116 protein-coding genes, 1 pseudogene and 1 riboswitch (2 of these 118 cut by a window edge) are annotated in these 115343 nt (G+C 49.4%); of the genes and pseudogenes, 54 read left to right on the forward strand and 63 right to left on the reverse strand.

Going from position 1 to position 115343, the window contains the following annotated elements; all coding sequences use genetic code 11:
- Nucleotides 1–532, forward strand: the 3' portion of a protein-coding gene (locus FIU95_RS13310; RefSeq protein WP_152454226.1) for a hypothetical protein. Its footprint begins 155 nt before the window's first position; 532 of the gene's 687 nt are visible here — the last part of the coding sequence; its start codon lies beyond the left edge, outside the window; the stop codon is at nt 530–532.
- A gap of 91 nt (nt 533–623) precedes the next feature.
- Here FIU95_RS13310 and tusA read toward each other — a convergent pair whose 3' ends face one another.
- A complete protein-coding gene (gene tusA, locus FIU95_RS13315; protein ID WP_152456365.1) occupies nt 624–854 on the reverse strand; it encodes a sulfurtransferase TusA in 231 nt (76 codons plus the stop codon).
- Nucleotides 855–967: 113 nt separating this feature from the next.
- Between tusA and FIU95_RS13320 the strand changes: the two genes are divergently transcribed.
- Nucleotides 968–1255 (forward strand): antibiotic biosynthesis monooxygenase, encoded by a 288-nt coding sequence (locus FIU95_RS13320; protein ID WP_152456367.1) that lies wholly within the window; start codon nt 968–970, stop codon nt 1253–1255.
- On the opposite strand, the gene FIU95_RS13325 is transcribed toward FIU95_RS13320, so the two are convergent.
- The 4 genes from FIU95_RS13325 to FIU95_RS13340 all read right to left on the reverse strand — a co-directional run bounded on the left by FIU95_RS13325 (nt 1230) and on the right by FIU95_RS13340 (nt 3321).
- Nucleotides 1230–1886, reverse strand: a complete 657-nt coding sequence (locus FIU95_RS13325; RefSeq protein WP_152454227.1) for an alpha/beta fold hydrolase — start codon at nt 1884–1886, stop codon at nt 1230–1232. The genes FIU95_RS13320 and FIU95_RS13325 overlap by 26 nt on opposite strands.
- Nucleotides 1879–2103, reverse strand: coding sequence for a YheU family protein (locus FIU95_RS13330; protein WP_152454228.1), 225 nt, complete (start codon nt 2101–2103; stop codon nt 1879–1881). The genes FIU95_RS13325 and FIU95_RS13330 overlap by 8 nt, the downstream gene beginning before the upstream one ends.
- Nucleotides 2104–2186: 83 nt before the next feature.
- A complete protein-coding gene (locus FIU95_RS13335) occupies nt 2187–2999 on the reverse strand; it encodes a class I SAM-dependent methyltransferase (protein ID WP_152454229.1) in 813 nt (270 codons plus the stop codon).
- A gap of 22 nt (nt 3000–3021) precedes the next feature.
- Complete coding sequence (locus FIU95_RS13340; RefSeq protein WP_152454230.1) at nt 3022–3321, reverse strand: MTH1187 family thiamine-binding protein; 300 nt, start codon at nt 3319–3321, stop codon at nt 3022–3024.
- Nucleotides 3322–3463: 142 nt separating this feature from the next.
- On the opposite strand from FIU95_RS13340, the gene FIU95_RS13345 reads away from it, so the two are divergent.
- The 4 genes from FIU95_RS13345 to mnmC all read left to right on the forward strand — a co-directional run bounded on the left by FIU95_RS13345 (nt 3464) and on the right by mnmC (nt 7106).
- Entirely contained in the window at nt 3464–3994 is a 531-nt protein-coding gene (locus FIU95_RS13345) for a glycine cleavage system protein R (protein ID WP_152454231.1), read from the forward strand.
- 93 nt (nt 3995–4087) lie between these two features.
- Nucleotides 4088–4561 carry a tRNA (uridine(34)/cytosine(34)/5-carboxymethylaminomethyluridine(34)-2'-O)-methyltransferase TrmL gene (gene trmL, locus FIU95_RS13350; protein ID WP_152454232.1) on the forward strand — a complete coding sequence of 158 codons (474 nt, stop codon included), beginning with the start codon at nt 4088–4090 and terminating at the stop codon, nt 4559–4561.
- A gap of 12 nt (nt 4562–4573) precedes the next feature.
- Entirely contained in the window at nt 4574–5113 is a 540-nt protein-coding gene (fldB, locus tag FIU95_RS13355) for a flavodoxin FldB (RefSeq protein WP_152454233.1), read from the forward strand.
- A gap of 13 nt (nt 5114–5126) precedes the next feature.
- Nucleotides 5127–7106 (forward strand): bifunctional tRNA (5-methylaminomethyl-2-thiouridine)(34)-methyltransferase MnmD/FAD-dependent 5-carboxymethylaminomethyl-2-thiouridine(34) oxidoreductase MnmC, encoded by a 1980-nt coding sequence (mnmC, locus tag FIU95_RS13360; protein ID WP_253868629.1) that lies wholly within the window; start codon nt 5127–5129, stop codon nt 7104–7106.
- A gap of 54 nt (nt 7107–7160) precedes the next feature.
- Here the strand turns inward: mnmC and FIU95_RS13365 are convergent, their stop codons facing one another.
- Nucleotides 7161–7793, reverse strand: a complete 633-nt coding sequence (locus tag FIU95_RS13365) for a DUF502 domain-containing protein (RefSeq protein WP_152454235.1) — start codon at nt 7791–7793, stop codon at nt 7161–7163.
- A gap of 9 nt (nt 7794–7802) precedes the next feature.
- Between FIU95_RS13365 and FIU95_RS13370 the strand changes: the two genes are divergently transcribed.
- Nucleotides 7803–8594 (forward strand): glutaminyl-peptide cyclotransferase, encoded by a 792-nt coding sequence (locus FIU95_RS13370; protein ID WP_152454236.1) that lies wholly within the window; start codon nt 7803–7805, stop codon nt 8592–8594.
- A 2-nt stretch (nt 8595–8596) separates the two neighbouring features.
- On the opposite strand, the gene FIU95_RS13375 is transcribed toward FIU95_RS13370, so the two are convergent.
- The gene (locus FIU95_RS13375; protein WP_152454237.1) at nt 8597–9034 is read right to left on the reverse strand and encodes a hypothetical protein; all 438 of its coding nucleotides are present in this window, start codon (nt 9032–9034) and stop codon (nt 8597–8599) included.
- A gap of 163 nt (nt 9035–9197) precedes the next feature.
- Between FIU95_RS13375 and recQ the strand changes: the two genes are divergently transcribed.
- The 3 genes from recQ (at nt 9198) to FIU95_RS13390 (ending at nt 13083) form a co-directional block, all read left to right on the forward strand.
- A complete protein-coding gene (gene recQ, locus FIU95_RS13380) occupies nt 9198–11003 on the forward strand; it encodes a DNA helicase RecQ (protein WP_152454238.1) in 1806 nt (601 codons plus the stop codon).
- Nucleotides 11004–11165: 162 nt separating this feature from the next.
- On the forward strand, nt 11166–12677 hold the full coding sequence (locus FIU95_RS13385) for a CoA-acylating methylmalonate-semialdehyde dehydrogenase (protein ID WP_152454239.1): 1512 nt from the start codon (nt 11166–11168) through the stop codon (nt 12675–12677).
- Between the two features lie 133 nt (nt 12678–12810).
- Nucleotides 12811–13083: a hypothetical protein gene (locus tag FIU95_RS13390; RefSeq protein ID WP_152454240.1), complete on the forward strand. Its 273-nt coding sequence runs from the start codon at nt 12811–12813 to the stop codon at nt 13081–13083.
- Nucleotides 13084–13179: 96 nt separating this feature from the next.
- Here the strand turns inward: FIU95_RS13390 and FIU95_RS13395 are convergent, their stop codons facing one another.
- The 3 genes from FIU95_RS13395 to djlA all read right to left on the reverse strand — a co-directional run bounded on the left by FIU95_RS13395 (nt 13180) and on the right by djlA (nt 15998).
- Entirely contained in the window at nt 13180–14070 is an 891-nt protein-coding gene (locus FIU95_RS13395; RefSeq protein ID WP_172975400.1) for an OmpW family protein, read from the reverse strand.
- A gap of 664 nt (nt 14071–14734) precedes the next feature.
- The gene (locus tag FIU95_RS13400) at nt 14735–15043 is read right to left on the reverse strand and encodes a BolA family transcriptional regulator (RefSeq protein ID WP_152454242.1); all 309 of its coding nucleotides are present in this window, start codon (nt 15041–15043) and stop codon (nt 14735–14737) included.
- Nucleotides 15044–15215: 172 nt separating this feature from the next.
- Nucleotides 15216–15998 (reverse strand): co-chaperone DjlA, encoded by a 783-nt coding sequence (djlA, locus tag FIU95_RS13405; protein WP_152454243.1) that lies wholly within the window; start codon nt 15996–15998, stop codon nt 15216–15218.
- A 238-nt stretch (nt 15999–16236) separates the two neighbouring features.
- Between djlA and FIU95_RS13410 the strand changes: the two genes are divergently transcribed.
- Nucleotides 16237–16854 (forward strand): hypothetical protein, encoded by a 618-nt coding sequence (locus FIU95_RS13410; RefSeq protein ID WP_152454244.1) that lies wholly within the window; start codon nt 16237–16239, stop codon nt 16852–16854.
- Between the two features lie 44 nt (nt 16855–16898).
- On the opposite strand, the gene FIU95_RS13415 is transcribed toward FIU95_RS13410, so the two are convergent.
- Nucleotides 16899–17801 (reverse strand): LysR family transcriptional regulator, encoded by a 903-nt coding sequence (locus tag FIU95_RS13415; RefSeq protein WP_152454245.1) that lies wholly within the window; start codon nt 17799–17801, stop codon nt 16899–16901.
- Nucleotides 17802–17940: 139 nt separating this feature from the next.
- Here FIU95_RS13415 and FIU95_RS13420 point away from each other — a divergent pair, with 139 nt between their 5' ends.
- The 5 genes from FIU95_RS13420 (at nt 17941) to FIU95_RS13440 (ending at nt 22143) form a co-directional block, all read left to right on the forward strand.
- The gene (locus FIU95_RS13420) at nt 17941–18588 is read left to right on the forward strand and encodes a hypothetical protein (protein ID WP_152454246.1); all 648 of its coding nucleotides are present in this window, start codon (nt 17941–17943) and stop codon (nt 18586–18588) included.
- Between the two features lies 1 nt (nt 18589).
- A complete protein-coding gene (locus FIU95_RS13425; protein WP_152454247.1) occupies nt 18590–19222 on the forward strand; it encodes a type 1 glutamine amidotransferase in 633 nt (210 codons plus the stop codon).
- Between the two features lie 325 nt (nt 19223–19547).
- Entirely contained in the window at nt 19548–20099 is a 552-nt protein-coding gene (locus FIU95_RS13430; protein ID WP_152454248.1) for a hypothetical protein, read from the forward strand.
- Between the two features lie 482 nt (nt 20100–20581).
- On the forward strand, nt 20582–21133 hold the full coding sequence (locus tag FIU95_RS13435; RefSeq protein ID WP_152454249.1) for a hypothetical protein: 552 nt from the start codon (nt 20582–20584) through the stop codon (nt 21131–21133).
- A gap of 485 nt (nt 21134–21618) precedes the next feature.
- A complete protein-coding gene (locus FIU95_RS13440; protein ID WP_152454250.1) occupies nt 21619–22143 on the forward strand; it encodes a hypothetical protein in 525 nt (174 codons plus the stop codon).
- Nucleotides 22144–22361: 218 nt separating this feature from the next.
- Here FIU95_RS13440 and FIU95_RS13445 read toward each other — a convergent pair whose 3' ends face one another.
- The gene (locus FIU95_RS13445; protein WP_152454251.1) at nt 22362–22565 is read right to left on the reverse strand and encodes a hypothetical protein; all 204 of its coding nucleotides are present in this window, start codon (nt 22563–22565) and stop codon (nt 22362–22364) included.
- Here FIU95_RS13445 and FIU95_RS13450 point away from each other — a divergent pair.
- The 4 genes from FIU95_RS13450 (at nt 22552) to FIU95_RS13465 (ending at nt 26475) form a co-directional block, all read left to right on the forward strand.
- Nucleotides 22552–22974: a hypothetical protein gene (locus FIU95_RS13450; RefSeq protein WP_152454252.1), complete on the forward strand. Its 423-nt coding sequence runs from the start codon at nt 22552–22554 to the stop codon at nt 22972–22974. The two genes, FIU95_RS13445 and FIU95_RS13450, sit on opposite strands and share 14 nt — an antisense overlap.
- Nucleotides 22975–23596: 622 nt before the next feature.
- Nucleotides 23597–24121, forward strand: a complete 525-nt coding sequence (locus FIU95_RS13455) for a hypothetical protein (RefSeq protein ID WP_152454253.1) — start codon at nt 23597–23599, stop codon at nt 24119–24121.
- A 425-nt stretch (nt 24122–24546) separates the two neighbouring features.
- A complete protein-coding gene (locus FIU95_RS13460; RefSeq protein WP_152454254.1) occupies nt 24547–25674 on the forward strand; it encodes an NAD(P)-dependent alcohol dehydrogenase in 1128 nt (375 codons plus the stop codon).
- A gap of 75 nt (nt 25675–25749) precedes the next feature.
- The gene (locus tag FIU95_RS13465; RefSeq protein ID WP_152454255.1) at nt 25750–26475 is read left to right on the forward strand and encodes a YoaK family protein; all 726 of its coding nucleotides are present in this window, start codon (nt 25750–25752) and stop codon (nt 26473–26475) included.
- Between the two features lie 109 nt (nt 26476–26584).
- Here the strand turns inward: FIU95_RS13465 and FIU95_RS13470 are convergent, their stop codons facing one another.
- From FIU95_RS13470 to FIU95_RS13485, 4 genes are all read right to left on the reverse strand, one after another.
- Nucleotides 26585–27046 (reverse strand): hypothetical protein, encoded by a 462-nt coding sequence (locus FIU95_RS13470; protein WP_152454256.1) that lies wholly within the window; start codon nt 27044–27046, stop codon nt 26585–26587.
- Nucleotides 27047–27231: 185 nt separating this feature from the next.
- Nucleotides 27232–28548: a sodium ion-translocating decarboxylase subunit beta gene (locus FIU95_RS13475; RefSeq protein ID WP_152454257.1), complete on the reverse strand. Its 1317-nt coding sequence runs from the start codon at nt 28546–28548 to the stop codon at nt 27232–27234.
- A gap of 19 nt (nt 28549–28567) precedes the next feature.
- Complete coding sequence (gene oadA, locus FIU95_RS13480) at nt 28568–30355, reverse strand: sodium-extruding oxaloacetate decarboxylase subunit alpha (protein ID WP_152454258.1); 1788 nt, start codon at nt 30353–30355, stop codon at nt 28568–28570.
- A gap of 56 nt (nt 30356–30411) precedes the next feature.
- Nucleotides 30412–30645 (reverse strand): OadG family protein, encoded by a 234-nt coding sequence (locus FIU95_RS13485; protein ID WP_152454259.1) that lies wholly within the window; start codon nt 30643–30645, stop codon nt 30412–30414.
- A gap of 604 nt (nt 30646–31249) precedes the next feature.
- Here FIU95_RS13485 and FIU95_RS13490 point away from each other — a divergent pair.
- Entirely contained in the window at nt 31250–32269 is a 1020-nt protein-coding gene (locus FIU95_RS13490; RefSeq protein WP_152454260.1) for a tRNA-dihydrouridine synthase, read from the forward strand.
- Between the two features lie 18 nt (nt 32270–32287).
- Here FIU95_RS13490 and FIU95_RS13495 read toward each other — a convergent pair whose 3' ends face one another.
- From FIU95_RS13495 to FIU95_RS13515, 5 genes are all read right to left on the reverse strand, one after another.
- On the reverse strand, nt 32288–33100 hold the full coding sequence (locus FIU95_RS13495; RefSeq protein ID WP_152454261.1) for an outer membrane lipoprotein-sorting protein: 813 nt from the start codon (nt 33098–33100) through the stop codon (nt 32288–32290).
- Nucleotides 33093–34307 carry an FtsX-like permease family protein gene (locus FIU95_RS13500; protein WP_152454262.1) on the reverse strand — a complete coding sequence of 405 codons (1215 nt, stop codon included), beginning with the start codon at nt 34305–34307 and terminating at the stop codon, nt 33093–33095. Before FIU95_RS13500 ends, FIU95_RS13495 begins: the two co-directional genes overlap by 8 nt.
- Complete coding sequence (locus tag FIU95_RS13505; protein ID WP_152454263.1) at nt 34295–34978, reverse strand: ABC transporter ATP-binding protein; 684 nt, start codon at nt 34976–34978, stop codon at nt 34295–34297. The genes FIU95_RS13500 and FIU95_RS13505 overlap by 13 nt, the downstream gene beginning before the upstream one ends.
- A gap of 20 nt (nt 34979–34998) precedes the next feature.
- Nucleotides 34999–35610: a hypothetical protein gene (locus FIU95_RS13510; protein WP_152454264.1), complete on the reverse strand. Its 612-nt coding sequence runs from the start codon at nt 35608–35610 to the stop codon at nt 34999–35001.
- Between the two features lie 473 nt (nt 35611–36083).
- Nucleotides 36084–37424, reverse strand: a complete 1341-nt coding sequence (locus tag FIU95_RS13515) for a hypothetical protein (RefSeq protein ID WP_152454265.1) — start codon at nt 37422–37424, stop codon at nt 36084–36086.
- A gap of 918 nt (nt 37425–38342) precedes the next feature.
- Between FIU95_RS13515 and FIU95_RS13520 the strand changes: the two genes are divergently transcribed.
- The gene (locus FIU95_RS13520; protein ID WP_172975401.1) at nt 38343–39068 is read left to right on the forward strand and encodes a cysteine hydrolase family protein; all 726 of its coding nucleotides are present in this window, start codon (nt 38343–38345) and stop codon (nt 39066–39068) included.
- A 257-nt stretch (nt 39069–39325) separates the two neighbouring features.
- Here FIU95_RS13520 and FIU95_RS13525 read toward each other — a convergent pair whose 3' ends face one another.
- The 11 genes and pseudogenes from FIU95_RS13525 to FIU95_RS13570 all read right to left on the reverse strand — a co-directional run bounded on the left by FIU95_RS13525 (nt 39326) and on the right by FIU95_RS13570 (nt 53001).
- On the reverse strand, nt 39326–40633 hold the full coding sequence (locus tag FIU95_RS13525) for an NAD(P)/FAD-dependent oxidoreductase (protein WP_152454267.1): 1308 nt from the start codon (nt 40631–40633) through the stop codon (nt 39326–39328).
- A gap of 392 nt (nt 40634–41025) precedes the next feature.
- A complete protein-coding gene (locus tag FIU95_RS21500) occupies nt 41026–41178 on the reverse strand; it encodes a hypothetical protein (protein ID WP_253868631.1) in 153 nt (50 codons plus the stop codon).
- Between the two features lie 12 nt (nt 41179–41190).
- Nucleotides 41191–41262: pseudogene (locus tag FIU95_RS21770) on the reverse strand (hypothetical protein); the annotation flags it as partial.
- Nucleotides 41259–43136, reverse strand: coding sequence for an MFS transporter (locus FIU95_RS13535; protein ID WP_152454269.1), 1878 nt, complete (start codon nt 43134–43136; stop codon nt 41259–41261). The gene FIU95_RS13535 and the pseudogene FIU95_RS21770, both read right to left, overlap by 4 nt.
- 703 nt (nt 43137–43839) lie before the next feature.
- Complete coding sequence (locus FIU95_RS13540) at nt 43840–45393, reverse strand: alkaline phosphatase (protein ID WP_152454270.1); 1554 nt, start codon at nt 45391–45393, stop codon at nt 43840–43842.
- Nucleotides 45394–45810: 417 nt separating this feature from the next.
- Entirely contained in the window at nt 45811–47010 is a 1200-nt protein-coding gene (locus FIU95_RS13545) for a pyridoxal phosphate-dependent aminotransferase (RefSeq protein WP_152454271.1), read from the reverse strand.
- The gene (locus FIU95_RS13550; protein ID WP_152454272.1) at nt 47007–48449 is read right to left on the reverse strand and encodes an amidase; all 1443 of its coding nucleotides are present in this window, start codon (nt 48447–48449) and stop codon (nt 47007–47009) included. Before FIU95_RS13550 ends, FIU95_RS13545 begins: the two co-directional genes overlap by 4 nt.
- Before the next feature lie 407 nt (nt 48450–48856).
- Complete coding sequence (locus tag FIU95_RS13555; RefSeq protein ID WP_152454273.1) at nt 48857–49918, reverse strand: Ldh family oxidoreductase; 1062 nt, start codon at nt 49916–49918, stop codon at nt 48857–48859.
- A gap of 124 nt (nt 49919–50042) precedes the next feature.
- Nucleotides 50043–50804 (reverse strand): LytTR family DNA-binding domain-containing protein, encoded by a 762-nt coding sequence (locus FIU95_RS13560; RefSeq protein ID WP_152454274.1) that lies wholly within the window; start codon nt 50802–50804, stop codon nt 50043–50045.
- The gene (locus FIU95_RS13565) at nt 50792–51598 is read right to left on the reverse strand and encodes a sensor histidine kinase (protein WP_172975402.1); all 807 of its coding nucleotides are present in this window, start codon (nt 51596–51598) and stop codon (nt 50792–50794) included. Before FIU95_RS13565 ends, FIU95_RS13560 begins: the two co-directional genes overlap by 13 nt.
- 224 nt (nt 51599–51822) lie before the next feature.
- Nucleotides 51823–53001: a hypothetical protein gene (locus FIU95_RS13570; protein ID WP_172975403.1), complete on the reverse strand. Its 1179-nt coding sequence runs from the start codon at nt 52999–53001 to the stop codon at nt 51823–51825.
- A gap of 509 nt (nt 53002–53510) precedes the next feature.
- Between FIU95_RS13570 and FIU95_RS13575 the strand changes: the two genes are divergently transcribed.
- The 3 genes from FIU95_RS13575 (at nt 53511) to FIU95_RS13585 (ending at nt 55970) form a co-directional block, all read left to right on the forward strand.
- The gene (locus tag FIU95_RS13575) at nt 53511–55139 is read left to right on the forward strand and encodes a VCBS domain-containing protein (protein ID WP_152454277.1); all 1629 of its coding nucleotides are present in this window, start codon (nt 53511–53513) and stop codon (nt 55137–55139) included.
- Between the two features lie 17 nt (nt 55140–55156).
- Nucleotides 55157–55450, forward strand: coding sequence for a hypothetical protein (locus FIU95_RS13580; RefSeq protein ID WP_152454278.1), 294 nt, complete (start codon nt 55157–55159; stop codon nt 55448–55450).
- Between the two features lie 190 nt (nt 55451–55640).
- Nucleotides 55641–55970 carry a hypothetical protein gene (locus tag FIU95_RS13585; protein ID WP_152454279.1) on the forward strand — a complete coding sequence of 110 codons (330 nt, stop codon included), beginning with the start codon at nt 55641–55643 and terminating at the stop codon, nt 55968–55970.
- Between the two features lie 164 nt (nt 55971–56134).
- Here FIU95_RS13585 and FIU95_RS13590 read toward each other — a convergent pair whose 3' ends face one another.
- Both FIU95_RS13590 and FIU95_RS13595 read right to left on the reverse strand, forming a co-directional pair.
- On the reverse strand, nt 56135–57379 hold the full coding sequence (locus FIU95_RS13590) for a hypothetical protein (protein WP_152454280.1): 1245 nt from the start codon (nt 57377–57379) through the stop codon (nt 56135–56137).
- 188 nt (nt 57380–57567) lie between these two features.
- On the reverse strand, nt 57568–59154 hold the full coding sequence (locus tag FIU95_RS13595; protein WP_152454281.1) for a sodium:solute symporter: 1587 nt from the start codon (nt 59152–59154) through the stop codon (nt 57568–57570).
- A 265-nt stretch (nt 59155–59419) separates the two neighbouring features.
- Between FIU95_RS13595 and FIU95_RS13600 the strand changes: the two genes are divergently transcribed.
- From FIU95_RS13600 to FIU95_RS13620, 5 genes are all read left to right on the forward strand, one after another.
- Nucleotides 59420–60640, forward strand: coding sequence for an ROK family transcriptional regulator (locus FIU95_RS13600; protein ID WP_152454282.1), 1221 nt, complete (start codon nt 59420–59422; stop codon nt 60638–60640).
- Nucleotides 60641–60736: 96 nt separating this feature from the next.
- A complete protein-coding gene (locus FIU95_RS13605) occupies nt 60737–61717 on the forward strand; it encodes a glycosyl hydrolase family 32 (protein WP_152454283.1) in 981 nt (326 codons plus the stop codon).
- Nucleotides 61718–62175: 458 nt separating this feature from the next.
- Nucleotides 62176–64680, forward strand: a complete 2505-nt coding sequence (locus FIU95_RS13610) for a TonB-dependent receptor (RefSeq protein ID WP_253868633.1) — start codon at nt 62176–62178, stop codon at nt 64678–64680.
- Nucleotides 64681–64884: 204 nt separating this feature from the next.
- Nucleotides 64885–65805 carry an ROK family protein gene (locus FIU95_RS13615; RefSeq protein WP_152454285.1) on the forward strand — a complete coding sequence of 307 codons (921 nt, stop codon included), beginning with the start codon at nt 64885–64887 and terminating at the stop codon, nt 65803–65805.
- Nucleotides 65806–66036: 231 nt separating this feature from the next.
- Entirely contained in the window at nt 66037–66936 is a 900-nt protein-coding gene (locus FIU95_RS13620) for an alpha/beta hydrolase (protein ID WP_152454286.1), read from the forward strand.
- Nucleotides 66937–67006: 70 nt separating this feature from the next.
- Here FIU95_RS13620 and FIU95_RS13625 read toward each other — a convergent pair whose 3' ends face one another.
- From FIU95_RS13625 to FIU95_RS21180, 9 genes are all read right to left on the reverse strand, one after another.
- Complete coding sequence (locus tag FIU95_RS13625; protein ID WP_152454287.1) at nt 67007–68017, reverse strand: alpha/beta fold hydrolase; 1011 nt, start codon at nt 68015–68017, stop codon at nt 67007–67009.
- A gap of 403 nt (nt 68018–68420) precedes the next feature.
- Complete coding sequence (locus FIU95_RS13630; RefSeq protein WP_152454288.1) at nt 68421–69407, reverse strand: hypothetical protein; 987 nt, start codon at nt 69405–69407, stop codon at nt 68421–68423.
- A 189-nt stretch (nt 69408–69596) separates the two neighbouring features.
- On the reverse strand, nt 69597–69968 hold the full coding sequence (locus tag FIU95_RS13635; RefSeq protein WP_152454289.1) for a hypothetical protein: 372 nt from the start codon (nt 69966–69968) through the stop codon (nt 69597–69599).
- 382 nt (nt 69969–70350) lie between these two features.
- A complete protein-coding gene (locus FIU95_RS13640; protein ID WP_152454290.1) occupies nt 70351–70779 on the reverse strand; it encodes a hypothetical protein in 429 nt (142 codons plus the stop codon).
- 129 nt (nt 70780–70908) lie between these two features.
- Nucleotides 70909–71508, reverse strand: coding sequence for a hypothetical protein (locus tag FIU95_RS13645; protein ID WP_152454291.1), 600 nt, complete (start codon nt 71506–71508; stop codon nt 70909–70911).
- Between the two features lie 113 nt (nt 71509–71621).
- The gene (locus FIU95_RS13650) at nt 71622–71927 is read right to left on the reverse strand and encodes a cupin domain-containing protein (RefSeq protein ID WP_152454292.1); all 306 of its coding nucleotides are present in this window, start codon (nt 71925–71927) and stop codon (nt 71622–71624) included.
- Complete coding sequence (locus FIU95_RS13655; protein WP_152454293.1) at nt 71927–73354, reverse strand: RDD family protein; 1428 nt, start codon at nt 73352–73354, stop codon at nt 71927–71929. Before FIU95_RS13655 ends, FIU95_RS13650 begins: the two co-directional genes overlap by 1 nt.
- Nucleotides 73354–75045, reverse strand: a complete 1692-nt coding sequence (locus FIU95_RS13660; RefSeq protein WP_152454294.1) for a molecular chaperone HscC — start codon at nt 75043–75045, stop codon at nt 73354–73356. The genes FIU95_RS13655 and FIU95_RS13660 overlap by 1 nt, the downstream gene beginning before the upstream one ends.
- A gap of 58 nt (nt 75046–75103) precedes the next feature.
- Nucleotides 75104–75253: a hypothetical protein gene (locus FIU95_RS21180; RefSeq protein ID WP_172975404.1), complete on the reverse strand. Its 150-nt coding sequence runs from the start codon at nt 75251–75253 to the stop codon at nt 75104–75106.
- Nucleotides 75254–75306: 53 nt separating this feature from the next.
- Between FIU95_RS21180 and FIU95_RS13665 the strand changes: the two genes are divergently transcribed.
- Complete coding sequence (locus FIU95_RS13665) at nt 75307–76971, forward strand: SulP family inorganic anion transporter (protein WP_216646246.1); 1665 nt, start codon at nt 75307–75309, stop codon at nt 76969–76971.
- Between the two features lie 244 nt (nt 76972–77215).
- Here the strand turns inward: FIU95_RS13665 and pdxH are convergent, their stop codons facing one another.
- A complete protein-coding gene (gene pdxH, locus FIU95_RS13670; protein ID WP_152456369.1) occupies nt 77216–77854 on the reverse strand; it encodes a pyridoxamine 5'-phosphate oxidase in 639 nt (212 codons plus the stop codon).
- A 253-nt stretch (nt 77855–78107) separates the two neighbouring features.
- Here pdxH and FIU95_RS13675 point away from each other — a divergent pair, with 253 nt between their 5' ends.
- From FIU95_RS13675 to FIU95_RS13700, 6 genes are all read left to right on the forward strand, one after another.
- Nucleotides 78108–79724, forward strand: coding sequence for a 5-guanidino-2-oxopentanoate decarboxylase (locus tag FIU95_RS13675; protein WP_152454296.1), 1617 nt, complete (start codon nt 78108–78110; stop codon nt 79722–79724).
- A gap of 13 nt (nt 79725–79737) precedes the next feature.
- Nucleotides 79738–81171, forward strand: coding sequence for an aldehyde dehydrogenase family protein (locus tag FIU95_RS13680; protein ID WP_152454297.1), 1434 nt, complete (start codon nt 79738–79740; stop codon nt 81169–81171).
- Nucleotides 81172–81236: 65 nt separating this feature from the next.
- Nucleotides 81237–81365: riboswitch (SAM-I-IV-variant riboswitch) on the forward strand.
- 58 nt (nt 81366–81423) lie between these two features.
- The gene (locus FIU95_RS13685; RefSeq protein ID WP_152454298.1) at nt 81424–81639 is read left to right on the forward strand and encodes a hypothetical protein; all 216 of its coding nucleotides are present in this window, start codon (nt 81424–81426) and stop codon (nt 81637–81639) included.
- An 80-nt stretch (nt 81640–81719) separates the two neighbouring features.
- Nucleotides 81720–82919, forward strand: coding sequence for a glycine C-acetyltransferase (locus FIU95_RS13690; protein WP_152454299.1), 1200 nt, complete (start codon nt 81720–81722; stop codon nt 82917–82919).
- Nucleotides 82920–83006: 87 nt separating this feature from the next.
- Nucleotides 83007–84032 (forward strand): L-threonine 3-dehydrogenase, encoded by a 1026-nt coding sequence (tdh, locus tag FIU95_RS13695; protein ID WP_152454300.1) that lies wholly within the window; start codon nt 83007–83009, stop codon nt 84030–84032.
- 159 nt (nt 84033–84191) lie between these two features.
- A complete protein-coding gene (locus FIU95_RS13700) occupies nt 84192–85010 on the forward strand; it encodes an AraC family transcriptional regulator (protein ID WP_152454301.1) in 819 nt (272 codons plus the stop codon).
- 116 nt (nt 85011–85126) lie between these two features.
- On the opposite strand, the gene FIU95_RS13705 is transcribed toward FIU95_RS13700, so the two are convergent.
- Entirely contained in the window at nt 85127–85684 is a 558-nt protein-coding gene (locus FIU95_RS13705; protein ID WP_152454302.1) for a putative adhesin, read from the reverse strand.
- A 1192-nt stretch (nt 85685–86876) separates the two neighbouring features.
- Here FIU95_RS13705 and FIU95_RS13710 point away from each other — a divergent pair.
- Nucleotides 86877–87497 carry a LysE family translocator gene (locus FIU95_RS13710; RefSeq protein WP_152454303.1) on the forward strand — a complete coding sequence of 207 codons (621 nt, stop codon included), beginning with the start codon at nt 86877–86879 and terminating at the stop codon, nt 87495–87497.
- Nucleotides 87498–87848: 351 nt separating this feature from the next.
- Nucleotides 87849–88760, forward strand: a complete 912-nt coding sequence (locus FIU95_RS13715) for an alpha/beta fold hydrolase (RefSeq protein ID WP_152454304.1) — start codon at nt 87849–87851, stop codon at nt 88758–88760.
- 165 nt (nt 88761–88925) lie between these two features.
- On the opposite strand, the gene FIU95_RS13720 is transcribed toward FIU95_RS13715, so the two are convergent.
- Nucleotides 88926–90116 carry a cation:proton antiporter gene (locus FIU95_RS13720; RefSeq protein ID WP_253868636.1) on the reverse strand — a complete coding sequence of 397 codons (1191 nt, stop codon included), beginning with the start codon at nt 90114–90116 and terminating at the stop codon, nt 88926–88928.
- An 809-nt stretch (nt 90117–90925) separates the two neighbouring features.
- Complete coding sequence (locus FIU95_RS13725) at nt 90926–91540, reverse strand: LysE family translocator (RefSeq protein WP_152454306.1); 615 nt, start codon at nt 91538–91540, stop codon at nt 90926–90928.
- Nucleotides 91541–91682: 142 nt separating this feature from the next.
- Here FIU95_RS13725 and FIU95_RS13730 point away from each other — a divergent pair, with 142 nt between their 5' ends.
- From FIU95_RS13730 to FIU95_RS13740, 3 genes are all read left to right on the forward strand, one after another.
- Nucleotides 91683–92153: a hypothetical protein gene (locus FIU95_RS13730; protein WP_152454307.1), complete on the forward strand. Its 471-nt coding sequence runs from the start codon at nt 91683–91685 to the stop codon at nt 92151–92153.
- A 58-nt stretch (nt 92154–92211) separates the two neighbouring features.
- Complete coding sequence (locus tag FIU95_RS13735) at nt 92212–92694, forward strand: hypothetical protein (RefSeq protein ID WP_152454308.1); 483 nt, start codon at nt 92212–92214, stop codon at nt 92692–92694.
- A 79-nt stretch (nt 92695–92773) separates the two neighbouring features.
- Nucleotides 92774–92974: a DUF1737 domain-containing protein gene (locus FIU95_RS13740; protein ID WP_152454309.1), complete on the forward strand. Its 201-nt coding sequence runs from the start codon at nt 92774–92776 to the stop codon at nt 92972–92974.
- A gap of 34 nt (nt 92975–93008) precedes the next feature.
- Here the strand turns inward: FIU95_RS13740 and FIU95_RS13745 are convergent, their stop codons facing one another.
- A complete protein-coding gene (locus FIU95_RS13745) occupies nt 93009–94157 on the reverse strand; it encodes an epoxide hydrolase family protein (RefSeq protein WP_152454310.1) in 1149 nt (382 codons plus the stop codon).
- 127 nt (nt 94158–94284) lie between these two features.
- On the opposite strand from FIU95_RS13745, the gene FIU95_RS13750 reads away from it, so the two are divergent.
- Entirely contained in the window at nt 94285–95373 is a 1089-nt protein-coding gene (locus FIU95_RS13750) for a PA0069 family radical SAM protein (RefSeq protein WP_152454311.1), read from the forward strand.
- A 79-nt stretch (nt 95374–95452) separates the two neighbouring features.
- Nucleotides 95453–95731: a GIY-YIG nuclease family protein gene (locus FIU95_RS13755; RefSeq protein ID WP_152454312.1), complete on the forward strand. Its 279-nt coding sequence runs from the start codon at nt 95453–95455 to the stop codon at nt 95729–95731.
- 33 nt (nt 95732–95764) lie between these two features.
- Here FIU95_RS13755 and tmpT read toward each other — a convergent pair whose 3' ends face one another.
- The 3 genes from tmpT to FIU95_RS13770 all read right to left on the reverse strand — a co-directional run bounded on the left by tmpT (nt 95765) and on the right by FIU95_RS13770 (nt 98182).
- The gene (gene tmpT, locus FIU95_RS13760) at nt 95765–96403 is read right to left on the reverse strand and encodes a thiopurine S-methyltransferase (protein WP_152454313.1); all 639 of its coding nucleotides are present in this window, start codon (nt 96401–96403) and stop codon (nt 95765–95767) included.
- 268 nt (nt 96404–96671) lie between these two features.
- Nucleotides 96672–97199, reverse strand: coding sequence for a DUF1097 family protein (locus FIU95_RS13765; RefSeq protein WP_172975405.1), 528 nt, complete (start codon nt 97197–97199; stop codon nt 96672–96674).
- A gap of 287 nt (nt 97200–97486) precedes the next feature.
- Nucleotides 97487–98182: an SDR family oxidoreductase gene (locus FIU95_RS13770; protein ID WP_172975406.1), complete on the reverse strand. Its 696-nt coding sequence runs from the start codon at nt 98180–98182 to the stop codon at nt 97487–97489.
- 54 nt (nt 98183–98236) lie between these two features.
- On the opposite strand from FIU95_RS13770, the gene FIU95_RS13775 reads away from it, so the two are divergent.
- From FIU95_RS13775 to FIU95_RS13800, 6 genes are all read left to right on the forward strand, one after another.
- Entirely contained in the window at nt 98237–98557 is a 321-nt protein-coding gene (locus FIU95_RS13775; RefSeq protein ID WP_152454316.1) for a DUF3301 domain-containing protein, read from the forward strand.
- 14 nt (nt 98558–98571) lie between these two features.
- Nucleotides 98572–98817, forward strand: a complete 246-nt coding sequence (locus tag FIU95_RS13780) for a DUF1653 domain-containing protein (RefSeq protein WP_152454317.1) — start codon at nt 98572–98574, stop codon at nt 98815–98817.
- A gap of 211 nt (nt 98818–99028) precedes the next feature.
- A complete protein-coding gene (locus FIU95_RS13785; RefSeq protein ID WP_216646247.1) occupies nt 99029–100096 on the forward strand; it encodes a trans-acting enoyl reductase family protein in 1068 nt (355 codons plus the stop codon).
- 331 nt (nt 100097–100427) lie between these two features.
- Complete coding sequence (locus tag FIU95_RS13790; RefSeq protein WP_152454318.1) at nt 100428–100934, forward strand: phosphatase PAP2 family protein; 507 nt, start codon at nt 100428–100430, stop codon at nt 100932–100934.
- Complete coding sequence (locus FIU95_RS13795; protein ID WP_152454319.1) at nt 100931–102004, forward strand: MJ1255/VC2487 family glycosyltransferase; 1074 nt, start codon at nt 100931–100933, stop codon at nt 102002–102004. The genes FIU95_RS13790 and FIU95_RS13795 overlap by 4 nt, the downstream gene beginning before the upstream one ends.
- Before the next feature lie 287 nt (nt 102005–102291).
- Complete coding sequence (locus tag FIU95_RS13800; RefSeq protein WP_152454320.1) at nt 102292–104094, forward strand: acyl-CoA dehydrogenase; 1803 nt, start codon at nt 102292–102294, stop codon at nt 104092–104094.
- 29 nt (nt 104095–104123) lie between these two features.
- Here FIU95_RS13800 and FIU95_RS13805 read toward each other — a convergent pair whose 3' ends face one another.
- The 12 genes from FIU95_RS13805 to FIU95_RS13860 all read right to left on the reverse strand — a co-directional run bounded on the left by FIU95_RS13805 (nt 104124) and on the right by FIU95_RS13860 (nt 112951).
- Nucleotides 104124–105476: an ATP-binding protein gene (locus FIU95_RS13805; protein WP_152454321.1), complete on the reverse strand. Its 1353-nt coding sequence runs from the start codon at nt 105474–105476 to the stop codon at nt 104124–104126.
- Nucleotides 105477–105487: 11 nt separating this feature from the next.
- Complete coding sequence (locus FIU95_RS13810; RefSeq protein WP_152454322.1) at nt 105488–106162, reverse strand: response regulator transcription factor; 675 nt, start codon at nt 106160–106162, stop codon at nt 105488–105490.
- A 39-nt stretch (nt 106163–106201) separates the two neighbouring features.
- Entirely contained in the window at nt 106202–106519 is a 318-nt protein-coding gene (locus FIU95_RS13815) for a PepSY domain-containing protein (RefSeq protein WP_172975407.1), read from the reverse strand.
- A gap of 64 nt (nt 106520–106583) precedes the next feature.
- Nucleotides 106584–107159, reverse strand: coding sequence for a glycine zipper 2TM domain-containing protein (locus FIU95_RS13820; RefSeq protein WP_152454324.1), 576 nt, complete (start codon nt 107157–107159; stop codon nt 106584–106586).
- Nucleotides 107160–107248: 89 nt separating this feature from the next.
- Nucleotides 107249–107782, reverse strand: a complete 534-nt coding sequence (locus FIU95_RS13825) for a DUF3106 domain-containing protein (RefSeq protein WP_152454325.1) — start codon at nt 107780–107782, stop codon at nt 107249–107251.
- Nucleotides 107775–108059: a hypothetical protein gene (locus FIU95_RS13830; RefSeq protein ID WP_152454326.1), complete on the reverse strand. Its 285-nt coding sequence runs from the start codon at nt 108057–108059 to the stop codon at nt 107775–107777. The genes FIU95_RS13825 and FIU95_RS13830 overlap by 8 nt, the downstream gene beginning before the upstream one ends.
- Nucleotides 108043–108408, reverse strand: coding sequence for a hypothetical protein (locus FIU95_RS13835; protein WP_152454327.1), 366 nt, complete (start codon nt 108406–108408; stop codon nt 108043–108045). Before FIU95_RS13835 ends, FIU95_RS13830 begins: the two co-directional genes overlap by 17 nt.
- Nucleotides 108405–108944, reverse strand: a complete 540-nt coding sequence (locus tag FIU95_RS13840; protein ID WP_152454328.1) for an RNA polymerase sigma factor — start codon at nt 108942–108944, stop codon at nt 108405–108407. The genes FIU95_RS13835 and FIU95_RS13840 overlap by 4 nt, the downstream gene beginning before the upstream one ends.
- 121 nt (nt 108945–109065) lie before the next feature.
- The gene (locus FIU95_RS13845) at nt 109066–109512 is read right to left on the reverse strand and encodes a hypothetical protein (RefSeq protein ID WP_152454329.1); all 447 of its coding nucleotides are present in this window, start codon (nt 109510–109512) and stop codon (nt 109066–109068) included.
- A 162-nt stretch (nt 109513–109674) separates the two neighbouring features.
- Nucleotides 109675–111039 (reverse strand): L-cystine transporter, encoded by a 1365-nt coding sequence (locus FIU95_RS13850; RefSeq protein WP_152454330.1) that lies wholly within the window; start codon nt 111037–111039, stop codon nt 109675–109677.
- A 144-nt stretch (nt 111040–111183) separates the two neighbouring features.
- A complete protein-coding gene (locus FIU95_RS13855; RefSeq protein ID WP_172975408.1) occupies nt 111184–111618 on the reverse strand; it encodes a TlpA disulfide reductase family protein in 435 nt (144 codons plus the stop codon).
- Nucleotides 111560–112951: a YihY family inner membrane protein gene (locus FIU95_RS13860; protein WP_152454332.1), complete on the reverse strand. Its 1392-nt coding sequence runs from the start codon at nt 112949–112951 to the stop codon at nt 111560–111562. Before FIU95_RS13860 ends, FIU95_RS13855 begins: the two co-directional genes overlap by 59 nt.
- A 126-nt stretch (nt 112952–113077) precedes the next feature.
- On the opposite strand from FIU95_RS13860, the gene arsC reads away from it, so the two are divergent.
- From arsC to sppA, 4 genes are all read left to right on the forward strand, one after another.
- Nucleotides 113078–113422: an arsenate reductase (glutaredoxin) gene (gene arsC, locus FIU95_RS13865; protein ID WP_152454333.1), complete on the forward strand. Its 345-nt coding sequence runs from the start codon at nt 113078–113080 to the stop codon at nt 113420–113422.
- Nucleotides 113423–114043 carry an NAD(P)H:quinone oxidoreductase gene (gene wrbA / locus FIU95_RS13870; protein WP_152454334.1) on the forward strand — a complete coding sequence of 207 codons (621 nt, stop codon included), beginning with the start codon at nt 113423–113425 and terminating at the stop codon, nt 114041–114043.
- Nucleotides 114044–114053: 10 nt separating this feature from the next.
- On the forward strand, nt 114054–114401 hold the full coding sequence (locus FIU95_RS13875) for a DUF2069 domain-containing protein (RefSeq protein WP_152454335.1): 348 nt from the start codon (nt 114054–114056) through the stop codon (nt 114399–114401).
- Nucleotides 114402–114484: 83 nt separating this feature from the next.
- Nucleotides 114485–115343, forward strand: partial view of a signal peptide peptidase SppA gene (gene sppA, locus FIU95_RS13880; RefSeq protein ID WP_152454336.1) — the beginning only. The gene runs 1010 nt beyond the window's last position; only the first 859 of its 1869 coding nucleotides appear in the window; the start codon lies at nt 114485–114487; its stop codon lies beyond the right edge, outside the window.

A 115343-nucleotide genomic window follows, 5' to 3' on the forward strand; every position in this document is an offset into this window, starting at 1 on the left:
GAAAATACTCTGCTGGGGACTCAAAGCGAATGGCGAGGTCGTAGGCCTCGTTCCCTGGTTAAACTCCATAGTGGCCTGTCCAGATATCAAGGACCCTTTGGACGGACGTTTCGAGGGCTACTATGACCCCGGCATTGAGGACATCTTTCACCATCCCCCCATCCACAAAGTCGTCGAGTTGGAGACTGCGGCGGAATACTTTGAGTATGAGAGCAGCAAGGCCGAGGAGGTGCTGCAGGAGATTCCCGACACCATTGGCACTCACGCAGTGTTTATGGATGAGGACCGGGAGAACCTGACACTGATCGAGGTCATCAGCTGGAGACTCCACGCCGACGGCGCTATTCACGGTATGCTGATCGACCACGACGTGGTCGAGACCACCCCGGTGCTACCGGGGGATCACTGTTTATACCCGGCGCAGGAGAGTGAGGGCTTTCGCTACTTCTTCCAACACCACATCGCCAACAAAATCAAATCCGAGGACCCTGAGGCACTGGCCGCCATTGCCGCTCTGGTAACGACGCCATAAGTACCAAGCGACCCAAGAGTCGATTAGAGGTTTCACCGGAAGTGTGTACCCCCGGTCCTGTCGAGACAGGGCCGGGGCATTCGCTGACCCACTATTCCGCCTTCTTAATCCAAAAGACGAACTCGTCGTTCTCCTCCGCGTGCTGCACCAGTTCATAGCCGAGAAACTGGCAGAACTTGGGTACATCCCGCTGAGTCGAGGGATCGGTGGCCATCATCTTCAACACTTCCCCATCGGCGACATTTCGCACCGCTGAGTGCAGCATCATTACAGGTTCCGGGCACAACAGGCCGCGGGCATCGAGGGTGTGATCAAACTTCATGGTATTTATTGTGCGCAATTTAGCGCACTTCGTCATCAGGAAACTGGCTGTCGACTCTTCCGCAGACTGGCGCACTAGAATCCACTAAGACCCTATCGCGTTTTGGGGACATGATGATCTATGTATTGATTGAACGGGAAATCGCCGCCGAGATGCAAAGCAGCTACGAGGAGGCCGCGCGCAGAATCCTCACCAGCGCCTACCGCACCGTGGGCTTTATCGAGGGGCAAACGTATATCGAAAGGGGCAATCCACTGCGCCGCTTTACTCTGTCCAAGTGGCAGTCCGAACTGCACTGGCAACACTGGTACACAAGCGAGGATCGGCGCGCCCAAATGGCCCAGCTAGCCCCTTTATTGGTGGGTCAGGAGCGCATTACGATCCTGGAGACCGCTGCATAAAGCCCGCCGCCTTATCTATCGCCGAAGCCCAGTGTTGAGCCTGGGTATAGCCGCTGGCACGACGGGGTTTGAAATCGTGGTCACCATCAGCCAGCCACTCAATCTCAATGGAATCCGACAACCCATAGGTCACCACCTCCTCGCGACTGCCAAGGGGGTCCCGGTCTCCCTGCACAATCAGAGTGGGGCAAACACTATCCAACAGATGCTCAGTACGCAGCTTGTCCGGCTTGCCCTGAGGGTGGAATGGATACCCCAAGCAAATCAGCCCGGCAATCAAACCCTGCTCGAAGCTTTTGTCCGCCAAAAGGCTCGCTACTCGCCCTCCCATAGACTTACCCCCAATAAACAGGGGTAGATCCCCCGCAAAACGCTCAATCTGCGCTTCAAAACACTCCTGCAACTGCGGCATGGTGTTTGGCGGCCGCTTGCTGCCACCACTGCGGCGCTGAACCATATAGGGAAACTCGAAACGCACCACTTCGATGCCCTGTTTACACAACCCAACAGCGAGCGCCTGCATAAAGTCGCTGTCCATAGGCGCGCCGGCACCATGGGCAAACAGAAAGCGCGCTTTAGGGGACTTAAGCGTTTGAGAGGCTTGGGGCCTATCGATAATGTATTCAGACATCGGCGGGCAAATCCTCTGCCAGCACCAGATTGACTGTCTCCTCGCCGGGATCGAACCAAATTACCACTTCGCCCGACTGCAACTGGCGGCGCAGGCTCGCCACCTTCTCCGGGAGCTCCACCTCGCGCTCACCATATTCGGTGCCCTCACGGGTGGCATACTCTTCCAATAGGTTTTGTAAGGTGTTGGGGTCCAACTGCGCAAAGGGAATGATCATACAACTTTCATATCCAGAGGTGAGACGGGAGCGGCGAGCGCCACTCCCGGTATTTACCAGTATTGGTAGAAGGGCATTAAAACTCAGGATTTCGGTTTGCGGAAGCGCAGGGTCATACGATCGCTCTCGCCGATGGCCAGGTACTTCTCTTTATCTTCATCGCCCAGGCGCAAAGAGGGCGGCAGGGTCCAAACGCCTTTCGGGTGCTTGGCGGTATCCTTCGGATTGGCGTTGACTTCACTAGCCTCTTCCAACTCAAAGCCGGCCTTCTTAGCCACTTCGATAACATATTCCTGGGTCACATAGCCGCTCTGGACCATGTCCTCTTTACTGGTACCTGGCTTGGCGCGGTGCTCCACTACACCGAGAACGCCACCGGGTTTCAGCGCGTTATAAAAGCTGGCAAAAGCCTTGTCTTCATAACCACGGTACATCCAGTTGTGTACGTTACGGAAAGTCACTACCGCATCGGCGCTGCCTGCGGGGGCTATCTCACGACCGGTTTGCGGTGAGAATTCGGTGACTACGACATTCTTGTAGGCTTTCTTATTGGCGGCCAGCTTGTCTTTGAAGCCCTTCAAAGAGCGCTGGTAGTAAGAAGACTCGCTATCCTCCGGGAAGTGCGCTGCATAGAGCTTGCCCTTCTCTCCCAGGTAGGGCCCGAGGATTTCGGTGTACCAGCCACCGCCGGGAGTGATTTCCACCACCGTCATATCTGGCTTAATACCCAAAAATTCCAGGGTTTCCGCCGGGTTACGGTATTGGTCGCGTGCGGCGTACTCCTTGCTGCGGTGATCCCCCTTGATGACAGAATTCAGGTCGGCGGCCTGGGCGCCGCCAGCCAGGGCCAGGGCACCGGCCAGAGCCAGTAGGGATTTCTTGATATTGATCGTCATAATCGTTCCTGTGTTGTTATCGTTAATCCAGCTTCGATCGCACGCTGTCGATCTTATCCTGTAATGACTGGTTCCGGTCCGTACGAGTTCCCAATTTCAGGCTGGTGGTGATGCGATCCGCGCCCATTGCGTGGACTCGCTCATGACAGGCTTTTACCGCTGCCATCACCGTATCCCAGTCCCCCTCTATGTTGGTGCCATAGGCATGTAGGTGGTGAGTGAGCCCGGCTTCCGCCAGCACCTTTTCACACTCCGCAACATACTTACTGACAGACACCCCCACACCCATGGGTATCACGCACAAATCGGCAATGACTTTCATTGACAGTCCCTCGCTAAGTTACCGGTTATTCGGAAAAGAAAAATGGCTTTGAGATTGGACGATAGAGTTATCCGACGAGATCCTATTACAATGCAAGTGACACGTCTTTACTGAAGCAAAGGAACCAAAAAGGGAACTAAATATGCAACAGCATCTCGTTATCTCCATGATCTGCAACGATAAGCCCGGTGTTGTAGAAAAGCTTTCTGCAGTCATTGCGGATAACGGAGGCAACTGGGAAGACAGCCATATGGCGCATTTCGCCGGAAAATTTGCCGGTATATTGCGCGTTGCCGTCCCTGGAGATAAAACCCAAGGCTTGAAGGATGCCCTCGCCAGTCTCGCCCAGGCTGGCTACAACCTGATTGTTGAAGACGCAATCGCCGTTACCACCAAGCCCCAACAGACCCTGACATTGAAGCTGGTAGGCAACGACCGCCCCGGCATTGTGCGGGAGATCTCCCGTGCACTCAGCGCTCACCATATCAATATGGATCAGCTGGAAACCACCTACGGCAGCACTCCGTGGAGCGGTGAACCTCTGTTTACTGCCGAATGCATTATCAATGTGGACGAAGATATGGATCTCGATGGCCTGCGTGATGAACTCGACCAGATTGCCAATGAACTGGGGGTCGAGATCGACTGTGAGGAGATCGCCACTCCTCTCTAATTGTGGAATAATCCGCTGCCATACAAAGCCGGGCCCATCGCCCGGCTCAAATCATCAAGCTAGATAGTACCGCTCCAGGGCGTCCGCCAAGCAATGTTCAAAATTGTCCTATACCAACCGGAAATTGCCCCGAACACCGGCAATATTATTCGACTTTGCGCCAACACCGGCGCCGAGCTGCACCTGATCGAACCCCTGGGTTTCGACATGGACGACAAACGCCTGCGCCGTGCCGGGCTCGATTACAGTGAATATAGCCGCGTGGTTCGCCACCCTGACTGGCAGGCTTTTATCGACAACGAAAAACCTGCGCGGGTGTTGGCCCTCTCCACCAAAGGCAGCCACAGTCATACCTCGGTGGAATACCAAGACGGCGATGCCATTGTGTTTGGCCCCGAAACCCGCGGTTTACCGGCAGAGTTTCTACAAATGGTGGGTCAAGAGAACACTCTGCGCATCCCCATGCGCGCCGAGAGCCGCAGTATCAACCTGTCCAACGCCGCCGCCATTGTGATCTATGAAGCTTGGCGACAGCTCGACTTCAACGGCGCCATAGACCAGCAGTAAGAATTTTTTGTTATGCCAAGCTCCCAAGCTCCAATAGGCCTGTTTTACGGCTCCAGCACCTGCTACACCGAAATGGCCGCAGAAAAAATCCGCCAATATATTGGCCCCCAGTGGATCGACCTACACAACGTGGCCGAGGCGGATATCAACCTGGCCGAGGACTACGATTTCTTACTGTTTGGTATTCCCACCTGGGATTACGGGGAGCTGCAGGAAGATTGGGAGAATATCTGGGACGACCTGGCAGGGCTGGACCTGCACGGTAAGACCGTCGCCCTGTTTGGGCTCGGCGACCAGGAAGGCTACCCAGAGTGGTTCCAAGACGCCCTGGGTTATCTGCACGCTCAACTGCTCGCCTGCGGCGCCCGTGCGGTAGGTTACTGGCCTGCCGAGGGCTATGAATTTGAGGAGTCCAAAGGGCTGACCGAAGATGGCAGCCAATTTGTTGGCCTCGCCCTCGATGAAGAGAATGAATTTGACCTCAGCGAGGAGCGTATTAGCCGCTGGTGCGACCAGGTCATGCGCGAATTCGGCCTTAAGGACGGAGCCTGAAGGTAGTATTGAAGTGAGCAAATCCGGCAAACACGCGGATATCCAGTGGCGCGAAGACGGCCAACCCCTGTCCCGCGCCTATGACGATATCTATTTCTCCACCGCCTCCGGCCTGGAGGAAACCCGCTACGTATTCCTGCAACAAAATGCGCTAGCGGAGCGCTGGGCAACCCTGCCTGAAAACGCCACTTTTACTATTGGCGAAACCGGCTTTGGTACCGGTTTAAACTTTCTCGCCGCCTGGGAGCTATGGCTGAAAACCGCTCCAAAGAATGCGCAGCTGCACTTTATTACAGTGGAGAAATTTCCCCTGCATCCCCAGGATCTGCAGCGCGCCCTGGCACTGTGGCCACAACTGCAGCCCTACTGCCAAGCTTTGATTGAAGCCTACCCCCCATTATTGGCCGAAGGCGTTCACCGCCTGCAGTTCGGTCCAGTAAAGCTAACTCTGATTATTGGGGAGGCCAGCCAGGCTTTAGATAGTTTGCGCATACAACAAGAGAACCGCGATCGGTACGTCGATGCCTGGTTTCTGGATGGTTTTGCGCCGGCCAAGAATCCGGACATGTGGACTGAAGAGTTGTTCGCAAACATGGCCCGCCTGAGTCGACCCGGCGCCACTTTCGCCACCTTTACTTGTGCGGGACTGGTCAAGCGTGGCCTACGCGAGGCGGGCTTCGCCCTGCGTAAAGTGCCGGGATTTGGCAGCAAACGGGAAATGCTGTGCGGCACTCTGGAGCAGTTACATAACTCTCAGCACCATAACACTCCTTGGCACCTGCCCCGCAGCGAGCCACAGCAGCCGCAATCTGCCACAGTAATCGGTGGCGGTATTTCTGGCGCCACCATTGCCAGGGCACTCGCAGAGCGCGGTGTACAAGTACAAATTATTGAGCGCGGACCGGCCCCCGGCAGCGGCGGTTCCGGCAACGACCAGGGCATACTCTACGGCAAGCTCTCCCCCAAGCCGGGCCCCAATGGGGATTTCAATCTGCACGCCCTGATGTTCGCCCAGCGATATTACAGGCAACACTGCCCGCAGCTCGCACATTTTAACGGCCTCTTACAACTGGCTCAGAGTGATAAGGAGAGGCTGCTACAGGAGCAGATCGCCACTAGCCTGACAGAGCACCAAGGGCAAAACCTGGCCCGAATGGCTTCTCATGAGGAGGCCAGTCAGCTAGCCGGTGTAGATCTCAGTTTTGGCGGGCTCTACTTCCCCAATGCGGGCTGGCTGGAACCCCAAAAAGTGTGCGCTGCGCTCCTGGAACACAAAAATATCACCCGATACCAGGGCACAGCAGTGGAAACACTGACTCGCCAAGATGACAGATGGCTGCTGCGTACAGAAGGCAAAGAGATAGAAACGGAGGCGCTCATTCTCTGTGGAGCCAATGATATTCGCAGCTTTGCGCCGGCTGAAGCCCTACCCCTGCGGCCAATACGCGGCCAGGTCTCCCGAGTGCGCGCCACAGAGACCTCCGCAAAATTAAAAATTGCCCTCTGTGGCGAGGGCTATATCACTCCGGCCCACGAGGGACGCCAGAGCTTCGGCGCCACCTTTAAACTCAAGGAAACCGCCACAGAGTTACGTGAAAGTGAGCATTGGGAAAACCTGCAGACACTGGCAGAACTGCTGCCACAGTTTGCCAAGGAATTTTCCAATCAGGATTTCTGTGGCCGCGCCGCTCTGCGCGCTGCTACACCGGATTACTTGCCAATTGCCGGACCAATTCCCGACTGGGAGTCCCTGGACAGCACCTACGCAAACTTGCGCAAAAACCGCAAATTATTGATCGCCGAGCGGTCGAACTATCAGGCGGGGCTCTACGTGATGGGCGGCCTTGGCTCCCGTGGTTTTACCTACGCGCCGCTAACGGCCGAATTACTCGCCAGCTGGATTATGGGTGGGCCCCTGCCTGTCAGCGCAGATCTGGCCAAAGCTTTACATCCAGCGCGCTTTGCCATCCGCGACCTGGGTAAAAATCGCTAATCGAGTTGGGAGCTGAGGCTTTTCTTAACTCCCATATTTGAGATATCCCCTGCTTTAAGCTTTCTCTGCTTTCGTTTTCCCCGGTGAGGCCAACAGACTGGCACTGCCGGCCCCACAGGCCACGATAGTTTTCATGGCCGCTTCAACGCTTACGCCAGGCAGTATTTCCACACATTCCGCAGGCACATGGAAAACAAATCCCGATGTGGGCACTGGAGCCGTTGGTACGTAAACCGTCATCTCGCCATTGGCGTGCTGAGAGGTCACAATCGCCGTCACCGTGAGCGGATTATCCGCACCATGGATGCGCACTCGTGCCACAGGCCCAGAAAGTACCCCCTCACCACCACCGCCAATAAATTGCACAACCAAATCTTTAATGGTGCTATACCCTGGTGCCAGGCGACCGAGCCAATGATCAACATGGCGATGCAGCCAGTTGCCGATACTGGTTTTCACTAGCAGGCCAATCAAGAAGCAGCCTCCCAGAATCAGCGCTATCACCACAAGCTTGGCAAGGGTATCCTTGAATTCTGTATTCGCTTCCAGCCAAGTAACGGCGGGGGCGACAATTTCACTGACCTGGCCTAACAACCACTGGAATAAAAGTACTAAGATTGCGATGGGCAGCACCACCGCCAAACCACCCAAAAGGGTCAAGGTAATAAAGGTTTTTACTCTGGTCATAGATAATTGATGTACCGACTTACTCTCCGCAGCTGGATACCGCTGCTCTTATCTTGCCTGCTGCCAATAGCAGCACAAGCACAGCTAAAGGCAACCCCCTTCTCCATTCTGGAGGAGCGCCAACGGGGTGGGGATCATTTCACCCAGGGACTCTATTTCGACGGCCAACGCTGGTGGGAAAGCAGTGGCCTCTACCGCCGCTCTTGGCTCGCCGAGTATACCGACCCCAGCGAAAAACCTGTAAGGCGCAAATGGCTACCGGGCAGGCTGTTTGCCGAAGGGCTTACCGTTTTGGGCGATAAGCTCTACCTACTTACCTATAAAGCCGGTGAATTGCATATCTACAGCGCCAGTGATCTGCAGCATTTAGGGGTTAAGCAATACAGTGGCGAGGGCTGGGGGCTTACCAGCGATGGCGAATCCCTGATTATGAGTAATGGCAGCAATAAACTGACCTTTCGCGATCCCGACACCTTTGAGGTCAAGCGTCAGCTCAAGGTACATGGGGCGGGAGAAATCTGGTCGAATCTGAATGAGCTCGAATTTGCCGAGGGCTTGATCTGGGCCAATATCTGGCAAGACAGTCGCATCATCGCCATAGATCCCAAGAGAGGTGAAGTACGTGGCGCTATCGATCTAGGTCGGCTTAATCCGGATGTACTCCAACACCCGGACACTGTGGCCAATGGCATCGCTTGGGATAAAAACCGAAATGGACTCTGGGTGACGGGGAAATTCTGGAAACAACTCTACCTCATCCGGCCTCAGGGCCTGGGCTTTACTAAAAGCACAGACCATTGAGTTCAGTGCCTACGATCAATAACTGTCAAAACCCCACCGTTACGTAAATAATCCATTGAGGAGAGCTGCAACTGCAGGTGAAAGCCGTGGTCCCGACTTTGCAAGCTGACACCATCAAGCCCAGCCTGTCCATCGTAAAGCATGGTGGACTCACCCTTTTCATCCTGCCACTGAATTCCCTCGACATTGCGCATACCGAGAAGCTCTAGCGTTACCAGGGTAAACTGGTCAGGCAGCGGCTGTAGCTCAATCTGTGCAACACCAGAGGCGGTGGCTAGAGAAAATGCCAACTGATTCTCCGGAGCCGGGCGCCAGCCCAGATGCGTGTCCGCCACAACAGACTGCACAAGTGTACGCGGAGTACTAGTACTAGAGGAGCAGCCGAAAAGCCCGGCCAGAACTGTCAACCACAACACAAAAAGCACGATCAAAGTGCGCATAGACCTATCCTTAGGCGACCGCTGTGATGAGATGCGAGGTGAAATGTGATTATAACCCGTGAATTCTGTCACAACTTATAAGCTGCCATTGCATTGTATTTCAAGGCAACCCACCCTATAAACCCACCGCACAAAGTCGCTACGCGGGGTATACTCCGCCGCCATGAATTCCCCACAACATATTCTCGAACACATCTTCGGCTATACCCACTTCCGCGCCCCTCAGGAAGAAGTCATTGAGACACTCATGGCCGGCGATGACGCCCTGGTGCTTATGCCCACCGGTGGCGGCAAATCCCTGTGCTACCAGATTCCAGCCCTAGCCCGACACGGCTGCGGCGTGGTGATATCTCCATTAATCGCTTTGATGCAGGATCAGGTGGAGGCATTACAAGAGGCTGGTATTCGAGCCGCCTACCTGAATTCTTCCATTTCCTACGACGAAGTCCAGGCCATAGAAAGCCAGCTGCTACACGGCGAGCTCGACTTACTCTATTTAGCCCCGGAACGCCTGTTACAACCTAGAACACTGGCGCTTTTACAGCGTGTCGAACTCTCATTGTTTGCCATTGACGAGGCTCACTGTGTCTCCCAGTGGGGTCATGACTTCCGTGCGGATTACCTGCAACTCAGCTGTTTGCACGAGCAGTTTCCCAGGGTGCCACGAATAGCACTGACTGCCACGGCGGACAAACGTACCCGTGCGGAGATAGCCCAGCGCCTCAATCTGGAGAGCGCCCGGCATTTTGTCAGCAGTTTTGACCGTCCGAATATCCAATACCGAATCGAGCCCAAGGACAATCAACGTAAACAACTCCTGCAATTTCTGAAAAACGGGCAGGAGGGCCAGGCTGGAGTGGTTTACTGCCTGTCACGCGCCAAAGTGGAAAACACCGCCGAGTGGCTCAGCCAGCAGGGCTTTACCGCCCTCCCCTACCATGCGGGCCTACCGGCGGAAACCCGCGCAGAACATCAGCGCCGCTTTTTGCGCGAGGAAGGGGTGATTGTTGTCGCCACCATTGCCTTCGGGATGGGCATCGACAAGCCCGATGTGCGTTTTGTGGTACACCTCGACCTGCCCAAAAGTGTCGAAGCCTACTATCAGGAAACCGGTCGGGCTGGGCGCGATGGAGAAACCTCTGTAGCACTACTGCTCTATGGCCTGGAAGATGTGGTCAAACTCGGGCAAATGGTGGAATCCTCAGAAGGTAGCGAGGAACACAAACGCCTCGAGCGCACAAGACTCAACGCCATGTTGGGCCTATGTGAAATGACCAGTTGCAGACGCCAAGCACTGTTGCACTATTTTGCTGAAACTCTCGAGCAACCCTGTGGCAACTGTGATATCTGCCTGGAGCCACCCGCCACCTGGGATGGCAGCGAAGCCGCCATCAAACTGATCTCCTGTGTGTACCGAACCGGTCAACGCTTTGGAGCCAGTCATGTGATTGACGTACTGCGCGGTTCCGATAATGAAAAGGTGCGAAAATTCAATCACGATCAGCTCACCACCCATGGTATTGGCAAAGATCTCAGCAGCAGTGAGTGGAGAGCTGTGGTACGGCAACTGATTGTAAGAGGCTATTTGGACGTTGAAGGTGAATTCCAGGGACTCAGACTCACAGAAAACTGCCGCCCATTACTGCGCGGAGAGGAAAAGCTGCAACTGCGTAAACTCCCCAAGAAAGCCCCTCGTGCCCAAACCCGAAATGCGGCAATTCTGGAAGATCTTGACCCGGAAGAGGAACCTCTCTGGCTGGCGCTTCGCAGCTGCCGCAAACAACTGGCCGAAGAGCGCGGGGTACCGCCTTATGTCGTCTTTCACGATGCCACCTTGCGTGGGATGGTAAAAGCACACCCCCAAACCCGCAGTGAACTCCTAGCCATCTCCGGTGTTGGCGATAGTAAACTGGAACGTTTTGGCGATGCTTTTCTCGCCGTACTTAGGGACTTCCCCAAACACAATTAAGTACCACTAACCAATAAAAATTATAAAAAAAATAAACAGCTCAAATGGAGCCTTTTATTCCAAGCTCCAGCATCTGGTGGATTTTCCCAGCTGGGGTGACCTGTGTTACAAAGGCACAAAGAGGTAAAAAAATAACGTATAACCCCCCAGTGAGAGGAACCCATGAAAGTTATTGGTCACCTGATTAATGGCAAGCTATCTACCAGCGACGATTCGTCCCAGCGCCCTCGGCTACAAGACCTAACCAACCCCTCAACGAATGAAAAAATCGGTAAAGTCGCGCTGGCCAGCAAAGACACCGTTGAAGAGGCAATCTCTGCGGCAGAAGCTGCCTACCCCGCCTGGCGTAACCTGCCCACAGCAAAGCGCGTGCGTATCATGTACCGTTTGCGCGATCTGCTGGAGGAGAATGCGGAGAAAATCTGTGAACTGATTACTCTGGAGCACGGTAAAGTCCTCAATGATGCCATGGGTGAGCTGCAGCGGGGCATTGAGAATATTGAATATGTCTGCTCTGCACCAGAGATGCTCAAAGGCGAGCACAGTAAGAACGTAGGCCCAGCGATTGACTCCTGGAGTGAGTTTCAACCTCTAGGCGTCTGTGCGGGAATTACCCCGTTTAACTTTCCCGCCATGGTACCTCTATGGATGTGGCCAATGGCGATTGCCTGCGGCAACACCTTTATCTTAAAACCCTCAGAACGCACCCCTTCCTCCGCCCTATTTATTGCCGAACTGGGTATCGAGGCCGGCATCCCTGCCGGGGTTTTAAATGTTGTTAACGGCGATAAAGAGGCCGTGGACACATTGCTAACCGACAAGCGTATTCAAGCGGTAAGCTTTGTAGGCTCAACGCCCATTGCAGAATATGTCTACACCACAGGTACTGCCCACGGTAAAAGAGTTCAGGCCTTTGGCGGCGCAAAGAATCATGCCATCGTGATGCCGGATGCCGACTTGGACAACGCAGTAGCCGCATTAATGGGTGCTGCCTATGGCTCCTGTGGCGAGCGCTGCATGGCTATTTCTGTAGCCGTTGCGGTTGGCGATGAAACAGCCAACACTTTAGTAGCAAAGCTTAAAGAACAAATTGCCCAACTAAAGATTGGCGATGGCATGAACAACCAAAACGATATGGGACCTTTGGTTACCCAAGCGCACCTAAACAAGGTAGAGGGCTTAATCACTGCCGGAATCGAAGAGGGCGCGGAACTGGTAGTGGATGGCCGTAATAGGAAGGTTCCAGGCTACGAAAGTGGTAATTACCTAGGAGCCTGCCTGTTTGATCGTGTTACCCAAGAGATGGCCATACATCGCAGTGAAATTTTTGGCCCAGTACTCTGTGTAATGCGTGTAGATTCCATGCAGGAAGCGATGGATATCATTGATGCTCACGAGTACGGCAATGGTACTTGCCTATTTACTCGAGATGGGGAAGCTGCCCGTTACTTTAGTGACAATATTAAAGTGGGCATGGTGGGCATCAATGTACCTTTACCCGTGCCTGTAGCACATCATAGTTTTGGTGGCTGGAAGCGCTCCCTATTTGGGGACCTGCACGCTTATGGGCCAGATTCAGTACGATTTTATACCAAGCGTAAAACGATCACCCAGCGTTGGCCTGCCAGCGGAGTAAGAGAAGGGGCACAATACAGCTTCCCAAGCAATGGCTAATTAGAGATAAAATCTGGGGCGGATATCCGCCCCTTCCACCAGCAAAAAAATATCAATCTAATCCCACCCAAACTAAACCTGCCTCCCTTGATGTATCGGCAATAACGAAAGCCTTAAATCCAAGGAGATAGAAATGTCCAAGAGACCTAGCAACAAAACAATAATTAAAGCATCTACAGCCATCCTGTTTTTCTTGCTTTCCACCGCCATACCCTCAATACCCATAGCACAAAGTGCGACTCTGAAGCAGTGCCAAAATTGGAACAATAAGATTGAGCAGTATCAAGACAAAAGAAAAAAGGGAGGTTCAGGTAAAAAAATGGATGAGTGGAAGAGAAAAATTCGGCAATACAGAGATAAGTTTAGGAAGAATAAATGCAGCAGGTACGGTAGAAAACTAGGTTAAAACTGTTCAGTTCAGAAAAATCGCCCCAAATCTCAAATAATTTATAAAGCCAACAAAAAAGGGCGCAGCGCGCCCCTTTTTAAAGGATAAGATTGATTACCAATTGAAATCAAACTTATAGCCTACACCGATGTTGAATACCCAGGGATCAAACTCGTAGTCACCTCCGAATCTGTGCTCCCACCAGCGGTTAAAATCGTCATCATCATCAAAGAAGCGGCGATTAAAGGTATCCACTTCAACGTCTGTGGTTACATCATAGTAAATAGCAGCCACATTAATCAGCCAGCTACTATCATGGCCAAAGGTGAAATCAACACCAATTTGCCATGTATATCCCCAGCTATCGCCGAAGTTCACGCGGCCATCCCAGTCGCGCCAGATTAGGTTCGCATCATCATCCTCATACCAGAAACCCCAATGTCTGAGGCGCTCATCACTGAAGTCGGTATAGTTAATACCGATGCCCATGTAGGGCTGCACCAGACAGCTGGGATCCAGTGGATACCAGTTCAGGTATGCAGCCGTGGTTTGGGGCTTCCAGCGGGCAAAATCACCGCGACGGCGATCAAATAGATCGTCATCCCAATCATCATCCCAGAAGCGCCACAGCCAAGGATCGCGGCTACCACCGGTATGGCGATCACCTTGCTGGTAACTCAGGGAAACACCCCAGTGATCTGTCGGCTTCCATTCAGCATTAATAAACCAACCCCATTCACCATCAGGGTCAAGGTTGGTTCTGAAAGCACCCCAATCACGGAAACGATTGAAATCATCATCATCATCATCATGATAACGTAACCACCGATCAGCAAAGGTTACATTGTCAGAGTTTGGTGACCAGTAAGCCCCGCCAATCCGGATCTTGAACTCCTGGGTAGGAGGGGGTGGTGGGGCATAGCCAGCAGGTCCTGCCGAAGCGACACTAGAGATTGCTAAGGCGAGGGGCGTCATAACGGGGATCAGAATACGCGTCATCTTCATTTGTGGTAACTCCATTGAAATTCAGCAGATCAAACAGCAATCAGCCCAATCAATGGTCAGTCTAGTCGCACGAAATCACAGATGTTGAAAAAACAAACAAATGTTGGCGCCCAAATATAATTCTACGTTTTTATGGCACTGATAAGATCTTTTGACGCGAAATTTAACAATCAGATCTTAATCTGATAAGGAGTTTAACGCCCACAGCATTTATTCAGGTGAAAGTTGGACAACGAGTATTGATCCAAATTCCAATTGGGTACTGACACAATAGAGTGCCTAAAAATTAAAAATGGAATGAATCAAAAGACCCAAAATAGAATTGGCAGAAAATCCCACATCTTACTTTTAGCTGGAAAAAATAAGCTTTCAAAAAAAATAAGCAGATTCCACACCATCAGAAAATACACTCTTGAAAATCGGAGTTGAATTTTTCTTCACCAAGGGACTAAAAGCGTGGCAATAAAAAACGTATGGATACACTTGGGGAGATTTAAATTTACGAACACATAATAAGGCTGCCCTAAATTGGGTCAGAGCAGCCTAGTTTTTAGAAACCTCTTCCCTCTAAAAAACACTCTTCTCAGGGGTGGGTGTCACTGAACCCTACGAACTTCAAGTAATCACCATGCGGAAATAGCTTCTTGATATAGCCTGCTGCGACTTACCCTTTCTTACTACCACCCTGACACTCAGGGCTCTCTGGAGCGTCGCCCTCCCATTCATCCGGTGCATAGGTATGGAGCGCCAAGGCATGAATGGGGCCAGCCATTTCATCAGCGAGAACGGCATACACTTTTTGATGACGCTGGACCTTTCGAATTGATTCGAAGGCCTCACTCACCAATACCACCCGGAAGTGCATTTCAGATCCCGCTGGGACATTATGCAAATGGCTTTCACATTGGACATCAATGAATTGAGGGTGAAAGCTCGTAGTTAATTTTTCTTCGATCTGCTTTGCAAGACTCATAAACTCTCTTTACAAATTTTATTCTGGTTAATTCTTAAGACTTTTTAATTTGACAATAAGTTGAAACAAAATATTTATGTACTACCAACAGCTGACGGGAAGAAACAGCCGGAAGGCTAGCAGGCTTTTCCACCTGCTGAGCATTCCAAGTCGAACCGCCTAAGCAAGGCGATTAACTGGCAACTTTTGCCTTGCTCTTCCGGGCTTCAACAATTGCTTCATACGCAACGGTAATGCTCTTCATCTGATCTTCAGCATGACGCATAAATTCCTCGGGAAGCCCCTTAGATGCCATTTTATCGGGGTGATACTCAGCCGCCTTACGGCGATAGGCCAACTTCAAATCCTTATCGCTGGTTTCCTCTGAGCAGCCAAGTACTGCGTAATGCTGTTGAAGCTCAGAAGCACTGCTTCCCCTTCCGTGCCCAAATTGATTTTGCATGGCCTCAAAGAGTGATTCATGCAAGCCCAAATCCGCAGTAATTTTCCTGAGAATCGCTTCCTCAGAGGAATGCAACTCACCATCGGCGTAAGCAACGGCAAATAAAAGGCGATAAACCATCTCCCGCATCGCCTGGTTTTGGACCAACACACGATACTGTTTTGCATAATCGTAAATGCTGTACTTATCCGTCTTCGCATTCTCAAAAATTCGGATTGCATGCTTGCGATCCTCGGCGCCTAAGCGAAGATTATTCTGGATAAAATCTTCGATCAGCTGCACTTCCGCCTTGGACACCTGTCCATCTGCCTTGGCCATCTTGGCCAGCATAGAGAATAAGGTAACAATAAAAATTTTCTGGGCGCCCTCTCTATTTAGGACCGCAGCTGCACCACCCAAACGCTTTAGGCCAGATCCAAAGGAGCTACCAATCCAGGCACCCAAGGCCGCACCAATAGGGCCTCCAAACATAAAACCGAATCCGGCACCAATTCCCGCCCCTAACCAGGACATACTCTCTCCTCCGAGCGCCAATCAGCGCCCCAATATCATCTAAATCAAACTGTTAAATCCCGGCTATCTTACCACGTGTAAGAGAACGTCAGCCGAAAGACGTGACTAAAAAGTCAAGCGTACTTTTCCTCAAGGCGTCACCTTGATCCCTGTCAGGTACATTTAGTTTCCTAACTGTCTCCCTCTATCTGCCACAATGATGTACAGGGCATTCTCATAGGAAATGAGGAAAGGCTAAATGAAACTGCGGCGAGTGGCAGGCTTATTGCGCCATTTAACAATGAGCCTTCTTATATTGCTGGTTTTTACAGGGTGCGGAAACCGGCAGGATACGAGTAATCAGGCTAACGGGTCACAATCTAGTAAGGTTGATACCACTGGTCATCAGGACTGGGAAACCATTGTTGAAGTACTCCTTCACCCCCGCTGTTTGAATTGTCACCAGCTGGAATTGCCCCTTATTAACCAAGGCTCCCCCCATGTACCCCGCGTAGAGCGGGGGCCCGATAACATGGGTCTGGGCACAATGCGCTGCAGTAACTGCCACTCCAACCAGAACAATCCAGTGACTGGAGCGCCCGGAGCTCCGGGTTGGGCTATGGCACCCATCAGCCTTAACTGGTCTGGTATGTCATCGGCCCAAATCTGCAAGCTGCTGACTACCCCCCAAGATAATGGCGGCCGCTCCCCGGAGCAATTAATGCAATTTATGAGTGAGAATCCCCTCGCGCTATGGGGCTGGAACCCTGGTGGCAAGAGAGAACCCGTCAATATTCCCCACCAAAAACTGGTGGAAGCATTAAAAGGCTGGATAGCCGCAGGAACACCTTGTCCACCACCGGCTCCTTCAGATTAACTTCCAGCGGGAAGAAGGTTGATAAAACAAGGGTTAAAGGGGCACTATTTAAGCCCCTCTACTCCCGATAAAGCCAGGGCCAAGTCATCCAGCCACCCCTTATGACCTCCCCTCCAGGCGATAAAAAGCTCTTCTTGAGGCTCTACAAATTCACCGACAACCTGTATTTTTGCCCCACCGACATCCTCAACAAGGGCCTCTGGCAGCAAAGCGAGAAACTGACCCGTTTTAATCAGGCGGCTAAGCACCCCATAGTCATTCACTATGACCTGAAGCTTTCTGGCAGGTAGGTTTTCCCCCCAACCATCACTGCCAATGCCTCTCTCCTCACCGCAAAATGGAGAGATTCTCGGTGCGGCAAAGGGGTATTGTTGAACAACATCAATTGGCACCCCTGATTTTGACCATTGACCAGATGCTAACGGGTGACCTGGGCCCGCAACGATACACAGAGTTTCTACACCCAGCATGCAGGTCGTTATCTGGATAGGTACCTGGCCCAATATCGCACCGGTGATTATGGCCAAGTCCACCTCCCCTCTGACCAGCATACTCAGCGCCAAGGATTCATAGGCAGAAGTGAATGAAAGGCGGGCATTTGGGTGTCTTTCTGCCAACTTATGTTGGATAGAGGCGGCCCAAGTCAATTGTATGACGGCAGGCGCTGCCACCCGACACTCGGGCAAATTGCCCAGCCCGCTGAGTTCAGCCTGGGCCTGTCGCGCGATAGCCGTGATCTCAGCGGCTCGCCCTTGTAATCGACGCCCCGCATCATTGAGCCGAATTTGTTTGCCCACCCGGTCGAATAAACGCGTGTTTAACGCCTTTTCCAGACGGCGTAAAACCTTACTCAAACCCCCAGGGGTAGTATCCAAGCGGTCCGCCGAGCGCTGCAGGTTTTCTGTTGCGGCAATAACAAGAAACTTTTCTAGATCTTCTATTTCCATTTTGGAATCAAAAACTACCAACACTGAATCGATTGGTAACTAATGTACGTTTAGAATCGCAAAACACCAAGCTTTTGGGTCCGTTAAATAGCAAGAAGCTTCCTATCTAGCGGCCCCGCCACTAGGAACGCACAGACTGATGGGCAAACTTTCTCGACTCTGGAGATTAGGTATCTCGGCAGCCTTATCCATGGCAGCAGCATTAACGTTTGCAGACGATTCAAACGGCACTCATGGTATGGCGCTATTTTCTATTAAAGGGCAACTCATTGCCTCCCATATGCCGCTTCACGGCAAGCGCCATGGACACCAGGTTATTCTCGCGCTGGAATCAGAGAATGAAAAAGCCATTGCTGAACTGGCTCAGAAGACACCGCTCATTTCACTCAAGCCCGAAGTGTTCTCTTTAAACCACCTGCGCAACGGCGATTTAGGCTTTTTTACCGGCGAAGTTTTTAATGGCCACTTTGAGCGCGATGGAAAAGTTCAGCTGAACTCTATTCCATTCAGGGTTGCCAAAAAGTTACTAGACCTACCCCTCACTCGCAAAGAGAACGGTCACTACCGGTTGGTGCATTTAAATTCAACAAGCCTGCTTATCCACGAAATAGCATCCCCTCCTAGTTTTGACCAGATTTTGGAAGTTACTGCCGACCCATCTGCTCCCAATACTATCAACACTGACAGTAAACACCCTATCTCTGAAACCCACTGGCCTGAAAGCCTTAAAGAAGCGGGGATTGTATTTCGTCGGCAGCTCTACCTGGAAAAACAGGACTTTCAATAAGATGCAGCATCCAATTCTTATTATTCAGCATGAAGACAATGAAGGCCCCGGATATATTGCCGACTGGGTAAGCCAGCACCAGATACCAACAACCATTATTAACCCGCAAAAGTCTGTATTGCCAGAAAATGGCTTTAGTGGCGTCATCCTTTTGGGTGGAATGATGAATGTTAAAGACCACAAGTTATTACCATGGCTCGCGGACGAAATTCAATGGGTAAAAAGTGCTATTCAACAGCAAATACCCTTTTTAGGTATTTGTCTGGGGGCACAAATACTCGCGCACGCACTGGGAGCGGGTGTTAAGCCGATGAAGCAGGAAGAAATAGGTTGGCACTCTATTGACTGGATAGCTGAAAAGCCCTCCGCCATAGAAAAAGTCTTTCAGGCGCATAGTTATTATTTTGAAATCCCTAAAGGGGCCAAGCGCCTGGCAAGCTCCAAACTCTGCCCGAACCAGGCATTTTTATACAGAGATAATATCCTCGGCTTGCAGTTTCACCTGGAGTGGTCACAACAAAAAGTCGCACAACTCTTTCCAGAGCATATGCAAAAATACGAATCGCCAGCGAAGAATCACTTAGCCAGCCGCAAGGCGCTGTTTGCAATTCTAAACAATCATTTTATTAAGTAATCAACAAAAACTTGAATGAAAAAAGAGTCAAAGAACAGAACAAAATAACCGCCTTGTAAAGACACGAAGCCAACCATACAAGCTCCCGCCCAACTTAATCCTCAAACAAAGAAAAACCAAAACACGCAACTCGAAATAGGAAATTACTATCATAAATTAGTAAATACTTCCTGAATTTATCGATAAAACAGTCAAGCAATCTTTCTTTTTACTTTTAGCGGCTATCATTTTTTAGCCAAGACATTCTCTCCTGGCATGCTCACCAAGGATTGGTCTTGGCTTTTTCTTTAACATGAATGTTATTGTTTTGTACAAGGAAGTTTACATGAAGATTTTAAGCCAAAAGGTGCTGGCATCCATAGCCACTGCCGCCCTGGCCCTCGGCTCTGCCACATCTGCATTATCCCAAACGGACAGCGAAACTAGCGTTATCACACTGAACTATATGAGTACGCAAGTTATTGATATCGCTTTTGTGAATGATCTTAACCTCATAGCGCCACCAGATGGCACCCCGGGCCCCATCCTCGCTGAAGATACATTTTGCGTTGCTGGAATGGGCTTCCCAAATTTTGGCATCACTTTTAGTAACCCAGCGAACCCAGTGGGAGGACCATTTGAGTTAGATTCATCCGTGCCTGGCGCACCACCAATAATGTATGAAGTCTTCTTTCAAAACAACGCCGGCCCGGGAATGGGCATACCTGTTACTCCTGACAACCTTAACCCTGGAAACATGATACAGACCCCCATGTGCATGGACCCAACAATGGACAACGCAAAATTTAGCATTGAAATTCAAGAACCAGAATGGGCTGGTAGAGCGCCCGACGCGCCATTTACTGGTTTGTTAGAAATCACGGTACAGGCCGAATAATCTCTTACTCAAACTTTAATGCCGCTAGCTACGCCAGAATACATTTCTGGCGTAGCATTCAAACAAGGAAAGAAACAAACCTAAAAACGCCTTTTAATACGACCCATGAAGAAAAACATTGATAGTCACCATACACCCTGTTATCAAGTTTCACTTCACCAAAGCATATCTCAATAAACATCCTCTAAAAAAACACTCATATAAACCACACCAGAAAAATCCACCTGATAGAAGAGTTCATATTTACAGCGATCAAAAATAAATTTACCTGCCACACCCCCACTACAACAATAAGAAGTTATTCTCAACACGTAGTAAATTTATCCCGAAATCACTTAGATCAGAAATCATAGCGTGCCCCCTTCCAGATCAACAACTAGTCTTTTTATACCAAGAGTTACTCACCAAGCATCCTCACTTCTTAGCTTCGGAGTTGTTTTTAACACAGTCATTGACTGATCTTATGTAACAGGGAGATTTTTATGAAGTACTTCGCCCCTAAACTACTGACCACCATAGCCGCTGCTGGACTTGCGTTCGGCTCAGCTACATCGGCGCTAGCTCAAACCGACAGCGAGACTACCACCATAACACTGATGTTGATGCAAATGGATAGTATTGATATTGCATTTGTTGATCCTGTAAACATTAATAATCCTGTTCCTGGAATGGACGCAACGGCTGATGAATCATTCTGTGTTGCCGGAACGGGCAGCGTTAATAACTACAGTATTACTTTTGTCAATCCAGCCACCACAGGACCACAGTTTGAGTTAACCTCACAATCAAACCCTGGCTCCCCACCCATTAACTATGAGGTATTCTTTAAAAACAATAACGGCCCAGGACCCGGAACAATACCGGCCACGCCCAATGACTCCATCCCAGGAAATTCGATCGAAGCATCCGCCTGTAATAACCTTACGGATGAGAATGCCAAATTTACCATTCAAATCCCCTTCCCTGAATGGGACAATAGAGAGAATGACTCACCTTTTGTAGGGCAGCTAATGATTACGGTAGAGGCCGATTAAAGCTCTCTTAATAATCCTTTAAAATTATTTGCCAATTAAAAACTGCGCCAGAAATGCATTCTGGCGCAGAATTCAAGATAAAAAACAGAAGATTCAAGAGTTACCTCCAGACACACCCAATGAAAATCTTAGCCGCAGACAAAAACTATTAAATTGAAAGCAACCTCAGCATACAAATAAATTGTCAAACGCAGCTCCAAACCAACCCACATATCCTCCACAAAACCACCCTAAAAAAATCACAACCACGACAGAAGGAAATTCTTGACAGTAAGCCCAACTAAAAAAACAGGAAATTATTCTCAAACACTAGTATATATTTCCTGTTTTTACTTAGAAGAAAAAACCATACATAGCACCCTCCCAATTTAACAGCTAACCTTTTTATACTCGTACTTACGCACTAAACACCCTCTTGTAGTTTGTAGCTTTGGGGCTGCTTCAAGTACAGGTATTGTGGACTCTTATGTAAAAGGAATTTACTTATGAAGATTATCGCACCAAAATTACTGGCATCTCTTGCCGCTGCCGGCCTAGCATTTGGCTTTGCAACAACTGCACTATCCCAAGTCTCAGATAGCGCGCAAAGTATGATTACTTTGACTGTCAATGAGTTTATTGTGATAGAAGACGTTGATAATATAAACCTGAACCCAAACCCAGGACAGCCCGCTCAACAGACTGATTTTTTCTGTGTTGCCGGCAGTGGTTTTTCGACGTTTAGCATTACTTTTGAAGGAGTCGGCACAGGCACAGGATCACCATTTCTTTTACAGGGCATGGGTGGCACTACACTGGGCTACCAAGTCAATTTCTTAAATTCCACCTCAGGACCAGCTCCTACAGCGGCAATGCCCGGCATCCCTATAACCAACAATACACTTCAGGCAAGCAACTGCGCAGATAATAACGCCCTCTTTAATATTTTAATCCCCTCTTTTCAGTGGGAACCTGTAGCCGGAATGGCTCCATTTATGGGCACGCTAATGATCACTGTTGAATCAGAATAATTCAACACATTACTCTAAATAGTATTCGACCATGCTGCACCAGATATTAACTCAGGTGCAGCATTTTAACCTTTTAAGAGATGTACTCTGCCACCATCTCGACTCATCTAAAAAACAAACTCACTAAAAGTAGGAAAGTTTTCTTATAAGTCACAGGTCTTCACTTAAAGCAACCTAGAAACAGACCTACCAAAGATCCAATCTCAGATTACTGGCTATTATTTTAAAACCAAGGCAATTTGAGTTTTTTGCTTTGTTTTTTCAACAGAAGCGTTGTAGTTTTTTTGCGCAAGGAAGTCTCTGATGAATCCTTTTACCCCCAAGTCCATATTATCGGCAGCTCTTTTTAGCTTGGCACTCGGCTCTTCCACATCGGCACTATCCCAAAATACGGATATGGAAACCAGTGTGATCCAACTCATCTTTAATCAAGCCCCATTCATTGATATAGCCAATGTTGGTAACGTTGATATCATAGACCCCAACATTGGTGATCCCGCAACAGGCTTTGATGACTTTTGTGTTGGTGGAACTTTTGGTGCCTACGCTATTACATTTACCAACCCTATGGGATCAACTTTTACATTGATGAGCAGTAACTCAACGCCGGATATTCCATATAACGTAACCTTTTTCAACACAATAGGGGGAACCGGACAGACAGTAACTCCTGGAGCCCAAATTCCTGGTAACCCGGTTCTGGATACCATGTGTGATCCCACCGTGCTCAACACAAGATTTGTGGTTGAAATTCCATTTTCTATATGGAATGGCAGACAGAACGATGGGCCATTTACTGGCATGCTGGAACTCATGGTACAAGGCCAATAAACTATTCCCCCAGAAAAATTAATAATATCGCTAGGCCAGAGCGTGCCTCTGGTCTGGCGCCTTAAAAGCAACTATAAATCAGATAGGCTTACCCTATTGAAAAATAAAGATTTAATATTATCAATTAACTCTCGATATCGGGCCATTTACCATAAGCTACGCCAAAATAGAATTCTGACGTATTCTAAAAATTGATGAAAATGTCCCCGAGAACGCGATGGCAGGCATACCTATTCCCAACAATATACTTTAAGCAACCAATTGTGCTGATAATAATGTCACTTCTGATATAACCACCCCTGAAAATTAACGAGAGCCCAAACAATGCTTACTCCGTGAACAAATAGAACTCGACCATGCTGCACCAGCCATTAAATCTGATGCTGCATTTTAGCCCCTGCAAGACGACCCTCACCGCTGTCCAAGCTCACTAAAAAACCCATTAAAAGCAGGAAAATTTTCTCATAATCCATAATCATTCACTTAAAGCCACCTAAAAAAAGACCGAGCAAAAACCCAACCTTAGATTAATGACTATTATTTTCACACCAAAGCAATTTGAATTTTTTGCTTTGGTTTTTTCAACAGAAGTGTTGTAGTTTTTTGCGCAAGGAAGTATCTGATGAATGATTTTACCCCCAAGTTAACATTACCGGCAGCTCTTTTTATTTTGGCACTCGGCTCCTCCACATCTGCACTATCCCAAGTATCGGATAGCGCACAAAGCATGATAACACTGACTGTCAATGAATTTATCACAATAGAAAACGTTGGCAATATAAATCTAGCCCCCATGCAGGGGCAAGCCGCTCAACAAACAGATTTTTTCTGCGTTGCTGGCAGCGGTTTTACGCAGTTTAGTATTACATTTGCGGGTGTGGGCACAGGTACAGGCAATCCGTTTACCCTACAAGGTACAGGTACCTCAACACTAAATTATCAGGTCTCTTTTCTAAATGCCACTTCGGGACCAGCCCCTACATTGGTACAACCCAACGTACCAGTTATGAACAATACACTCCAAGCAGTGAATTGCGCCGATGACAACGCTCTTTTTAATATATTCATTCCTGCTTCAGCGTGGGAACCTGTAGCGGACATGGCTCCCTTTATGGGCACCTTGATGCTTACTGTGGAGTCACAGTAAATCATTAAAGCCTGAATAAACAGATAGCCAATATTAAATAGCGGGTTGGACAGCCCCGCTTCTTCACCATTGTTAGAAACAACGTTTAACTAAGGTATGAAGCAGGGCTGTACCCTAACAAAAATCAAAGTAAAGAAAGTTTTTCACCTATACCTTTTAAATTATGAATATTAAATACAAACATGCACTGATGCACACCAAAATTTTCAAATGAGTTAACCCCTTAACACTTAAACATTTCCAATTAAATGTATCCTTCTTTTGAAATTGAAAATTGACCGGACAGCTTTCTTGTGTAGATCAATCAGCTTGGTGTTCTTATTTTTACCCATCTAGTCTTGAAATAAGCAATCCAATAATCCGGCAAGGAAGAAGCGCCTAAATCTTTGCCATTGCACAAGAAACACCACTAAGCGAGAGAAAAAATGACAGGCACTCATAGAGTTGGCAATGAATTCACCGCAGCAGTAGTCAGGAAAGCGGGCAGCCCTTTCGTATTAGAACAGGTGAGGCAGACCGAGCTACTAGAAAATGAAGTGCTGGTTAAAATCGTCGCCACCGGCATTTGCCACACCGATATGATTGCCCGGGATCAGGATTATTTAGTTCCGCACCCTATTGTATTGGGGCATGAGGGCGCAGGAGTGGTAGAGGCGGTTGGTGATAGCGTACTTAAGGTGACCCCTGGGGATCATGTTGTCTTAACTTTCCTCTCATGCAGTAGTTGCAGAGAGTGTATTTCCGGCCACCCGGCCTGCTGCGAAAATTTTCGCGATCGAAACTTCTCCGGGCATCGCATAGATGGCAGCCACGCCCTTGCCGATCAGCAGGGAGGGACACTTAACGACCGCTTCTTTGGTCAATCTTCCTTTGGCGAGTACGCGGTAGCCAATGAGCAAAACGTGGTTAAGGTGCGCAAAGATGCTCCCCTGGAGTTATTGGGTCCATTAGGGTGTGGCATTCAAACGGGTGCCGGCACCGTTTTAAATTCACTCAAGGTGGCCCCCGGTTCGAGTTTTGCTGCCTTTGGCGCAGGCGCCGTGGGCTTGGCTGCAGTGATGGCCGCATCGGCGGCGGGGGCCACTACCATTATCGCTGTGGATATCCTTCCCTCAAGGCTGAAACTGGCGATGGAAGTGGGCGCCACCCACACAATCGACAGTACCCAGGGCAAGGTTGCAGAACAAATCAGGGCAATTACCGACAAAGGCGTAGAGTTTGCCCTTGACGCCACAGGAATCCCCGCAGTGATCAATACCATGATCGAATGTTTGCGCAGCCGTGGAGAGGGGGCGATTATCGGACTGTCGAAACCCGGCGAGAAGCTCACACTGGACCCCATGGACCTGCTCAACAATTGCAAAACGCTGCGCGGCGTGGTTGAAGGAGACAGCCTACCGGATCAGTTTATTCCCACTATGATCGACCTTTATATGGCCGGCCACTTCCCATTCGATAAGCTTATTAAGTTCTACGATTTTTCTCAGATTAACCAGGCCGCTGAAGACAGCGAGAAGGGGTTAACTTTAAAACCTGTGGTGCGGTTTTCCTAGCGCCTGTGCCCAGGAACCTCTTGAAGCAGACAATATCAGCAGGTGCTTCTCATATGCTTGAGAGGGTGCTAGAGCATGAATGAAACGCCTCATGCCACAATGAACATTGAATATATCCTCGCATTTGTGGCTGGTTTTGCTGAGGCTGTCTGTGTTTTGGGCTTGTTTACCAGCTTTACCACATTTATCACCGGCACCATTGTGCTCTCAATTACCGACTTTGCCAGTAACAATCCAAACTACATTATCAAGCTATTTATTCTCTCAGCCTTTATCTTCCTGCAGATCTTTTGGATCTATCTCATTAAGATTTTGAACCTGCAAAAAAGGAATACAGCAACTGTCATGCTGTTTATAGAGAGTTGTTTGATGTTTTTATTTTTCATTTTGGGTAGCTACGTGGGAACACTCACGTCACCCTACGCTGCAAACACTTTCTTGGTTTCTTTCTTCGCAGTTGCCGCCATGTCTCTACACAGCACCATCTTTTTCAGGGTGCTCAATAAGAAAGCGCCCACTCACTTTATGACGGGCAACTCCACCAACCTCTTCGCTGCCGCCCTTGAAATGCTGGACAACCATCGAGCATACAAAAGTACTGGGGAAGCGCCCTATCCACAGGCATCTACCAAGGCTAAATATTATTTTGGGGTAATTTTTTGCTTTATCCTTGGTGTGACGCTCGGCACTGTGGGCTACAAGATGTGGGGGTTCCCCTCTCTCTTATTGCCTGTATTGCTGGTTTTATTGACAGCTCTATTAAGCCTGAAAGCAGAAAGGCCTCCCACCGCGACTTCCTGATGCATTGGGTGGTGAGCAGGGATATCTAGCCAAAGATACTGAAGAGGCACTGGGACAAATGGAAGACAATACCCAAAGCCCCACCGCCTAATACTTATAGAAGCCCGAGTTATTCCGCTGAACAAGTAATTCTATTCTCAAAACAAACGCCACCCCGTGTGGAGCAGGTTTCAAGCAACTTGCCTTTTGCCTCTACTTCTGAAAAGCCTTTGGAGTGCATCCCACCAGCGCGTACATCTTTCATATAACAAGCCCATCGGGGGCGCTCCTTCACTGGCTGGAGAACCACATCAGGATGGGGATTTTTAGACTGTGCTTCAACCAGAGCCTGCAAATCCAGAATCAGATCCTGCATGGAGCGGATATCCTTGCGCAACCTGACAACCTCTTTTTTGAGCTTGCGCATTTCAGCCGCTTCTTGATTTTCATCCTTCAGGGCATGGACTTCTTTGCGAAGTTTTACCACCTCTCTTTTGATCTCGTGGATATCTTCAGCGGTGCGATGATTGTCGTGGGCCAGTAGCGGGGTGGAGAAAAGAGCGAGGGAAATCAAAAGGGGCAAACTACGCATGGTCTTACTTCCAGTAAAATTTCTTATCACAAGTCAATATGCTGGGAGGAATATAGCGCAGATAACCTTAACTCAAAATGAATCTTATCGAGGGAGGGTGTCAGCTAATCTCAAGACGTTAAGCCCTGTAAGAAAAAAGGCGAACCGAAGCTCGCCTTTTCGATAGTCACTTTTGATTGACTCAATCAACCGCCAGTTAAACTGCGCACCATGCTGATCATCACCCCCGCCGCAACCGCAGAGCCAATCACCCCAGCCACATTCGGGCCCATGGCGTGCATCAGCAGGAAGTTGTGCGGATTGGATTCAAGCCCTACTTTGTTGGATACCCGCGCAGCCATGGGCACGGCAGATACACCGGCAGAACCGATAAGCGGGTTTACCTTGTGCTTGCTGAAGACATTGAGCAGTTTCGCCATCAATACCCCTGCGGCGGTACCAATCGCAAATGCCACGATACCCAAGGCGAGGATTCCCAGGGTTTTGGGGTCGAGGAACTTATCTGCGGCCAGTTTGGAACCAACCGAAAGGCCCAGGAAAATCGTGGTGATATTGATCAGCGCATTCTGAGCAGTATCCGAAAGGCGAGACACCACACCGCATTCCCGCATCAGATTACCGAAACAGAACATTCCCAACAGCGGCGCAGCAGCAGGGAGGAACAGGGCAACCAGAATCAGCAGCAACAGCGGAAAGGTAATTTTCTCGCGCTTGCTCACATGGCGCAGCTGCACCATCTCAATTTTGCGCTCCTGCTCGGTGGTGAGTGCGCGCATAATCGGTGGCTGAATCATGGGTACCAATGCCATATAGGAGTAGGCTGCCACCGCAATCGCACCGAGTAAATCAGGAGCCAAAATGCTGGAAACATAGATTGCCGTGGGGCCATCCGCACCGCCGATAATACCGATAGCCGCAGCATCGGCGATGGAGAAGTCCATAATCCCCGCAACCGAGAGCCCGACGGCACCCAGCACGGTGGCAAAGATACCGAACTGTGCGGCCGCCCCCAGGAACAGGGTGCGCGGGTTAGCGAGTAGCGGGCCGAAATCGGTCATGGCCCCCACCCCCATAAAAATCACCAGCGGGGCCACACCCGAGGCAATGGCCACGGAATAAAAGTTGTACAGCATGCCGTTGCTAAAACCGGCATCACTGGCAAACTCCGCAGCCTGTAGCTGTACCGCAGCTGGGGCAGCACCCAAGGCCGCTTTTAAGTCACTGAAACTGGCGCCGGTATCCAGCCCCAGGATCTGGGCCATTTGGGCAAGAATTACCGTATTCCCCTGGGCCAATGCGGTCTCTGCCGCAGAGAGTGCCAGATCTGCGCCGGGAATATTGGCCAGGATACCGCCGAAGCCAATTGGCACCAGCAACAGTGGCTCGAAATTTTTGCGAATAGCCAGAAACAGCAGCCCCAATCCAACAAAGATCATGACCAGCTGCCCCGGCATCATTTGCGCGATGCCGGAGGATTGCCAAAGCGTGAGTAAATTATCCACTTGCGACTCCTACCCCAAACTATGCGATGGACAGCAGGGCATCACCCACCGCCACGGAATCGCCCTCTTTAATCGCTACGCTGGCAACACTGCCACCGCGCGGCGCACTCACAACGGTCTCCATCTTCATGGCTTCGAGCACAATAATGGCCTGGCCTTCGGTGACCTTGTCACCGGGCTTTACCATGACCTTGAAGATATTGCCCGCGAGGGGCGCATTGACCGGCTCACCGCCAGTGGCAGGAGCCGAACTGGTTGGGCTGGCTGTAGGGGCAGCCGCACCCACCGGGGCAATATTGGTCAGGTCGCCACCATCGGCCACCATTACGGTGTAGCTCTGGCCTTCCACGGTGACCGTGTAAACCTCTTCCCCTTTATCATTTTTCACTGCGCTGTTTTCATTGCCTGTTGGCACTGGCTCAAAAGCCTCAGCGTTGCCGCGATTCTTCAGGAATTTGAGGCCGATTTGCGGGAAGAGTGAATAAGTGAGTACATCGTCAATCTCACCCTCGCCATTGGTTAGGGCGATATCTTCTTCCCCAGCTTTTTCCTGTAGTTCCAGGGTGAGCTTGTCCAACTCTGGAGCGATCAAATCCGCAGGGCGACAGGTCACTGGCGCTGCGCCTTCCAATACTTTTACCTGCAGCTCCTGATTTACTTCAGCAGGGGTCGCACCGTATTCCCCTTTCAAAACGGCTGCGGTTTCTTTGGAAACAGATTTATAGCGCTCGCCGGTCAGCACGTTTAACACCGCCTGGGTGCCTACAATTTGCGAGGTGGGCGTTACCAGGGGGATATAGCCCAGGTCCTGGCGCACCCGGGGAATCTCTTCGAGCACCTCATCCAGGCGCTCGCCCGCACCCTGCTCGCGCAACTGGTTTTCCATGTTGGTCAACATGCCACCAGGCACTTGAGCGACCAAAATACGCGAGTCCACACCTTTGAGGGAACCTTCAAATTTCGCGTACTTCTTGCGTACCTCGCGGAAATACGCGGCAATTTCTTCGAGCAGATTAATATCCAGACCGGTATCCCGCTCGGTGCCTTCAAGCATGGCGACCAATGTTTCGGTGGGGCTGTGGCCATAGGTCATGGACATGGAGCTGATGGCGGTGTCCACATTGTCGACACCCGCCTCAATACATTTGAGCGCGGTGGCAATAGAAAGCCCCGTGGTCGCGTGGCAATGCAGGTGGATGGGAATATCCACCGCCGCTTTAAGGCGCTTTACCAGATCGTAACCTTCGTAGGGGCGCAGTAGGCCGGCCATATCCTTAATGGCAATGGAGTCCGCCCCCATATCCTCAATCTGGCGCCCCAGGTCCACCCACAGGTCCATAGTGTGCACCGGGCTCACGGTATAAGAGATAGTGCCCTGAGCGTGCTTGTCTTGTTTTTTTACTGCGGCCAGGGCGGTCTTCAGGTTGCGCATATCGTTCATGGCATCGAACACGCGGAAGACATCCACCCCATTCACTGCGGCGCGCTCGACAAATTTTTCCACCACATCATCGGCGTAGTGGCGATAACCCAGGATATTCTGCCCACGGAACAACATTTGCTGCGGGGTATTGGGCATGACTTTCTTTAATTCGCGAATCCGCTCCCAGGGGTCTTCGCCGAGGTAGCGGATACAGGCATCGAAGGTGGCGCCGCCCCAGGATTCCAGCGACCAAAAGCCGACTTTATCGAGCTTTTCTGCAATGGGCAGCATATCGTCCAGTCGCATGCGGGTGGCGAACAGTGACTGGTGGGCGTCACGCAGGACTACGTCGGTAATCCCCAATGGCTTTTTAACCTCAGTCATGGGTTATCTCTCTCGGCAGAAATTATTGGATGTTGTCGTGAAGCGAAATTTAGCGATTAACGTTTTTTTCTGTGTTGTTCGATGGCCGCCTTGATAATGGCGTGCAAGCGGGCATCGTCATCGCTGCTACTAGCGGGCGGTGAGGCGACTGGCTCCGCTTCAGGAAAGTGGCGGGTAATAATTCGGGACATGATGCCGGTGCCTATCACCAGTAACAGCAGGAAGGTAAAAACAATTCCCATACCGAACAGGGTAATGTCCAACCCCTGTTGAAGTAGCGTATCTTGCACTCTATATCCCCCTAAGCCTTCGGATAATACAAGGTTAATATCCGGGTGATTATTCTTCGGCCCGTGGCCGTTTCATGTTAAGTAGCCACTATGCTTGGGCGCCTATAAAAACGCCCAAACAACACCGCTAAACTTCCGCACAATTTCCAGCTTGCTCCAACTTGCCGAACACCAGGCCGCACCCGCGACAAACCCCAAAGTACCCTGCGACTGAGCGCAGTGGTCTAATTGGCGATGAACGCGGCTGGCAATCCCTATTACGCCCGGCAATCTAGTCGTCAAGCGGGGCAAATACAACTGTGTTGGCGGCCCCACCCCGACAAGTAACAAAACTATCTGCTGCCAGAAAGTTTTTCTGCAGCATGGAAGTACGGTCAATTTTCTATTATCAATACAAGTTGCTTTTAAAATCAAACACTTAATGGTTTCAGTGGCAACGGTGGCGCCTGGTTCATTACGCCCTTTATTGGTGCAAGTACGTTCGAATTTGAGTTTACATCTCCTATGAAAAGTACCAGCGAAATGATCATTGTTACGAAATAGCGCCCACTAGCTGATAGAATATGCGCCAACCATCACACCAATTTTTCCGATTTTCAGCTTTATGACCGATAAGACTATTTCCCTGCAGCCGAAGATTTACCAGGCCCCAATGGAAGGTGTTATCGACCACCATGTGCGCAGGCTGCTCTCAACGATTGGCGGAGTCGATATCTGTGTAACCGAATTTGTGCGTGTTACCGATACCCGCCTACCCCGCAGGGTTTTTACTCGTCTGTGTCCGGAGCTCTTGGAAGGCGCCAAAACGGCCAATGATGTCCCGGTACGCTTGCAACTTCTGGGCGGCAATCCCGAGGCCATGGGCATCAATGCCGCCAAAGCGTTTGCCGTGGGAGCAAAAGCGATCGATCTGAATTTTGGTTGCCCAGCCAAGTCGGTCAATAACAGCGATGGGGGCGCCTGCCTATTGCAAAGCCCGCACCGGGTGGAGGCGATTGTCGGCGCTGTGCGCCGAGCCGTACCGGATCACATCCCTGTCACGGCGAAAATCCGCCTGGGGTTCAACGACCGCTCTACCTATATGGATAACGCTCTGGCCGCAGCCGCCGGTGGGGCCAACGAGTTGGCGGTTCACGCGCGCTCAAAAGTCGATGGCTACAAGCCGCCAGCTTACTGGGAATATATCGGTGAGATTCGGGAAAAACTGCAGATTCCGGTAGTCGCAAATGGCGATATCTGGACACTGGCAGAATTTCAGCGCTGCCGCGAGCAAACCGATTGCCAGGCCTTTATGTTTGGCCGCAGCCTGCTGGCAAGGCCCGATTTGGGACTGCAAATTAAGGCCTTCTGCGCCGGGGTAGAATATCAGCCAATGGCATGGCCGCAGATTGTCGAGTTACTCTGGGGTTATTATCAAATTACCCGGGAAGTTTACCCGGCCAAGTATTTGGGCAACCGGATCAAGCAGTGGCTCGCTTATCTCAAGCTCGCGTTTCCAGAAGCCCAGGTATTTTTTGAGAAGCTCAAACGCCTGCGCGAGGCGGAAGCTATTGAGGCCATTTTTTTCCAGGAATTGGAGTCCCCGCAGGAAATCACTAAGCAGAAAACCATTGCAGCCGCTTAATAGCGGCTGCAAAGTGCGCTAGAGTTCGGCCGTTGACTGGCGGCTCAGGTAGGCCGGGTTGTAATACTTTTCCGGCAAATCATGGGCCTGGGCACTCTCATAAATAACCCGTGTCTCGGTGCCAGTATTGATCGTATCCTGCAGCAGCATTTCCGCCACCACCTGTCGCCCCTCTCTCTGCCCCGAGGTAAAGTGTGCAATCTTGGCCAACTTGCCGGATTTCAAATAAAGCTCAGCTTTTACCGGAAAATGACTTTCGCTATCCAGCCACAAGTTAATACGCTGGTAGCTCGCCCCTTTGGTTTTGGCGGTAAGATTCAGGCGATTGGCCAGCCGATCTTGTAATGTCTCCTGCCCTGCATAAACGCCCTGATAATCCTCACTCCAGGTGAGTGTAGCCACATCCCCCACCGATGCGCCCCCCAGCAGTTTTTGCATGGGTGTAATCCGTATAGGGCGGCGGCTGCGCGGCATCAACATCCAATAGTTATCTTGCAGCATTAACATTTTGGTGCCCTCCTCTCCCTTGCCTTTAAATACCACCAGAGATTTGCGCTGTGGACGGGTGTACACATGGTATTTATCCATACTGTCTAACTCACCATTTTTGTAGACCTGCACTTCTGTCACTACCCGAGCGGAATTCTCTTGCAAACGGTAAAAGTCGGCTTTGGCAAGCATGGCCTCCACCTGCTGCGCGGTGTAGTTAATCTCACCGCTGGCTCCGCTGTTGGTATTTAGTGAATTAGCCAGTGCCATGGGTGTTATCGCTAATACCAGAGCGCTACCCAATAGTTTCCAAGCAGTTTTTATTTTCGCTAACTTATACATGTACCAATGCCTCTGTAATCGGTTTGTTTACACCCTTGCGTGCCGCCATAAAGGAAGACAGAACACAGATTGCTGCTACTGCTAATGTGATCATCCAAGCCAGGTTCATGGAGAAATACACCACCAGGGGGTAGCTCTCCGTTTTACCGGGAGGGGGAGGCATGGTGACTTCAAACACCATCAAACCCATACTCACCGCAGCTGCCAGCAAGATGCCCACGATCGCTCCTACCAGAGACAACACCAACGCCTCCAACACAAAACCCAGCAGTAATTCGGCGCGGGACGTACCCAGTGCGGAGAGAGTGCCGATCTCGCGGGTTCTTTCTGTAACCGACATCGCCAAGGTATTGAAGAGGGAAACAAAAATTACCATCGCCATGATTACGCCCATCAGGCCAAAAATTCGATCGTATAGACTCTTCACCCCTTGGTAAAAGAAGGCACGATCCTCCCAGGTAGTAATTTCCAACTCTGGAGCCAGACCAGCCAAACGCGCCTTTAATACTTCGGTGTCCTCCAGCTCGTAACCATACAGGTGCATGGTACTGACCTTTTTACTATCGAGAATAAACTGGGCAGAATTTATCGACAGATACACTTGACGCTTATCCATATCAGGAACACCAGTTCCAAAAATTCCCTGCACTTTAAAGTCCAGTGCGTTAAGAGCCCCATCTACGGTGGTGGACATCAGGGTGACATAGTCCCCAGTTTTTACATTCAGATTTCTGGCCAGATCCTTGCCCAGCATAATCTGTGGGTCGGTAGGATCTTCATTTTTACTGAGAATGCCACCTTCGGTCATATTTAAAAAAGGCCCTTTTACCCGAAACTCACTCGGTAAAATCCCCTGCCCCAAAAATATGGTCGACTTCTCTCCATTGGAGATTAACCCATTCAAATAGATACGCGGCTGTACCGCCTTTACCCGGCTATCGGTCAATAAGCGCTTTCTCAATTCATCGCCATTTTCCAAGCCATTCTGTAATGGATAATCTTCATCGCTATTGAAATATCCAGGCTGGGTAAACACCAGATGCCCCTGACTGCGTGCCGCGCCTTCTTTCAGGGATTTATAGGTATAGAGTCCAAAGCCCCCGGAAGTCATCAGAGCCATCACCACAATAGCGACAATTGCGACGGTCAAAAGACTGCGGCGGCGATTGCGCAATAAATTCAACACTGCCATTTTTAAGCGACGCATGGGGCTTCCTCCTGCAAAATCACACCGTCTTGTAAATTGATTACCCTGTCACAATGCTGGGTCATACGATCATCGTGACTGGCCACGATAAAGGCTGTTTTTTGTTCCCTGCCCAGATGTTTCATTAATTCAATAATCTGCTGGGCCGTTACACTATCCAAACTTGCGGTGGGCTCATCGGCAATCACCAATTTGGGCCTATGCACCAGTGCCCGGGCTATTGCCACCCGTTGTTGCTGACCACCGGAGAGACGATCGGGGCGATATCGGGCAAATTCTGCCAAGCCCACATGATCCAACATCTGTATTACCCGCTGTTTTACCTCTGCAGAATCCACTCCATTGAGCTGTAACGGGTAGGCGACATTTTCAAAGGCACTCATCACCGGTACCAAGTTAAATTTTTGAAAAATAAACCCCATCTGAGTGCGACGTATCTTCATCGCCTGCTGGTAGTCTCTGGTCATTAACTCACCGGCAAAGTGCACCACACCCGAGTAATCCTGATCCAGCAAACCACAGATGTTCAGCAGGGTACTTTTGCCGGAGCCAGAGGGCCCACACAGGGCCACCATATTGCCGGGGCGAATGGCCAGGTTGACGTCCCGTAAAGCCTGGTGTTCTATTTCGCCGGTCTTATAGGTCTTTTCTATATGTGTCAGCTGCAACATCGATTCTGCTCCAATTCCAACTACTGCTCAGTATCCGGCTTACAAAGGGCCAGCGCCCCGCTTGTGGTGGCCACTGCCTGCCACTCACTTTTCAGCTCAGACTTCTCCCCCAAATCCGCTGCCTCCAGGGCGCCACAGTAGATCCAGCTCACTGCCTGTACCGGCATTTGCGACAGTCGCGGGTCATCCATCAGCTCACCATAAAGCTCAAAACCCCGATCGAAAGCATTAAAGAAGGCGGGTACCTTGGTAAAGGTGGTTGCCGCAATCCCTTTAAAAAGCAAATCCCGGGGCATTCCCCTAGCCGAGCGGCCGGGATTCTCTAGCTCCTCAATCATCAGCAGGGCTTTGTCCATACGGGCAATACCATTTTCCGCATAACTCACCTTCTTCCACGGCAGCCAGCTCTCCTTGGCCATCAGCGTCTCGCTGGCCCCCAGGTAAAATAAAGCAGCCGGATCTGTGGGATCTTGCTGCTGAGCAGCTTTGAAAGCCTCATAAGAAGCCTCAATGGCATCCCCACTCTGCTGCGCCGCCTTGGTGTATAGTCCTTCTAACTGCGCATCCACTGCAGCAAAAGCGGAAGTTGTCATACCCAGATGAATCAGTGCCGCTGCGATAATCTTCTTCATGATTTCTCTCCTTGCGTTTAGGTTGAGAGCAGATTAACGCTGGTTATCGAGGGGGTTCTTGATGGTGCGATAAAGGGATGAGGAGAGGGATAAACGGGAGCTGTTGTGGCTGAATGGGGTTAGAAGTTGAAGATAAGCGTCAAACAACGAGAGACAAACGGAAGTGACGAGGGGCTAGCTCCCAGCAAGTGGTACAGTAGAACCGATTTGTAAATGTTGTCTCATAGCCAATATACAGCCCATTCTAACAGCTATAAGTATTAGTATGAGTTACTACCGGGACGGAAGAAAAGAATACCCCTCTCCCGGGACACGCTGTGAATACATCCCTGTATGCTCGTAATCGGCATCCATGCCTCATACGGTCCCGGGAGAGGGGTATTCTTCCCTTCCGCCTTATTAGTAAAACCATTTAGAGGGTAAGCCAACACTTACCCATCTTGGATTAAGTGGTAAAATTAGGCATCAGTATTTTAGGGATTATCCCCTGTCAATTTGCTAATAAATTTTAAAGCAGAGAATTCAGAGGTATTTAGTTTTTCCAAGTTCTTGATCATTTCTGATGACAGATAAGGTTTGGTAGCAAGCACAAATTGATCCGCCCCAGCCGACGCTCCTGATGAAACCTTTGAAGAATAAAGATTCCATAATTCATAAATGGAAATAGAGCCCTGCTCTTTTAACTGTTTATCTATCGCATTTATAATCAGCAAACCACAATCATAGTGAACACGTGGATTCTTACGTGATGCATCCAAGTAAACCGGATTATCCTCCAGACTGGCAAGGCATTTTTTCTCTGCTTGATTTATCTTCTGCGACAGAAAATCCTTAGAAAGGATACTCTTGAATGCCAGGCCTGCAAAATAGTCTGCCGCCCCTTCATGTATCCAGGAATCAGCAGTATCTATAACATCAGCCCCCTCTCTCTGGAACAGATGGGCAACTTCATGGGAAAAGAGCCAAAACAATTCATCGACATCAATGGTTTCAATAACAGACTCATCACCATACCAATGCATAAATATCTGACCGGGCAAAGTTCCACCCTGATGACCAATTCGTCCATCATCTGTTGAGCTATAAGAAGCAAACAACGCTGGTCTATAGCCAAGCGCACCCATCTTATCCGCGAAGAAAACCATCAACTTAGGCAACTGTATGCTCATCTGATATTGAAGCTTCTCTGGTAGAAGCTCATCAATCACACTAACAAAGTGGTCACTCTGTATCGGCTTTCCATGACCAATATAGATCTTACTGCCCTCGTCTAAGGCCTCCCACTGAATACTTTCCTGATAGATCTTGCCATGCAAGATAATATTGTCAGACTCGGGCGCAGCTATCATTAAACGCCAATGATTTAGACTGGGTTGACAGGATTCTGCACAAGCAAAAAACCTTCCTGTATGCAAAAGATAACCTCCATCAGAAAACGGCGAGAAAGGAGCGTATTCTTTGGGGAGAACAGTATAAGTTGGGGTTAGGTGAAAGGTAACTTCTGTAAACTCACCACCATCTTCACGCAGTACACTTTCTCTCCCCTCATTAAACTCAAACTGATACCCTGTAGCAGTAGGAATCCAGCGTTTACTTCTTGAGTTATCGGGGGAGCTTTTAAAAGCAAGCCGCTTTATTGGCTTTTCTGACATAAAGGTCACAGACCAGTCGCCATCTGGCTTTTTTTCCAGCTTGGTACTTATATTATTTGCTCGAGCTATAGAGCTAAACCCTAAAAACAACCACACTGTAACCACAGCAACTACAAAGGATTTTTTACGAGAAAATATATTTATAAAAAATAGTGCTTTCATTAACAACACTTCGGACAGCTTTAAGAGATGGTAAGGGTGGGAACCCTGGTCAGGTACTGAGAAAATAAGGTTCTCAGATCAAATTGACGCACTACCTTCCCAGGGAAGACGTAGTAAAAACTATTTTCGTTCGAATGTCCAACATCAAAAAAACACAAAGAAAGTTCATGCCCTCCCTGTTTGCTGTACTGATGGTATCTAAGAGGAAGGCGACATTTCTGAACATGGAGAGATACAGCTTAGCCAGTAAGAGGCTCTATCCTCGATAGTCTCGTCACATTTTTTTCTTCGTTAAGTTCAATGCAGAAGTTCTCAAGCTATCATGGATACATAGCTGCTATATATGCCATTATTATCGATGAGTCAGAGAAAAAGACGGAGGGCCTGGACAGGTATTACAATGGTAGTGCCGGAGCCTCACAGCATGGCCATGAAATCTCTATGACCAGCATCACTAGCCTGAAGTCGATTACTGCCCTTCCTTTGGATGCTTAGCAGATAATAGACGAAGAAAGCCGATCTGGAATTGAGCTATATGCTCACCACACCGTCAAATTTTTACCAACGTTCCTTGATCTCGGTATTAAATAACTTGCTGCAGATACCTACTACGCCAAGGTGAAATTTGTCCCGACAATCTTCCCAACGGGGTTACCAATCGTTGGCAAGTTGCGATGGCTATAGGAAGGCGTTTACAGCGGCACAGAACGGACCCAAATCACGATGGAAAGATTGACTTGAATCGTTTAGAGCATGTTGGGGCTTTGAATGATACCACTAAGGTTTATGCAAAGGCAGTCTATGCCAACTTTTTGAAAAGAGTTATTTATGTTGTGATGCTAAAGTCTAATAGTGGCGACAAAACGGTCATGCACTGCTGTATTCAACAGACACAGAACTGAATGCGAGGAAAAAGATTTGAATAGGGCCGATGATGGAGGAGACAATGTGATAAATGATCTGTCAACAAATATCAACGCGGCTCTGGTTGTTGTCGATGTGCAAAATGATTTTTGTTGTGCGGGGGGGTATTACGATCGCAGGCAGCATGGTTCCAGCAATATGGAGCTTAAAAATCCGTCGCCATCTAGAGATTGGAGTCCGCGGATCATCCGCAAAGGTGATGATCTGGAAAAGGTAGTTAATAATATTTCTTTATGTATGAGGATTGCCAAAGAAAGAGAGATTCCTGTTCTTCTGTTGCAGACAATTATTAAGCCAGACCATAAATATCGTAATTCTTTTCTTCGTGGCGAGGAAAATAGAGGAAGGTGTTACTACCCTTGCAAGTCAGACACTTGGGGTGCGGAAATAATAGAGCCTATTTGGCAGTTGGCAGAGGAGGAGGCAGTTGTAGTTGAAAAGCATGTTTATAACGGCTTTGTTGATACCTCCCTGGAGGAGAAATTACTAGGTTTAGGGGTTGATACAGTTTTTATTGTTGGTGTGGAAACACATATTTGTGTCATGGCTACTGCGCAAAGTGCTTCATTTCTCTTCAAAACATATATTTTAGAAGATTCTGTTTGGAGTGCCAATTGTGAGCTTGCTAAATATGCGCTTTCAATATTTAAAGATGGTTATGGTTATATCACTAACCACAAAGTATTGTATTTTGTGGGGGCATCACACGACTCGCCTTAAGCGATATATTGGAGTTGGCTTATCCTGAATATAATTTTCTGTCTGATCTGTTTTGAATAGCTTGCCACCTCCTAAACACTTCGCACAGTTATAGTCAGTAAGACAGGTCCACTCCATGGATAGATCCTGAGAAAATAAGGTTTGATCAAACCACCAACGCCGGACAATCACTTAAGCAACAAACTACGCGACAAGGGTGCCCAATGACAAAGGCCAGTAAATCTTTGATTGTCGCGTCAGTTTCCACTTTATCCTTTTCAGTGCAATTTAAGGCGGGGGTTCACTGCACGGTTGGCCTGACTAAGTAAATAGAGCAGTATGGCCTTGGGCCAGCCGTGGATTGTCGCCAAGTGCATTTGGTAGAGGGAGTGGTAGGCCAAACTGGCGATACGTCCCTCAATGGTAAGGTTTCTTCTTACAAAAGCGGTCCTTAAGTTCCCTACAGCAGTGTTTGTACTAAGGGAAACCAGCGAACCACGATCCCTGTAATAGAAGTGCCCCAGGGATTTGTTTTCTATCAGGGCGATCAGGTTGGTGGAACAAAGCTTGGCCATCTGTTGCGCGGCTAATGCGCGTAATGGTACACGCTGCTTGTTACCGTCGATACAGCTGGCACAATCCCCCATAGCAAAGACATGGGGATCATTTTTGCTTTGTAGGGTGGTTTTCACCTCTATCTGGTTGAGTTGGTTGGTGACGAGACCATCCAACCGAGTGAGGAACTCCGGTGCCTTAACCCTGGTGACCCAGGCTCGAATTGCTGCGGGGATCTCTCTGCCATCATCTGTAGTGAGGCTGTTGGTACTGACACTGATAATATGGCTGTTGGTAAGTACACGAACTCCCATCTTACATAGTTCGCGCTCGGCGCTGTTGCCCAATCTTGCCGGTAGACCCGGTAGCAGCTGAGGCTCGGCCTCGACTAAGGTAATGTCAATGGCACCGGTACAGATACGCCCATATTGGCCAACCTGCCTACTAGCCATCACCAGCTCCGCAGCAAGCTCCACTCCGGTACAGCCACCGCCGATAATGGCTATTTGTAATGTTTTATTGGGATAGGCTTCTAGGCATAGAAGGTGATCAAGCAAGTGCTTGTGAAAGTTGTGTGCCTGCTCAATGCTGTCGAGAGGAATACAGTGCTCGCGCACCCCCTGTATATTGGAGTCATCGCTTATGCTGCCAACGCAGAGCACCAAATAATCGTACTCCAGCTCGCGCGGAGGTATTAGTTCGCAGCCTTTGTCATTCAGCACTGCCCCTAGGGTCAAAATCTGGCGCTTCCTGTCGAGGGATTGCAGTGAGCCGAGCTGGAATTCATAGCCATTAGAGCTGGCGTGAACTTGGTAGTTAAGAGCATCCATACTGGTGTCTAATGTGCCAACGGCCACCTGGTAGATTAGGGGTTTCCAGATATGGGTGCGATTCTTATCGACTAAAGTGATCTGAGCAGATGGGCCCTCATGCTTAAGCCCAAGCATCCGGGTAGAGTTGAAATAACGTCCAAGCCGAGTTGCCAAATGAAGGCCACTGGCTCCGCCACCGATGATCACAATCTTTTTCATGGAGGCTGGTCGTCCCATTTATTACTTAAAATGTTGACTCACTAATCTGTGTATAACTCTCGCTGTATATAGGTGCCTGCCATCATCTATTTTGAAGCCAAAACCCTCCGAATTAACGGCTATTAAGTAATGTAGGCTAGTACGGGGTTATCGACTTGGCTGTATTCGACTTCGCTATCGCGGATAAGTAACTGCCTCCAGTGGCCATCTCTCGCAGGCTTACCTTTATACCTTTAGTTGTAGATTCTCGTTTCTGCTGATCACATCGATGATAGAGGCCTGGCTGGAACCACTCTGCAGTAGTTACGCGCGCAGGGCTCCGTTTTGTGTCTGCAAGCACTTCGGCGAGCAGACCGCCACAGGTCTGAGGAATCCCTATGTGCCATGGATTGTCATTCCGGCAGGTTTTCCACATATACGTAGGCGTTTTGCGGCTGCATGCTAGATAGCCAGGCGAGCTCGAGGCATTGGCGGGCACAGGGAATCATCGACAGTGGCTCGGCAATCAGTGTGGCATCAGGTCCGTCAGATTTCAGTATTTCCATTAAGTGACCGAGCAGGCCAAAGCCGGTGACATCAGTGAAGGCGTGGGCGCTGTGCGCAATCTCCTTTCTATCATTTATTCCTATTCTTTTTTCTTGAGATCTCGAATTTTTTTTTGCAGGCTTTCCGAATCGGTATTGATACTCTCTACCGGTTGTCCTGCGATTACCAGAACTTCGGGAAATAAGCGGCGTTTACTTTTCTTTTTAGACTGCTGCGCTGAGTTTTCGTCCTGGGCATCGGCACTATGTAAGGCAATAGGGATAACCGGAACAGATTTGCGCCGTAAAATCTCCTCAATGTCTTTCAGAAATGGCTGCAGCTCACCGTCTTCACTGATTTTCCCCTCGGGGAAAATACAGAGTAACTCCCCGTTGTCCAAGCTCTCCTCTATAGCTTTGTAAGTGCGCTCACGGCTATTTGGATCATCGAGATCCAAACCTATAGGGATAGCATCGCTCATATGTAAAATACAGCGCAGCAGACGGGATTTATAGATTTTAGGGTGTGCGATAAAGCGCACATAACGCTCGACGGTATCCGCCAATATCACTGGATCTAGAAAGCTGATGTGGTTACTGATAATGAGAGCGGGCCCCTCTCTAGGGATTTGATCCAATCCCTTTTGGCTGGCCCGATAGAGGATTCGTGCAGGCAGCAATAGCAGCCCGCGCATGATAAACTCTGGTAACTTGGCAAAAATCAGAGTGACCACAATCAGATTTAGTAAAGCGATAATGACAAAATATTTAGGGATAGAGATCTTTAGGATATCCAGGAAAGTAATGCTCACGAGAGCGGCTGTCACCATAAACAGCGCGTTGAGCATATTGCTGATCGCAATAATCTGCGCGCGAATCTCTGCACTTGAACGGTCCTGGATCATTGCATATAAGGGAACAGTAAAAATACCGCCAAAAATCCCAAAGAGCGTCATATAGAGAAGGATCAAATAGGAACCTTGATGGTTAAAAAACTGGGTTAGGTTTGCGTTGGAAAGTGTTTGAAAGCTGCTGGATTGGAAACCGAGCGCCAATCCAGCGCAAGTGATACCAATAGCACCCAGTGGCACCAATCCCGATTCGATACGCCCCCGGGATAGCCAGTTGCACAGCAGTGATCCCAAGGCTGTGCCCACGGTGAGGCAGCACAACAGCAAAGTGATAATATCTTCATTTCCCCCAAGGGTGTCGCGGGTAAAGTTGGGAATCTGCGCGAGAAATGCCGTGGTTGTCAGCCAGAACCAGGAAATGGCGAAAATGGAGTAAAACACAGGAGGTGTTTGCCACGCCAAGTACATGACACGCATGGCATGTGCCACGGGATTCCAATTAATGCGCAGTTTTGGAGATGAAGGCGGGGCCTTGGGAATTGCGCAACTTGCCAGAAAACCAATGACGGCCGTGAATATCAATATGACCGCGATAAATGTTAATCCGTGCTGACCGGGATGAGTGAATCCGACCAATATAGTGCCGACAATTGTTCCGGTCAGGGTACCAATAAAGGCTCCCATTTGGATCAACGCATTGCCAGCAAGTAGCTCACTTCTATTTAATTGCTGGGGTATCAGGGAAAATTTTGCCGCACTGAAAAGTGTGGAGGAGGTGCCATAGCAGAAAAAGACCACCAGGCTCAAGGCATAATGCTGGGTAAACATCGCGATAATACCCACGATACCTATACCTATTTCGGCCAGCTTGTAGATTCTGATGAGCTTCCTTTTATCGAATTTATCGGAGATTTGGCCTGCCAAGGAGGAAAAGAGGAAGTAGGGCAGAATAATCAGGCCAGTGGCAATATTGATCAGTGTATTAGATTCCTCTTCAGCCATACGGAATGCCAGCAGCACTATTAGCCCATTTTTGTACATATTCCGACTGAAAACTGCTAGAACCTGAGTGATAAACAGCGGTAGGAAACGTCGTGTACCGAGCAGCTTAAACTGGTTTTGAGCCATTCTTTATCGCTCTTGTGGGCTGTTTTCCGCATACTGGCGGTGGCGCCATAGATTGCTGCTTAAAGACCCAATAATGTATCCGAAGTTTTGTCTTAACAATCATCTTAAAAGCTAATCGCAATAAACTGAGGCCTTGAATTCCCCAAGAAGCATTTAATATTTTACTAGCATTGCATCCATGAACCAGCTCTCCATTAATAAGCAAGACAGGAAAACCTCTTCCACCTAGGCGATCATACTGAGATCGCCCCTCCTGGGACTTCTCAATATCATATTTACAAATATGGTATATTATTTTTCCTCATCAATACTGCGACTATAAATCTTTAAAGAAATCAACCTGGCAAACCTCTACCAACCCTAACAGTTATTGTCACCAATCACATTTATGCATTAGGGAAAGTCTAGCAATGTGTACCACACTAGGCTGACAAGATATATTCAACGCTAATTTCATCCAGAGTGATTATGCAAGAGACCCTTCATCACAACAAATGAAGATATCGTAAACGAGATAGCCAAGCTCCAAATGAAACTTATTTGGGAGGGTACCAACCGACACTTAATCGATATAAGGCTTCTTTTAAATAAAGAGAGGCGGAAAAACTATACGCCTCCCTCTTCTATTTTTTTATTCTTTGCAGAGTCCATCAACCGTTAAAATAGAGATAAGATTTCCTTTTCTCCAATATTATCCTAACGATCAATCCACAAATTTAATTTTAGATTTTCCGTACTCACTCACAATGTCCCCATAGGTATCCGCCTTGGGGCCATTCACCTTTCTTACATCCTCGTAGAGCCTCCAGCGACCGACAAACTGATCAGCCTCAAATTTGGTAATTAGATAGCCGGCGCGATTACCCTTACGAAATTTCATATGGGGGTTCTTCTTAAGGGCTTTCTCGGTACTACGATTATCAGCAATCTCGTACCAGAGGGCACCGCCATCGCCCCGGGTCAGGGAGGGTGCAGTAATTTCAACAGCTACGTTATCGCGACCAGCATTGTAATCACTGGCAAAGGGGTCCAAAGCCAGACCGGCTGCCATCGCTTTATGCAGACCACCTGACAAAACAACAATATTGTTATCTAGCTCTGAGAATAGCTCTAGCAGCCACTTGTGAGACTGGGGGTAAGCCCGCCAGGCACTGGGAGAGTAGTTATCCCACCACTCAAACACCGGAGCGCCGGAGCAGACAATCCGCCAGCGGGCAGTGGATGTCCGAAGTGCCTGCTCAAACCAAGACGCTTGCTCCTGGCCGATGATACTGCGCCCGGGGAAATCGTACTGCTCAAATACTGGCTGACGCTTGCTCAGATTATCCGGCATATTATTGATCGGCTCATCTCGATCATAAAAGCACATATCCATAAAGAAGATATCGGCCAGATCGCCATAGGGAGCAGATCGCCAAACACGCTTGGGTGCAATATAGCGGATGGGCATCCACAAAAAGAAAGTTTCCATGGCGATATCCATCGCCTCATTGAAGTCAGCACCATCAATGGCCGGCCCTTCTCGCCAGACACCGTTTCTTAAATCGCCATCATCCCATATCACCATCCAAGTATGCATCTGGTGTGCCTGTTGCAGGAAGGCATCCTTTCTTATCTCGGAATAGCGAGCCCTAAAACTTTCGCGATCGAACTTGAAGTCGGAATGGCTAAACTTACGGTAGTCACCAGAATTGGAGGACGCATAGGAATAGTCACCAAGATGAATGACCGCATCAATATTCTGCTCTCTTTCCACCATATCCCGATAGCCAACAAATTCACCATGCTCAAAATGCGAGCAGGATGTCACTATAAATTTTAGAAAGGGGATATCGGTATTGCTTTGGGGCACCAGCTTTAAACGACCAACCGGTGAGGACTGATCGCGGTATTTAAATCGATAAACATAGTCACGGCCAAAATTCAATTCAGTCACATCCAACTTGACTGTGAAATCCTTTGACTCATCGGTTTGCGTATAACCTGTTGATACAACTTGTTCAAAGGAATCATCTAGGGCTACCTCCCAATAAACCAGTGGCGCCGCCTCTTCGGTGGTGACTCTTGTCCAGATAATGGCTGAATTAACGGTAGGATCTCCAGAAGCCACCCCGTGCAAAAAGTGGCTGGAAATGCTGGCTGCACCAGTATATTCATATTGCTTCGCCCCGCTTTTAGACCAAACTGCTGGTGCCATGGCAGAAACAGTTAGTAGACCGCCCCACTTCAATAATGTGCGTCGATTTATTTTTGTCATAACGAAATGCTTTTCATTTAAAAGGTTTAATTGCTGCCTCTTCAGTAAAACAAACTATCGTTACAACTGCATGAAAATCTACAAAGGACCATCCCCGCTTTAAAAGAGAGATCCTTTTGAAACCCAAAAACCAAACAAACAACAAAAAAGAATTAAGAGAGCAGAGAGCAGAGAGCAGAGAGCAGAGAGCAAAGAGCAAAGAGCAAAGAGCAAAGAGCAAAAAACCTAATGGATTGAGACTTCTAAAGGATACAAATAATCACAACGGGCAACAGCCTTGCAAAGTCCAAGCTAGTGGTACATCCACATAAAACTGACAGATCTAACATAAAGAATATTTATATATTCTCTAGGAAAAGAGAAGTCAGAAATAATTCAATCGGAATTCACCCCAAAGAAAATAAGTCGAGATACTCTCTAGGAAAAATTTTGCCTCTCCATCCATGGAATAATACGTTCAAAAGCTAATTCAATGTTTTCAATTGAGGTCGCGTAGCTGAAACGCAAGGCGTTACGGCAAGATTCACCAAAGGTATCTCCAGCAATGGTGCACACTCCGGTCTCCCTCAACATACGCAAGGCGACATTATTACCATTTATCCCCTCGGGTAACGATGGAAACATATAGAAAGCTCCCTCAGGGGTATAACCTTCAAGGTATGGCGTTTGCTCAATCAACTGGACCAGGCGATCTCTCCTTTTTTTATAATTTTCTATAATATCCGCAATAAAACTTCGATCTCCTTTTAATGCTGCTACACCAGCCCACTGGCAGGGAGTATTTGCAACGGTAGTGGTGAACATATGATACCGGCGTAATTTACGGATAACTCCCTGACTTGAAATCATCCAACCAACGCGCATACCAGCCATACTAAAAGTTTTGGAAAAACTGCTGATAATAATTACATGATCGAGATCAGAGCAGCAAGAGAGCACACCGGCATAATCACGGTCATCGTAAATTAGATGATCATAAACCTCATCACTAATCACAAAAATACCGCGATACGCGGCCTCTTGCACAATAGTCTCCACGGTCTCACGTGGATAGACTGTTCCTGTGGGATTACTAGGCGAGTTCAAGACAATAGCATGGGTGTTATTATCTATTGCATCAATGACCTCTTGTGGGTCTAGCTGATGATTATTCTCTGCACGGGTGGGAATATAATGAACTTCCCCACCGTTCATGCGAATTAAGGGGGCATACAATAAAAAGGATGGGTCAGCTATAATAAACTCGCGCCCCGGCGCCGACATGGCCGTAAGTGCCAAGTAGATGGCTTCTGTTGCACCGGTAGTGACAAGTATATTTTCTGGAGTGATCTTACGGCCATAGCGTTCACCATTATATTCGGCGAGCGCCTCTAACAGTTCTGGTAGCCCCGCATCCATGGTGTAGCCGGTTTGCCCTGCTTGTACCGCATCAACCGTGGCCTGGATAACATGAGGCGGAGCCGGTGAGTCAGGTTGTCCGATAGACAAATGAATCACGTCATCCATGGTGGCCGCCAGATTAACCATCTTGCGGATACCGGGTACCGGAATCGTTAAAAGCGCCGGATTCCAGACCGGATCCTCCGATTCGTAGAAATCAAATTCCAACCGGCTCACACCTTTTCTCCCTCGGCAATATTGTTATAAAAAAGCTTTGGGCGTTTATCCGTCATTGGAGCGGCAAGCTGGTAAGCCTGCCCGGCCCGCAGCACCGTAGCATCCTCAAAACGCCTGCCTACAAGCTGCATACCAATAGGTAAACCGTTAGAGGAGAAACCACAGGGCACAGAAAGTGCCGGTTGGCCTGTCATATTGAAGGGGTAGGTAAACGGTGTCCACGAGGGCCAGCGGGTACTGGGCCAGCCCTCTGGCACCTCACGGCCAGCTTTAAACGCTGTAATCGGCAGGGTCGGCGTCATCAGCAGATCGTACTTATTATGAAACTGAGCCATATGCTCACACAGAGCTGTTCGCTCATTCACCGCGGCGAGGTAATCCAGCATTGAGAGCTGCGAGGCCTTATCCGCGACAGCAACCAGCTGGGAATCCATTACCGTGCGCTGGCGCTTGCCGATAGTGCGCAGGGCATTGGCTGCACCGCCATAAAACAGGTGGCCGAACGCTGCGAGAGGATCTTCAAAACCCGGTGTAACCTCAGTCACTTCAGCGCCAAGTGATTGCAGGAGCTGCGCGGCATTGTACACAGCCCGCTCTACATCCCGCTCATTTTGTACATATCCCAAGGTTGCGCTGTAGGCAATTTTCATTCCCTTGAGCAGTTCGCGTGGCTCACCGGAAATCGCCTTAAGATAGTCAATGTTGCGACGGGGAATCGCATTGCTATCTCGCGGATCGGCTTCACTCAATACATTCATCAACAGAGCGCAGTCGGATACCGTCCAGGCCATGGGACCCGCATGCGCCAGGGTTCCAAAAGGACTCGCTGGCCAGTGTGGCACTTCACCAAAACTCGGCTTGAGCCCAACAAGACCACAAAAGCCCGCGGGAATACGGATAGAGCCCCCTGCATCGGTACCCAAGGCCAGAGGTCCCATACCGAGCACAACAGCTGCTGCACTGCCGCCGCTTGAGCCACCGGCAGTTTTATCGGTATCCCATGGGTTACACGTAACACCATCGACCGGGTTATCCGTCACCCCTTTCCAGCCGAACTCCGGTGTTGTGGTCTTGCCCAGAGGGACATAGCCATTGCGGTTCAAAGCCGCAACACTTGGCGCTTCTTTCCCCAGGGTGGACTTAGGATCGATGGTTTTAGAGCCCTTGATTGTGGGCCACATCGGAGTAAGGAAAACATCTTTAATCGCCACCGGCACACCATCCAGCACACCTTGAGTTTCACCGCGATAATAGCGCTGGGTTGAGGCTTGAGCTGAGACCATTGTGGTCTCTTTATCTACAAGACAGTAGGCATTAACAGCGGGATTACAGGAGTCTATCTGCCTCAACAGCGCTTCTGTCACTTCCACCGGAGAAAATGACTTATCCTTATATCCTTTTAACAGCTCCAAGGCTGTCATATGGGCAAAATCATTCATGTTCCCTCCTTTTATTTTGGTTTATGCCCCCTATCGTAGTACCAGCCTACACAGCTCCCGCCATCTTCATGTGGACTAAACCGCCCCGATTTTCAAATTCGAGATATAACCAAACCGACAATACTCCAGATAAGGAATATCACAGGTGAGCAAGGACCGGTGATCAAGTCAAATAAGCCCGGCTTAAAAGCCCTATTGAATTAACAGGGTATCAATGAGCTTTTAGAGTAAGGGAAATGCAGTGAAGGCAAGCCCAACACTAAGCAATCAAAATCCGGAGAGAAGAAATTAGCGCCCCATTAGCTCACACAAGGAAATGGGGCGTAACGGTAGCGCCTACTTGAGGGTGCGGCTGAGGCAGTAGTTGAAGGCGTGGAGTTTCAGGCGTAGTGGTATACGGCTAAAAATCAGCTTGTTACCAGCGCGCTAGGAAGTGGGACCTGTAGTTTTTCAGCCCAAGGCTGCAAATCCCGCATAATAGACGGGTATAACTCGACTCCATCGCGCAACTGTCGCGTTCTCATGGCCCAGGCACGCTGGCCCGGCACCCGTACAGGTTTACCACTATCGCTTCGGTTTTGCTCCCAAAGATGACTCAAGGCAATTGTTTGGCGCAGAAAATCCGCCTGGGCCCCAAAGGCTTGGGGATCAATAACCTGTAAAAAAACTGAATTGGCTTCTTTGTCTTGTGTGGCCGACTCATCACCGCGACCGTAGCCTCCCAATGCCATCGACAACACCTCTAACATTGCACTGAGTGCCGCCCCCTTGTAACCGTGATCAGCCCCACCTATCGGCAGAATACTGCCGCCATCATCAAAAGCCAGAGGGTCATCGGATAAATTGCCATGCTTATCCTTTAGGCATGGCGTAGGCATTTTGGTATTTTCTCGCTTAGCACGGGAGACATAGGCGCCAGCGGTAACCGACATACTGATATCAAATAACAAGGGATATTCACCCGCAGGAGCAGCAAAAGCCAAAGGATTTGCCGAAAACAGGGGATCGAGCCCTCCCTGTGGGGAAACCGTATTTTCCCCAGGTGTCGAGCAGGTAAGGATCGCTACATATCCTGCTTCAATAATTTGGGGCAGGTAAGCAGCCAGACACGCAATATGCTGACTGCGACGAATGGTTGCCGTGACCACACCCTGTTCAGGTATTCGAGATAAAGCCTGCTCGATGGCCTTGGTTAATACCCAGGGGCCAGGTAAAAATTGAGCATCCCAGTTAAAGCAATTACCACGATCAGACAACACCTGAGGATCGCCACTGAGCCGGGATTCACCACTCTGTAACCACTTTAGATTACTCACCACCCGCTGCAGGCCATGCGTGGTAAAGCCAAGCAAATCTGCCTGCAGGAAAACATTAGCCATTACATCCGCACGATCCTTGGCGAGCCCCACCCGCTGAAACAAGTCGCTTGCAAATTTCTGTAGTTCTGCGGCTGGGTAGTAACTAGACATGGTGACTCCGTATTAATCACAGTGAATTTAGTGGCATCCGACGTGCGCTAGCTATAAACTGAAAAAAATTGATTTACTGTAGAGCGATCTATCTCCGTCTATTTACAGTTTACAGCACATAGCTTCACATAGATTTAAACATGGCAGCAGCTCTGCGGCTAACCGCAAACTTTTGCCCATCCTCCATAATAACTGTGGCTGAACCGGTTAGACCCCGGCTTATTTTGTCGATTCGCTTCACGCAAACAATCGTTGAGCGGTGTATCTGCCAAAAAAGGTCCGGCTCCAGTTGCGTCATCAGCTCTTTGAGCGGCGTACGAATAATATGCTGCCCCTGATCAGAGTGGACAGTGGTGTACTTGTCTTCAGCAACAAATGCCGATATCTCATCACAAGCGATCAAGTGTACATCCTCTCCCCTGCTGGCCCTGATCCAGCGTAAATATTCCGGCTTGCCTACATTGAGTTTTTGCAGCAAAACCGCAATGTTTGGGCTCGCTTGCGCCTGTTCATCTGCCCTGCTATCCAGCCGATTTTTGATGCGATCGCATGCAAGCTGCAAGCGCTTCTCATCAATGGGCTTTAGCAAATAATCTACGGCTTCCTGCTCAAAAGCATTAACGGCGTATTCATCATAGGCAGTAATAAACACCACAACTGGCTTGGTTTCCAGCTTGTTAAGCGCGGTGGCGACTGCAATGCCATCCAGGCCCGGCATACGGATATCCAGAAAAATGACATCGGGTTGCTCTTGCTGACAAAGCGTTAACGCCTCCTGGCCATCGGCGGCCTTGCCAACCACTTCGAGCTCTGGGAAAACATCAGCCAGCATTTTGTCCAGATGGTGACGCAACAAGGGTTCATCGTCGGCAATTATTGCGCGCATGGAAACTCCAATCGGGCGGTAACTCCGCCCTGCTTATTACTACTTATCTGCAGCTTGCCTTTTTCCTGGAACAGGGTGGCAAGACGCTCCTTGATATTATTCAAAGCCAAACCATTGTGCTTATTCGGCTTAGATTTACTGGATACAGCCTGTAGTCCAACGCCATTATCCTCCACCTCTATGACCCATTGGTTAGCTTCTGTCGCCACCTTAAGGCAAACCAAACCACCCTTGGAGGAAGGCTCAATACCATGAAAAATGGCATTTTCCACCAGAGGCTGTATTAACAATGGTGGCACAACTGTGGAGGGATTAACGGTTTCTGCCAGTTCAACCTTATATTGGAGACGCTCTCCCAAACGGATTTGCTGAATAGCCAGATAGCTCTCCAGGCTACGGAGTTCATCTTTAAGAGATACATAATCAGAACGCGATTTATTCAGGCTAAAGCGCAGGAGATCACTGAAACTATCCAGCAGCAATTCTGCTTTCTGCGGATCATGCCGAATTAGCATTTTTAGGTTAGCCAGAGTATTAAAGAGAAAATGGGGCTCTATTTGACTTTGCAATACTTTTAACTGGCTTTGTACCAAAGTTTTTTGTTGCTGACTCTGCAGCAATTCTGCTTCTCTACGTTCAGCCTCTAACTGATGGGATTGCTCACGATTAAGGTAAAACTGGTAAAGCAGAGTTGTTAAGAAGGTGGCAATGATCAGAGAATTGATCAGGCCATCAAACGCCGGGAAAGTACCAAAGCCGGAAACCCACCACCAGACATTGACAGTACCCAACACTAGCGTTGCTGAAATAGTTATTGCATATTTGAGTGCATGTGGCCAGTTTGGTTTTAAATGAAGGATCAACTTGCGTGTAGAAAAAGCAACAAAACCATATGCCAGGGAGATGCAAAAATGGAAAAAATAACTCCCTCCCCATACCTCCCTAGTAATGAAGGCCACAACCACACAAAGAATCAGGATACGTAAAAATTCACTGAGTAAAGTCACCATGATTCCTTTTAAAAATTCATATTCGCAGTCAAAGTAACGTGGGTATCACTTGGCAGTTGTGCAAAGTACGATTGTTCAGCGCCGCCAAAATACCTTATTGATGCACCGAGAGTCCAATTACTATTCATTTCACGGTGAATACCGGTTGTCACAACAAAGCCACCATCATCAGGGGAATATAAAAGATCTAGCTTCGGGTTGTAATTGTGATTAGACAAGCTCCAATGCAACATCACATTATGGCGATTGCGACCCTCGCTCAAAAAGACTGCCCCAGAGGCATACCTAACCCCATCCCAGCGAGCTCCCTGCTCCCGGTACCAGCGGGCATTCTCTGACAGTTTTTTCCAGTCACGCGTATGCCACGCCCGACTATCAAACCAGTATTCCGCTATCACTGTGTGTCCTGCCCTATGGGTCCAGGTCATACCCAATAGGGCCTGCCAGCCATCGCTCTGCTCTCCCTCACGAGGTGAAACGCTAGCTTCCGGTGCATCGGGCTTTAGCCACTGACGATAACGCTGCTGGTAACGGCCTTCGCTGTGCAACTCCCAAGACTCACCATAGGTCGCAACCCAGCTAGCGCCGATATTCAGGCCGCGCTGATCATCTAGGTAGCCAAGTAATTGCCACTCGCTCTCCCCCTCCAACTGATACCAACGTACAGCTATTCCTTTCGGAAGTACTTCATCAATAAGCTGGCTTGCATTGGCATCAACCAGCATCAGACTCAGCTCTCCGCTGGCAGTGAAGCGACTGGCAGACACTACGGCAACCCCTTCATTCACACGCAGAGATACGGGGTTGCGTTCCATAGGCAGGAATAAATCCAGCGGTCTATGGGCATAGCTCACACCATAATCCAAGCGTCGCTTACCCGCTAACAAATCCCAGTCAAACCAGCCTCCCTGCCAGAAGAACTCTTCCACAATCAACTCAGACTCTTCGCCAGCGTCATTATCCGCTTTATGCAGCACAGATACCTGCCCCTCCCAACCTGACAACTGCAGAGCACCCTGTAACTTTGCCTGGCGCTCATACCCTGACTCGGTATCGAAGATGGCACTTTCCGATTGGCTCTTGGCATTAACAGCCACGGCCAACTCCCACTGCTGTGCAAGCGATGCAGCCTTGAGCTCACTCGCCGAAAACAACATCAATAACAGCCAAAAAGCATTCCTTCTCATCATCACCTCCTGTTTGATAGAGGCAATTTAGCAATGCTGTTTGTCGACTCCAGCCCAACTGATCAGTGGTATTTATATAAGACAAGCAGTAACTGGATTGGATAGATGGTAAGTAATAACTCGTGTGAGATTAAATAGGCTTGTGGGGAATAAAATAATGAATCCGACACTCTAAGAGACTATGCCTTCAAATATGTACCGTTAAGCCAGCTGAGATCTGTGGACAAAGTGACTAACGGGCCATACATAGCCCGAATTAAGTACGCTGTCACCCAAGGCAAAAAAGCGTACCCCCCCACGAATGCCTCGTAAGGGCAAGGCAAACACTCTCCACTATCGCTAAACCACCAAACAACTTCGGAACAGTGAAGATTTTTAGCCTGCCGCGACGAAATTAACTAAAAATACCTCAAAAACCACAATTGGTGGAACCGTACCAATTGGCAAGAGTCCATCCTTTATCTCATTTAACACCGGCCATTACCTAATAGCGATAATTCGGGGGAAGAATGCCTGGTTTACTTAAAATTTTTAGTGCGCTCACCTTAACCCTATTTCTGGCAGCCTGCAGTGGGGGCTCTGGAGGAGGCAATTCTGACAACAATCAGCCAAATGGTGAAACCAACAGCGGATCTAATACCGGAACGAGCTCCGATGACGACGTGGGGAATGAGGGGAATGAGGGGAATGAGGGGAATGAGGGGAATGAGGGGAATGATGACGATGCTACCGATACCGGTGACTACACATTTAACCCTGCCACTCCTCTAAGTACATTAGTGGTAGGCAGTAGTGAGTATGCCCAAGGCTCGCTTAAGCTAGAAAATACCGATAGTAAAAGCCCCACATTCCAGTCGGGCACTTTTTCTGGAGAGTATGGTGACTTTAAACTCTATGACAGTGGCAATTGGGAATACCAGCTGAATAGCAATACTATTAGCTTGAATAACGGCGCTACTGTCAAAGACACCATTACTTTTCCACTGAGTAATGGCGACCAACTCAGCGTAACCTTTTCAATTCAGACGATTGAAGCCACACAAAATAGTATCGTTTTTGTACTGGTGAATTTTTCAGATGCGTTAGTTACTGACGATGTCAGTATATCCCAGCTTGCGGATATGACATTCAACGATACCGACTCCCTCGATAACACCTATAAAGAAAATTCGTTGGGACAGCTAAAATTCAAACGCCATCTCAGCGACAACAACTCTCTCGCTCAATATTGTTATGGAGAGGAAAACAACGAAGAAAGCTCTATTGATTGCTTTATATATAGTATTCCAGATAGCCAAAACGGTGGTGTTTTGAGCGTGGAAAATGCTCAGGCTCGCGCCAGAAGCTCACAGGACAGCCAATACTCTGATGGCGGTTACACCTGGCGAGACAATGCAACCCGCTGGATCGAAAGCAGCTTTATGGATGCCAATAATCGCCCCGTAGATCTTAACGAATGGCGCCACCGAGTGTTTATATTTCCAAACGCCGCATACAACGCCGGGTTGGTTGGTACCGGGGTGGCGGCGGTTAATGGCCGTTGGAGTATCGTAACAGCAGACAGTGACCAACTGATTATGGGGCACGAGCTTGGCCATAATATTGGCTTAGGGCATGCAGGCAATGACACCAACAATGATGGAGACACCAACGACCGAGGTGAAAGTGAATATGGCTCGGCAGCCGTATTTATGGGTAACAGCTGGCAATCCCGTTTATTTGGCAGCGCCCATAGGGAATTTATGGGGTGGTACAACAGCTTTCCCAACTATTCAAAATCCATTGCCAGAAACCCTGGTAGCACTTCAGAAATACAGCTACAAGCTATCGAGCTTACCGCTGGGGAGCTTGAAAATTCCTTACCACAACTTGTAAAAGTGGAGGCGAATGGCAGCAGCAATGGGGAGGATTACTATTTTGTGGAATATCATATTTCACACCCCATCCTGAACCCCCGCTCACAACAAGAGCAGGCTGTCACAGTACATTACCTTAAGGATGGTACTGCTAACCAAGTGGCAACGCTGGACGAACCGGGCAGTAACTTTACCGATGCCTCTGCAGGAGTAACTATCCAACTCAAATCCAGAAATGACGACACAAACACCGCCACCATTTCAGTGAGCTATTCCAATTAAATTGAGAGGATAATGCAATGCGATTTTTTCTCGCCTTTATTACCACTTTTTCACTTATCTCATATGCCTACGGAGAAGAAACTATAACAGGGGTATTAGAAGAGGAAGTTTCTGAGAACTTCAAGACCGGAAAGATCGATCATAGATTTTCTATCAAAGATGAAACTACCGGAATATATTATTTTGTAGATGCGAAAGAAATAAAGAAGAAGGGCATGAAGTCCGGTGAGCGGGTAAGAATACGTGGAGAAAAGCAAGAGAACCGTCGGATTCAAATAAAGGAAACCCAGAAGATTCTTCGCGAAGAATAAACCTGCATTAATCGGTCATCCTAAAACCTGCGCCAGGGCATCCACTTCATCCCATAAGCCCTGGCGACGCAGAAACCTTCCAGATAGCCCAATGCAATAAGCCGCCCCGTTTTTGCTATTCTTTCACTGGTTACATTCAGGAATTTGCCAACCCTCTCATGTTGGCGATACATATACCAGGGAGTAGCGGATGAAAACAGTTGTATCAATCGTTCTGGGTATCGCTCTATCACAATCACCATTTGCAAGTGCCGCTTGGACTCAAATGGCACGCATTGATTACCTCAAAGTACATAGCCAAGGCGTAGATATTCAGTTAAAAGGATTTAAAAACGACAATGCTGAGGTGGTATGTCTCGACACTAGTACTTTTGTACTAGTCAGCGACGATTCACAAATCTATGACACTAAAGTCTCTTTCTTACTCTCTGCCTATATGTCCAAAACACCGGTGAATTTTAGTTATTACGGGTGCCATGAGGATAAGATACGGTTGAGTTCCGTTATGATCAAGGATTGACCTACTCCATAAGGTACAAGGGAAAGAATTAGGCATGTTCGGAGGATACAAGGAAGTATCCACTACACCATAGAAAAATTGAGGGAAGTTGAATCCATTCAAATTTTTATAGCAGATCCGCTTAGAAGTTAAGCGGACCTTAAACAATCAATCGTTAGCAATTATCAAGGAATTACAACCTCTTCGATTACCGCAGATTCAATCACTGGATCAGCGATGATGGTAACATTTTCCAACCCATAATATTCCACAACCCAGGAATAACTTTCAAAAATTTCGTATCGACTGGGGTAAGCATTACCCACAACGTCCCAGCGCTTACGGGATTTAGAGAAGCTGGAGCCTTTGATAACACCAGTCAACCTGAATTCATCACCGTTATGAGGGTTGGTTACGGTGCTGGTATAAGGGATTTCAACTTCGCTATTTTCCACCATCATACGTGCCACCAATAGGCTATAGGCAGGCACATTTGCAGGCATAGCTTCTTTAACTGTCCTCTGGTTACTAACCGTCGAAGTTTCTCCAACCGTAGTTGAGGCTGAAAAAGTTTCAGAAAAACTGAAAGTGATTGACCCGCTATTTTCAACGGTACCGGGCACTCCAACCTTGTAACCCTCAGTCAAGCTCACGCCGGCAGTCACCGAGATGCCGAGTGTATTAGTCCAGGTATCAGTTTCGCTCTTGCCATCGGTATACCAGACCTCGGTGCTATCACTCTGAGTCACATCAGAAATGTTTTCCAGTAGCCTTTCGCCAAAGAACGTTTTAGTGTTCTCAGGAGTCTCCACGATTTGATCCCAATGAATTTCCACTCCACTCTCAATCAAATCAAAGCGGTCGGCCACGCAGGGATAAATACTCCAAATTTTACTGTCACCCGCGGTACCAGCAAAACCCACCACTGAACGAGTATCAATGCTTAGATGATACTCCTGCCACTTATGCCAGCCATTATTACTGCCAAAGGTTATTTCCCTGGTAGCGTTATTGGACATATCTTTCAAGTAAACACGGATACGGGAAATGTTACCATCACGCTTCTTATAAAAGCGCCAGCCTTGGATATATTCCATATCACCAAGGAGTTTTCGGAATCCTGAACCCGTAGTTTTCCCTACTTCATCATCATCGGCATATAGGTATTCGAGCTTGAGGCCCTTAATACGTTCGTCTCCACTATAGGTAGTAATAGCAGCTATTTTATCCCCTGGTACACGCTTGGAGGAGTAGCTATCGCACATATCAAAATCACTGCCATTACCACTCTTACCATATGAAAATATATCATCGTATCTTAAGGTACCGCCGTTATCCGCGGTATTAAAATAAAGGTCCAATATATTGGTTGTTGCCGCAGCTGGGCCGGCAAGTACAAGCGTGATCATCATCGTAAGAATATACTTCATGGTATCCACCCTTTTTTGCGTTATTAATCTATCATTCTTTGTTGCCTCAATACCTCAATCAAAAAAGTTATTTTCCCTTTGCTCACCTCCTATGATTACCTAATGGAACTCCATCCTGTGTGAGATTCTGTCATGACCTATCTATATCTTTTAATAGCTTGGCTTATAACCTTTGAAAAACTCAACAATCACCAGAAGCTTCCCACTACCAAAGCTGTAGCGATCAAAAGCAACACTGAAAGCACGCGGTAGTTACGCCATAGGGGCTCATTGCGCAGTGTTTCAGTCTCCGCATCAAAGTCTTTGCGAGACCAAACAAATTCTTTTGCTTCTTCGCTGATCCTTTCCGGTGAAATCAAGCTGGAAACCACTAAAACCAAGGCACAAAAAACAAAGAGAATTGGCGCAATATAGAGAAAGTGAAGATCGGTCCAGTCCAGCACTTCATTCGCTAAAAAGAGACCTGCACCGCCAGAAGTACCCAGAGCCAAGGTTGTAATAGCGCCCTTGGAAGTCGCACCAGGCCAAAAGAAACCAATCAAGAAGAGAGCCAAAACTGGGGGAACTGCATAAGAAAGTACTTTTTGCAGGTACTGAAATAAAGAACCAAAATTTTCTATCTGCGGTGCCCACAGCACAGCCAAGACCATAAAGATAAAGGTAACCAACTGCCCCACTCGCATCAGTTGGTGTTGATTCAATGAAGGGAAACGCTCCCGCACAAAATCCATGGTTACCAGAGTGGATGCGGAGTTAAGCGTAGAGTCAATCTGAGACATAAGCGCTGCAACAAAGCCAGCTAAAACCAATCCAAGAATGCCCACAGGTAACAGCTCAAACAACAAGGTGGGATACACCATGTCAGCTCGCTCCAGCTCTGGGAACAAAACAATAGCCATGGTACCGGGCAAGACCATAATAAAAAGGACTGGCAGTTTCAGAAGACCGGCAAACAGCGCCCCCCAGCGTCCATGATTAATATCCTTGGCACTCAACACCCGCTGCACCATAAATTGATTAGTGCACCAGAAGTAGAAACCCAGTAGGGCCACTCCAGTGACCAACCCCAGCCAAGGTACACTGGCATCCCCAATTGGGCGTATCAGACTCAGTTGATGGGCGGAAACCTGGGAAACTACATTCTCCCAGCCACCGGCGCGGTCCAAAGCAAAAATACTGATTAAAATTGAACCGACAATCAGCAACAGCGCCTGGATAGTATCGGTGTAAATTACTGCGGCCAAGCCGCCGGCAATCGTGTAAATACCAGCAATTACTGCCAGTATCGAAATGGTCACTGACATCGGCATTTCTGGAAAAATCAGCTTCATTACCAACCCACCGGCATAGAGACTACCGGCGGTATCCACCACGATATTCAGAAAAATGGTCAAACCGGAAAAGTAAGTTCTAGCCGTGCGATTAAAACGCCGCTCCAACATCTCAGGCATGGTATAGATGCGGGAGCGAAGAATTGTAGGAAGATAAAAAATAGCGAAAAACACCAGGATGACCGCTGCCATCCATTCATAGTTGAAGACCGCAATGCCCGTGCTGTAGGCATCACCTGCCAAACCAATCAGGGTGGTGCTGGATATATTGGAAGCAAATAGGGAAAGGCCTATCAAGGGCCAAACCATTTTACGTCCGGCGAGGAAATAATCCTCTGCGGTATCGTGTCGGCGGCTGAGGTAAAGCCCCAAACCGATGGTGAAAACGAAATATACGACCACAATGATCGCATCGATGGGGTGGAGACCAAAATCGACCGACATAACTCCCTCGTTCACCGCAAGCAGCGTATTTTTAGAATGATTTGCTGAAACTTGCAAAAAATTAAATCACAGTGGTTTAATTAAGTAAAGTAGACTTGGGAAAACGTACAAATTACTTAAAAATCAACTAGTTAGACTTATTTCATATTGTTTCACTTTTATTGATAACGATAAGTAAAGGTTCTAAAATCCGATATGATCTATTTGTCACAACACCGCTAATGATCGACTTGCGGGTTGACGTTTTTACTAAAGGGGAGCTCGGATGGGCAAAGGAAGTAACTCTAGTGGCTTGCGCCGTTACAACGAACGGGTGCTACTGACGGCCTTGCGCAAATCAGGGAGCGCCTCGAAATCCGACTTGGCCCGTCTCACCAACCTCACTCCCCAGGCCGTTACACGCATTGTGGATGAGCTGGAAAGCACCGGCATGGTTATGCGGGAGGGGCGCAGGCTCGGCGGCAAAGGTCAGCCCTCCATCATGTACACCATCAATCCTACCGGCGCCTACTCCATAGGCATTAAAGTTGGGCGGCGCAATGTTGAATTACTCTTAACAGATTTCGGCGGCAATGTTCTCAAGAAGATATGCCAGGAATTTGATTGCCCCGAACCCGATTTCCTACTTAAAAACATCGAGGCGGGCATCAAAAGCTTAAGTGCTGAACTAGCCAGGAAAGACCAATCCAAACTTGTTGGCATTGGCATCGCCATGCCCTGGTTTATCGGTGCCTGGACCAAAGAGCTGGAGATGAGCGAAGTCCTGGCGGAAAAATGGCGAGAAATAAACTTCGCAGAAGAGGTCTCCAAAGTCACATATCTGCCTGTCTTTTTCGAGAATGACTGCTCGGCAGCAGCAGTCGCCGAGCTGCAGTTCGGCAAAGGAACTGAAGTTTCCGATTTTCTCTATATTTTTGTCGGCACTTTTATCGGCGGTGGCCTGGTACTCAATAGCAGTTTGGAAGCTGGCGTTCATGGTAACTCCGGCAACCTGGCCACAATGCCAGTCCCCGCCTCCAAACTCAGCAGCACCCCAAAAGCCGAAGGGGCTTTCGAGATCCTACTTAATCGAGCCTCCCTATTTGGCCTGCGCAGACACCTGCGCACTAACAAAATCAATATCAACGACTCCTCCGATTTATTGTCAGTTATGGATGAAGCGCGCCCGCTGATACAGGAATGGTTGGATGACTGCGCAGATGCACTGGTATACGCCATTCTCTCTGCAGTCAGTGTGCTGGACCTTGAGGCCGTTATTATCGATGCGCATCTGCCGCGCTTCCTGCTAGAGGAACTGGTGGAAACAATCTCCAGGCGAATGCTGCAAGTTGCTCCACCCGGTGTTTTCAAACCTCAAATAATGAGCGGTAGGATCGGCATTGATGCCATCGCGATTGGTGGCGCTATCCTGCCCTTTTATTCCAATTTTGCACCAGACAAAACGGTGCTACTGAAGGGCGGCGTGCCTGAACGAGTCCCGGTTTAGCCGGGCAACACGGCAGAAATTTTGCAGTCAGCCATTTGGATTTTAGGTCCGTATTGGTTCGTTTTTACATAATAAAAATAGTGAGGTGATTCGCAAATGGCATTCAACTTAGCAGACAAATGGGTTTGGGATTTTTGGTTCGCGGTCGATGGCAATCAATACCATATGTTTTATCTACAAGCGGATAAATCCCTTGGTGATCCAGAGTTGCGCCATTGGAATGTCTCAATCGGCCACGCTATTTCCACAGATCTGATTCATTGGAGTCCAGTACAAGACGCCATAAAACCCTCCCCTTATCAGGAGGGTGATCCCAACGAGGCTGCAGATTCCTATACCACCTGGACCGGCTGTGTACACAAGGAAGACGACACCTGGTATATGTTTTATACAGGCACCAAACGTTCGGAAAAAGGGCTTATTCAGCGAGTCTGCCTGGCCACCTCCAAGGATCTTTTAAACTGGCAAAAACACCCGGAAAATCCGCTAGTAGAATTGGACCCCAGGTATTATGACGGCCTGAATCTGGATTACTGGCATGATGCCTCTTGGCGCGACCCCTGGATAATTAAAGATCCCAGTAAGCCTGTTTATCATATGTATGTCACCGCCCGCTGTAATCAAGGCAGTCCCGACGGGCGTGGCGCTGTGGGCTATGCCAGCTCCACCGATCTCATTCATTGGAAGGTTGGAGAACCTATACTGGCGCCGGGCTGGTATGGTGAAATGGAAGTCCCTCAAATTGAGAAAATCCATGGGCGCTACTATCTTTTCTGCTCGGTCTCCAGCAAATTCCACAGCCAAGCTCACCGTGACTCTATGAGTGGAACACCTCTTACCGGTACCAAATACTTTGTCTCCGACTCCCTAAATGGCCCCTATAAAGTTATTGGCGATGGCTTCCTCGACGCTGACGAACAGGGCAGTCTGTATTCCGGCCGGGTGATACAGGGGCCAGACCAACACTGGTACCTGCTCGCTTTTAATCGCGACGATGCACAGGGCAATTTCATCGGCGGGGTATGTAACCCCAAAAAGATCGAATTCCTTGAGGACGGACAGTTAAAACTGGCATAACAGCCGTAAAGTTGTTCACAGTAATTCAGGAAGCATTGGCATGGAAACATTGATGTCGCCCCTAAAATATCTATTAGGGCCTGAAGACTCACTTTTGCGCTATGGGAATTACACAAATGAGAATTTCCCATAGCTTCGCGATTTAATAGATATTTGTCCCTCTAGAGTACAGATTCAGCTCTCTTCAATCCCGTCGACATCTACAAGCAAAGCTTACTTATAGACTCCCCTGACTCATCTCCCCTTCAGTGAAAATTAACTCTCACTGATTGATTTAGTTATTTTTCTTTCTTATAGAACCTTCTTTTACTCACAATATTGTTGCCCATATTAAATCACAGTGGTTTAATAAATAAAAAATGGCCGTGCAGCCAAGTCTAACAAGCAGACAGTAGAGCCCAAGCCAATGGGCCGCCAGAGAAAACTAATAACCATAAGAGATGATTGAGGAGAGCGTCGTGAAGGCAGAGGACTTTCAAACCGAATGCAAGCAGGCCAGGGGCTTTAAACCGAGTTCAATCGCCCTGGCGGTAGCAGTGGCATCCAGTATCAGTGCACCGACAATTGCCCAAGAACAGCCGGAGATTGAAGAAGTCATCATTACCGCTACGGCACGCCCCGTAACGAAAATGGAATCCAGCATCTCCGTTAGCGCCCTAGATACCGAAGAACTGTCTAACTACGCTCCCCGCTCAACCGCTGAAGTTTTCCGCAGCCTGCCTGGTATACGTGCCGAGTCATCCGGTGGTGGTGGCAATGCCAATATCACGGTCAGGGGAATCCCACTGGCCACTGGTGGCTCAAAATATATGCAGATCCACGAAGATGGGCTGCCGGTGCTCGAATATGGCGATATCAATTTCGGCAATACCGACAACTTTATTCGAGCCGATTCTTCCCTATCCCGAATTGAAAGTGTACGCGGCGGCTCCGCTTCCACCTTTGCCAGCAACTCCCCTGGCGGTGTGATCAATATGATCAGCAAGACCGGAGAAGAGGAAGGCGGAAATATAGACCTGTCCTTTGGTGCAGATTACGATGAAACCCGCCTGAACTTCGGCTACGGGCACCACCTCAGCGATACCCTGCGTTTTTATGTAGGCGGCTTCCTGCGCGAGGGGGAAGGTGTTCGTGAAACCGGCTTTAATGGCGATTCCGGTGGCCAATTAAAGGCCAATCTCACCAAAGATTTTGACAACGGTTATGTGCGCCTTTACTACAAACACCTGGACGATCGGGTGACCACTTACCTACCCGGCCCGGTAATCTATAAAGGCAATGGAGAGTTCGGCACTGTAGCCAACTTCGATGCCAGCAGCCAAACACTACACTCTGATAACTACCGCAACCTCTCCACTTTTGATGCCTATGGCAATCCTGTAAATCGAGACCTGAGCGACGGTATTGAATCCCTGGTAGAAGCCTATGGATTTGAGAGTCAATTTGAATTTGAGAATGGCTGGACCATTACTGACAAATTTAGGATTTCCGATGTAAGCGGCAGCTTTATCTCCCCCTTTACTGACACCTTTGGCGATTACGGGCCACAATCCGCACAGAGCATGGCAGACCAGATCTGTGTTAACGCCATTAGCGGGAATGGCTCCGCCGTTGACTGCAGCGCAGGAACCTCTGTGACTTACGCCAATGGTGGAGAGGTCGATGAATTAGCCTATCTGAACTTATTGTTCGATACAGAAATCCATGATTTGGGATTGATCGTCAACGATTTCAAAGTCGACAAGCTCATTAATGACAATATTGTTGTTTCCGCAGGCTTTTACTATTCCAAACAAAATATCAAAACAAGCTGGAATAGTTGGAATGCCTTAATCCAAACCGTAGATGGTAGTGACTCCCAGAATCTAACCATCACAGCGAATGCCAACGGGGATTTGTTAGTAGATGATGGCCTCTGGTCGGCAAGCTTCCTGTCCTATGCATGGGATCTGGAATACGAAACCTACGCTCCTTATATGAACGTGTCTTTCGATGTTGGGGACTTCACCTTTGATATCAGTGCCCGCCACGATATGGTCAATGCAGAAGGTTCTCTGGTTTCCAGTTGCTGTGGCGGCGATACCGATTACGATATTAACGGAGACGGCATTATCAGCGATGTGGAGGATGCCAGTGCATCGGATGCCTTCGGGTTTACCGGTGGCGTTATCACCATGGCCAACGGTAATACTCAGCTGGTCGACTACGATGCAGATAACACCTCTTTCTCCCTGGGGGGCAATTATGCAATTAACGACAGTATGGCAATATTTGCCCGCTACAGCGAAGGTGGCCGCGCAATTGCCGACCGCCTGTTGCAAATTAACGGCGCCTTGAATAGTGATGGCAGCCTCAGCAACACCACCGATGGCTTTGATTCTGTTGACCAGCTGGAGATCGGTTACAAGTTTACCGCTGGTGATTTCGATATTTTTGCCACCTATTTCAATACCATCACCGAAGAAACCAATGCGGAAATCACCAGCGGCCTAACTTTCATACGCGAGTATGAAGCACAAGGTATAGAGCTGGAAGGCTCCTATATTTATGGCGACTTTTCACTTAACGGCAACCTAACCTGGACCGATGCCGAAATCAGCAAAGATGCCAACAACCCATCGGTAGTCGGCAATACTCCCCGCCGTCAGGCAGATATTATTTACACCATCACCCCACAATATAATTGGGGTGACAGCCTTACCTTCGGTGCCAGCCTGCAGGGCTCCTCTGAGTACTACGTTTCAGATTCCAACCAGCTGAAACAAGATGGTTATGTCTTGGTAAATCTGTTCGGCTCTTATTATGTCACTGAGGATCTCACCGTCTCCTTTAATGTAAACAACCTTACTGATGAATTTGTTGTAACTGAGGTTGAAGAGTCTTACGCAGAGGCGGGAGATATTGTTCGCGGCAGGGCCATCAGCGGCCGCTCCACCAGTGTCAGCTTCAATTACGCTTTTTGATCGTTGTCCTCCCTACTCCAGTAAGTCGTTTGCAGCCCGTTTAGGCTTCTTGCAAACACCGGGTGTCCAGCCTCCCCGTTGGCACCCGGTCTTTTTCGTTAACGAAAAACTTACTGCAGTCACTCCTCCTATGGAGTAGCCTGTTAAAATAAACCGACCAAGTATCTCTATAAATAGAATACCCAGCCAGTGGAGCAAATTAGGATGGAAGTGCAAGGCAAAGCAGTAAATACCTTGCTTGGAGGCATAGAGGCCGGCGGCACAAAATTTAATTGTGTAATCGCCGCAAATCCCGATGATGTCTGGGAGAGGGCCAGCTTCCCAACCACCACCCCGGAAGAAACCCTCGGTCAGGTCATTGAATTTTTTCAGGCCGGCGCCCAGCGCCACGGCCCCATTTCCGCACTGGGTATCGCAAGCTTCGGCCCGGTAGATTTGAATCCTCAATCGAGCCAGTACGGGTATATCACTAACACCCCAAAAAGCGGATGGTCCAATACCAACCTGGCCGGCCAATTGCGGGTGGCCCTTTCTATTCCTGTGGCCTTCGACACTGATGTTAATGGTGCGGCACTGGGAGAGCACCTGTGCGGCGCCGCTGTGGGTGTAAAGAATTTTGTCTACGTCACCATCGGCACCGGTATCGGTGCCGGAGTAATGGTAGATGGCAGGCTGGTTAACGGCGCCATGCATCCAGAAATCGGCCATATGTTGATGCCACAGGATCGACGAAAAGACCCCTACCCAGGCCACTGCCCATTCCATGGCAATTGTCTGGAAGGCCTCGCCTGCGGCCCCGCTATTGAAGACCGCTGGGGCCTGCGCGGCCAGAGTATGGACAGTGACCATCCAGCCTGGGATCTACAGGCGGAATACATAGCCATTATGTGCGTGAACCTGACCAGCTGCTACTCGCCAGAGCGAATCATCCTCGGTGGCGGCGTTATGGAACAAGCGCACCTGTTTACACGTATTCACGACAAGTTTCTCGATCTGGCGGGTGGTTATTTTCCCCAGGTATCCCGGGACAATATCCGCTCCTTTATAGTCCCACCAAAACTCGCCGGCCGCTCCGGAGAGGTGGGCTCCCTGCGTATGGCCCAGGCACTTTGCTCCAGCTGTTAGACAACCGAATCCTCCCTCACAGGATGTGGAAGCGCCAGGGGAGTATTTCTGGCGCCACTCCACCCGTCAAACTGCGCCCTACAACTCCCTTTCCAACTTATATACTCATCTTTGCGACTGTTGGCACAGCGCAAGGTAGCTAGTCTCATATCCGATCTGATAGGCTTGTCAGTCTTGACCGCCTTAGGACGCGGCTGAGCACACTTAAGCGTGGCTCATTAAGGGATAAAGATGAAAATAATTAAAATATTGTTTATAGGCTTAATGGTTTTGGCCACTCAGTGTGTGCAAGCCGGCACCGCTGAACCCACAACATTTACCCGCCAGGGCATTCTCTCTTACAACTTTCATTCCGACTTATTAGGACGTGGATTTGTAATTGACGTGCTACTGCCGCTCTCCTTTAACCCCGAAGACAATACCCGCTATCCGGTCATTTATATGACCGACGGGTATATGAACTTCCCTATGGTGGCACCGAACCTGATCCACGAACAGGTACCCGATGAGCAAGGCAATACCAAGCTACCGCCAGTGATTTTGGTGGGTATCTCACACCCTCTAGACAGTTCTAACTTCACCTTACGTTTAACGGATTTTACTCCAGTACCTGGAGAGATTAGGGGGAATACTCTGGGTGGTGGCGCCAACCAATTTCTGGCGTTTTTGGAGAACGAGCTCAAGCCTTTTATCAATAATTCTTTCAAGGGAGATGAAAGTGACGAAACACTGGCCGGCCACTCCCTCGGCGGGCTCTTAGCCCTGCACGCCCTCTTCAATCACACCGATAGCTTCGACCGCTATGTGGTCGGCAGCCCCAGCATCTGGTGGGCCGATAAGCAAATTCTAGAAAGTGAACTCGCTTACGCTGAACGCCAAACTGACTTACCGAAAAGCGTGTATATGTTTATTGGTGGGGAGGAAATCTGCTTAGAGGAAGGAGAGGTTTGCGGCGTTCAAGACTTTAGGGACCTAGCCCAGCGGCTCAAGTCCCGAAATTACGAAAGTTTGACTTTACGTAAGCGAGTCATTAAAGGTGAAAACCACGATACCGTAGTTAATCCTGGTTACGATAAAGGGATAGAACAGGTTTTTAAAAGCAAAGTGTTACCACGAAAGTATTCGTTTTAATCGAACTTTCCGGCCCTAGAGCAGAGAAACGCTACAGGGCCCGGACACTACTCGCCTGACTTGCTATCCATTACTCATACGCGTCACTAATACACTCCTCGTCCTCTAAAAAGACCAACATAGTCTGCTTCAGACTTTCTGCTGCGTCCATAAAAGGCAAGTGATGGCTATCTTTTAGTACCGAGAAACATTTACTCCCTTTATACCTTTTATAATCTGCCTTTACCTGTAAAGGCGTGGTAATGGAATCATTCTCACCGACAACGAATAGCGCTGGTATCTGCAAATGATCGATACCTCCATTAACGTTCATCGTCTGAAGCTCATCGTTCATTTTATCGGCTAAGCTTCCACGCCGCTCCTGCCACCCAGGAAATCTCTCGCTAATCTTTTCAGCGGCTAGAAAACCTCGAATATCAACCCCATTTGCGATACCACCATTCGCTCGACTCGCCCACTTGGATAGCAGCAAATAATGCTCAGAGGGAGAGTCTTGATATTCCTTCAACTCCTGTACGGCTAATTGGTTACCTTCCTTCTTCGCCCATTTCAGGGTTGATTCTAAGCTGGTTTCTGCCTGCTTCTGCGCATTCTGGAAGGAAGAGATAAACACCAACCTCTCCAATGTCTCAGGATGCACACTCGCATAGAGAGCTGCAAGCCCCCCACCCCAAGAGTGACCAACTAAGGTAACCTTATCTTTCTTATAGTGCGTTTTTAAAAAAGAAATAATATTGTACACATCTTGAATATTGTTCTTTATCGTTAATGTGTCTTCGCTCACCTCAAGAGACTTTCCAGCCCCTCTTTGGTGAAGATAAGCCACTAAATACCTTTCTTCGAGCGCCCGCCCAACAGTTACCTGAAATGGAACCAACCCCAACTCCACATCTCCCGGGCCGCCATGTAGAAATAGGATTAATGGTTTAGATGAGTCGTGGCCAAAGACCTCTAAGTATAGTTCTGCGCCATTACTATCTACCCAGCCCTTATACTTAACCTGCCCCGCAAAGGCACCACCTGAAAAGAAAACCAGTGCAAAACTCAAAAGGAAAAACTTTAACCACCCCGCATTAAACATATTCTCACCAATTTACAATTATTATAGGGCTCCAAGTCCTCACTACAGGGCTAACAACCTTGAGGGCAGCAACAAAGAACCTCATCTTTTTATTACAAATAAATGAGTAGAACACTAATTTTGAGACAAGGAGAAAAGAAGACGGGATCAAACAAAAGCACTTAACATTACTCAACCTCAAGTGAGGGCTATTTCAGGCACACTTAAAAAATCGCTCTTAATTTCTAAGTGGTCACTGAGCAGTTTGCCTTATGATCATGCATCTCCGCCCACTTTCAAACTACTCTATAAGAAATCAACACTTCGCATAGCAAATACATTTATATAACCACCAACCCTCAGAAATACAAAACCATCCCTTGCCAGAAACACTAAACAATTAATGCTTTCTCCCTTTAAAACCTTACTCGAGCACTCTCTCAAAGATATGCAACGCCCCCAAATTATCATAAAGTAAAAGATAAGAATTTTGATATACAATAGGGGCCGGAGACGGAAAACTAACACCACCCATCTTATGCACCCAATCAAATTTGTGGGCAGTGGTATTAAATGCCCCGATTACCCCTTCTTTCCGATCTGTCGTTATAATATGCTCCCCCTCCATAACATAATTACTCCTCTGCGTCTCCACCCCCATTGACTCAAAATATGAAAAATCTTGATAATTATCCTTTAGCTCTCCAGTCAATAAATCATAAGCGGCATAATTGACTAACATTTGATGAAGAAGCCCTTTCTCTTCATCAATGCACAACCCTCTCGCAAAAGTTTTTATCTCATATTTAACCTTTCCTGTTTCGAGATCAAAGGCAATTATTTTATCCAAATCTTTAAAAGAAAAAACTGCCACGCCGTTGCCAACACCAACCAGGTTAGGTAGATATTTTCCACTAGATATTTCTACGAACCACTTAAGCTCTCCTTTTCCAAGCCCCCGTCTACTGACCCCTTTAAGTGAAACTGTAAAGGCAATATTTGACTCAACCCTAATATTCTCTCCAAAATCGGCTTCCCAGATAACTTTATCTAAAAAAACATCTTGGACACCTTGCCTTGGCAGAAAAAGGGCATAGTCGTAATCAGTTGTCACCACAACCAAATTACTATTGTATAAACAATAATCTCCAATACCATTTTTAACTCGAGCTGTCTTAAATGCATGCAGCTGAGAATCAAAAAGAGTATACCCTAAACCCGAAATACCTATAATTAAATCATCTCTTTTTACAAAGCATTGAAAGTCATCACTCACAGATCTGCGAAGCAGCTCTTTTTTACCCAGCATATCGTATTGAATAATTTCTTTACCAGACTGAAAAGTTAGCTGATTGCTTGATATACAATAACCTTTATTCACGCCCTCTATAGTTAATACTTCCTTAAACATCTAACCCCCCCTTTGAAAAACTCTCCACTTAGAGATAGCTTCACCTGTTCATCAAATTTAAATTCCCGTCTCTGACTGTTACTACATTTATACTTCACCCTATAACATTCACCCAGGGAGCAGAGACAGTGATCCCCAGCCAAATCTAAACACCCACTTAGAGCTGCGCACCAACTATTTTACTTGAACCTATCGACCATAAAACTCCAGAAAAGCAACCCACTGCTCGACCAGCTCTTTAAATTCCATCGTTGACAATTCCAGGTCAGGAGCCATACCCCCTATAAGCTTCGTAACCTGAGGCTTGATATAAGCCACGCCAAAAATATCAGCACCGATATCAGTAAACTCTACATCACCAGATAAAACTGAAATTACTTCCGGTAACAAACACTCCTTAATATCTTGAGAAGAGTCCCAAGCTTGAAGAAAATCATACAAAATCACGTCTTCATCTAGCTCTGAATACAGAAAATAGGTGCCACTCTTTTTGATTATATCTATTCTTCTATCTGCGACCTTTCGCTCGCCCACCACAAAGAAAGGAGGATAAATTTTCAACGACCATATTCCCAAAAAAAACTCACTTAAGCTCAAGCGCTAAGCTGTGTTGAAGTAACAGCTTTTAGCAAGTACAAGCAATCGCAGCCCACCCCGCAATCTAATTACGCTGATTGATGGTACGGTTTGAGCTGAGGCGGCCGTACATCACGAACCCCACCTAAAAAACAGTTAAACAACCAGCCGTCTTACCCAGCGGTAAGGTGAGAGTGAAGTTCAGTAGGCACCAAAGACTGCAACCATTGCCTTTTTACTCAGTTTTTTTCTAGTGACCTAATTGGCCATCAATAGATAAACCAGGTAACGAATTACCAGTGCCGTTGGTGGCTACGCTTACCAGCCTGCTATCACAATAGAAGCGACAAAGCCACCCATCTCTTCATTATTTTACTTGCAAATATTTACTGCCAACATATCGCCCACCAATAATACAGGGAATATATATTACTAATGCATAAATAATGGCCCACTCAGAAGAATTCATAAAAGCAATAAAGGTAACCGGCAAATAGGGGACCGCCGCAACAGCCAATACAATTTTGGCATTCATTGAGGCAGTATCCTCACTTGTACGCGCCGCCATAACACCGCCCAATAACAATATCAGGGGTAATGAGGTAACACTCACCAGTAAGTACAGGGAATGGAAAGGAATAGCAGATAATAGATACAACCAAGAGGCCAAACCGGCAGTAACGGTAAAGAATGCTATACCACATGCCGCCGGACTTTGCGGTATATTCTTACTGGTTGCTGCGCGATAAAGAGCAACTAATATAGCAACAGCCCCAACTATTAACAAAACATTCATATTAAACCTCAACTCTGTCATCTACAGCCGCATAACAAAAACCTAGAATAGAAAACTCACCAAAAATTGATATCAAAAAAATAACAACCCACCACAAAAAGTGAACTCCCCCAGCCTTACAACTAATTTTCAAGAAAAATAATCCAAAACCTTGCCAATAAGCTCTAGTTCTTGATAACCCTCAGGGTCAATTTCTCTGCGAAGCACGCGTTTTATATAATCCGTATCTCCAAGCAATCCACGCACAATACAATAGTGTGTAGCCCAGATACCACGCGTTTCTTCAGGGACACTTAGGTAAAACGATTCTTTGCTGTCTAGACAATATTGCTTTCTTAAGTACGCCTGCCCAAACTCGATTATATTGTCCAGGTCACGCATAACTTGCGCCACAGCTTTCTCCCGATTTTCAAAATCATCGGCATAAACTGTTAGACTAAAAGGGTTCTTCAGGTCATCTATTCTAATTCTCCTTGAAAAGGTAGCAGTTCGTCTCAGAGGAAGACCTGAAAGATGAGATAAAATATCTTCCACCTCTTTAATATAAACACCTGCATCGGGCACGGTTGTTACCCAAGCAGGAGAACCACAAAAATTCCACGAAGGATCTATTAACAGATCACAAAATTTTACCGGACGATATCGATACCGTTTAGATACAAACTTCCAATCTTCAAGTTCTTCCGCCTTCAGTTTGGCAGCCGTAAGAACATCTGCTTTAAATGTCATATCACCTCTAAAAAAAGCAAAACTGCCTCAAAATGACAGGCAGCAAATCCAATTTTTATTGCACTGATACATTAACTCTACAACTCCACCCGATCCCCATGGCTAGGCGGTGTTTAGGTAACGGTAAAAATCAAGTCTACATCAGCCTTATTGAACAGCTGATGAGGAATCCCAGCGGCTATATGCAAACCCTGGCCGGGAGAGAGGGTATACTCTTCGCCATCACATTCAATCGTGGCCGTGCCCTGTAGTACAAAGAAAAACTGTTCAGATTGCCGGTGCAGGTGTCGAACTTCTGAGCAACCAGGAGGTACTCTCTCCTGAATCACACTGAGAGAATCGGTTCGTACCAGGTGCCAGCCATCGCAGCCCTCTCCCCAGGAGTAGTGTTCAGCATTTTCTTTTGAGACGACAGTCATCACTCCTCCCCCCGCAATCTCCGTAGATACTCCTCACGGGACTTACGCATATTGATGACATGACTTGAGCTGAGGCGGTCGTGCATCAGGTTTCCACCTAAGAAACAGTTAATCAACCAACCGATCTTGCCCAGCGGTAGGGTGAGAGTGAAGCTCAATATGCGCCAAAGACCGCGGCCATAGCCAATACGTTCAAATTTCTTGTTGGTAACTTTGTAACCCATTAGGTATTTACCAGGGGTGGCCTGAAAACGGGAGCTCTCTGCGATCCATGCCATTAATAAATAGGCCAGGCAACAGATTCCCAGAGTAATGGTTGTCGCCGCAGTTTCAGAGATGTCATATACCTTCATTATCACGATGGAGGTAATAAAGCCGACTGCGACATAAATCAGCAGCAAATCCAGTAGGACCGCTACTCCTCGGGCCAGCAGGTGGCCAAAGTAGTATTGATCATAGGTTTCTTCCGGCTGGGTGATTTTCTGCCTGATCAGCTTGCGCCCACCTCGGAGCCCTTGGGCGGGGTCTACAGTTACTTCTTCACTTTGCAGCGAATTAAATATGCAATCACAAAGGGACTCATCCAAGGCGCCGTATAAATAGGAGGCATTACCATTCCAGTCGAACAAGCAATTGCAGTACTGAAGAATATTGTTAGAAATCTGAGCTTGTTTTTTACCTTTAGAGGTAGATTCACTAGCCTGCAAATTTATTCTGGCAAAACGTTCGAAGATTGAGAGACCCAGATTCCAATTATATTCCTCATCGAGCATATAGGGTGTATCGGTGAGAAAACGCCAATTCTCTTTTACATTGAAATTACTGGGTTCTTGCAGCAGCCTATCCACTTGCTCCAACACCCGATGGTACTCGGCAATTTTCAGTGTTCGCTGTGGGTCTTGTTCAGTGTCATTCTCTTCAATAGGATTTTCTTGCACATTATCTTCTTGTGCATTCTTAACTTCAGGATGCTGCTCTTCCGCATGTATCTCTGTAAAGGTCCCCTGCTGTCTCTCACCCCCAGTTTCCTGATCCTGGGCTTGGTTCAGGTCAAGAGAGACTTTTGATTGAGCTTGCTCAATCGCTTCTGATGAGACTGGGGAGTGGTCTTGATGATTTGGCTCACTATTTTGTTGCACCTGGGGCTCTGCTTGACCCTGTAATTGCACGGTCTCAAGGGAAAGTGCAGCCCGCTCAGCACTAGCAACTTCCGCAAGCACCTCGTTATTTTGCGGTTCCTCACTTTCCTTTTTCTCTTCTTTAAGCTCCTCGGCGGCTTTCAGCGCCCATTTATAGGCGCTGTGTAACTGCTGAAACTCTTCGGGCTTTTCATCCGGGCGGGTTTGCTTTAGTTTTTTTGCATAGGCGCGCTTGATCGCCCGCGCATCATCGCAGGGTGCTAGCTCGAGTATCTCCCAGGGGCTCATTAAATCCAGTCCTCACCATCGAGCTTATCGAAAATTTCAGTGAGTTCGGCACGCGCCTTGCCAATCTCCACCAGGTTTTGTTTATCCAAAACCCGATCAAAACTGGCGAGCAATTTGGAAATATAATCGCGCTGCTCGCCAAGGCTCGCTTCGTACAAACGTTCACCACGGGCGAGCAGTGCCCGGTTTTCCTCGTCCTCACGGGGGTGGAATTTGAGCTTGGCCAGCTTTTCCAGGGCTTGGGCTTTATCCTGTTCATTCAGGGCGCCCGGCGTAAATTCCACTAGCTTATTAAATGTTTTGCCAGTAGAAACGACGGTGACATCCACTTCCAACAAACCGTTCATATCGTAGCTGTAACGAATTTCCACCACTTCCTCACCCCGGGGTTTCTTGGGTACCGGCACCGTGAGTTCACCCAGGTAAACATTTTTCTTTACCAGGCGATTTTCCCCCTGGTAAATATCGATACAGACTTCGCTCTGATCATCGCGGGCAGTGCAAACGCTACGCACGATACTCACAGGTACCACGGTGTTGCGCTCAATAATCGGCAGGAAGTAATTACCCAGCTGCGGGCTGTCTTCGTTCACGATGCCGGTACCCAGGGTATAGGGGCACACATCGGTGAGAACGATATCATCCAACGCAGAATTTTTTTCCTTGAGGCCGGCTTGGATAGCCGCTCCCATGGCGACAACGGTATCCGGGTCCAGGTGGCAGGAGGGTAAGCGGCCAAACATACGTCCCACCATAGAGCGGAACAGGGCCAGGCGGGTGGAGCCACCCACCAATACCACTTCGTCAATTTTAGCGGGTGGCAAATCGGCATCGCGCATAGCGCGCTCAATCGGGCGCTTGGCTCGCAGTAGCAACGGGGTACTGAGTTTCTCGAACCATTCGGGGGTCGCCTTCCATTCGAATTCGCGTCCACCGAGGTTTAATTTAAGCAACTGCTCTGCCTGCTGGCTTATACGGCGCTTGGCCGTTTCCATCTGCATATACAGGTTCTGCAGTTCACGCGGTTTCAGGGAAGTTTTTTTCAGCTGCAATTCTTCCAGAACGCTGTCGATCATTGCCTCGACAAAATCTTCACCGCCCAGGTAGTTATCCCCGGCACTAGCATGTACTTCCATAATGCCATCGAAGAATTCCAGGATGGAGACATCGAAGGTACCACCGCCCAGGTCTAGCACCAGGAAATTCCCCTCCCGCTTATCGTGCAGGCCGTAGGCAATTGCCGCAGCAGTAGGCTCGTTGATCAGGCGCTCTACCTTGAGGCCTGCCAGCTCTCCAGCCAATTTTGTCGCCTGGCGCTGGTTATCGTTAAAGTAGGCGGGCACACTGATTACCGCTTCGCTGACCTCTTTCCCCAGAAAAGCCTCTGCATCCTCTTTGAGAGAGCGCAGTACCAAGGCGGAAAGTTCGGTTGCGGTAAATTGCTGGCGACCCAGTTTGACCTTATGGTCGGTGCCCATCAGACGCTTAAAGGCGGCAACGGTGGTATCACTGTGATTGATCAGGCGCTCTTTTGCGGTTTTTCCCACTACCAGCTTGCCAGCGTCATCCAAGCCGACTACCGATGGGGTCAAGGCCTCTCCCAAACGATTGGGAATCAGCTTCACGCCGTCTTCCATCAAAATCCCACAGGCGCAATTGGTGGTACCCAGGTCAATTCCAATAATGGCCATAATTCCCCCTACCTATTTTTCTTAAAACTTGATCAAGCACAGTTGTACCAGCGGGTTTTTATACGGTATTTCCCGCAATCTGGTTGGCGCGATATTCTAAGCGTCCCTGCACAAAAATAGCCAGAGAGTGCAAGCACACGAAAGGCAGGTGCAGAAAATCCACACGAATAGACTGGCCGAAGAACAACCCTGCTTCTGGCAGTTCCACATAACTGCCATATCCTTAGAGTCATTCGAAACTCACTGAGAGGCGCGGCCTTGTTGACGGGTAGATTTGAGGGAGTGAAGCTCAAAGGGGACCTCTTTGGTGGAGTCACCACAGCCGTGGTTTCGCTGCCCATGGCACTGGCGTTTGGGGTTGCTTCTGGGGCAGGCGCCAGTGCGGGGCTGTGGGGGGCCATTCTGGTCGGGCTATTTGCCTCCCTGTTTGGTGGCACCCGTACCTTAATCTCTGAGCCGACCGGTGCCATGACCGTAGTAATGGCGGCGGTGATCACCACCATGATGGCAGAGTACCCCGACCAGGGACTGGTAATGGCCTTTACAGTGGTCATCATGGCGGGCATTTTTCAAATTGCTTTGGGGGCATTAAAGCTCGGTAAATATATTGTTTTGATGCCCTACAGCGTGGTCTCCGGATTTATGTCCGGGGTCGGTATTATTCTGGTAATTCTGCAAGTAGGCCCCCTCCTCGGCCAACCTACGCCTGCCGGCGGCCCTATGGAAACCGTGCAGGAATTGCCGGAGCTAGTCAGGAATACCCACTATGGGGAACTCTTCCTCGGTCTGCTCACCCTCGGAATGCTGTTTTTTTTACCAAAGAAACTCAAACAGCTGGTTCCACCCCAACTGGTGGCACTAATCGTCATTACCTTGCTTTCCATGATTTTGTTCGACAACGATGAGATACGGCGCATCGGCGAAATTCCCAGTGGCCTGCCCTCCCTGGTTTTGCCCAACATCACCTTTGATATGTTGTCCACCATGCTGATTGAGGCGTTGGTGCTCGGCACTCTCGGCTGTCTCGATACCCTGCTGACCGCGGTAATAGCAGATAGCCTAACACGCAGGGAGCACAACCCCAGCCGGGAATTGATCGGCCAGGGCATCGCCAACACCCTATCCGGTTTATTTGGCGGGTTGCCCGGCGCGGGTTCCACCATGGGAACCGTGGTGAATATTCAGGTAGGGGCACGTTCTCCTCTGGCCGGTATAGTGCGTGCGCTGATCCTACTACTGGTGGTGCTCTGGTTTGCCCCCCTGACGCAACCGATTCCTATGGCGGTATTAGCCGGTATTGCGGTGTTCGTCGGCATTAATATTCTCGACTGGAGTTATATCCGACGCGTTCACCATCATCAGGTGGCAATATTTCCAACCTTTATTATGTACAGCGTTCTGCTGATGACCGTGTTTGTGGGATTGATTTACGCCGTGGCCATTGGTGTATTCCTTGTCAATATCATCACCATTGAGCGGCTCAGCCGTATTCAGGAAAAAAGTGTTAAAGCGATTTCCGGTGTCGAGGAAGGCGACCCGCTCAGCCGACGGGAACGAGAGATGCTGAGGCAATCAAAAGGACAGATCCTGTTTTTCTTTTTATCGGGCCCAATGTTATTTGGGGTATCCAAGGCCATTACTCGCCAACAAGCCGCAGTGGGTAACTTTAAAGTCATCATTATGGATTTAAGTACAGTCCCCATGATTGATACCACTGCGGCATTGGCACTGGAAAATACCATGCGTGATGCCATTAGTTTGGGCTGCAAAGTCTATCTCTACTGCCCCAATGAACCAACGTTGGATAGATTGGAGAAGCTACATATCCGGGATTGGATGGACGAGGATTGTTTTGTCGAAAGTCGGGTTGAGGCACTCATCAAAGGTTTGGATTACCTCAACCACGAAAGTGAAAAAAAGACCTGATCTTTCTGACCCTTTTCACCAACAAATTCAGGGTTTCAACAGAAAAGCATATATTCGAGTTGCGGCCATTCAAATCGCAGCAGTATTATTTTTAATGAACAGGTTCTTTTAAGTTCTGCAAATACTCTTTACTTACTTCTGTTCTGCCTGAAGGAAAAATATTAAAAACCAAATCAATAAGCGGGGATAATTAACTACCCCCGCTCCACGTTTCCATATCCTGTTTTCTAAACTGCGACAGCCACTAGGGAGACAGGCGGTCCAGCGTCCATAAGCCGCTATCATCGGCGCGGTAAATAAAGCGATCGTGCAGGCGATAAGCCCCCCCCTGCCAAAATTCCACCGCATGTGGCACTACCCGGTAACCGCCCCAAAAATCTGGCAACGGCACCTGTCCACCCGCAAAGCGGGATCTTTTAAGGTCGAATTCTTTTTGCAGCTCTTCACGGGAGGAAACCGGCTGGCTCTGGCGCGAAGCCCAGGCGGCCAACTGGCTATTCAGCGGGCGGGACTGGAAATATTGCTCCGCATCCTCGCGCGCTACCGACTCCACTTTGCCGTAAACAATGACCTGGCGCTCCAGGCTATGCCATGGGAACAGCAGGGATACCTGCGGGTTTTTGTCCATATCCTGCGCTTTTTTGCTCTGCAGGTTGGTGTAAAAAACAAAACCGCGCTCGTCGAAGCTTTTTAACAAAACAATACGCTGTGAAGGCTGACCTGAATCATCTACCGTGGCCAGAGACATGGCGGTTGGATCATCCAACCCTGCCGCCAGCGCCTCTTCCAACCATTGTTTGAATTGCTTTACCGGGGTGGGCTTCAATTCAGAGCGGTGCAAACTGCCAAGTACGTAATCTCGGCGCCATTGATCGATTTCCATGGTGCTACTTCCTAAGTTATTCATGCTCAAAATATATCCAGCCAGTTGGAGCAAAGCGAATTTCCCCAACCGCAACTCCCCTTGCGCAGGAAATTTTACGACCCAAGGGCCAAGTTTCCTGTCGCGATACGGGGCGAATCTCAATATTCCTGCGATTTTCCCCTCGCAGATGCAGACTCTGCGGGCGCTTGCGTGCTTTTTGGCGTGCCGCTAGGCTCACGGCATTTTTACACAAATAAGGAAAATGATGGCTATGTCCTCTGCGCCCACATGCGCCCAGGTGCTCATGCGCCTGCTGCGCGACTACCAGGTGGAAAAAGTCTTCGGCATTCCCGGTGTCCACACCATCGAACTGTACCGCGGTCTGCCCGGCAGTGACCTGATGCATATCACTCCGCGCCACGAACAAGGTGCCGCCTTTATGGCGGATGGCTACGCCCGCGCCAGTGGCAAAATCGGTGTCTGCTTCCTGATCACCGGCCCCGGCCTCACCAACGCCGCCACCGCCATGGCTCAGGCCTATTCCGATTCGATTCCCATGCTGGTGATCTCCGCGATCAATCGCCGCGAAGACCTGGGCATGGGCCGCGGCCGCCTGCACGAACTGCCGCAACAGAGTGATGCCAGCCGCGGCTTCTGTATCTGGCAGCACACGCTCACCCAGGCAGAGCAATTACCAGAGGTGATGGCACGGGCATTCCAGCTATTGCAATCCAGCCGCCCAGGGCCTGTGCATATCGAAATCCCCATCGACCTGTTCCCGGCTCCCATGCCCGGCCAGCTGGAAGATTACAAAGCCGCACCAGCCGCTATGGCGCCAGCGGCAAATACTGCCGCTATCGCCACTGCCGCCGACTGGCTGCAATCCGCCCAGCGCCCGGTCATCCTCCTCGGCGGCGGCGCCCAGAGCGCCGGAGAGGCAGCCACCCAAATCGCTGAGAAAATCGCTGCACCGGTGTTTCTGTCACTCGCCGCCAAGGGCGTTGTAGATGAACGCCATCCACTGTGTGGCGGTGCCAACCTGAGTTTCGATTGTGTGCGCAACCGCGTGGAGAGTGCGGATGTAGTGCTGGCCGTAGGCACCGAGTTATCCGAAACCGATCGCAACCTGGTGCGGGATGATTACGCCTTCTCCGGCAAACTGATTCGTATCGATATAGATGCTGCACAGCTGGTATGCAACGCCCAACCAGACCTGGCCATCTGTGCAGACGCCAAGGAGAGCCTGCAGCAATTGGAGGCCGCGCTGGCCCAACGCGATACAACAGCAGGCAAACAGTCTGTAAAAGAGGTTGCCCAGTTACTGAAAGATTGCCGCAAAGAATGGTGGGATGGTTCCGAGCAACGCTTCCCCTGGGTTGAGGCCCTGCGCGAAGCCCTGCCGGAAAACGGTATCCTGGTGACAGACTCCACCCAGCTGGCCTATAACACTAACCACGCCCTGCCCCTGTATCATCCGCGCAGCCATGTGACCTGTACTACCGGTTATGGCACCCTGGGATTCGCCCTGCCTGCGGCCGTTGGCGCCAAGCTCTCTAGCGAGCGAGATGTGATCGCCCTGATTGGCGATGGCGGCCTGATGTTTACCCTGGGTGAATTGGCTGTGGCCGTTGAGCAACGCTTACCTCTGCCCATCCTGGTATGGAACAACGCCGGCTACGGCGAAATCCGCGACTTTATGGATGCGGCGGAAGTACCACAGGAAGGTGTAAACCTGAGTACCCCGGATTTTGTTGCCCTGGCCAAGGCCTTTGGTGCCGAGGGCTGTCGTATCGACCAGCCCGGCCAATTGGCAGAAGCAGTAGCCGATGCCCTGGGCCGCCAGACCCCAACCCTGATCGAAATCAGCGCGCCTTCAGGCGCAGAATAAATGGAAGCGTGACATGACAGATCTCAGCAAACTGCCCACAGGCAAGTTGTTTATTAACGGCGAATGGCGCGAGCCTCTGGGTACCGGGACTCACCCGGTGATCAACCCGGCCACCGAAGAATTCATCTGCCAAGTGGCCGAAGGCTCGGCCGAAGATGTGGATCTCGCCGTGGAAGCCGCGCGCCAAGCCTTCCACAGCTGGCGCAACAGCACCGCACAGATGCGCCGCGAACTGCTCAACGCCATCGCCGACGGTATGGAAAAGCGCAAGGAAGATCTGGTACAAGCCGTATCCCAGGCACTCGGCTGCCCCGAACACATCACCCGCTGGTTGCACGTGGATGGCCCTATCTATGCCATGCGCTACTACGCCGAGCGCACCTCGGAAATGGAAAAAACCGAGAAAGCCGGCCATTCCGTACTGTTCCGCGAGCCAGTGGGCGTGTGTGGTTTTATCACTCCCTGGAACTACCCACTGCACCAGTTTGTGGGCAAAGTGGCCCCCGCCCTGGCCGCCGGCTGCACCATGATCACTAAACCCGCCGAAATCACACCGCTGCAGGATTTTGTGATGGCGGAAATTATTGAAGAGGCAGGAGTCCCCGCCGGCGTCTTCAACTTGGTACCCGGTGCCGGCTCCGAAGTGGGTGCGGCGCTCTCTGCCCATCCGGGCATCGATATGGTTTCCTTCACCGGTTCCACTCGCGCCGGTGTGGAAGTGGCTAAGGCCGCGGCGCCCACGGTGAAGCGCGTCACTCAAGAGCTAGGTGGCAAGTCCCCACTAATTATCACCCCCGATGCAGATCTGGAAGCCGCCGTGCGCTGGGGCTGCGAGGATGTGTTTATCAACAGCGGCCAGACCTGTACTGCCCTCACCCGCATGCTGGTACCTGCCGAACGCTATGACGAAGCGGTAGAAATCGCTCGCCAGGTGGCCGAAGACATCGCCATGGGTACCGATGAAAATGCCTTTATGGGCCCACTCTCTTCCGCACGCCAGCGCGAGATAGTGCGCGGTTATATCCAGAAGGGTATCGACGAGGGTGCACGCCTGGTCACTGGCGGCGCCGAGGTGCCCACCGGGCAGGATAAAGGCTTTTATGTGAAGCCCACGGTATTTGCCGATGTGCACAACGATATGAGCATCGCCCGCGAGGAAATCTTCGGCCCAGTCACCTGCCTGATCCCCTACAAGGATATGGATGAAGCAATTGCCATCGCCAACGACACCGAATACGGCCTGTCCAGCGGTGTTTGGGCCAAAGATGCGGAAAGTGCCATGCCTCTGGTGCGCCGTATTGAAGCTGGCCTGTGCTTCGTCAACGGTGGAGAATTCAATTACGACGCGCCCTTTGGCGGCTACAAACGCTCTGGCAACGGGCGCGAATTTGGCGAGGCCGGCCTCGGCGAGTTTATCGAACTGAAATCCGTGCAACTGCCGGCATAAACTTCTGCACCGCCCGCAATCGTGGGCGGTGCGGTTGACTGCCAATCCCCTCCCCGCTATCTTTGCCCGCACATCACGAGAGTGGCTGACGCCAACGCCAACCTGCCGACCGGGGCAAGGTGGTTCTCTCTCTGCTGGCACACCAAAGCCTGCGGGGAGGATGGGGCTCTACAAGAGCAATCCAACCGGATTAGCGAATATCCTTTCGCCGCTTCCACGTCAGTCCTCCAAAGTTTTACCCTTGGAGGGACCATGTCCGAATCACCGTTATCCAGTAAAGACGTAATAGAAATTCAGATTGCCAACCAACGCAGCCGCACCGCGGTGAGAGCCGTGAGACGCGCCGATCGGCAATTGTTGTGGCAACTACTATTCGACACTGCGGAAGAGGCTTTAAAATTCGCCACCAGTTGCCGCGCCAGTGAGCAGCCGATCACCGCCCATAAGGCCTGCGAGCTGGCGGGATAAACAAGAATACAGTGGCGCCACTTTAGTTCGCGCCAGATACCCAGTGCCACGAGCACCCGACAGGAGCTAAAAACAATATCATGTCCAAGCCAGAACAATTCTTTGAGCACCTGCGCAACGAGCTAAAACAAATCGATGCCGACGGCCTCTACAAGCGCGAGCGGATCATTACCTCTCAGCAGGCCGCCGAGATACAGGTGAACAACGACACCCAGGTACTGAACTTCTGCGCCAACAACTACCTGGGCCTGGCCAACCACCCGGACCTGATCAAAGCAGCCAAAGAAGGACTGGATCAATACGGCTTCGGCATGGCATCGGTACGCTTTATTTGTGGTACCCAAGACATTCACAAGGCCCTGGAATCACGCCTCTCGGAATTCCTGCGCACCGAAGACACCATCCTCTACACCTCCTGTTTCGACGCCAATGGTGGCCTGTTCGAAACTCTGCTGGGCCCAGAGGACGCGATTATCTCCGACGCCCTCAATCACGCCTCCATTATCGACGGTGTACGCCTGTGTAAAGCCAAGCGCTTCCGCTACGCCAACAACGATATGGCGGACCTGGAGAAACAACTGCAGGCAGCCGACACCGCTGGCGCTAAGACCAAATTGATCGCCACCGATGGCGTCTTCTCCATGGATGGTGTGATCGCCAACTTGAAAGCCTTGTGCGACCTGGCGGACCGCTATAACGCCTTGGTAATGGTGGACGACTCCCACGCCGTGGGCTTCCTCGGCCAAAATGGCCGCGGCACTCACGAATACTGCGATGTTGTCGATCGCATTGATATTATTACCGGCACCCTGGGCAAAGCCCTGGGCGGCGCCTCTGGCGGCTTCACTTCCGGGCGCAAGGAAATTATCGATCTGCTGCGCCAACGCTCACGCCCTTACCTGTTTTCCAACTCCGTGGCTCCCGCTATCGTCACCGCCTCATTAAGAGTGCTGGATATGTTGATGGATGGCGCCGAGTTACGGCAGAAGCTGCGCGATAACTCCGCCTACTTCCGCGAGCGTATGACCGAAGCTGGCTTCACCCTGGCCGGAGCCGACCACCCAATTATTCCGGTCATGATCGGCGATGCCGCCCTCGCTCAGAAAATGGCAGACAAAATGCTAGAGCGCGGTATCTACGTAGTGGGCTTCTTCTACCCGGTAGTACCAAAAGGCCAAGCCCGTATTCGTACGCAGATGTCTGCGGCACATACCCGCGAGCAGCTCGACCAGTGCATTGATGCCTTTATTGAAGTGGGCCGCGAGCTAGAAATTATTTAATTCCGAAATAACCGCGGCATTATTTGAGCAGAGGATACTCCCCTTGCCAGGTGACGCCGCGCCTTTCTTTTTGTAGTTAGAATGACAATGAAAGCACTTTCTAAACTGAAGTCTGAAGTAGGCATCTGGCTCACCGATGTGGAAATCCCCGAGCCGGGCCACAACGACCTGCTGATCAAAATCCATAAAACCGCTATCTGCGGCACCGACATGCATATTTATAACTGGGACGAGTGGTCGCAAAAAACCATCCCGGTGCCCATGGTAGTTGGGCACGAATATGTAGGTGAAGTGGTTGGTATGGGCCAGGAAGTTGCCGGTTTTGAAGTTGGCGACCGCGTTTCCGGCGAAGGCCATATCACCTGTGGCCACTGCCGTAACTGCCGCGCAGGCCGCCGCCACCTCTGCCGCAACACTTACGGTGTTGGTGTGGACCGCCAGGGCGCTTTTGCCGAATACCTGGTTATTCCGGCACTAAACGCTTTTAAAATTCCAGACAACATCTCCGATGAGCTGGCTTCCATTTTTGATCCTTTCGGCAACGCCGTACACACTGCGCTGTCATTCGATCTGGTGGGCGAGGATGTGTTGATCACCGGCGCCGGCCCCATCGGTATTATGGCTGCAGCAGTCGCCAAGCACGTGGGTGCTCGCCACGTGGTCATCACCGATATCAACGAATATCGCCTGGATCTGGCCCGCAAGATGGGGGCCACCCGCGCAGTCAATGTGTCCAAGGAAAACCTTAAAGATGTGATGGCGGAGCTGGGCATGAGCGAAGGCTTCGACGTAGGCCTGGAAATGTCCGGTGTTCCCGTTGCCTTCCGCGATATGCTCGCGGCAATGAACCACGGTGGTAAGATCGCCATGCTCGGCATTCCCGCCGGCGAAATGGCTATCGATTGGAGCCAGGTCATATTCAAAGGCCTGACTATTAAAGGTATCTACGGCCGTGAGATGTTCGAAACCTGGTACAAGATGGCCAGCCTGATTCAATCCGGCCTGGACCTAACCCCAATTATTACCCACCAGTTCCCTATCGACGACTTCCAGAAAGGCTTCGACACTATGGGCTCTGGAGAATCCGGCAAGGTGATCCTCAACTGGCAGTAACCATTACTCCTGGCCGTGGATAACTCCACGGCCAGCCCCTCCAGTGCTCCCCTCTTCTGAAAAGATTTTTTGCCCAGCTCCACCTCTTTTTGTATCTTGTAATGCTCGCTGCTCAAACAGCGGTATTGATGAATAAGACCTGATGGATTAGACCTATAGATGCAAAAGGAATTTTCTACATTTTGGCGTAGCCCAAAACACAGTGGCATAGAACTATTTCATGCGCATTTTCGCAGTTTTGCCTTTAACAAGCATTGGCACGATGAATTAGCCATTGGCATTATCCAGGCAGGCGCCGAGAAATTAGATTATCGCGGGCAAACTAACATCATCCCCCAGGGAGATATCGTCGCCATTAATCCCAGCGAAATTCATACTGGCTATACCGGTAGCGAGCAAGGCTGGCATTACCGCATGTTTTATTTTGATACAAAACTGGTTGAACAAGTGTTGCGACAACATAGCAGTTTTGGCAAAACCCCCATGCCTTTTCTTAAGGGGCCTATTATTCATGACCCAGAGCTTTTCCAGTTACTTTTTCAACTTCACTGCAGTTTGAGCGGTACTTATTTATCTCTTACCTCAGATAGCCTGTTAACCCTGGCACTTACCAAGCTATTCACCAATCATAGTGACCAGAACATCAACCCTAGAAGTCAAAAAGATAAATCGGCCGCAAGAAAAATTTATAACTACTTGTGTGATCATTGGCAATACAACGTAACGCTTGAGCAACTTTGCCAACTCACGGAGATGAGCCAATATCAATTAATCCGCTGCTTTAGCAAGCACTACGGTATAGCTCCCCATCAGTTTTTGGTTCTTTACAAAACGCATCAGGCTCGCCTTTTACTTCAGCAAGGGCTGAATGCTGCCACGGCAGCAACTGACTGTGGTTTTTTTGACCAAAGCCATATGAGTAGGAACTTCAAGAAGACTTTTGGTATTACACCAGGGCGTTATCTCAAGTCTATTTAGAGAAACTCTAAAAAATACTGAGTATTTTTGGCTGACCCTGTGTAACCTGAATCACCCAAATTATTTTTTCCATCTAAGTAGGCATTAAGAGTAATGCCTACTTTATGCTCAAATAATTAGCCAACCCATTTTGCTTGGGAGCTTAGATCGTTGCCAGAGCTAGGGGAGCGACAAGCTGTAAAATGCAGTTTGGTATAACTTAGTTTATTGTCTTGTATGACCTTAAGGACATCCGCGAGGTGTACACTTGCATCTTTGTTGACCAAAATTAAGTCGTGATGGTGGATACCACTTTGCCAGGCTTTTTGAATATTATCTAAATGTGCGGGACTTTTTTCATTGTGTGAAAGATTGTAATTGTATACCGAGGCGCCGCCACCAGCGATCGAATGAACTTTTCCTGACCCCATGTTAAGGAATTTCAGGGTTTTGCTAAAGTCGGCAATGCTATTAGCTTCCTTCGCAGGTGTGCCATCTTTAGTCAAGCTTTTCACAGCATGGTCCGAAGAGGCTGAGCCATGGAATGAGTAAAAATAAATGGCCAGATTGTCAGGCAGCTCTGCCTTGCCGAAAGAACCCTGGTCGAAGGAGCCGTGAGCATAGAGAATCGCTTCATTACTAGGGGATTTATCTTTCTTGTAGATTGTTATTTTTCCGTATTCAATAGTTTCCATTGCTTCCTCTAATCTATCATCCGTTTGTGAGGCTTAAATTAAACTGCAAAAAATATCTTTTTGAGAGAAATTATCAGGCTATCTATCCATAAGGGAAAATCATTGTATACCTGAATTTCTGAGTTCGGCAATAGAATAATTACTGCTTATAGTGGTGACTATTTTGATCTTTTTGGTTCTACCCCTTTGTGATGCTTGTTTCGTGAAGTGCGTGCACATTTCTTCCATATTTATACCGATACTTTGTAGTGAAACTCTCGCTCCTGTTAAAGTTTTCCTCAAAAAAATATGGGAAGCCTTGAAAAATACATCTAGCTTTCGCTGTTCAGTATCCTATTTATAAAAATTGAGCTGATTTTGACCCAAATCAAATTTTCATTGGCTAGCTCTTTATAACGCATCTAGCCCTGCCCAAGTAATCACTTGATACAGCGAAATGGGTCTCCACATTCACGAGTCTGTACCTTGATCTTTTATGCTTTTCTAATTGTATCTTTCGCTGGAAGAGCTTTCTGTCTGCCGCACTTCATTGTGATTTACCACTCCACATAGATATCTCGTAGCTATTCGCGATTCTCCAGATCTGCGTAATCAGAATCGACGCTTCTTTAACTGTGCAGAAAATTTTTTATCGCGGTCAGATCATGGGTTTTGATTTCTATGGTATGAACGTTATGGACAAGTTCCAGTATGCCATCGATACCACCGTACACTTTTCTAAAAGTGCCACTAATTACTTTTTATCTGATGCATTTCAGAATATCGAGTTTTCGTTTTTTGTTGAACTTGGTGCAGAGATGATTGTGGCATCAATGTTGGCTCTTCAACTTAACATTATGCTTTTAACTCACAGGTAGGCACTGATTATTTTGCGGAGATTCGAGTTAAGATCATTATTTTCGAGAAAGTAGCAAAATTTGATAGTCGCTGTCTCGCCAAGGATATTTCCAGCAGGTGCCCACATAGTAAAACTATGCTTAGGTTCTATTTCATAGGGAGTACCTTCTTTGCAGATAGGCTTGCTAGATAAGCTATTCTGCCCGATCGACTTAGAATTATTCAGAGACTCTTAAGTGCAATTTTGTACAAGAAGACAATAGGCGCATTCTTTAAACTCACTCCTCACCGCCAGAAAAGAAGTTTACAAAACCTTTAACTGGCGAATACTAAATATCTGGCAAAGGTGCCTCTTATGAGCATGGAATTTTTTCTCGCGTGGCTAGCTGTTATGTTTCCACTTATCTTTAGCCCGGGCCCTGCCAATATCACCTTCGCCGCAGCCGGTGCCAGCCTGGGTATACGCAGATCACTGCCATTATTAGCCGGCATCGATTTGATTTTTATTGTCAAAGGCTTTCTTGTCGGCTTTGGCCTAATGGCTTGGTTGATACATTATCCAATCGCCTTGAAATTACTTCAGGCTGGAGGAGTGACTTATCTAATCTATCTTGCCTATCATTTTGCAAAACCTAAATCAGTAAAAAGTCAAACTGAGGCGCCTGAGGTTTCCATCTGGAATGGGATACTGATTCAAACCTTGAACGTTAAAGGCTGGATTATTACATTTACCATGTTTTCTATCTTTACACCCAATCTTGAGAATGAATCCACAAAAAGCATTCTAACGCTAATTGTATTAATGACTATTCTCAATTTATCAACTCACCTATGCTGGATCGCATTCGGAAATGCACTGGCAAAACTTGCCACAAATGCCAGAGCCCAAAGAATACAGGGCATGCTATTTTCTTTGAGCTTGCTCTCGGTGGCAATTTGGATCGCATTAGACAACCCAACCTTAATGATCGACTAAATAAGAAAAGTATTAATCAACTACCTTAAAGTCGAAATATAGGGAGCATGTGAGCTCATTATAAGCCTATAGATATAGGTTATGTTACATCCCATAAGTTACAACCCCTGTATTTACAAGCCGGCAGAGATTTATTGGCGACCTTAATGAAGAATAACGCGCCAAAGCAGGGCAATACCATCCATTTCTGGTTGATGATATTTATATCCCTGTTAGCATTGAAAAACATTACAGCCGCCAGACTAATCAGCTATTGACTTCACACTACCAACTGAAGTCAATGCTAAGCAGAATAGCTGAGGCGGCACACACCGATTTCCCAATAAAAACACATTAAATTTAAGCAACACAATGAAGCCAACTTCCTTTACTTCTATTCTTTTTCGGCTTGGAGCATTTGCAGAAAGAAAAATATCAGGCCTGAATTTTCGAACAATCGACATTGAAGAAGGTGGAATTAGTTACTTGCAAGGTGGGTCTGGTACCCCCCTAATTTTATTACATGGATTCGGGGCCGACAAAGATAATTGGGTACGTTTAGCCAGATATTTAACTCGCCACTTTCAAATCATTGCGCTCGATTTACCTGGATTTGGCGAGAGTTTTAAGAACCCGGGACTGGACTATGATGTACAGTCCCAAGTTCAGCACCTGAACAGCTTTGTTAACGCAATCGGCTTAAAACAATTTCACCTTGCCGGCAATTCAATGGGTGGATACATAGCAGGAAACTATGCTGCAACCTATCCAGAGAAAACAATAAGCTTATGGCTTCTGAACACTCTTGGAGTGCAAGATTCTCCCAATAGCGAAATGTTCGAACAGATTTTGCGCAATGAGTTGCCTGTAATCCTGACAAAAAGGCGAGAGGATTACGAGGTACTCTTAGATCATGTGTTTCACAAAAGACCCTTTATACCTGGCTTTGCAGTTTCAGAGCTATCAAAATCGGCCAAGGAAAATTTTTCACTACACCACAAGATATTTAAAGATATTCATAAAATCAAAGATGGAAACATTGAATTTTCATCTCCACTAGACACCAGGCTAAAAGGATTTCCAAAACCCACTTTAATCACCTGGGGCGAGAAAGATAGAATCCTCCATCCAAGAGCAGGCATCAATCTATCAAGAAAAATAACCGGCTCCAAATTGAAATTAATGGATAATATCGGACACTTACCTATGATCGAATCGCCAAAAATGACAGCCAACCAATTTATCTCATTCGAATCTTCCCTGCAGCAGGAATTACACTCATAAAATTGGCCAATGAAGGGAAAATAGATAAATTATTGAGATCAATCAAGTATAGAGAAAAAGCACAATCCTTATGGTTATTTAGGTATCGGAGTCAAAAAATCGGAGATTTAACTCCCGATTTACCCTCTACCTCATTTCCAAGAATATAGTTCAAGCGATTATAGCTTATATCTCCAGTTTTCTTATCAAGCGCCCACTGGTAGTTCCCTGCACTAACAAGGAGAACAATACCACACCGAACACCATAGATTGAATCGTCCACCAATAAGGTAGTTCAACGGGAAGAGAGAGCACCAGGGCCACAGCAATCACTCCGCGTAAACCACCCCAGCTCATCAACAACCTCCAGGGTTTAGAAATTGGAGGGCCAACAAAACGGGTTAAAGGAGCCACCAACACAACGGAAAGAGCTCGTGCACCAAGCGCTGCGGCTGTGGCGATTAGCATTGCCAACCACTGATGAGTAAACATTTCAAAGGTGATGACCAACCCCATAATCACAAAGATAATGGAGGTAAACAGCAACCCAAGCCACTCCCAGGTTGGCTCAGCATCAACCAAATAAGTTTTTCTCTGTTTTCGCAGGCAGGCTCGCGACACTATGGCACAGGTCATTACAGAAATAATACCGGATACATGCAGAATATTCTCAGCCAGGTAAAAACTACCAAAAGCGACAATCACCAGAGTCATTAATGCCGCACTCGGTGTTCTCAGAAACAAAATAACCAAGGTGGTTAGCAGGCCTAAAATTAAACCTACAATAATTCCGCCAAAGAATATCATGCAGAAATATAAGGTGACTGAACCAACACTTAATGATGGAGCTTCAGCTCCAGCACTAGTGGATTGCACAATGGAATAGGTGGCCAGGCCCAGTACTAAGGAGTAGAGCACCACCGCCGCCGCATCATTAAATAAGCTTTCCCCCTCAACAAGAGCAAGCAAGTCTTCCCCTGTTTTTTCCTGACGAAGTTTGTTCACTACCGATATTGGGTCAGTCGCTGCCAAAATTGAACCGGTCAACAGTGCTGCTATCCAGGGAAAGCCCTCTGGGTGACCAATACCATAGTAAGTAATTGCAGCAATCAAGAAAGCACAAATGATCAAACCCAAAGTTGAGAATAATAGAATCGGACCAATCCAACGCTTTAAGACCCTTGGTTCCAACTGCCAAGCAGATTCAAAAATTAAGACTGGAAGAATTACAAAGAAAACCAACTCCCTTAAACTGGTTGCCCTTAGCCCAGTATCATAATCAATCACCGGCAATAAAAAGGCCGCCAGAACACCTGCCAAGAGACAACCCAAAGTGTTGTCAATTTTTAGAATTCTAGAAAAACCCAACCCCACCACAGCTACTACCGCCAGGAAGAGCGCCTGCCCTACAATAGTGACTACCTCGTTCACTCAAATACTCCCAGCCTGTCGCCCGGGTATTACTACCCCCTAAAAATTTGAATCCATTGAGCTAAAGATATTTTCATTTCAATAGCCTTTCTTTCAGCATAACTCTCAAAAAAGTATGACTTGATCAAATAATGAAACCAGCTTCGAGACTACTTCACAATTAGAGCGCTCACTAAAAAGGGTGGTGGTTTGTGCACAATCTGCTAGGGGGTGCAATAGTTGTTGGCAAGAGAGGACTGGCTGAAAGGCATCTCTATATGGAAGCCCACAGACACCAATATAACTGGCTACCTGGATGACACCTGTCGACCAATCAGTCATTGTCACCAGCTATCCCTTCTCCGTACCCAGTAGTAAATTTCGAACATATTTTGGTTCCCACAACCCTAATTAGTAATGACAAATAGATACCCGATTAGTATAGGAAACGAGGAGGATTTACACGGCGGTGTAGGAGATCAGCAATAGCTGTAGATTATAAAAACTTATTTGTCTAGCAAGATATGAACATTATCAAAAAATAGCCTATACAACCTATCTTGCAACCGATCAAATAACGGACCTTCTAACCGAAGCGACCAATAAAATAATAAACAATAAGCATGGTGATACACGGCGCAACTCTTGACAGTTGTCACCCCCCCCTTTCTGTTTCGACAGAAGTCACCAAAAAATTGGGGACGTGATCCTTCATATCTATCTAAGCGAACAAAAGGGGCTCCGCGAACAAAAGGGGGATATCCAGACTGAATCAGTCAGAGGGCTTGCTGGCCAGGTAAGAAATGTGAATACAGTAAATATACCGCACATAAAATTAACAGCCCGCCCATGACCAGATTAAACCGCTTTATTCTAGAGGTTCCGCCCAGCAGATGACGAATTTTATCTCCAGCAAAAGCCCATAGAGTCAGCGACGCATAACAAACCCAAAAGTAAACAAACACAAAGTAAACCAGGCTTAACTGACTGTGAGGACTGGAAAACAAAGCAACACCGGATACACAAGCAATCCATGCTTTTGGATTTAGCCATTGCAGAAGAAAACCTTCATGAAAACGCGGCAGAGATCTTTCATCAATCGCTATTTCCTCAGCAGGGGCACTGGCAATTTTATACCCCATATAGATTACGTATAGCGATCCAGCTATGGCTAGGTAGTGTAATAGCTGTGGATAGCTCTCCAGTATTTGGTAAAACCCAAAACCAATTGCGGCAAGTAGTAGTGTAAAACCGATTGTTGCTCCCGACACAAATGGGATGGTGCGAGCGAAACCATGTTGCACTCCAGATGAAACGATCACCATATTGACGGGGCCCGGTGTAATCGACATGGTCAATGAAAATCCAAACATAGCCAAGAACAAGGACATGTTTACTCCACAGTAGTAATTAAATTATTATTTCAAAGTGAGTAGCCATTGAGGCTGTATATCAAAAAATCACAATCGGTCAGCTTTAAGCCATTATCGGCTCTAAAAATGACTCCGGGCAATTCACAATAAGGGTTTCAAGTTGAAAAAATTCATTTTACTGGCAACTTTGTTGATATGTACCAACTTTCATGTCTATGCTAAAACCTCGACAGAAGAGCATATTACAGGATTCATTAAAGAATTCTCTTCGAATAACATAAAAGGAACAGCCTCTCGATTCTTCACAGAATCTCCCCATTTTATTTTTGGCCCTCATATCCTCACCCCAAAAGATTCTGAGCAAGTGGAGAAAGTACTCTCTGAGATACACGATGCCCTGGCAAAGAAAGGCTATATGAATTCAGAAATTGTTAGTTTTGAGACACATTTTCAGAGTAGGAGCATGTCAGTTACTACGATACTACTTAAACGCTACACCTCAGAAGGACTGCTTTTGGATCACCAGTTCAGCACTTATACATTGGCAGACACTTCAAAAGGCTGGAAAATCCTATCATGGCTTCCCTCAGAACCTAAAGATAATACACGATGCTTTGCTAGTGAAAGCTAATACCTAGGCTAATCGGCAATATCGATTCATACAGGCTAATTAAAAGGCGTTTAAAGTAATGGCAAATAGTGAAATACAAGCAATTCTTACACAGCTGTACCAAGTTATCTCTGGTCCCGAGGGGTTTACTCGTGACTGGAAAAGACAGCAGGAACTATTTGCGCCCTACGCCAAAGTGATTCGTACCTCTATAGACAGTCAAGGCAATCCCCAGGCACTGGTTTTAAGTATTCAGGATTACCCTGAAAACTTTCAGCGGTTAGTTGGAAACGCAGCTTTTTATGAGGTAGAAACTCACAATATTATCGAGTCATTTGGCAACATTGCCCACGCTTTCAGTACCTATGAAGCCTGGAGAGATAGTGAAAAAACTCAGTTTATCAAGCGAGGGATCAACAGCATTCAACTCTACAACGATGGCCACGGATGGAAAATAGTCAATATGATCTGGGATGATGAGCGACCAGGGTTAACCATGCCCGCCAAATACAACCCTTCAACTAAAACTCAAAGTATTCCCAGTAGCCATCCAATAGTCTGAACCAAGGATTTCCTAGCTAAAAGACTCTGCTTGTTTAAATATTTTCGGATGCAAGCAATCTCTCTAAAGAGTATTACCTATGAAACTTTACCGATTGCTTACCGGACCAGATGATTCCAATTTCTGTTTACGTGTTACCGGGGCGCTTAACAATGGGTGGGAACTTTATGGAAGCCCAACGCTGACCTCTAATGGAGAGAGCACTCTTGCGGGTCAAGCTATTATCAAGGAGGTTGCAAATGAGGACTTTAAAGGAGATATCTCACTAGGGGATTATTAGGTTCTTTGAGAAGGTGAGAAAGGGCTTTTGAGCCCTATAATAGGCTTCTCTTCCAAGCTCTAATTTCCTCGACGTAGAGATCTGGCTGTTCAAAAGCGGAAAAGTGCCCTCCCCGCTTCAAGTGATTCCAATAGCAAATATTGTTATAACGACCTTCAGCCCATGAGCGGGGAATTCTCACTATCTCTCCCGGGTAAATACTGACCCCGGTTGGCAATTGCACTACCTTATTCTGATCAGGACCGTAGGGGATATCGAAGCTTTCCCAGTATAATCGAGAAGACGAAGCCGCTGTATTTGTTAGCCAATAGAGCATGATATTGTCCAACAATTCATTTCTGGTAAAAATGCTCTCCAAAGTGCCCTGGCAATCGGTCCACAGATGGAATTTCTCCAATATCCAGGCAGCCTGACCTATAGGCGAATCCGCAAGGCTATATGCCAATGTTTGAGGGCGAGTACTCTGCTCCTTGGCAAAACCTGAATCCCACCGATTGAAAAATCGTATTCCGGCCAGAGCCTCTTTCTCCTCCTCACTGGGCTGTATCAGGGCCTCAGCGGTTGGCTCCTCTTTGGGATTGTTGATATGTATAGCTTTGCAGGCGCCCCGGTTCTGAATGCCAATCTCAGTAGTCACCGACCGCCCCCAATCTCCTCCCTGGGCCAAGTAGGACTGATATCCCAGTCGATTCATCAACGTATCCCAGGCTGTGGCAATTCTGGGCACTCCCCATCCCGTTTTCGCCGGCTTACCGGAGAAGGCGAAACCGGGCAGAGATGGGCATACCACATGGAAGGCATCCTCGGCATTTCCAGCAAATTGGGTTGGCTCCGTCAGAGGCCCTATTACTTTAAGGAATTCAACAAAGGAGCTGGGCCAACCATGGGTGATCACAATTGGCGTGGCACAGCTATGGCTGCTCTTTACATGGATGAAATGAATATCTAAATCGTGAATAGTCGTGGTGAACTGGTCATATTGATTCAGCCTCTGCTGGGTGGCAAACCAGTCATACTCATTTAACCAGTAGTCGCAGAAATCTCTGAGGTAATCCAGAGGGACACCTTGGCCCCAACCATCTACGGTTTGCGCCTCAGGCCAGCGGGCTTCCCTCATCCGCCGATGCATATCTGCCAATTGCGATTCCTGTATATCAATACTGAAAGGTTTGACCTGCGCCATTCGTCGATATCTTCCTTAAAAATAATGACTGAGTAGCCGCTGATAGATAATCACAAAATATGATTGGGCATTGCTTTGTACCAAATCGCAATCGTAAACTGTACAAACATACAGCCCATTAGTTCCAATGAAAAAAATAGAACCAGACAAGCCACAGCCCTTTCATAAAGGGCGCGGGGCCGCCAGTAATATCACTGGTCGTTTTGCCGAGTACTCCAGTTCGCGGGAGAGCGATGGTTGGCAAACAGAGGCTGAGCCCCTTGAGCGACTGCTGACTACCGCCATTGAAGAGAAGGCCAAGTCGATTATCGCCACCAATCAGTCACCTGATATCCCCTTTACCCAGTCTATCAATCCTTACCGTGGCTGTGAGCATGGCTGTGTCTATTGCTACGCGAGACCAGCTCACGCCTATATGGATCTTTCCCCTGGGCTCGACTTCGAAAGCAAGATCTTTTTTAAGGCGAACGCGTCCAGATTGTTGGAACAGACACTACGCAAGCCCAGCTATGTATGCAGCCCCATAGCCCTGGGCGCAAATACCGACCCCTATCAACCACTGGAGAAGGAAAAGGGTATAACCCAGGCACTGCTTGAAGTTATGCAGCAGTTTCGACAACCGGTCACCATTGTCACTAAGAGCCAGCTGATTTTACGGGACCTCCCCATCCTGGCGGAAATGGCACAGGACAACCTCGCCCAGGTGGCAATTAGTGTGACCACCTTGGATAGGGATCTCAAAAGGAAACTGGAGCCACGTACCGCGGGACCTTCTGCCCGCCTGCGCACAATTGAACAATTGAGCAAGGCTGGGATACCAACTGCCGTACTTGCCGCTCCAATGATTCCGGCACTCAACGACTATGAACTGGAAGCGATTTTAAAAGCTGGGCGGGACTCAGGTGCCGAGAGGGCAGCCTATATCCTCCTGCGACTCCCCCATGAAGTGGCACCACTTTTCCGCGAGTGGTTAGCGCTACATTACCCACAAAGAGCCGACCATGTGATGAGCCTGGTACAACAAAGCCGCGGCGGGCGGGATTACCAAAGTGACTTTTCCCAGCGCCGAACGGGTACAGGAGTTTTCGCCCAATTACTCCGCCAACGGTTTATTGTCGCCATCAGGAAATTGGGGTTAAATCACCGGCGCCTATCACTAGACAACAACCAGTTCAAGCCACCGCCTCTAGCCGGTGAGCAGCAGAGTCTCTTTTAGACTAGACAGTGGTTTTAACAAAAAGTGTATAAACTAAAAACGAACCGAGGGAAATCCCTCTAAGCGGGCAATATTTTTGATGGAATCCTGGTTTGTTTATTTAATTCGCACCTCCAGTGGTACGCTTTACACGGGAATCACGAAAGATATTCAACGGCGCTTTACCGAGCACAGTAACGGCGGTACCAAAGCAGCCAAGGCCCTTCGCGGCAAAGGACCTCTCACACTCGAATACCAGGTAAAAACTCGAGACAAGTCCTCGGCGCTAAAATTGGAAATCGCCATCAAGAAATGGCCCAAGCAAAAAAAAGAAGCTCTCATTGCCGGGGCCCTGGAATTACCAATATTACTCGACTAATCAATCACTAAGGTTTTGCCAGGCTGTGGGTCGCTAGCGTTTACTGAGCAGCCAAGCCACTTCTCTTGCAGGCACGAGGCCTTTTAAGCCGCCGGGTACATCCCTGGAGGCCAACATCTTCACGTGATATTCCTCATCATAGCGATCAAAAATTTCCTGGGAACTGATAGAAAAAGGAGGACCGGCTAACTCAGACTGTTCATACTCAAAGGAAATTAATAACTGAGGGGCCACTTTTGTAATGGCCATAAGGTGCTGGGTATATCCAGGGCGAATATCTTGCGGCAACGCCACCAGGGCAGCACGATCATAAATGCCGTCGACTTCCTGCAGTATTTCCTCACTCAGATCAAAAATATCCCCGACAAAAATATCAATATTTTTTGCCTTGTAGTGTTTGATGCTGTCAAGCTGATCGATTTCGGGGGTGAGTTCCATTTCCTCAAAAAGCTGTTGTACCGCCATTTCACTCAATTCAGCCCCGGCAACACGATAGCCCTCGGAAAGTAACCAACCGATATCACGGGTTTTTCCACAGAGAGGAATAAAAACTCTATCCCCTTTGGACAGGCAAAGCTGTGAAAAAAATTCAGACAGCAAAGAGTTTCCAGAGGCCTCATGGAAGCCTATATCATTTTTCTTCCACTTATCATGCCAATATGTCGCTTCCATGTAGCACCCCCATGTGCATTCTTAAGGCTATTACCGATTAACCAGATAAACCATTGAGAGATCAATTAGTCCTAATACAAAAGGTATTCCAATTCTGAATCTACTTCTGCTACAGAGACCTCAGGACCGGTAAACGCCAGTGCAGTTATAAAAGCAAAAGCCCCTGTAAATAGAATGCACTTGAACATCACCGTTACCTCTGAGGAATCTCTTTTACAAACTTTTAAAATGGAGTCTGAGTCCTAAAACATTCGCGAGCTATAACCAACTATTCACTGGCTGTCGAGCCGGAGATAAAAAGCCTACCTGGCCAGAAATAATCGACCAAGCCCGCGACCATGGCACCGAGTGCAGTAGCTGTAATCAGCAGGAAATAACTGTCGAGAGAGGCTGGCAGCTCAGCTGTAAAGGCAATTAAGATACCCACTGCGTAGCTGATAATGTTGCCAACTCCGGTGACCAGCCCCATCGCCCAAGCTCCTATAGCCGCCAGTAATAAGGCCATTGGAAGAGCCAACCAGGACTGCTCTAATTGCCAGCCTGTCGTTGCCACAGTGGCTACCAAACCGAGCCCCAGCCCTGTAACCGCACAAGCCAGGTTATAGCTGCCGGCACGTAGGTTACCGCCTCGGGCAAAATAGGTAACAGAGCCCAAAGCCGCCACCCAGGTGGGTACACCAGTAAGGTTGGCCGCAATAATCGCTAGGGAGCCGCTCAGCAAAATACGCAAACCAGTAAAAAGACACTCCTGAGATGGCCCATTACTGTTCCTGAGGCTTTCAGTTACGCTGCTCATTGATTTCATACTCTCTCGATTGCACTCACTGGGAACCGGCAGTTCCTTGCCTAATTGCTTTTGCGCCACGCGAAAGGTGACTTACTAAAAGGGTTAGGAGCTATGGTCACCCCTCCAATAAGCGCATTTTCTCGCGTCTGTTAAATCACGGGGTAGCAGACTTCTTCCGCATCCTTGCCCAATCTTGCAAAGCATGCTGCAGGCGAGCGAATTCAGGGATATCTGCGCCTAGAGCGCAGTTATTCATCGATGTGTCATCAGCAGCGGTTGGCTGAGGTAAAGAGGGGCTACCAGGGGATTTCACTGCCATCGTAATTATAAAACCGGCCACTCTTGTCCTGACCCGCATGAAGGAGGATTTCCCTCAGGGCCGTGACACTTTGCTCCGCTGAAATCAGAGCACCAGGACCGCCCATTGCGGTTTTAACCCAACCCGGATGCAGGGCAATCACGGTGATTCCCCGGTCTTGAAGATCAATTGACAGGCTTTTTACAACTTGATTGAGGGCTGTTTTGGAACTTCGATAGACATAGCCACCACCCGAGCGATTGTCGGCGATACTGCCCACCTTGCTGCTCATCATGACGATCAATTTATGATCGCTGGCCGCCACGTTATCGCAAAAGGTCTCCGCCATCATATAGGGCGCGATCGTGTTGGACTCCAGCACCCTGCGCCACTCGTTGCGGTCCACTTTGCCAAATGCCATGCCTTTTGGGCCGTAATATCCCGCATTGTTGAACAGGATATCGATAGGCTCTCCTTCCAAGGCCTTACCAAGAGAAATCATTTGCTCGTAGTCGGTGACATCCAGCTCAATGGGCTGTATTTGGGGGTATTTAGCTTGCAGTGATTTGAGCTCGGTGGCCTTCTCTAGATTCCTGCAACAGGCCAACACATTCCATCCATCTCGGGCAAACTGTGTGGTCAGTTCAAGTCCAATGCCACGATTACAGCCGGTGATCATTATGGTGCCAGACATCGCTGCTCCTTCGGTGTTATTCTTGCGCTTCGCGATCATAGCAACTGTAGAACAATGTACTACTCACCTGACGATCTTCTCTGGTTCCTGTTATTGGCTGCTGTGGCTTGGTATATCTGGGCCAATATGGCGGCAAAAGAGCAAGTGAGACGCGCGGCAGCCAATCACTGTAAACAATTGGGCGTACAGCTTCTCGACGATACCGTGGTGTTGGCACGCACTCGCTTGAAGCGGGACCGGCGGGGCCACATCAGCCTGCAACGCAGCTATGAATTTGAATTCACCTCCACTGGAGAGCACCGCTATTCCGGTGTGGCAGTTCTCCATGGCCGTCGTATCGAGCAGCTGCAGCTGTCACCTCACCATTTGAGTTAACTTGGTATTTATTGATGAAGCCCGGCCTTTACCGCCACTACAAAGGGAATCTTTACGAAGTCCTGTACACAGCCATTCACAGCGAGACAGAAGAGCTATTGGTGATTTATCGCGCTCTCTATGGAAACTGTATTGTTTCGGCTAGACCATACAACATGTTCAACGAAACGCTCTCCGAGAATGGGAAGACCTTTCGCCGCTTCCAGCTAGAAAAAGCCTTCGAAATGATGGATAACAGCTACATAAAAAAGGAGCCCTAGAAAGGCGCCATAGGTCATAGGTCATAGGTCATAAAAAGAAGCCTAAATAACAATCCCTACCAACCATAAAACCCTATCTTGCGCCATTTCACCTCTCGGGGATAACCTTTCCCCACCAGACCGAAACAAATGCAAGTTAATACAATATGACGCCTGATAAACAGGCACGGCCCTCTCGGTCAATCTGCTTTAGAACCCACAAGGACCACCGGTGAACAACAAAAATATTATGATCTATGGCGCCTACGGCTACACGGGCGAATTGATTGCCCGTCAGGCTGTAGCGCAGGGTTTTCGTCCCATCCTAGCCGGCCGCAATGCGCAAAAATTACAGCCGCTGGCAGATGCCCTGGATCTCCCGGCTATGGCCATCAACCTGGAAAACACGGAAGTGCTGGAGCGCAGCTTACGAGACGTCTACTTGGTCATTCACTGTGCCGGCCCATTCTCCGCAACCGCCGCACCCATGATGAGGGCCTGCCTTAACAGCCGCACCCACTATCAAGACATCACCGGCGAAATTTCCGTCTATGAGGCTGCCTACAAGTTGGATGCTGAAGCAAAAGCCGCCGGGGTAGTACTCTGCCCAGGAGCTGGCTTCGATGTTATTCCCACCGACTGCCTGGCAGCCGCACTGCACAAAGCCATGCCTTCGGCCACACACTTAGCACTGGGGTTTGACTCCGAATCGAGCTTGAGCCCCGGCACGGCCAAGACTTCTATCGAAAGCCTGGGAATGGGGGGAGCCATTCGGCGCAATGGCAATATTGAAACCATTGGCCATGGGCAACTAACCCGCCACATAGATTTTGGCCGGGGCGAAAAATTTGCTGTCGCGATCCCCTGGGGGGATATTTCCACGGCCTACCATTCAACTGGCATCCAGAACATCGAAGCGTATATTCCCATGAGCCCCACAAGGGCAAAAAGGTTAAAACGCCTGAATGGATTTCGTTGGCTACTGCGCACCAACTGGGTACAGAGCTGGTTGAAAGGAAAAGTCAGCAAGTCTATTCAAGGGCCCAGTGAAGAGCGTCGGGCAGGCCAAAAGACCTGGGTCTGGGGGGAGGTACGCAATGACCGCCGCGGAGAGCGCAAAGTGGGCCGGGTCACGACTGCCAATGGCTACGATGTCACCGTGTCCGGCTCTCTGGCAATCATGCAATATCTGCTCGAGTATCGGGGTGAGGGTGGATATTTCACCCCCTCAAAACTCTGTGGCCATGAGCTGATAGAAAAATTGCCTGGTTCCGAGGAGATCGAAATTAAGATCGCCTAACCTCTGTCACAGATATCTTCTATTTCGACACCTTCTATTTCTAAAAAATTTTATTAGTGAAAGCTGCTATTTTCTGCGGCTTTCTTTGAGGCAAGGAGCTAAGAGCGGTCGCTTCTTGCGCAATCTCACACTTTGCCTTCAACTGCCACTTCAACCAATCCTGCCCCGTCCCATCTTGCAAACCCCAACAAGATCATTTTTCTGCCAAAACTAAAAACAAGCAGCTGAACGACGTAATTATTATCTATTTTGAGATTTCATTATTGCGACATCATTTGGTCAACTCCGTGCAATAATCAATTCTTAAGTTGGCCGCATGCGAGACTTATCCATGAACCTGAAGAGTATCGATGTGTCCCTGGTCCTGTATCTCACGGAGCGGGCGTCACGTCCCACTTCACGCAGACGATACTTGTGGCTATCCAGATCCGGGGATGGCTGGCTCACTGTCGCCGTACTCATCAGTTATATTATTTCCAATGCAGCCACTCAGCTTTTTATTGCCGCCTGCTCTGGAGTGGCGGTGGAGCGCTCTCTCTATTGGGCCATTAAAAATACGACGCGGCGCAGACGTCCACCCCAAGCCATACCCGGTATGCAGCCGATCATTATCGCCCATGACCGCTTCAGCCTACCCTCGGGACATACTTCCGCGGCCTTCCTTTTTATTACATTTATGACCCAGCAGGTGAGCCCCTTATGGGGACTTGGATACATCTGGGCTACGGGAGTGGGCGCTGCCCGCGTGAGCCTGGGTGTACACTTTCCTTCGGATGTTTTTGCAGGCGCCATGCTCGGTACTTGTGTGGCACTGGCGACGAGCGCCACCCTTTTATGAAAATTCTTTATGGTGTGCAGGCAACCGGCAATGGACATATCGCCCGATCACGCACACTGGCCAAAGCATTAAACCAATACCCACAACTTGAGATTCAATGGTTGTTTTCCGGGCGTCCAAAGGAAAACCTGTTTGAGATGGAGTTATTTGGCGACTATTGGTGGCGCGAGGGAATGACCATTGTCCACAGCGAGGGGCGCCTCAGGAGCTTCGCCACTATCGCGCAGGTAAAATTGCGTCGGTTAATCCAGGATATCCGAGAACTACCAGTTAACGACTTCGACCTGATTATCAGCGACTACGAACCAGTCACCGCTTGGGCGGCCAAAATCCGCAAGAAGCCCAGTCTGGGTATTGGCCACCAGTACGCTTTTTTATATTCGATCCCAATGCCCAGATTTAACTGGCTTTTTCACACAGTTCTGCGCACATTTGCGCCCACAGAAAAAAGCCTGGGGCTGCACTGGCATCACTTTGGCAACCCCATACTGCCGCCCATAGTCCCCGTACAACCAAAACCAGATAACTGCGCGAATGATTATGTCCTTGTCTACTTACCGTTTGAGCACCCTATTCCCATGTTGGAGGAATTGTCGAAGGTACAACGGCAGTTTATTGTTTACGGTGTTCCGGTAAACCTGCCCACCGCAGACAATATTCAGATAAAAGCACCTTCAACGGAAGGATTCCAGCGGGACCTGGTCAATGCCCAGGCGGTAATCTGTAATAGTGGCTTTGAATTACTGGCTGAGACCCTAGCTCAGGGCAAGCCCATACTGAGCCGGCCCCTAGCCTATCAGTTCGAGCAGGAAGCCAATGCCAAAGCGCTAGAGCAGCTAAAGCTGGCGAGGATCGTCAGCTCTATCAACGCTAAAAACATTCATTCCTGGCTCAAAGAGCTGCCTGTGCCGAAACGAATCCAATGGCCGGACGTGGCGCAGGCCGTGGCCGCCTGGATAGCCGAAGGTTGTAAAAGAGATCCCGCAGAGCTTGCCCGCGACCTCTGGCAAAAAGTAGTCCCACGCCCCACCAAGGGACCGACGTCAGCTTACCAAAGCGTCGCTGATTAGGTGCCAAGTTCATCGTCAATTGCACACTTGGCGGGATTGATAGCGAATGTCTCCGCACCCAATTGATACCTCTCCCACCATATCGCCAAGTACATTCACACAAAAAGTCATTGCCCGATTTAGAGCCTAAGCTTTTACTACCTTATTAATCCAGTGGCGAGCACGATCCCATAAATTTACTTAATAAGAACTTGTACCAATCATCCACCCATAACAATGTGATTGGTCTGGATTTTTCATTGCCGGGATAATAAATTTTGTAACTCAATAAAAATAATGAGGTAGGCATGTCTTCTCCATTGCTCAACGAACGCAATACTGAATTTTATCTCTATGAATTTCTCAATACCGAAGAACTGCTGCAGCGTCCACGCTATAAGGAACACTCCCGAGAGATTTTTGATGCAACCCTGAAAACCGCACGCACTATTGCTGAAAAATTTTTCGCCAATCACAATGCCAAAGGCGATGCCAATGAACCCAGTTTCGATGGCGAAAAAATACAGATGATTGCAGAAACCAAGCAATCCTGGGATGCCTTCGCAGAGGCTGGTTTTCTCGCGGGTCACTGTGACTTTGAAGAGGGCGGCATGCAGTTGCCCAAAACCATAATGCGCACCGCACTCGGCTATATGAGTGCCGCCAATATTGCCAGTGCCTGCTACCCATTTTTGACTATCGCTGCCGCCAACCTGTTGCGTTCTTTTGCCAGTGACAGCCTCAAGGCACAATTTTTACCGCAAATGCTGGATGGTCGCTTTGCCGGCACCATGGCGTTGACCGAGCCAGACCAAGGTTCAGCCCTCGCCGATATCCGCACCAGTGCCGAGCCTGCTGATGACGGCAGCTATCGCATTCGTGGGCAGAAGATGTATATCTCCGGCGGAGATCAGTCGCTGACCGAAAATATCGTTCACTTGGTATTGGCAAAAATCAAAGGCGCCCCCGCCGGAGTCAAAGGAATATCCTTATTTTTAGTCCCTAAACTCCTCCTCGACGAAAATGGCCAAGTTACCGAGCACAACGATGTCAGGCTGGCCGGATTGCTGCATAAAATGGGGTTTCGCAACACGACCTCTACGGTACTGAGCTTCGGTGAAAATCAGGGTGCGGTGGGCTACCTGATTGGCGAGCCACACCAGGGGCTCAAATATATGTTCCAGATGATGAATGAGGCTCGAATCAGTGTCGGCGCCGGCGCCTCGGTGCTGGGCTACCAGGGTTATATCCACTCTCTGCAGTACGCCAAAGAGCGTCCTCAGGGACGCCTACCCTCCAAGCACGACGCCAATTCCAAGCAGATACCCATTATCCAGCACGCCGATATACGCCGGATGCTGCTGATGCAAAAAGCCTATGCCGAGGGCGGCCTGGGTTTAAGTATGTATGCCACTTCCCTCTACGAAGACCAACACAGTGCACACACAGAGGAGCAACGGCAGTTCGCAGCCACCCTGCTGGACCTGATCACCCCAGTAGTGAAATCCTGGCCCTCAAAATACTGCCTGAAAGCCAATGAACTGGCTATCCAGGTGCTGGGTGGTGCCGGTTATATTCGTGAATTTCCCCTGGAGCAGCTGTACCGAGATAACCGCCTGAATGCCATCCATGAGGGCACCGAGGGTATCCACGCCCTCGACCTACTCGCGCGTAAAGTGCCCGGCAAAAATTTCCAGGCCTACCAGCTGATGCAGACAGAGATTCGCAATACCGTTAAGGAGGCTCGTGATAAGGAGAGTCTGGTTAGCATGGCCGATGCCCTGGAGGAATCCCTGCAAAAACTTGACGAAACCGGTATGGCACTGTTTGCACAGTTGCAGGAGGACGTCGATCGAGGCCTCAGTAATGCCACGCTCTACCTGGATGTTTTCGGCTGCATCCTGGTGGCCTGGATCTGGCTGCGCCAGGCGATTGTTGCGACGAATGCCCTGGAGGGATCTGCCAGCACGGAAGATGCCAATTTCTACCGTGGCAAGTTACACACCGCCCGTTTTTATTTCGAATGGGAACTGCCCAATGTCCAGCCGCAGATCGCCCTGCTGCAAAATGGCAACAATCTACCGTTCGATATGCAAGAAGACTGGTTCTAGCCAGTAGAAATCAGGAGAGCCAATGGAAATTACAGCAACACGGTAATTTCCGTGCCCCCTTCGGGAAGAGATTCAGCGCTGATTTGCCCCTGGTAGCTCTCGACAATATCCACCACAACAGCCAGGCCAATACCCTGACCTGGCTGTTGCTGATCGGCACGCACACCGCGCTGGGTGACTTCGCGCCATTTATCCCTGTCTAGACCGGGCCCATTATCGGCAACACGAATTGAGAGCTTGCGTCCCTCCTCGGGATTCTCAATAGTGACATGCACCTGGCCAGCACCGTATTTATAGGCATTGTCGAGTAGATTGCCGAGCAGCTCCATGAGATCTCCCTCATCTCCATAGAACAGGGCATCCTCGTTGCAATCTCTGTGAACTTCACAGGGCTTGCTGCGATAGACCTTCTCCAGGGCATCCAGGATTTTTTCAAGGAGTGGCGCCACCGGTATGCCTCTCAAGATAGACTTGGGTGAACTGGCAACCGCGCGCTGTAATTGGTAGCTGATAATGCTGTCCATACGCTGGACCTGATCGGTCAGAGTTTTACCAGCGGCCCCTGGGTCCTTCTCCAGGCTCAACCCCTTGAGCACCGCCAATGGCGTTTTCAAGCTGTGGGCCAGATCCGCCAAGGTGTGGCGGGTCTTCTCGCGCTGGCGCCGCTCATTTTCGATCAGCAGGTTCAGGTTATCGGTGAGCGGACGCAATTCCAGCGGGAAATTCCCCTCCAGGTGATCGCTGCCACCCTGCTGCATATCCCGCAGGGCCTGTGCCAGTGCGCGCAGAGGTGCAAAGCCCCAGCGCAACACCAGCCACTGGGCCAGAATCAGTAACAGCGCCGCTACGCCAAGCCAATTCCAGATGGTTGAGCGAAACTGTCCTACTTGAGCCTGCAGCGGTGCCGCATCTTCCATTACCACAAAGGTAAAAGGGTTCTCGTTATCGAGCCCCCAGGCCACACCCTGGCGAAAGCTACTGTAGTTGGCATCGCCACCGGGGAGGGAGATCCGCATATAGGACTGTTGCCCTTGCGGTAGAGGGGAAAACTCCATTTCAGGCATTGCCAGGGCCGATTCAGAGCGCCAGATAACCCGGCCCTCCCCATCCAAAACCGCGCCAATCAGACCCGAGTCCGGCTGATTAAAGCGCTGCTCGGGCAGTTCAGGGGGCAACGCCAGGCTTTCACCCTCCGGTTCTGCCAGCGCCAACAAGGTATAGATATACAACTGCAGCTCGCGCTGTTTGGCCTCGTTCAGAGAAGTGCGGTAAGCGTGCTCCAACACCCCGGAAATCAGCAGCATAAAAGCCACCAGCACCAGACTGGTTACCAGTGCCAAGCGGCCTTTAAGGGAGTTCAGCCAGAAGGAAAACAGGTGCATTACAGTTGAAATTAGCGGGGAGCGATAAAGCGATAACCCCGGCCGCGCAAGGTTTCAATGGGCTTTAGCTGAGCCGCCGCATCAAACTTCTTACGCAGACGACCAATAAATACTTCTATTACATTGCTGTCGCGATCGCAGTCCTGCTCATAGATATGTTCGGTTAGAGTGGTTTTGGAGACCACCTCATCGGGGTGCAGCATCAGGTATTCGAGCACCTTGTACTCGAAGGAAGTCAGCTCCAGCTCGGTATCGTTGACGGTGACCCGCTGGGAACTTGTATCCAATAGTATCGGGCCCGCTTTGATCGTAGGGGAAGAGAACCCGGCGGAGCGACGCACCAACGCATTCAGGCGCGCCAGCAATTCCTCGGTGTGAAAAGGTTTTACCAGGTAGTCGTCTCCACCGGCCTCCAATCCGGCCACGCGCTCCTGCCAGTGGCCGCGGGCGGTGAGAATCAGGATGGGAAAGTGCTTGTCTTCGCCGCGCAGGGTCTGAATCACCTGGATACCATCTATTTTTGGCAACCCCAGATCCATAACCGCAATATCGTAAGGGTATTCACGCCCCAAATAGAGCGCTTCCTCTCCATCCGGCGCCTCATCGACGGTATAGCCTGCACTGCGCAGTGACTCCGCCAGCTGCTGACGCAGTAAAACTTCATCTTCGACTAATAGTGCGCGCATATTCTTTCCCTTGTACTGCGTGTCTGTGGTAGCGGGGAATTAACGGGAGATCCTGCCGCTCTTTTTGTCCACAAAAACTACATAGACCTGACTTTTATCGGAAAGCCCCTTCACCCGGTAGACCACCTGGCCCTGCTTACGGGTTTCAGAGACCGACAATATTTTGCCGCCGTAGCGCCGCTTCACCAGCGAAGCGGCCTTCTCCCGGGAAATACCCGAGTCCTGCGCCCAGCGGAATTCATGCCGGTAGTTTTCCCTCTGCGGCGCCGGCCCTCCCTGCCATGAGGCGGCACAAAGGCTCGGAAGCAGAGCGATTAGGAGAAGAAAATGCCGTTTAAAAGTGCGGCTCGATTTCACGGTGCGGCTCCTGTGGATGTCCTGGTTTTCCACCTTCAACTATCTTCGACCGCCTCCCGCCGACTTATGGCGCCGGCGAGACTGCGACACGAACCCGGATTCTATCGCCCGGATGGTAATCTGTACGAGTCAGATAAACCTGACCATTATACCGATAGCGCACATCGTATCCGACTAATTCCCGCTGTGAGCTGAACTCGTCGACAACCTGGCAACGGGATTCCGTGGCGTAATAGGTCGGAGCGTTGGAACGACTGATCTGGTTGCCAACCAAGGCACCTACCAGAGCCCCCGCGACAGTGGCCCCGGCCCGCTGGCCGCCATGGTGGTGATGATAACGACCGCGGTGACCACCACGTCCCAGACTGTTACCAACAGCGGCGCCGATCAGCCCACCGACCAGGGTGCCCGCCGGGGAGGCCGGCTCGCGGTAAGCTACCTGCTCATCCCGACAGTAGGTACGTGGGGTCCGCACCTCGACATCGGTGTAGACGGGGGTAACCTCGGTGACACGGGCAAAATCGTAGCTGTCCGCACCATAGGGGTCTGAGTAGCCCCGAGGGCCCGCTTTGGCGGTAGCACTCAAGGCCACCAGCGCGGCGACTGCCGCGCCGGCGATAAACTGCTTGAAGAGTTGCACAATCGATCTCCCGTTATTCATCAACGGGGGCCAGATTAGTCAAATCGATCTGAATAGACGCTGAATTACACCTGAGCTGGCGAAAAATATCAGGCCCGATCTTCGCTTTCACGCCTCCGCCGATGCTCTCTTCGCTCCCTGCGCTGTCCTTCCCGATGACTCCGGCCCTCCCGGCGGCTCCGCCTCTCCCCCTTGTCGGTCCTATCGCGCTTATCCTGATTCCACTTTTCCCGCAGCTCCCTGCGCTGCTGTGGCGTCATCTGTCGAAAGCGCTTACGCGCCTCCCGGATACGCTGTCGCTCCTCCTCGGGCAAATCCAGAAAACGGCGATAGGAATCCCGCAATTGAGCGCGCCTCTCCCGGGGCATATCCTGCCAGCGCTGATACTGCTGCCGCGCTTCTTGGCGCTGCTCAGGGTTCATTTCGCTCCAGCGCCTGGCACCTCGCAACAACTGCTCGCGGCGACCATCACTCAGCTGTGACCAGCGATCCTCAAAGTTGTGCAGCAGCTGCCGCTCGCTGTCACTGAGGCTTTGCCACTCTTGAGCCAAAGAAACGCCCGCGAAGAGAGACAGATACACCGCGGCCAACCAGCCACACAGCAAATGCCTTCGGTCACTCATCGCGCAGCTCCTCCCGGGTTTCACGATCTTCAGTACCCTGCCGATCTGTCACCCCCTCACTCTCCAGCTTGGGTAACAACATCTCCAGTGCTTCTGATGCCTGTATATCTCCCTGCTCGTCTGCCCATTCCCCGACAAACATCAGGAAGTCCTCATCCAGAGGCTCCAGCTCTTCCGCCAGGAGCGGGGCGCCGCAAAAGAGCAGAATGAGACAGAGACCCCTACCGGCTTTTCTCTTGAGGAAAAGACCGCTCCCATCATTAAGAGGAGTGACCATTCAATTCTTCCGCCAACCACTGGTAGAACTCCATATCCTCAACCATCTCAACATCCATTTCTTCATACAAAAGCCAATCAGAAGCGCTCAGTAACTCGTTGGTGGCCTGCTCATTGGGCGCCGGCCAGAGCAGCAATAACAATAATGTTGCACAGGCGCCAGTGAATCCGACCCAGCCAGTCCAGTCTCGATGATACGTTTTCTTGTGTGCCAATGCGCGCTGTCTGGCACTGGCAAGCTGCACCAGGGTGTCCGCATCGATTTTGCTATCCCGGCGTGCAACCGCATCCCGAGCGGCTCTCTGTAATGCACCACTCTGTGCCGCTAAATCTTCTTGCCGTCGATTCATTGGATTGCCTCTAGTTCATAGGCCTCTAGATGGGTACGCAAACTGCGCATGGCTCTTGATAAATGGGTCTTGACGCTGCCCTGGCTGCATGACATTGCGCGGGCAGTTTCGGCAACATCGAACTCCTCGACACAACGCAGTAGGAAGGCCTGCTGTTGGCGCAAAGGCAACCTGGTTACAGCGCTGTCGATAGCTTCCAGCAGGCGCTCACTAACCAGAGCCTTATCTGGGGTGGGATTGTAACTATCGACCCACTCCAACGGAGCTTGGTCTGTTTCATCGGTATTTGCAGGTAGTTTTTCTCGTAACAACTGCCAGCGGGATAACTTATTGTTGCGCCTATGCCAATCGGTAATTCGATTATTGAGAATGGTAAAAAACAGCGGTCGCCATTCGCTGCGATCGCGACCGCTGTATTTCCTGACCAGCGCCAACATGGAATCCTGCACAATATCCAGCGCATCATCCCGATTGCCTACGGCGTAATTCGCCATGGTAAAGGCCCGTTTCTCCACCTGGGCCAGGAACTGATTCATAGAAGCCGGCTAAAGTCCTTGCGCACGGAATGCTCTTCCAGATTCTTTTTATGGTTTATGGAGCCCACCTAAAAGGCTCCACTCGCACTCTTGGTTTTATCTGAATGACCAGTTCGCAAGGTCAGCCCTCTTTACGCTTGCGGGTTTTAGCGCGCCGATCCATGCGGCGATCTACACGCTCTCCCTTTTTGTCCAGTCGATCATTAATTTTTGCGCCCTTGTTATCCAGCCTTTCGTTGACACGTTCCCCTTTTTGGTCGAGACGGTTATCGATGCGATCTCCTTTGCGGTCCAGTCGCTCGGCCAGCTTGTCATTGCCATTGGCAGCCGCCTGTTCAGACCTCTGATCAAGGCGCTCATTGATACGATCACCCTTGTTATCGAGGCGCTCCTCAATGCGGTCTCCCTTTTGATCCAATCTCGCCTCTATACGATCGCCTTTCTGATCTAGACGATCCTCGACATGATCACCGTGATCGTGCGGCTCGCTCTCATCGCTCTGTGCATAAAGAGAATAAGGAAAAGCCAGGCCAATAGTCAGTAGTGAGAGTCCAATCAGCTTTTTCATAAATTGCTCCTTCATAAATCGCCCCGGTTCCATTCGAGGAGATCGAATAAGATTTAAATTGCACTGATTAAAACGCTCTGTTGGGCCAGCGGTTGACAGGGTTCATTTATTTTTTTCAAATTTTTTCCACCGGCCGAGAACTCTTACTTACCCCTCTACTGGTTATCCCTCTACGATCTCGGGACCGGGCACTTCATCCCCGAGCCAACGCTGGGTCAGGGTTCCCGCGGTCATAGCGCCGTTTACATTGAGCGCGGTACGCGCCATATCGATCAGCGGCTCTACAGAAATTAACAGGGCCGCGATGGTAACCGGTAGTCCCATTGCCGGTAGCACCACCAGTGCGGCAAAAGTTGCCCCACCACCCACACCGGCAATACCAAAAGAACTGATGACTACCACAGCCAGCAGAGTGCCCAACCACATGGGGTCCCACACGTTGATCCCCAAAGGCACCGCTACCATCGTGGCGAGCATTGCAGGATAGATTCCCGCGCAGCCATTTTGACCGATGGTGGCACCGAAGGATGCCGAAAAGTTGGCGATGGCCGGTGAATTACGCAGCTCATCCACCTGTGTTTCCACATTGAGGGGGATAGTGGCCGCGCTGGAGCGGGAACTAAAGGCAAATACCAACACGGGCCAGACTTTGATGAAGTAATGCAGCGGATTCACGCCATTCACTAGCAGCAAAAGACCATGCACTAAAAACATCAGGCCAATCGCACAAAAAGAGGCCACGACAAAACCGAACAGGTTAGCAATGTCTGCCCAACTGGATTTAGCAATTAACCCCGCAACCAGTGCCATCACACCGTAGGGCGTGAAGGCCATCACCAGGCGCACCAGCTTCATAATCCAGACTTGAGCGACATGTACAAAGCGCTCAATCGCAGCACCCTCCTTGGGAAATTCACGCCTTACAGCCAGGGCCGCCAGCCCCAGTAACACCGCAAAAATAACCACCGAGATCACAGAGGTGGAGCGTGCTCCAGTCAAATCCAGGAAAATATTGCGCGGAATAAAGGAGGTAATTATTTCAGGAATCGAGAGATCACTGACTCGCCCGATGCGCTCATTAAGCACTTCCACCCGCGCCGCTTCGCGGGAGCCCTCGACCAGCCCCATGGCTGAGAGCCCAAACAAATCGGCCATAAATACACCGATCAGGGCGGCAATTGCCGTTGTCCCGAGTAATACACTCAATACGGACACACTGATCTTACCCAGCGCCTGGGTGTCACTCACTTTTACCACAGCCACCAGAATAGAAGTAAGCACCAGTGGCATCACCAGCATATACAGCAGATTTACGTAGCTCTCGCCCAGCATTTCGATCCAGGGCAGAACCTCATCAGTGGTATTCCCCCAACTGCGCGCTAATTGCAATAACGCCCCAAAAACCACACCCAGAAGCAACCCGACAAATACACCCGGCGCCAGGGTATCCCTGCCGCGTTGCCAACGATGCAATCCGAACAAGAGAACCACGAAGCCAAAAAGCAGAACAAAAGCGCCGATATGCATGGTATGAGAACCCCACCCTGGGCAAACTAAAAAGTGGCGGCATGCTATCAGCGATAGGCTAGTGCCCTATAGTTACCTTGGTTATAGATACTTTGTTTATAGTTATATTGATTTGTTTTTTTAAATTATTATTTAAAAGCGCCCTTACTGTAGGGCCGCACTAAGATCCTCTGCGGTCTGAGGCCCCACCAGTGTTTTTTGCCAGCGGCCATCCCGGCCAATTATGAAGGTAGTAGGCAGCACTTCTGGCCAGGGTTGGCCCCAGCGTCCTTCGGGCTCTTCGGTCAACAGGGGAAATTCTATACCCAGCTTCTTCGCCTGTTCGATAGCCGCTGGGGATGGCAAACCATCAAAATTAACCCCTAGTACTATGACATCATCATTGGCCTGCGCCAGCTCATTGAGTACAGGCACTTCTTCACGACAGGGCTTACACCACTCGGCCCAGTAGTTAATCAATATTGTTTTTCCCTCAGTATTAACCGATTCGCCACCGGTGGTATGCAGACGGCTATTGTTGTCACAGCCGCTGATTGCGCTTACCAAGGACAGAGAGATTGCCCCCAGTATCTTCTTCATTCTTTTTCTTATCAGTAACTGCAGCATCGTCTTCCCCCTCCGCTTCAACAATTTCATTTTCCATATTTTTTGAAGTTCCCGCCTCTTGCCCCGCCCCGCGACTTTCGGCCTCCTCTTTTTCCAGAGCGTCGCTAAAGAGCGATCCAATCGTAATATCAAGCTGCTCTCTGGCGGAACCACGGGTATTGGCAAAGCGACTCTCTACCTCGCTGTACCATTCAAACCCCTTTAAATTGCCCGGGTTACCGCTGGGAATCCACTGGGGGCTCAACCAACCGGTCAGCTCCATCAGTGATACCGCGTTCAGATCCCGCAGCAAGACATAATCATTCCCGTCGGTCTGGGCGATCACCCGGTGCCCCTGTAAGACATCACGCAGTCGCCGCCACTGGCCAAATTTTATTCCCAATAAAGAGATATCCCGCTCACGCAGGGGTTTGCCACACCGCCCCCTTTTAAACATTTGCCAGAGGACTATCAGGATCGCCACTAAATCGGAATGTCTGTGCCCCTGGGTCGCTGCTCGATATACCGACAGGGTACGCACCAGCACACACCCCGCCAGCACCAGCATCCACATCATATAAATCCACAACAGAAACAAGGGCACAAAAGCAAAGGCACCATAGATGGCCTGTACCGAACTGCGCGCGACGATGGCCCCGAACAGGTATTTCATGATTTCAAAGGCGATGGAGGTCACCACCCCCCCTTCGATGCCATGGCGCAGGGGCACATAGCAATTGGGCACGGCGATAAATAGCAGGGTAAAAACAATACTGGTGAAAATAAAAGGCAGCACTCGCAGCACGACCGCCATCATGCCAATGCCCTCCTCTCCACCTAAAAATAATTTTTGCGAGAGTAGGAAGGTACTGGCGGCGAGCCCGGCCCCCAGCAGGATAGGCCCGAGACTCAGAATGGCCCAGTACAACAGAAAGCTCGAAACTCCGCTGCGCCCACGGGATACATCCCATATGGCGTTAAAGGTACCTTCAATACTGCGTAGCGTGAGCCCCGCGGTCACCGCCAGCATGGCGATACCCAAGCCGGTGAGTCTCTGTGCCTGGGCGGAAAAACTGCTGATATATTCCTGTACTTCACGCCCACTCTGCGGCACAAAGTGGGAAAACAACTGCTCCTGCAAACGGGTCTGCAAGCCGGCGAAGTCCGGGAACAGCGACAGCATCGCATAGCTCACGGTCACCAATGGCACTATGGCGAACAAAGTCATATAAGTGAGCGCAGCCGCACTTTTCTGGCAGTCTTTCTCGACAAACAGAGTCCACAAGGAGGTGGCAAAACGCCGCCATTGAACGAGCCTATCTTTCACACTTGATTTCAATTTCATTCCCTGTGTGCGACCTCTAGCAAATGCGGTGAACACTCGACTTACGCCTTAGAATTCCATTACGGTATTCGGTTAGAATACGCCAAACAGTAACAGGATACCGACATAATGTGGACGATCTACCACAACCCGCGCTGCTCAAAATCCCGTCAAACCCTGCAACTTCTGCAGGACAACGGCGTGGAGCCGGAAGTGATTCTCTACCTGCAAAACCCACCTTCGGCTGGTGATCTCAAACAGATCCTGCAGAAACTCGGTATGCCGGCACGGGACCTGTTGCGCACCGGTGAGGAACCCTACAAGCAACTCAACCTAAAAGACGAGGAGCTGAGCGAAGCGCAATTGATTGAGGCCATGGTTGAAAACCCCATCCTGATCCAGCGCCCGATCGTGGTAAAAGGCGACAAAGCCACTATTGGCCGCCCGCCGGAAAATGCGCTGGAGCTGCTTTAAATGGCACCCGATAGCGAAGCCTATGTGCTGATTCTCTATTACAGCCGCGGCGGCGCCACGGCGCGTATGGCCGCTGAGCTGGCGCGGGGCGTTGAGGCCAGCGGCATCGCCGCACGCCTGCGCACCGTTCCCACAGTCTCTCCCGATACCCAAGCCAGCCTGGCGCCGGTGCCCAGCGAGGGCGCGCCCTATTGCACCCTCGAAGACCTGCGCCAGTGCGCCGGACTGCTCATGGGCAGCCCAACCCGCTTTGGCAATATGGCATCGCCACTGCGCTATTTTCTCGATCAAACCAGCGATATCTGGCTGGAAGGGAGCCTCACCGGTAAACCCGCCGCGGTATTTACCGCCACCGGCAGCCTGCACGGCGGCCAGGAGACCACGCTCACCTCGATGATGCTGCCGCTTCTGCACCACGGTATGTTGATCGCCGGTATTCCCTACTCAGAAGCTGCCTTAATGCGTACCAGCACCGGCGGTACTCCCTACGGCGCCTCCCATTGGAACAAAGGGCATACCAGCGACTTGAGTGAAGATGAGATCACCCTGTGCCGAGCGCTCGGTGCTCGCATCGGTCAACTGGCCCAAACCCTGAGCCAGACGACTCAAGCTGCCAAATAGAGGATTCAGCGTGAACGACACTATTCAGCGCAAATTACATATTGCGCTCCGTATCAATTGGTTCTGCTATATCGCCCTATTGGTGCTAATTGCAGCTCGAAACCTGTTTATCGAGGGCGGCTCCCTCGCGCTTTGGCTGATCCAGACGGTACCGCTGTTGCTGGTGTTGCCAGGCCTGATCAAGCAGCGTTATCGCAGTTACCTTTGGCTCTGTTTTATTCTGCTGCTGTACATCACCACCAGTATTGTCGATGTAATGATGCCTACACGCGGTTGGCAGGATGGCGCAATGGTGGTTTTGAGCCTTATCCTATTCTTTTCTGCAATGATGAGCAGTCGCTGGCATCGTATGCAGTAACTCCATTGGCGGAATTTCCGCCAATGGTTCCCGACATAAAGCGTGGAAATATAAAACTTCCACACGCTAAGGAGTTTTGAGGTTTGACTGATTCACCCCAGAAAAAAGGATTTGCCCGAGGCTTTTTAGCTGCGATTGGCGGCTCCATCACCTGGCTGAGGCGAGTATTCACCAACATCATCTTCCTGCTGATACTACTGTTTCTCGGTATTGCCATTTTCAGCAAGGACGAGCGCTTGGTGGTGCCCCAGGGCGCGGCGCTGCGCGTAGCCCCCAGCGGTTTTCTTGTGGATGAGCTGACCCAGCCCGCCACCCTGCCGATTTTCCTGGGTGGCAACCGCGGCCCAGCAGAGGTGCGCGTCAAGGATCTGGTTGACGCCATCGACAACGCCGCCACTGATAAACGCATATCTTCGCTAGTGCTGGAACTGGACCATATGGTAGGTGGCAGCCTCAGCAAACTGGATGAAATAGGCGCGGCACTGCAGCGCTTTAAAGCCACCGATAAACCCATCTACGCGGTGGGCGACAACTTCACCCAGCCCCAGTACTTCCTCGCCAGCCACGCCGACAAGGTATACCTGAATCCCATGGGCTCGGTAATGCTCACTGGCTTCGGCGTTTATCGCAACTATTACAAGAGTGCCCTGGATAAACTCAAGGTGAACTTCCACGTGTTCCGTGTGGGGGATTACAAGGACTTTATCGAGCCCTACACCCGCGACGATATGTCTCCCGCCTCGCGGGAAAACAACCAGCGCTGGTTGAATGAACTCTGGGGTGAATACAGCGAGCAAGTCACCGGGTTGCGCAATCTCCCCGCTGAGAGTATCGACCTGTTTATCAACGAACTGCCACAGAAGTTGCAACAGCATCAAGGCAGTTGGGCCGAAGCCGCCCTGGCCAACAAGCTGGTAGACCAGCTCGCCAGTCGTATCGAGG

This window comes from Microbulbifer sp. THAF38 (assembly GCF_009363535.1).
In the GTDB taxonomy this organism is placed as follows: domain Bacteria; phylum Pseudomonadota; class Gammaproteobacteria; order Pseudomonadales; family Cellvibrionaceae; genus Microbulbifer.

Coding starts and splice junctions, on each gene's coding strand:
- FIU95_RS13395 (WP_172975400.1), bottom strand. CDS start 14,070: ATGAAGATGACGCGTATTCTGATCCCCGTTATGACGCCCCTCGCCTTA.
- FIU95_RS13745 (WP_152454310.1), bottom strand. CDS start 94,157: ATGGCGCAGGTCAAACCTTTCAGTATTGATATACAGGAATCGCAATTG.
- FIU95_RS13540 (WP_152454270.1), bottom strand. CDS start 45,393: ATGACAAAAATAAATCGACGCACATTATTGAAGTGGGGCGGTCTACTA.
- FIU95_RS13840 (WP_152454328.1), bottom strand. CDS start 108,944: ATGAATCAGTTCCTGGCCCAGGTGGAGAAACGGGCCTTTACCATGGCG.
- FIU95_RS13845 (WP_152454329.1), bottom strand. CDS start 109,512: ATGAAAAAGCTGATTGGACTCTCACTACTGACTATTGGCCTGGCTTTT.
- FIU95_RS13680 (WP_152454297.1), top strand. CDS start 79,738: ATGACAGATCTCAGCAAACTGCCCACAGGCAAGTTGTTTATTAACGGC.
- FIU95_RS13515 (WP_152454265.1), bottom strand. CDS start 37,424: ATGAAAGCACTATTTTTTATAAATATATTTTCTCGTAAAAAATCCTTT.
- tdh (WP_152454300.1), top strand. CDS start 83,007: ATGAAAGCACTTTCTAAACTGAAGTCTGAAGTAGGCATCTGGCTCACC.
- FIU95_RS13800 (WP_152454320.1), top strand. CDS start 102,292: ATGTCTTCTCCATTGCTCAACGAACGCAATACTGAATTTTATCTCTAT.
- FIU95_RS13365 (WP_152454235.1), bottom strand. CDS start 7,793: ATGACCAGAGTAAAAACCTTTATTACCTTGACCCTTTTGGGTGGTTTG.
- FIU95_RS13585 (WP_152454279.1), top strand. CDS start 55,641: ATGAAAACAGTTGTATCAATCGTTCTGGGTATCGCTCTATCACAATCA.
- FIU95_RS13780 (WP_152454317.1), top strand. CDS start 98,572: ATGAAGCCCGGCCTTTACCGCCACTACAAAGGGAATCTTTACGAAGTC.
- FIU95_RS13705 (WP_152454302.1), bottom strand. CDS start 85,684: ATGGAAACTATTGAATACGGAAAAATAACAATCTACAAGAAAGATAAA.
- FIU95_RS13375 (WP_152454237.1), bottom strand. CDS start 9,034: ATGCGCACTTTGATCGTGCTTTTTGTGTTGTGGTTGACAGTTCTGGCC.
- FIU95_RS13570 (WP_172975403.1), bottom strand. CDS start 53,001: ATGAGAAGGAATGCTTTTTGGCTGTTATTGATGTTGTTTTCGGCGAGT.
- FIU95_RS13615 (WP_152454285.1), top strand. CDS start 64,885: ATGGAAGTGCAAGGCAAAGCAGTAAATACCTTGCTTGGAGGCATAGAG.
- FIU95_RS13795 (WP_152454319.1), top strand. CDS start 100,931: ATGAAAATTCTTTATGGTGTGCAGGCAACCGGCAATGGACATATCGCC.
- arsC (WP_152454333.1), top strand. CDS start 113,078: ATGTGGACGATCTACCACAACCCGCGCTGCTCAAAATCCCGTCAAACC.
- FIU95_RS13505 (WP_152454263.1), bottom strand. CDS start 34,978: ATGTTGCAGCTGACACATATAGAAAAGACCTATAAGACCGGCGAAATA.
- FIU95_RS13685 (WP_152454298.1), top strand. CDS start 81,424: ATGTCCGAATCACCGTTATCCAGTAAAGACGTAATAGAAATTCAGATT.
- FIU95_RS13735 (WP_152454308.1), top strand. CDS start 92,212: ATGGCAAATAGTGAAATACAAGCAATTCTTACACAGCTGTACCAAGTT.
- FIU95_RS13640 (WP_152454290.1), bottom strand. CDS start 70,779: ATGAATGTTTTGTTAATAGTTGGGGCTGTTGCTATATTAGTTGCTCTT.
- FIU95_RS13435 (WP_152454249.1), top strand. CDS start 20,582: ATGAAGTACTTCGCCCCTAAACTACTGACCACCATAGCCGCTGCTGGA.
- FIU95_RS13765 (WP_172975405.1), bottom strand. CDS start 97,199: ATGAGCAGCGTAACTGAAAGCCTCAGGAACAGTAATGGGCCATCTCAG.
- FIU95_RS13510 (WP_152454264.1), bottom strand. CDS start 35,610: ATGAAGAAGATTATCGCAGCGGCACTGATTCATCTGGGTATGACAACT.
- FIU95_RS13320 (WP_152456367.1), top strand. CDS start 968: ATGATCTATGTATTGATTGAACGGGAAATCGCCGCCGAGATGCAAAGC.
- FIU95_RS13750 (WP_152454311.1), top strand. CDS start 94,285: ATGAAAAAAATAGAACCAGACAAGCCACAGCCCTTTCATAAAGGGCGC.
- FIU95_RS13430 (WP_152454248.1), top strand. CDS start 19,548: ATGAAGATTTTAAGCCAAAAGGTGCTGGCATCCATAGCCACTGCCGCC.
- FIU95_RS13525 (WP_152454267.1), bottom strand. CDS start 40,633: ATGAAAAAGATTGTGATCATCGGTGGCGGAGCCAGTGGCCTTCATTTG.
- FIU95_RS13345 (WP_152454231.1), top strand. CDS start 3,464: ATGCAACAGCATCTCGTTATCTCCATGATCTGCAACGATAAGCCCGGT.
- FIU95_RS13675 (WP_152454296.1), top strand. CDS start 78,108: ATGTCCTCTGCGCCCACATGCGCCCAGGTGCTCATGCGCCTGCTGCGC.
- FIU95_RS13740 (WP_152454309.1), top strand. CDS start 92,774: ATGAAACTTTACCGATTGCTTACCGGACCAGATGATTCCAATTTCTGT.
- FIU95_RS13790 (WP_152454318.1), top strand. CDS start 100,428: ATGAACCTGAAGAGTATCGATGTGTCCCTGGTCCTGTATCTCACGGAG.
- FIU95_RS13535 (WP_152454269.1), bottom strand. CDS start 43,136: ATGGCTCAAAACCAGTTTAAGCTGCTCGGTACACGACGTTTCCTACCG.
- FIU95_RS13630 (WP_152454288.1), bottom strand. CDS start 69,407: ATGTTTAAGGAAGTATTAACTATAGAGGGCGTGAATAAAGGTTATTGT.
- FIU95_RS13490 (WP_152454260.1), top strand. CDS start 31,250: ATGACCGATAAGACTATTTCCCTGCAGCCGAAGATTTACCAGGCCCCA.
- recQ (WP_152454238.1), top strand. CDS start 9,198: ATGAATTCCCCACAACATATTCTCGAACACATCTTCGGCTATACCCAC.
- FIU95_RS13595 (WP_152454281.1), bottom strand. CDS start 59,154: ATGTCGGTCGATTTTGGTCTCCACCCCATCGATGCGATCATTGTGGTC.
- FIU95_RS13805 (WP_152454321.1), bottom strand. CDS start 105,476: ATGCACCTGTTTTCCTTCTGGCTGAACTCCCTTAAAGGCCGCTTGGCA.
- FIU95_RS13660 (WP_152454294.1), bottom strand. CDS start 75,045: ATGGCCATTATTGGAATTGACCTGGGTACCACCAATTGCGCCTGTGGG.
- FIU95_RS13335 (WP_152454229.1), bottom strand. CDS start 2,999: ATGACGATCAATATCAAGAAATCCCTACTGGCTCTGGCCGGTGCCCTG.
- FIU95_RS13855 (WP_172975408.1), bottom strand. CDS start 111,618: ATGAAGAAGATACTGGGGGCAATCTCTCTGTCCTTGGTAAGCGCAATC.
- FIU95_RS13715 (WP_152454304.1), top strand. CDS start 87,849: ATGAAGCCAACTTCCTTTACTTCTATTCTTTTTCGGCTTGGAGCATTT.
- FIU95_RS13560 (WP_152454274.1), bottom strand. CDS start 50,804: ATGCGCGCAATAATTGCCGACGATGAACCCTTGTTGCGTCACCATCTG.
- FIU95_RS13415 (WP_152454245.1), bottom strand. CDS start 17,801: ATGGAAATAGAAGATCTAGAAAAGTTTCTTGTTATTGCCGCAACAGAA.
- FIU95_RS13500 (WP_152454262.1), bottom strand. CDS start 34,307: ATGCGTCGCTTAAAAATGGCAGTGTTGAATTTATTGCGCAATCGCCGC.
- pdxH (WP_152456369.1), bottom strand. CDS start 77,854: ATGGAAATCGATCAATGGCGCCGAGATTACGTACTTGGCAGTTTGCAC.
- FIU95_RS13620 (WP_152454286.1), top strand. CDS start 66,037: ATGAAAATAATTAAAATATTGTTTATAGGCTTAATGGTTTTGGCCACT.
- FIU95_RS13465 (WP_152454255.1), top strand. CDS start 25,750: ATGAATGAAACGCCTCATGCCACAATGAACATTGAATATATCCTCGCA.
- FIU95_RS13325 (WP_152454227.1), bottom strand. CDS start 1,886: ATGTCTGAATACATTATCGATAGGCCCCAAGCCTCTCAAACGCTTAAG.
- FIU95_RS13625 (WP_152454287.1), bottom strand. CDS start 68,017: ATGTTTAATGCGGGGTGGTTAAAGTTTTTCCTTTTGAGTTTTGCACTG.
- FIU95_RS13825 (WP_152454325.1), bottom strand. CDS start 107,782: ATGAGTGACCGAAGGCATTTGCTGTGTGGCTGGTTGGCCGCGGTGTAT.
- FIU95_RS13850 (WP_152454330.1), bottom strand. CDS start 111,039: ATGCATATCGGCGCTTTTGTTCTGCTTTTTGGCTTCGTGGTTCTCTTG.
- FIU95_RS13370 (WP_152454236.1), top strand. CDS start 7,803: ATGTACCGACTTACTCTCCGCAGCTGGATACCGCTGCTCTTATCTTGC.
- FIU95_RS13835 (WP_152454327.1), bottom strand. CDS start 108,408: ATGAATCGACGGCAAGAAGATTTAGCGGCACAGAGTGGTGCATTACAG.
- FIU95_RS13550 (WP_152454272.1), bottom strand. CDS start 48,449: ATGAATGATTTTGCCCATATGACAGCCTTGGAGCTGTTAAAAGGATAT.
- FIU95_RS13440 (WP_152454250.1), top strand. CDS start 21,619: ATGAAGATTATCGCACCAAAATTACTGGCATCTCTTGCCGCTGCCGGC.
- FIU95_RS13580 (WP_152454278.1), top strand. CDS start 55,157: ATGCGATTTTTTCTCGCCTTTATTACCACTTTTTCACTTATCTCATAT.
- FIU95_RS13725 (WP_152454306.1), bottom strand. CDS start 91,540: ATGTCCTTGTTCTTGGCTATGTTTGGATTTTCATTGACCATGTCGATT.
- FIU95_RS13340 (WP_152454230.1), bottom strand. CDS start 3,321: ATGAAAGTCATTGCCGATTTGTGCGTGATACCCATGGGTGTGGGGGTG.
- tusA (WP_152456365.1), bottom strand. CDS start 854: ATGAAGTTTGATCACACCCTCGATGCCCGCGGCCTGTTGTGCCCGGAA.
- wrbA (WP_152454334.1), top strand. CDS start 113,423: ATGGCACCCGATAGCGAAGCCTATGTGCTGATTCTCTATTACAGCCGC.
- FIU95_RS21500 (WP_253868631.1), bottom strand. CDS start 41,178: ATGGAAATACTGAAATCTGACGGACCTGATGCCACACTGATTGCCGAG.
- FIU95_RS13590 (WP_152454280.1), bottom strand. CDS start 57,379: ATGAAGTATATTCTTACGATGATGATCACGCTTGTACTTGCCGGCCCA.
- FIU95_RS13425 (WP_152454247.1), top strand. CDS start 18,590: ATGCAGCATCCAATTCTTATTATTCAGCATGAAGACAATGAAGGCCCC.
- FIU95_RS13690 (WP_152454299.1), top strand. CDS start 81,720: ATGTCCAAGCCAGAACAATTCTTTGAGCACCTGCGCAACGAGCTAAAA.
- FIU95_RS13445 (WP_152454251.1), bottom strand. CDS start 22,565: ATGAGTTGGATCACACTGGTTTCCATATCCGTATTTTGGGATAGTGCC.
- FIU95_RS13605 (WP_152454283.1), top strand. CDS start 60,737: ATGGCATTCAACTTAGCAGACAAATGGGTTTGGGATTTTTGGTTCGCG.
- FIU95_RS13830 (WP_152454326.1), bottom strand. CDS start 108,059: ATGGTCACTCCTCTTAATGATGGGAGCGGTCTTTTCCTCAAGAGAAAA.
- fldB (WP_152454233.1), top strand. CDS start 4,574: ATGCCAAGCTCCCAAGCTCCAATAGGCCTGTTTTACGGCTCCAGCACC.
- FIU95_RS13775 (WP_152454316.1), top strand. CDS start 98,237: ATGTACTACTCACCTGACGATCTTCTCTGGTTCCTGTTATTGGCTGCT.
- FIU95_RS13330 (WP_152454228.1), bottom strand. CDS start 2,103: ATGATCATTCCCTTTGCGCAGTTGGACCCCAACACCTTACAAAACCTA.
- oadA (WP_152454258.1), bottom strand. CDS start 30,355: ATGACTGAGGTTAAAAAGCCATTGGGGATTACCGACGTAGTCCTGCGT.
- djlA (WP_152454243.1), bottom strand. CDS start 15,998: ATGTCCTGGTTAGGGGCGGGAATTGGTGCCGGATTCGGTTTTATGTTT.
- FIU95_RS13470 (WP_152454256.1), bottom strand. CDS start 27,046: ATGCGTAGTTTGCCCCTTTTGATTTCCCTCGCTCTTTTCTCCACCCCG.
- FIU95_RS13420 (WP_152454246.1), top strand. CDS start 17,941: ATGGGCAAACTTTCTCGACTCTGGAGATTAGGTATCTCGGCAGCCTTA.
- FIU95_RS13700 (WP_152454301.1), top strand. CDS start 84,192: ATGCAAAAGGAATTTTCTACATTTTGGCGTAGCCCAAAACACAGTGGC.
- FIU95_RS13650 (WP_152454292.1), bottom strand. CDS start 71,927: ATGACTGTCGTCTCAAAAGAAAATGCTGAACACTACTCCTGGGGAGAG.
- FIU95_RS13755 (WP_152454312.1), top strand. CDS start 95,453: ATGGAATCCTGGTTTGTTTATTTAATTCGCACCTCCAGTGGTACGCTT.
- FIU95_RS13400 (WP_152454242.1), bottom strand. CDS start 15,043: ATGAGTCTTGCAAAGCAGATCGAAGAAAAATTAACTACGAGCTTTCAC.
- FIU95_RS13810 (WP_152454322.1), bottom strand. CDS start 106,162: ATGCGCGCACTATTAGTCGAAGATGAAGTTTTACTGCGTCAGCAGCTG.
- FIU95_RS13770 (WP_172975406.1), bottom strand. CDS start 98,182: ATGTCTGGCACCATAATGATCACCGGCTGTAATCGTGGCATTGGACTT.
- FIU95_RS13655 (WP_152454293.1), bottom strand. CDS start 73,354: ATGAGCCCCTGGGAGATACTCGAGCTAGCACCCTGCGATGATGCGCGG.
- FIU95_RS13495 (WP_152454261.1), bottom strand. CDS start 33,100: ATGTATAAGTTAGCGAAAATAAAAACTGCTTGGAAACTATTGGGTAGC.
- FIU95_RS13645 (WP_152454291.1), bottom strand. CDS start 71,508: ATGACATTTAAAGCAGATGTTCTTACGGCTGCCAAACTGAAGGCGGAA.
- FIU95_RS13710 (WP_152454303.1), top strand. CDS start 86,877: ATGAGCATGGAATTTTTTCTCGCGTGGCTAGCTGTTATGTTTCCACTT.
- FIU95_RS13555 (WP_152454273.1), bottom strand. CDS start 49,918: ATGTCTAGTTACTACCCAGCCGCAGAACTACAGAAATTTGCAAGCGAC.
- FIU95_RS13390 (WP_152454240.1), top strand. CDS start 12,811: ATGTCCAAGAGACCTAGCAACAAAACAATAATTAAAGCATCTACAGCC.
- tmpT (WP_152454313.1), bottom strand. CDS start 96,403: ATGGAAGCGACATATTGGCATGATAAGTGGAAGAAAAATGATATAGGC.
- FIU95_RS13575 (WP_152454277.1), top strand. CDS start 53,511: ATGCCTGGTTTACTTAAAATTTTTAGTGCGCTCACCTTAACCCTATTT.
- FIU95_RS13600 (WP_152454282.1), top strand. CDS start 59,420: ATGGGCAAAGGAAGTAACTCTAGTGGCTTGCGCCGTTACAACGAACGG.
- FIU95_RS13460 (WP_152454254.1), top strand. CDS start 24,547: ATGACAGGCACTCATAGAGTTGGCAATGAATTCACCGCAGCAGTAGTC.
- FIU95_RS13385 (WP_152454239.1), top strand. CDS start 11,166: ATGAAAGTTATTGGTCACCTGATTAATGGCAAGCTATCTACCAGCGAC.
- FIU95_RS13455 (WP_152454253.1), top strand. CDS start 23,597: ATGAATGATTTTACCCCCAAGTTAACATTACCGGCAGCTCTTTTTATT.
- trmL (WP_152454232.1), top strand. CDS start 4,088: ATGTTCAAAATTGTCCTATACCAACCGGAAATTGCCCCGAACACCGGC.
- FIU95_RS13410 (WP_152454244.1), top strand. CDS start 16,237: ATGAAACTGCGGCGAGTGGCAGGCTTATTGCGCCATTTAACAATGAGC.